This is a genomic window from Mycobacterium neglectum (assembly GCF_002591975.1).
Taxonomy (GTDB): Bacteria; Actinomycetota; Actinomycetes; order Mycobacteriales; family Mycobacteriaceae; genus Mycobacterium; species Mycobacterium neglectum.
On record NZ_NVQE01000005.1, the window covers coordinates 111,398 to 198,112 of the forward strand.

Consider the following 86,715-nt stretch of genomic DNA (forward strand, 5'->3'; position numbering starts at 1 on the left):
CCTGGTACTCACACTGACGATGCCGGCATAAGGCCGACTCTTGGACGGCCGCTTGTCGGTCACCGTGGATTCGGCGTACAAGGTGTCCCCGACGAACACGGGTGCAGGCAGGCGCACCTCGTCGAACCCGAGGTTGGCCACCGCGTTTTCGCTGATGTCGCCGACCGTCAGCCCGTTGATGATGGCGAGCGTCATACCGCTGTTGAACAGGTACTGACCGAACTCGGTCTTCTTCGAATATTCGGCGTTGATGTGGTTCGGGTTGACGTTGCAGGTGAGCAGCGTGAACCAGATGTTCTCCGTCTCGGTGACGGTGCGCCCGACCGGATGCCGGAACATGTCGCCGATCTCGAAATCCTCGAAGAAGTTGCCGATCCAACTCTGCTTGACAGCCATATGCCCTCTCTCGCCTGACCTCTTCGTGTACCGCGACGGTGGTCTGCGGTGCGGTGAAGTACTGACCATAATTCTCATTGTTCAGACATAAAGTTCACCACACGGAATAACAGATGTCTAGGACTTCACTCAAAAAGAAGAGACGGCGATCACACTGCCGAACTAGGCCTCCGAGGCCAACGGACCTGGGCCACCGGCCGATTGGGGGGTGATCTCCGCGTAGACGAAGCGGGCCATCGGCACGCGCGCCTCGACCGACCGGGTCAGCTCCGTCGGGTGCCGCTTTTTCTCCAGGTAGGGCTCGTCCTGAACGACCGCGGGTGTGTCGAGTTCATACATCGCGAGGTACTTGGGTTGGCCCTCGACCGCGACGTAGCGGCGCGCAGAGAGGATGCCGGGGATCGCTACCCGCTCGGCAAGGTGTTCGTCGTCGTACCACCTGTTGAGCAGCTCTTCGTCTGCGTCGTCGGGTTCGCACATGACGACCAGCAGACCGCGGCGGTCAGCGGGGTGCGCAGCGTCGAATTGGCTTGGATTCACTTGGCTTGGATTCACGATGTCCTTTCCGGCGCCGGCGAGCCCATCCCGCGCCACACTTTGCACTGGACAATTAGGCTCACTACATGGTGGACTTAATGTCCGTACAGCGAGACTATCTGAATGCGAGCAGATTGGGACCTTGTTGTCGCAACTCGGGGTCGCGCGTACGGCTACCGAAGGAGACACAGCCGCTATGAACCCGCCCATGAAGGGACCGCTGGACGGACATCGCGTCATCGACATCACCCAGAGCGCGGCCGGGCCGTACTGCTCGATGATCCTCGGCGACCTCGGTGCCGATGTGATCAAGGTCGAGAAGCCCGCCGGCGGCGATGACGCCCGCGACTGGGCACCCCCCTACTGGGGGGAGTACGGGTGCACGTTCCTGGCCCTCAACCGCAACAAGCGCAGCCTGGCCGTCGATCTGAAAAACCCTGCGGGCAAGGAGATCCTGTGGAGATTGATCGAATCGGCCGATGTTCTTGTGCACAACCTCCGCGCGGGCGCTCTTGACAAGCTCGGCTTCGGATACGAGGCGGTGCACGCCCTCGCGCCCCGTCTCATCTACTGCTCGATGACGGCGTTCGGAGACAGCGGACCGATGTCCGCGCGACCGGGATACGACCCGCTGATGCAGGCCTACGCCGGCCTCATGAGTATCACCGGCGAACGGACTGTCGAAGGCGAACCGCCGCGGCCGCCGATCCGGGTCGGCACGTCGATCAACGACATGGGTATGGGCATGTGGGGAGCGATCGGCATCCTCGGTGCGCTGATGAACCGTCGAGACACCGGGCGGGGTCAGTTGGTCGAGACGTCGTTGCTCGAGACCGCCATCAGCTGGATCCCTTACCAACTGCAGGCGTACATGGCGTCGGGCACGCTCCCGCACCGGCACGGGTCGGGAACATCGATGAATGCTCCATACGAGGCCTTACCGGCCAGCGACGGCTACATCATGATCGCCGCAGGTAATAATCCGTTGTGGGAGAAACTATGTCATGCGATCGGACGGTCTGAGCTCATCGCCGACCCACGCTATCGGGACAACCCGGACCGAGTTCGAAATCGCGCGCAACTCGCCGAAGATCTCACCGCCACACTGCAATCCCGCACGGTCGAGCACTGGGTGACCGTCCTACAGGACGCGGGGGTGCCCTCATCGCCGATCCGGACGCTCGACGAAGTGATCGCCGACCCCCAGGTCGAGCATCTGCGTATGGTGCGTCCAGCCGCGAACCCGGAGATCAAGGGGTACAAGGACATTGCTCTGCCATTACAGTGGGACGGCCAGCGAGTGCCCACGCGGCGCACACCTCCCCCACTCGGTTCCGACACGGTGGCCATCCTGCGTGAGCTCGGTCGCGGAGAGGACGAGATTGCCCACCTGATCGGCGAGCGGGTCGTGGGAGCCGCCGGACAAATTGAATCCGTCGCCAACGCACCGTCGTCGACCTGATGCGGCGGCAACCCGCTCCCTGCACCGCATGGTGACCGGGGCTTTGCCGACGACCTTCGCGGTCGCCGTCACCGCGCTGAGCAATCTGCCCATCTGGGTGTTCACCGGGTTGGCACCGTCGATCGGAGCTGATCTGGGATTCGGCGCGCTCCGCCTTGGTGCAACAGCCGCGATATTCTTCGCTGCTGCAGGTCTTTTCGCGGTGCCAGCGGGCCATGCCGTCGAACATATCGGCTGGCGGCGCACGAACATCGTGGTGGCGATCCTGTTGATCGTGTCGTTCGCCGGCATGAGCCTGGCGCCCAATCTCGAGACGCTGGCGGGTTTCCTTGTTGTCGGCGCCGTCGCTTTCGCGTTCACTCAGCCCAGCGCCGGCCTGACACTTGCCCAGACGGTGGCGCTGCACCGCCGCGGCACTGCGTTCGGACTCAAGCAGGCCGCCCTCCCGCTGACTACCCTGCTCGTCGGCATCACCACGCCGCTGTTTCTCGGTGTGAACGGCTGGCGCTGGGCATTCGCGTCATGCGCTGTGATCGGCCTGGTGTTCCTCGCGGCGGTAGTGGTCGAACGTCGTAGATCGCCATTCGTCGACGCGCCGCTGGCGCTGTTCCGGCGCGGCCCCGAGCCGACCTCACCGCGGCTCCGCGCACAACCACCATTGATGATGCTCGCAGTAGGTGCGGGACTCGGGTGCGTCGCGACCGCGAGCATCGGCGGCTTCCTCGTGGTCTACGCGGTCTCAGCCGGACTGACCCAGACGCAGGCGGGGCAACTCCTCGCGACCGGCAGCATCGTGTGCCTGGCGTCCCGGTTGATCACCGGGTGGATTGCCGACCGCCGCGGTCGCAGGCACCTGCGCGTCGTCGCGATCATGATGATGGCCGGCTCCCTGGGTTTCGTCCTCCTGGCCGTCGCCCACAGCAGACCCTGGCTTCTGGTCCTGGGGGCCTCGCTGGCGTTCGGGCTGGGCTGGGCGTGGAACGGATTGTTCGCCTTCGCCGTCGTACACAATCATCCGGAATTTCCCGCCGCCGCTACGGGTGTGGTGCAAAGCGTGATGGGTATGGGCTCGGCGACCGGGCCGGCCCTGTTCGGCGTGACGGTGTCGATTGCGTCCTATACCGGAGCCTGGGTCGGCGCGGCTGCCGCCCTGGCACTCGGCGCGGTGTTCATGCTGCAGGGCCGTCGGCTACTTGCCCGAAGTGTGGCCCGGTGATCTCTCAGTCGGAACGCTCGGCGGACGCGACAGCGTCCCGTGCTGGCGAGCGGATCGGCTCCTTCCATGGTGAGAGCGCGCCCTCCCATGCGGATCGACCGAGCCGGAAATGCTGTGCCTGCTCGAGCGTTTCGATGAACGGCATGTCCATCGCGTAGAGCTGGTCGGTACGCGGCCGGGCGCCGGCCTTCGACACGTGACCGTACAGCGGATGCCCGACGATCTCCTCCGCGAGCACCACCACCTCGATCAGTCGATCGAGATCGACACCGGTCGCATATCCCAAGCTGTCGAGCAGGTGGACCAGGTCCTCGGTCGGGGTCAGCGTCGCGGCGCGACCGTTGCCGCAGTACGGACACCCCGCCATGCCACCGATGCTCGCGTCGACGATGGCGGTGTGCCGTTGGTCGAGCGTTCGCAAGGCCGCGTAAATCGAGATGGGGGCGACGCCTCGAGTGTTGTGCAGGTGTAGGTGGAACTTCTGTACCGTCGGCCAGCGGCTCATGATTCCCCGCAGGTCCTGCTCGACCTCGTGCGGAACGTTCCACCCCATCGGGTCGGCGAGGGATACCTTCGTCACCGTGACACCTGCGGCTTCCCACATCGCCACCTGACGCGCCAGCAGGTCCATGCGCTCCTCGTGGGAAAACCGACCCAGCCAATTGGAGCCCCATGCGGCGCCGATCCCGACCTGCGCCTCGGTCGCACCAGCCACGACGGCAGCCGCTATGCGACCTGGCCAGGAAGCGATCTCCTGCTCCCGCGAGCGATTGGTGTTTCGCTGCGCGAACACATCGCAGACGTGAACGTTGGTCGACGGCAGACCGTCGTCCAGCGACAGCGGCGGAATGTATCTCGCACGCCGTTCGACCCCCTTCTCGTTGAGGGCCAACGCCGTGTAGATGACATCGGGGCGGGGGGTGAACCCCTCGATCACCTCGTCTATCTTCGCCATCTGCGGCGTCCATTTGGGGCTGACGAAGCTGCCGGCGACGATTCGCTTCAGACCGGTATCGGACAGCGCCTCGAGGAGCCTGATGCGGTCGGCCACTTTGATGTCGGGATTCTCGATCTGCAGTCCCTCGCGCATCCCTTCCTCCACGAGGGCTACAGCGGGCATCCCTTCCGGCCCAATGGCAAGGTGCGGCATTTGGCTCATTTACTCAGCGCCCCTTCCAAACTGGGGCGCGCTTCTCCAGGTATGCCCGGATTCCTTCCTGGCGGTCCTCGGTGAGGTAGGGGTTGGGCCCGACGTTGAGCCTCAGCGCAGACTGCACCGGCAACTCCCAGCCCTTGGTCATCATCTCCTTGTAGCGTCGCAGCGTGAGCGGCGCGTTCGCCACGATCTGGCGGACCAGCTTCTCCGCCTGCTCACTCAACGTGTCTGCCGGGACGACGCGGTTATACAGGCCCCAGTTCAAGGCGTCCTCGGCACTGATGTTGTCGCCCGTGTAGAGCATCTCGAGCGCGACCGCACGCGGAATCAGCCGGGGCAGAACAACAGTGGCGAAGTTCGCCCCCATGCCGCGCTTCGCCTCCGGCATTCCCAGCACCGCGTGGTCGGCGGCGATCCGCAGATCGCACGCCAACGCGAGTTCACAGCCGCCGGCGACCGCGGGACCGTTGAGTACCGCGATGGTCGGCTTGTAGGTTTCCAGCACAGTCTCGTAGAGATTGCGCCGCGGCCCCATCATGGGCACCGGGATCTGCTTGCCCGACTCCGCGATCTCGTCGAACTCCTTCAGGTCGGCACCGGCGCAGAACGCCTTGTCTCCCGCTCCGGTGAGCACGACCGCCCAGACGTCCGAGTTTTCCTCCGCCGCGGCAAACGCGTCGACCAGCGCTGCCGTTACATTGAGGCTCAACGCATTTCGTCGCTCCGGCCGGTTGATGGTGACGTACTGAACGTGCTCTCGTATCTCTACGAGAACTTCGTCTGACGCGCTCATGTTCTGCTCCTTTCCGTCATCTTGACTAGGTTTCTGTTGCTGAGGTTCGCCATGAGTGCCCGGATTCCGGTCGACCACGCCGGCGCCAGCTCAGACGTCGTTACCGTGTTGGTCAACGTCCCCAATCGAGGGCAGCTGATCGTCACCCGATCACCGACGTGGTGGGTGAAACCTTCCCCGACGCGGTCGCGGTCGGCCACCGGCGCGAACATCGTGCCCGTGAACAGAACGAACCCGTCGGGATACTGGTGATGGCGTCCGCACGTCCGCGCGAGCAGTTCCTCGGGATCGCGGCTGATCTCTGCCATCGAGCTCACTTCGGTCAATTCGAAACCGTCGCTGCCTTCAACGTGAAGCCTGACGTCGAGGCGGCGAACGTGGTCGAGTCCGAAGTCGCCGTCGAAGAGTCGGATGAATGGACCGATCGCGCAGGAGGCGTTGGCGTCCTTGGCCTGTGCCAGTAGAAGTGCACTGCGTCCCTCGAGATCGCGATGATTCACGTCGTTTCCGAGCGTCGCGCCGACCGCTGCGCCTCCCGAGTTCGCGACCAACACCACCTCGGGCTCGGGGTTGCTCCACGTCGAGCGCTCCAGCACGCCGACCTGAGCACCGTGGCCGACCGCCGACAACACCGGAGCCTTGGTGAAGATCTCCGGGTCGGGTCCGATCCCGACCTCCAGATACTGCGACCACAGTCCTTGCGCGACGAGCGCTTCTTTGAGTCGTTCGGCGGCCGGTGTACCCGGCGTGAGATCTCCGACGCGACCTGCGATGAGCACGGTCATCTCCTCGCGTACTGCCCGCCCCCGCTGGGGGTCGCCGCCGGCAGCTTCTTCGACCACGCGCTCCAGCAGGCTGCGCACGAACGTGACGCCCGCAGCCTTGATGACCTGGAGGTCGATCGGCGCCAGTAGGTGCACGAACGCCTCGGAGTCTCCGGACTGTTCGATGCACACGTCCTCCAGTGGCCACTCGCGCGACCCGCGAGCGCTCCGCACAACCTCGACGACGTCGCGGCGGTCCAGCAGATCGGCCATGGTGGGACCATGCTCGGTGATGTCGACGACGACGTCGCCCCGCACCGCTACCAGACAGGGACCACCGACCTCGGGATCGTGCAGCCGGCCAACAGAAGTGCTGCGCCCCTTGGCAACACAGGTCACGCCTTGGCCTCCTGGGGGTGATCGCCGCACGTGCGCGCCACCTCGCGCCAGAAGTCGTCACGCTCACCGGGACGCATGAACTCGAAGAGGGCCACCCGGTCGAGCAGTCCGTCGTACCGGGTCCGCAGCGCCGGCCCGACATCGCTCGGGTCGGCCTCGATCGCGAAGGCGGCCAGCATCTCCTCCGAGACACAGGCTGACATGTCGTCCCACCGGCCACCGCGCGACAAGGTGTGCAACTTCTCGCCGACCGCGCCCCAGCCGTGGATGTCGAGCACCAAGCGATATGCCGGGGTCGACGCGTAGAACGCGATACGTGAACGGACGGCGTCTCGTTGGCGCTCGCGCTCGGCTGGGGTATCGCCGGTGATGACGAAGACGCTGGTGGACAGTTCGACGTTCGAAGCATCTCGGCCGCCCGTCACTGCCCCATGCTGAATTTCGGGGACGACGACGGAACGCACGTAGGCGGGGCTGTGGAACGGGTGCACGTGCAGGCCGTCGCAGACTTCGCCCGCCAACCTGACGAGGCCCGGGCTCACGCCCGCGACCGAGACCGGGATAACCGGATGGTCGATGGGGCCGGGGTTGAACACGGGCGGTAACAGTGTGTGGCGGTAGTACCTGCCGTCGTACTTCAGCGCTTCGCCGTTCTGGAACGCACTCCAGATCGCACGCAGCGCCGCGATGTAGTCGCGCAGTCGAGCGACCGGCCGGTCCCACGGCATCGAAAATCGCCGCTCTACGTGCGGCTTGACCTGCGTGCCGAGTCCGAGCAGGAACCGCCCATCCGAGCGGCGCGCAAGATCCCACGCCAGTTGAGCGATCACCATGGGCGAGCGAGAGAACGCGATGGCCACCGCCGTACCGAGCTCGAGCCGGGAACTGTGGTCGGCGGCAACGGCCAACGGCAGGAAAGCATCGTGTTTGTTCTCACCGGTCCACAGACCCGCGACGCCGATCTCCTCGGCCCACCGGGTGGTGCTGGCGGTTGCGAGCGCGTCGGCCCCCTCCGAACTGAGCCGGGCATCGAACTTCACGCTTTCTCCTTTCTCGGATCGACTTCTATAGCGCCGGCGAGAGAACCGACTTGATGGAGACGCCCGCGCGCATGTCGGCGAGCGCCTGATTGACCTGTCCGAGCGGATATTCGGTCACCAAACGGGCCACGTCGAAGCGCTCGGTCAGTTGAGGCAGTGTCGCGATGTAGCGTGCGTAGTGTTCGGCCGAAAAAGCCCATGAGCCATGGACTTCCAGTTGCTTGCGCGTCACGATATGTGGATTGATCGGCGTGGTGCCGTGGTCGGTGTATTGACCGACGACGAGGTAGCGCCCACCGCGACGGGCCATGTCGATGCCCTCGGCAACTGCGCTCGGATGCCCTGTCGCCTCGACCACCAGATCGGCTCCCCGCCTCCCTGGGACGGCGTCCAACACAGCCTGCAACCTCGCGTCCGGGGTTCTGTACTCGTCGAGGTCGACGGCGACGTCGCAGACGCCGAGTTGCTCGGCGACCTTGATCCGGCTCGATGGTCCACCGACGAGCACGACGATTCCCGCACCGGCCAACCGCGCGTACATGGCCGCAGCCATACCGACCGGGCCGGCACCTTGGACCACCACTGACTCGCCGGTGCGTGGTTCGGCCTTCCCCAGCAGCCCGTGCACGATGGTCGGACCGGCACAACCCAGGGCGATCACATCCAAGCCGGAGACCGTTTCGGGCACACGGAAAATCGCCGTGCCGGGCTGAAGATAGATCCGTTCGGCCCATCCGCCGGACAGCTGGGGCCACACGTGCGCTGACTGGTTGATGCCGTAGATGCGACGGTGCTCGCAGAGTGAGTACTCGGTCAGTGCCACGCAGTAGTAGCAGTGGCCGCAGGGGATGCTCGACGCCCAGACGACCAAATCACCCTCGGACAGTGGCGCGCCTGTCGCGTCGACGTCGACGCCCGCGCCCAGTTCGCGTACGAACCCGACGGCCTCGTGTCCGAGGATCACCGGCAGCGGCACCGATAGTCGCCCGTCCTGGAGGTGGATGTCGGTACCACAGATTCCCGCATGCAAGACATCGACGACAACCGCACCCTCTCGCGCGCTGGGTGGGTCGTACGTGCGGACCTCCACGTCGCTACCAATCATCCCGAGCACCGCTGCCCGCACCGTCGTCACGACCGTCTCCATCCGTCCAAACCTCCCGAAGATTACCGCACAGCAGACAATTTGCCCACTGACAGATACTATGAGCAGGAGATGGGACGCACCCTAGGTGCGCACCACGTAGATCGGTGGCGACCTCATCCGCCTGATGGAACGTACGTCCACAGAGATTCGACACGCGGCGCGGCCGGCCGGCGGACCCGCACTGAACCATGACCACAGACCCCATGACGACAAACGGAGGTAGCGGCGATGTCGGCCCTGCACGGATTGCGAGTTCTCGACGTGACCCAGGTATTGGCCGGGCCGTTCTGCGGTCAACTGCTCGCCGACATGGGTGCCGACGTCATCAAGGTCGAGCCTCCGGGAGCCGGCGATCAGTCCAGACGCGCGCTCGGGTTCTCGATGAAGGGCGACGACACCGCGGCCTTTCTCGCGGTCAATCGCAACAAGCGCAGCCTGACGTTGAACCTCAAGACCGACGCCGGTCGCGACGCCTTCTACCGCCTCGTCCGAGGCAGCGACATCGTGATCGAGAATTTCCGTCCGGGAGTGGCCAAGCGGCTCGGCATCGACTACGAGGCATTGCGCGAGATACAGCCCCGCATCATCTGCGCGAGCATCTCCGGTTACGGCCAGAACGGCCCGTATTCGGCTCGGCCGGCGCACGATTTGATCGCCCAGGGGATGGCCGGGCTGATGAGCGTTACCGGTGAGCCGGGAGGCCCCCCGGCCAAGGTCGGGATTTCGATCGCCGACCTCTCGGCCGGACTGTTTTGTGCGTACGGTGTCGTCTGCGCGGTTGTGGCGCGCGAACGCACCGGCCGCGGCCAATACGTCGACACCTCGATCTTCGAGGCGCCCGTGGCGATGGCCGTGTTCGAATCCACCGAGCTATGGGGCCTGGGCCGAGTACCCAAACCGCTGGGTTCGACCAACAGGACCGCGGCCCCCAATCAAGCACTGCGGGCCAAGGACGGATACATCAACGTATGCGCGGCCAATGAACGCCTGTGGCGAAAGTTGTGTGAGGCCCTCGGACGTCAAGATCTGCCCGCGGACCCGCGCTTCGCCGAGAACATGGATCGCATGGCCCATCAGAGTGAACTCGCCGAGGAATTGGAGCTCACGCTGGTCGAACGCGATGTCGCGGACTGGGTGGACCATCTGCTGGCCGCCGGGATCCCGGTGGGCCCGATCCTCGACTATGGCCAGGTCTTCTCCGATCCGCACACCGCGGCGCGAGGGATGGTCGTCGAGATGGACCATCCGGTGGAAGGCACCCTCAAGGGTCTGGGGATACCGGTCAAACTCAGCGACACTCCCGGTTCGGTCCGTCGCGCTGCACCGATCCTCGGCGCCGATACCGATGAAATCCTTTGTGAAATCGGATATTCCGCGGATGAAATCCGCAGGATGCACCGGGAAGGCGCGGCCTGAGATCCGCCTACGCTTCCCGGTCGAGGAAATCGAGGATCGTGCGGGCCATCAGTGCCGGTTGCTCGAGATAGCCCATGTGGGGGACATTATCGAGGATCTTCATCTCAGAATTCGGCAGTGCGGCAGCCATTTCCGCGGCGAAGTGCGGGGGTGTAGCGACGTCCGCGTCGCCGGTGACGACGAGCGTGCGGGCGTAGACATCGTGCAGACTGTCGAGCACATTGTGTCCTGCGATGGCGTGAAAGGTCTTGGCCCAGGAATCGGGATCGTTGCTGAGCAACCGCTGGCGGGCGGTCCTGACGACCGCAAGGTTCATGCCGGTATCGGTGAACCACCGTGCAATCGCGGCCCGCGCCACCGGCTCCATGCCATGCGCCTCGGCGAGGTCTGCCCGCTCGAGGAACATCGAGCGTTCGGATTCTGATGTAGTGCAAGAGGTCCCAGACAACACCAATCGCATGACCATGTCCGGATACCGGATCGCCAGATGCTGGGCGACCAATCCGCCGAACGACTGCCCCACCACATGGGCGCGTTCCACACCCATGCTTCGCAGAACCTCCGCCACGTCGTCGGCTAGGTCTTCCAGGCTCCACGGACCCGGCGGCGACGGGGACTCCCCGTGTCCGCGAAGATCCACCCGCACCGCGGTGTAACGATGCTCGAGAGCCGTGGCCACCGGCGCCCAGAACGTCCGGTCGAGGCCGACGGAGTGCAGTAACACCACGACCGGGCCGCCGGCCGGGCCCGTGCGGTCGTAAGCGAGCGGGACCGTCACTCGGCCCGACTGACTCCTCATTGAATTCCCTTCGTTTGGCCGAAGCGCGGCGCTCGCCAGGTGGACACCAATTCCGTTGATAGGGCTTCACCATGTGGTTCGGCCCAATGTCACCGAATCAAACCAAAGTGTAGACACACAAACGTCCGTGTGGTGGACTGAATGTCCACACAACGATATTCCGAACGACCGCGGCGTCGCCCCCGCTGGATGACGCCGGAAAGGGAACAGTGGCAGAACTGACGTCGACGCAAGCGGCGATCCAGGCCGAGGTCCGCGAGATCTGCGCACAGTTCGACGAGGAGTACTGGCAAGACAAAGACACCCGCCGGGAATACCCCGAAGAATTCCTCAAAGCCCTGCTGGCGTCCGGCTGGCTCGGCGTCCTCATCCCCCGCGAATACGGCGGCAAGGGGCTCGGTATGTACGAGGCCGCAATCATCATTGAGGAGATCTCGAAATCTGGCGCCAACGCGATCTCGTGTCATGCCCAGATCTACAACGTCGCGATGCTGTTGCGTTACGGCTCAGAGGAACTCAAACAGCGGTATTTGCCGCGCATCGCCTCCGGCGAGTTGCGTTTTCTCGCCTTCGGCCTCACCGAGGAGGCCGCCGGCCAGGACACCACCAAGATCGCGACGACAGCGCACCGCGACGGTGACGTCTACGTGCTCAACGGCCACAAGAACTGGCTGTCTCGCGCCCAGCATGCCGACCTCATGCTCGCCATCGCGCGCACCACCCCGCTCGAGGACGCCCATAAGAAGACCCACGGCCTGTCTGCGTTCCTGGTGGACCTGCCGGCCGAGGGGCTTCACCTCAAGCCCAAGCCCCTGATGATGAACATCGAAACCAACGAAGCCGATTTCGACGATCTGCGGGTCCCCGCCGAAAACCTGATCGGCGAAGAAGGAGCGGCGTTCCGCCAAATCCTCAGCGGAGTGAACGGAGACCGGATCGCGGCGTCATCCGCTGCGATCGGCGATGCACGGTGGCTCATCGAACACGCAACGAAGTATGCCAACGAACGCGTGGTCTTCGAGCGCCCCATTGGACAGAACCAAAGCGTGCAGTTCCCGATCGCGCACGCCTACGCCGCCACCGAGGCCGCGAGTCTGATGCGCTTTCGTGCCGCCGAGAAGTACGACCGCGGCGAGGAGCCCGGCCCCGAATCCAACATGGCCAAGCTGCTGTCGTCGGAGGCTTCGTGGGAGGCGGCCAACGCCGCGATGTCCACCTACGGGGGAGCCGCGTTCGCGCGATCCAACGGCGTCGAGCGCAAGTTCCGGGAAACACGACTCTTCCTCAACGCGCCCGGGTCCAACAGCCTCATCCTCTCCTATCTCAGCCAGCACGTTCTCGGGATGCCACGGAGCTTCTAAGAGCCGCCGGCCGCACTGAACGTCAAAGAAGACACCGTCCGGTCAGGAGGACCCATGAAAGTACGAAAGCCACTACCCGCACTGGTCGCATCGCTTGTGCTGATGGCGGTCTACCTCTTGGCCGGATGCGGCAGCGAGTCCGGTTCCACGGCAGGAGGTTCCGGCGATAACTATCCCGGTGGGCCGATCCAGTTGATCGCCCCGGCCGCGGCCGGCGGCGGGTACGACACGACCGCAAGGGTGGTGCTCGACACGCTCCAGAAGGCCGGCCTGGTCAAGACCCCGATCGTCGTCGAGAACCGCGAGGGCGCCGACGGGTCGGTATGGATGGCGCAGATGGCGACCGACCTCACCGGAGACGCCAACGTGATCTCGGTCGGCGGGACTGCCTCGATGTACAACGACGCGCGCGGCGATACTCAGCACAACTTTCACGACGTGACCCCGATCGCGTCGCTGATCAGCGAGTACTACGTGTTCGTCGTGCCGGCCGATTCGCCGTTCCAAAAACTGTCCGACGTGGTCGACGCCGTCAAGGCCAACCCCCAGTCGGTGCCGATCGGCGGCGGCAGTCTGGACCGCGCGGCATTCGACCTCGTGATGCTCGCGGCGGGCGGCGATCCGGCGAAGAACAACTTCGTGGAATATCCGACAGGAGCTGAGCAGACCGTCGGCCTGCTCAACGGCGACTTGGCGGTGGGCGTCGCAGGGACACCAGAGTTCAAGGGACAGATTGAATCCGGCGAGCTGCGCGCGCTCGCAGTGACTCGGCCCGAGCGTTTCGAACAGGAGCCGTTCACCAACGTTCCGACTGCAACCGAGGAGGGCTACGACGTCACCCTGGCGAACTGGCGGTGCATCTACGGTCCCAAGGAGATGCCCGATTACGCGGTGACGTACTGGAAGGACACGCTCGGCGAAATGGTCGAGACCGAACAGTGGACCGAGGCCGCGAACAACAACCAATGGGAAACCAACTTCAAGACCGATGAGCAACTCCAGCAGCTCATCGACTCGACGTACAAGGAGATCGAGGACGCCTACCGGGCCACCGGAGTTATCCAGTGAGCCAACGCGTCGACGCCGATGGTCGCCACAAGTGGGCAGCCAAGCGCGAAGACGCCATCGGCGGCATGGTGGTCCTGGGACTCGCCGCGGTCATCCTCATCGGGGGACTGGCAATCCCCGACTCGAGTTACGCCAACGCGGTGCTGTCGCCGAGGGACTTCCCCTGGTTCGTCGGATTGCTGATGGCGGTCGCGGGCACGGTCCTGCTGGTGCGCAATGCCCCTGCGCTGGTGCCCAGCCACCGCTCTGCGAAAACCGGCCAAGAAGACGGGGGTTCGACCGCGGACGACAAGCGGCCGGAGGATGCGGAGGAAGCCCAGGCCCGGAGTCGCCCGGCGCAGAATCCTCGGACCCTCGGGATACTGCTCTCCTTCCTTCTGGGCTACATCCTCGTCTTCGTGTGGTTGGGCTATACGCTCTCCACATTTCTGTTCCTGGCCGGCTTGACAATGGTGCTCGCACCGAGGAAGCCGGCCCGCAACCTCATCTTCGCCGCGACATTCAGCATCGTGGTGTACCTCGGGTTCACCAAGGGGCTGAACGTCCTATTGCCACCAGGGCCGCTGGGCGGACTGCTCTGATGGACACGCTGGGTCTTCTCGGCGACGGTTTCGCGGCCGCGCTGACCGCAGAGAACATCATGTGGGTTCTGGTCGGCGTACTCGTGGGGACGATCGTGGGAATTCTGCCGGGACTGGGGTCGATAACCGCTGTCGCGCTGCTGCTTCCGCTGACGTTCGGAATGACGCCGCTGAGTGGACTGATCATGTTGTGCGGGGTCTACTTCGGCTCTCAGTACGGCAGTTCCACCACCGCGATCCTGGTGCGTACGCCCGGCGACACGGGTTCAGTCGTCACCACGATCGACGGCTACGAGATGGCGCTGCGCGGCCGCGCCGGACCGGCATTGATGACCGCAGCGATCGGTTCTTTCCTCGCCGGCACCGTCTCCATTGTGGCCCTGACCTTCCTGTCGCCGTTATTCGGCAGGCTCGCAATCTCTTTCGGCGCCGCCGAGTACTTCCTGCTAATGCTGCTGGCCCTGTTGCTGGTCGCGACCCTCACCACCGGATCGACCGTCAAGGCGGTCATCGCCGCACTGTTCGGGCTCTGGTTGTCGACGGTGGGTACGGATGCTGCCAGCGGAGTGACGCGCTACACCGGTGGCAACCTGCATCTCAGTGGGGGCATCGACTTCATCATCGTGGCCATTGCGCTGTTTGCGATCACTGAGGCGTTGAAGATCCTGTCACAACGACGCGGACAGAATGAGCGTCCTCGCCCCGTCGGCCGCATCACCATGAGCAAAGAGGACTGGCGGCGGTCGTCCTGGCCGTGGGCGCGTGGATCTGTGCTCGGCATCATCGTGGGCGTGCTCCCCGGCGTCGGGCCGTCGCTGGCGTCCTACGCGTCCTACATTCTCGAAAAGGGCGTCGCCCGCAGGGACCGCAAGGCCGAGTTCGGCCACGGAGCGATCGAGGGGGTGGCCGGGCCCGAGGCCGCAAACAACGCCGGAGTCGGCGGCGCGCTCGTGCCGATGTTCACGCTCGGCATCCCTGGATCGGCGACCACGGCATTGCTTCTCTTTGTCTTCACGATGCACGGTTTGCAGCCGGGCCCACAGCTTTTCCAGACGAACGCCGTGCTGATCTACGGGATCATCGCCAGCCTCTACATCGGCAACGTCGCACTTCTCGTGCTCAATCTGCCGATGGTTGGGGTGTTCGCCCGATTGCTGCGCACGCCGCCGGTCCTGCTGTACACCGGTGTGGCGGCCCTTGGCGTACTGGGCACGTACGCACTTGGGTTCGATCAGTTCGATCTCTACCTTCTGTTTACGTTCGGCGTCGTCGGCTACCTGATGGACCGCTACGGCTTCCCGGCCGCGACCGCCATTCTGGCGATGGTCCTAGGACCCCTCGTCGAGCAGAATCTCAGCCGCGCTCTCAACATCGGCGGGGGCGACCCGTTGGTGTTCGTGCAGCGCCCGATCTCACTTGCGCTGGTGGTGATCAGCCTGTTCGTGGTCGTTGGACCGCTCGCAGTGAAGGCGCTGCGCTGGTATCGGATCCGGGCCTGGCGCTCCCGCTGCCGGGCCAGGCGAACCCGCCCAGGAGCCGGCCAAGGTCGGACAGTGACCAAGCCAAGCGTCCCAACATAATTCACGGAAGGAACCCGTAGTGCTGCTCGACGTATCCCAACCGATCCATTCCGGCATGCCCAAGGCGGCACCTCTGGCCGAGGTGCGTGTCGAGCCGAACTTGCGGATCAGCGACGGCGCCCAATTGGACACCTCTGAGCTGACAATTCCATCGCACGCCGCGACCCACATCGACGCGCCTTCGCACGCGATAGCCGGCGGCGCGACGATCGACCACATCCCCGCCGACCGTTTCCTCGGCCCGGCCGTCGTATCCGCGATACGGCGCAAACCTGGTGAGCTGATCGGCGTCTCCGATGTGCTCGACGGCGGCCCCGCGCTAAAAGCAGGCGACATGCTCTTCCTCGATACCGGCTGGGGCGCAAAATTTTTCGATCGAAGCTACTACGACCATCCGAGCCTGGATCCGGAACTCGCCCAATGGCTGGTCGATACCGGCGTGAAACTGCTTGCCGTGGACTTCATCACGCCGGACCTGCCACACGCCCGGCGCGAAGACGGTTTCGACTATCCGGTGCACAAGATCCTGCTCGGAAATGAGGTGCTGATCGCGGAGAACCTCGCCGATTTGAGCACCTTCTCCGGGCAACGGGTGTTCGCCTATGCGTTCCCGCTGATCGTCCGCGGCGGCGACGCCGGGCACGCCAGGATCGTGCTCACCGACGACGTGCCTGCCGCCTAGACCTCACGGGGTCAGTGCACCTCCGTTGACCTCGAGCACTTGGCCCGTCACGTAACCGCCCATCACCGGTGACGCCAGGAACATGACCGGACCGACACAGTCCTGCGGTGTGCCGATGCGGCCAAGAGGATTGGTCGAGGCGATCTCTTCGAGACGCTTCGGCGTCGAGTGGCGGTCGTGAAACGGGGTGTCGATCACGCCGGGCGCCACGGCGTTGACCCGGATCCCGTGCCTGCCGACCTCGCGCGCCAGCCCGCGGGTAAACGTGCTCACCGCCGCCTTTGCCGAGGCGTAGAGCACCGACCGGCCCCCGCCGCCGTTGCGTGCGGCGATCGAGCTGATGTTGACTATCGCCCCGCCGCCCTCCTTGATCATCGACGGCACCACGCGCCGGCACGCGCGAAAGACAGTCCCCATATTGAGATCCATCACGTGCGCGTACGCGGAGTCAGACACGTCAGCGACGTTTTCCCGGCCGCCAAGGTCGCCGGCGTTGTTGACCAGGACATCGATCGGGCCGAACTCGGCCTCGGCCGCGGAGACGACGTCGTCCGCCCCGTTCGGCGTCATGAGGTCAGCACCTACCAGCATGCCTCGCCCCCCGGCCGACTCGATCGCGGCCAGAACCGCTTCAGCACCGGAGACATTGCGGTGGTAGTGCACTGCCACTGACGCACCCGCCGAGGCAAAGGCGGTCGCCACGGCCGCCCCGATTCCGGAGCTTGCGCCGGTGACCAGCACAGTCTTTTCGCCGAACTCCTCCACAAGCCCTCCTCATCAGATGGACATATTGTCCGTATGACGGACATAGCCTAGCCTGTCGCACCCCCGCGCGGGAGCCTTGCATAAACTGGTCCTTGATGTGTCGTGGATTACACCTCGTGCCGTGATGTGGCGATCATCGCAACTTTTCCTGGACATCCATCTGCACCATGTGGTGGACTAGTTGTCCGTGTAGTAAGAAATCGGTCGCGACGCGCAGTCGACCGATAACCGGGCCTCAAGGAGGACGCAGTTGATGATCAAATCCACCTGGCGTCGATCTCTGGCGGCGATCGCGCTGAGCGCCATGGCACTGGCTACCGGGTGTGCCGCTCCGGGTGGTGGCGAAGGCGCTTGGCCCGGCGGCGAACAGTTCACCTACGTCATTCCGTACGCCCCTGGCGGCTCGACCGATCCCGTCGGCCGAGAGTTCTCCCGCCTGCTCGGTGACGCGGTACACAGCACCGCCGTCGTCGAGAACCTGCCAGGCGGCGACGAGACGATCGGTCTCACCAGGGTGATCCAGGCCGAACCGAATGGGTTGACGCTCGGACTCAGCTCGGCGACCGGCGTCATCGTGCAACCACTCGTGAACCAGAACCTGCCCTTCAAGACGGTCGAGGACTACACGCCGATCGTGAAGATGGTGGAGGCCCCCAACGTGCTTGTCGTGGCTGCGAATTCCCCGTACAAGACACTTGATGATCTGATCGCCGACGCCAAGCAGCGGCCTGGCCAGATCCGGGTCGGAACCACCGGTGAACTCACCAACAACACGTTCGCGATGGTCAGCCTCGAGGACCAGGCGGGTATCGATCTCAATATCGTGCCGTTCAGCGGCGGTGCAGGCGAAGCCGTGCTGGCCACCCTCGGCGGCGACATCGAAGCTGCCATCCCGACCGCCGCGGGACAACGGTCCTTCATCGACAGCGGTGAGCTTCGCGCGCTCGCCCACACCGGTGGCACTGCGTACAACGAGGTCCTGCCCGGGTCAGTGTCGTTCAGCGAAGCCGGCTTTGACGTGCCGTTCTCGTCGGACTACATCACGGTGGCGGCACCCGGCTTGCCTGACGACGTGCGCACCGAGATTGTCGCGAAGGCCAGCGAAGTGGCGGCTAGCGATGAATGGGCCGCGTGGTGCAAGGAAGCAGGATTCGTCGCCGATCCATTGTCAGGTGCTGACCTCGACGAGTGGATCAAGACGACAACGGAGGCGAGCAAGCGCGCGATCGAGCTTGTCGAACAGGGCAGACAAGGCTGACCTGACCTGACCGGATTGTTCACCCCGAAATACACATACCGAGAGGCAGCCTCCATGGCACGCGTTCCCTACCGGTCCGCTGAGGAACTCCCCGAGGAACATCGCGAATTGCTGTCGCGGCCAATCAATCTGTTCCGCGGGCTCGCGAACTCGCCGGAAGCTTTTTCCAGATTCCATGCGCTTGGCGAGTGGATCAGATGGGACTGTGAGCTCGACCCGCGCCTGCGGGAGCTGGTCATCCTGCAGGTCGGTTACCTCACCCACAGTTCCTACGAGTTCAGCCACCACATCGAGATCGGGCGCAAGTTCGGGGTGACCGACGAGGACGTGCACGGCTTGATTGATCTGGCGGCGGGACGGCCGACGCATTTCACCGACGAGGAGCAAGACCTTCTCGAGGCCACCACCAGGCTCACCGAAGAGACCGCTGTTCCCGATGACCTCTGGAATCGGCTCGCCGAGCGGATGTCGCCGGCCCGATTGGTCGATTTCGTCGTGGTGGCGGCGTTCTACTCGATGGTTGTGCGGGTGCTCGCAACCCTGCAGATCGACGTGGAACCCGATTACGCGCAATACCTGGACAAGTTTCCGTTGCGGAGCCCAGTGTGACCGCGATGACGGCGGCCGTGCGCGATCCTCAGCGGCGGGGACGGATGATCTTCGGCGCAGCGAACCTTATGGTCGCGCTGGGTTACCTCATACAGGCGCTCGGCATGCCACGCGGAACCGCCGAACATCCCGGACCGGGCCTCTGGCCGATCGCGGTCGGTATGGCGTGGGTCGTCATCTCGCTCCTCGTCATCGCCGAGGCTGCTGTCTCCCGCGAGGTGGGCGGCCAGATCGACCTGCCGACCGGGGTAGAGCGGCGAAACGTGTTGATGTTCTTGGGTGCAACGATCACGTTCGTCGTGCTACTTCCCTTCCTCGGGCAATACATTGCGGCGTCGCTCTACGCCATCGCCATCATCAAGCTGTTGAGCAGTCTGTCGTGGGCGCGTGCGGTCGCCTACGGCGTCGTACTCGGTGCGGGCATCTCTTTCGCTTTCATCTCGTTGCTGCAGATCCGGCTTCCCGTTGGCCTTTTCGGGGGATTCTGAGGTTCGCCCGTGGGTGCCATCGACGGATTTCTCCAAGGCCTCTCCCTCGCGGTGACGCCAGAGCTGCTGCTGGCCGCCTTTCTCGGCGCGTTGGCGGGCACATTCATCGGCGTCCTGCCGGGTCTGGGTCCGGTGGCCGGCGCCGCCCTGGTACTGCCACTGACATTCTCCTACTCGCCCGCGGTAGGTCTGATCCTGATCGCCGGAATCTACCTCGGCGCGCAATACGGCGGGTCGACCTCCTCAGTGCTGCTGAACATTCCAGGCGACGCGTCGGCTATCGTCGCGACATTCGACGGTCACGAGATGGCCAAGAAGGGTAGGGCCGGCCCTGCGTTGACGATAATGGCCGTCGGCTCATTCATCGCCGGCACCGTAGGACTCACCATCCTGGTGTTCACCGCCACCAGCGTGTCGCGGCTCGCGCTCAACTTCGGCCCCCCGGAGTTCTTCGCGCTGACCGCCGGGGGGCTCCTCGCGCTGGCCCGCATCTCCGGCGGGAGCGTCGCGGGTGGCCTGCTGCCGATGATCCTGGGCATCGCGATGTCTACGGTCGGGCTCGAAGCCGCGACGAGCTATCCCCGATTCACCTTTGGCGTCAACGATCTATCGCTGGGCCTGAGCATCGCAACCGTTGCCGTTGGTCTGTACGGCATTTCCGAGATGATGTATCTGATCGAGAACAGGGATGCCGACCGCAAGCCGATGCGCATCGGCCTGCGCGAACTCATGCCGTCACGAGACGAGTGGAGACGGTCCGTACCGCCCTGGTGCAGGGGATCGCTGCTCGGTTTCTTCTTCGGGCTGCTCCCCGTCCCGTCGGCCACCTTGTCGACCTTCACGTCGTACAAGGTCGAGCAGACCGTCTCCAAGCATCGCAAGGAGCTCGGCAAGGGAGCGGTCGAGGGCATCGCCGGGCCGGAGGCCGCCAACAACTCGGCGGCGATCGGCAGTCTGGTTCCAGTGCTGGTGTTGGGTATACCGTTCTCGGCGACTCTGGCCCTGATGATCTCGGCCATGGTCGTGCAGGGTATCCAGCCCGGCCCGATGATCCTCACCCAACGGCCCGAGCTGTTCTGGTCCGTAGTCGCGGCGATGGTCGTGGCGAACTGCATGCTGTTGGTGTTGAACCTGCCGATGGTTGGGGTCTGGGTGCGGGTGCTGCGCATCCGTCGGCCCTACATGATCGCCTCGATCGTGCTCATTGCAGCGATCGGCAGTTTCAGTATCGCCAACAACATGATCGACGTCCGCATGATGGTGGCGGTCGGCATCCTCGGCTACATCCTGCGCAAGCTGAACTTCAGCCTCGCGTCGTTGCTTGTCGGTCTCGTCCTTGGACCTCTGATCGAAAAGTATTTCATGCAAAGCATGTTCATCTCGGGCGGCGATCCGATGTACCTGATCAGCTCTCCGATCGCGGTCGGAGTCTGGGTGGTTGTCGCGTTCGTGCTCATCGGCGGAATGTTCACGCCGCTGCTTCGTCGGCGGCGCAGGGGCGACCAAACGCCCGACAACGACAGGGAAGTTGCAGAAAAAGCCCATGGTTGACCGACTCAAAGACAAGGTGTGCATCGTCACGGGAGCAGGCTCGCGGGGCCCAGGCATCGGAAACGGCCGAGCCGCCGCAATCGCCTTCGCCCGCGAAGGAGCATCGGTGGTTCTCAACGACCGCGACGCCGATGCGGCGGAGCTGACCGCGATCGCGATACGTGACGCGGGCGGGTCCGCATCGGTGTGTATCGGTGACCTGACGAATATCATCGATGCCGAGGCCCTGACCCGTCACACGGTCGAGACGTTCGGTCGAGTCGACGTGTTACACAACAACATCGGCATCGAGGGCGCGGGTTCGGTGGTCGAGATGACGGAAGACCTGTGGGACCGGGTGATGACGGTGAACGTCAAGAGCATGGCGCTGGCTTCGAAGTTCGCGATTCCGGCGATGGCCAGCAGCGGCGGCGGCGCCATCGTGAACATCTCGTCGATCTCCGCGCTGCGGCCGCGCGGACTCACACCGTACTCGGCGTCCAAGGGTGCCGTGATCGCGTTGACTAGGGCGATGGCGGTCGACCACGCCGCCGACGGGATCCGGGTCAACTGCGTTGCTCCGGGCCCCGTCTACACCCCGCATGTCAGCGAGGGCATGACCGAGGAGCGCCGCGAACGACGGAGACAGGCTTCGCTCCTCGGTATCGAGGGAACGGCGTGGGATATCGCCTACGCCGCAGTGTATTTGGCATCCGAAGAAGCGCGGTACGTCACTGGCGTGACGATACCCGTCGACGGCGGCGTAACGCTGACGAGCGCCGGTCGATGACATCGCCGGATCGGTTCGTTGTCAGCGTGCTCGACGACTATCAGGGCGTAGCGGCAGACTGCGCGGATTGGGCCAGCCTAGGTCCTGACGTCGACGTCCGGTTTCACCGCCAGCACATCGACAGCGACAACCGACTTGTCGATGCGCTCAAGGGTAGCCATGTCATCGTCGCGATGAGGGAGCGGACACCCTTGCGCGCACACGTGCTGGATCGGCTCGACGACCTGCGCCTCGTCGTGACGACTGGCATGCGTAACGAATCAATCGACCATGTGCCCGGCTTGCCGATCTGCGGCACACGCGGGCTGGTGTCCCCCACGGTGGAACTGACCTGGGCGCTGCTGCTGGCGGCCCGCCGCCGGCTGATTGCCGAATCGGCAGCGCTGCGTGGGGGACATTGGCAGACCGCCGTCGGAGACGGTCTGGAAGGGACCACACTCGGGGTGCTGGGTCTCGGAGGGATCGGCGCCCGAGTCGCCAAGATTGCCAAGGCGTTCGGCATGACAGTACTCGCGTGGAGCCAGCACCTCACCGCCGAGAGAGCTGAGGAGATCGGAGTGGCCAAGGCAGAATCCCTGGGGCACCTGTTTGCCAATGCGGCCATCGTGTCGATCCACCTTCGACTCAGCGATCGAACCCGCGGCCTCGTGAGCATCGCGGAGCTGGATCAGCTCGGACCAGATGGCCTGCTGGTCAATACATCCCGCGCACAGATTGTCGATCAGGACGATCTGGTCGAGGCCCTCCGCGCAGGCCGTCTTGGCGGTGCCGCCCTCGACGTCTACGACCAGGAGCCACTGCCGAGGAACCACCCGATCCTTGCTGTCCCCCGGACGACACTCACCCCGCATCTCGGTTACGTCACGCGACAGAACTACGAACTGTTCTTCTCGGACGTGGTCGAGGACATCGTGGCGTTCCGCGCGGGCAACCCGATCCGGCTTATTGCAGACAACTCTTAACGCACGACATTTCAGGAGGACATCCGTGGCAGGGCAGCTTGAAGGAAGAACGGTCGTCGTCGTCGGCGGCGGGCAAACGCCTGGCCAGACCGTTGGTAATGGACGTGCGGCGGCGTTGACGTATGCCACCGCCGGCGCCAATGTCCTTGTAGGCGACCGCAACCAGGAGGCTGCCGACGAGACCGTGCAAGCGATCCTCGATGCAGGCGGAGTCGCCCGCGGCACGACGGTCGATGTCACCGATGAGAAATCGATCATCGCCTTCATCGAGTCTGCGCTGGGCGCATGGAGCCGAATTGACGTGCTGCACAACAATGTCGGGGTCAGCCTCGCCGGCGGCGATGCCGTCATCACCGACATCGACGCAGCGGCGTTCGCCAGGGTCATCGACATCAATCTGACCGGAATGGTGATGACGTGTAAACACGTGATACCGCACATGCGCGACCGGGGTGGCGGCGTGATCACCAGCATCGGCTCGCTGGCATCGTTGATCGACTATCCCTACATCGCCTACAAGACGTCGAAGGCCGGCGTTGTCGCGATGACGCAGAACATCGCCATCAGGCATGCCAGGGACGGTATCCGCGCCAACGCAATCCTGCCCGGGCTGATGGAGACACCGATGGCGATCGAGAACCGCGTCGGCCTCGGCGGTGCCACGCGCGAACAGGTGATCGCGGAGCGCAACAACCACGTTCCATTACGGGGGCGCATGGGCACCGGTTGGGACGTCGCCCGCGCCGCACTATTCCTAGCCTCCGATGACGCACAATTCATCACCGGTGTCGCCTTGCCGGTCGATGGCGGGCAGTCGCTGGTGGTCGGATGAGCGTCGAACTGTATTGGATGCCGGGCTGCAGCAGCTGCCTGCGGATGAAGGAGTTCGTCGAGCAGTCGGGCATCGGCTACGTCGCAATCAATGTCGACACCGAGCCAGAGCGTGCAGCCAAGCTCACCAGTCAGGGCCTGCGGGTGCCCGCCGCCTGCGTTGGCGACAAGTGCGTGAACGGAGTGAACCTGGCGAGCGTCGCATCCTTGATCGGCGTCGATTACTCGCCGCCGGAGATGTTGTCGCCCGCTGAACTCATGGTGCGCTACCGGCGGGTGATCCAAGCTCTGTGCGATCTCATCGACCAGATCCCGCCCGAACACGCCGGTTTCACGCTTCCTGGCCGCGACCGCGACATCGTCACGCTCGCCGGTCATGCCGGCTGCGTCATGCGCTACTTCCTCGGCAAGTACGACGATGACGACTTCGATGGGTTCTTCGATGACCTGGAGCCCGGGCATCGCGATGCGCCACGCCTGGTGGAATTCGCGCGTGAGACCTTTCACCGCACGGAGGTGTGGTGGCACGACGACGGACACGACGATCCGCTGGATCGGGTGGCCCCGCTGTACTGGGGCTCCCGCACATTGGCCGAGGGTTTCGAGCGCGAGGTCTGGCATACCGCACAACACACGCGACAGCTCGCTTACATGCTCGAGCAGATCGGCGTCAACCCCCGCGGAGCGCTGACGCCAGAAGATCTCGCGGGGCTGCCGCTGCCGAACCGGATATTCGACTGATGCCCGCCGGAAATGGCTCTCCGGTCGAGGATGTGGCCCGAGACGAACCGCACGACCTCCTCGACCTGGGCGGCCTCATCTTGATCCTATTTTGGGCTGAATGGTGCTCTCCGTGCCACGCGATGCGACCAGAGGTCGAACACTTCGCCGCGAACGCTGTATGCGATATCGCGGTGTGCGCAGTGGAGATCGGCCGATGCCCCCGCATCGCAGAGCATTTCGGCGTGCAGTCCGTGCCGAGCACCGTAATTCTGCGTGACGGCGTCGAGGTCCATCGCGCTTCGGGTGCAAAGCGTCGGAACCAACTTCTTCGAATAGTGAACTCCTTGTCCACTGCAGACCAATAACGATTCGAAAGGAGGGGCATGCAGGCAGTGGTTTACGCCGGTCCGGGCCGGCTCGAACTCCAAGACCGCCCAGACCCTTCGCCTGGCAAAAACCAGGCTCTACTCGCCGTCTCCCACGTCGGGGTGTGCGGTACCGACCTACTCATCTGGGAAGGCGGGCTGACACGGGTGAGACCGCCGGTGGTGCTGGGACACGAATTCAGCGCCCGGGTGGTCAGTGCACCCGCGGACAGCGGTTTCACCAAGGGCAGGCCGGTTGTGGTCGAACCGACCTTGTCGTGCGGATCCTGCTTCCCTTGTCAATCGGGTAACGCCCACGTCTGCGTGCGGCTGGGCCTCGTCGGCATTGATGTCGACGGCGCGGCCGCGACGCACGTTGCGGTGCCGACCCACAGATTGCACGCGGTCCCCGAGGGTTTGAGCCTGCGCGAAGCGGCGCTGGCCGAGCCGACTGCGGTCGCTTGCCACATGGCGAACCGGGCAGGCGTGACACCGGACGCAACGGTACTCGTCGTCGGCGGCGGCCCGATCGGCATTCTCGTCGGACTCGTTGCACGGGCGACGGGAGCCGCACTGGTGGTTGTCAGGGAACCCAACCCGCGCCGGCGCGCGCTGGCCGAAGCGGTCGGGCTGGCGACGTCCACGCCCGACGATGAGCCCGACCAGGAGCTGGCCGTGCGCGTCGGGGCCGACGGTTTCGACGTGGCCTTCGAGCTCACCGGCCTCGGTGTGGGACTTGAGACGGCGATCCAGGCGACCAGGGTGCGCGGCACGGTTTTGCTCGGCGGGTTGCCCCACGGTGCGGTCGGCGTCCACACCGCACCTGCGGTGATGAAGGAGCTCGAATTGCGGGGTTCGCGGGTGTATCGCGGCGGCGATTTCGCTGCGGCACTCGAACTGCTCGCGGATGGCCGGGTCTCGGCGTCACACCTGATCACCAAAGTCGTGGGACTCAGCGAAGCGATCGATGGAGCGTTCGCGGCGATCCGCGACGATAAGTGGGAGATGAAGGTGCTCATCGACGTTGAAGGAGATGTGCTGTGACGGAATCGAAGCGACCGCCGCTGGGGCGAATGGACGGCCGCATCGCCGTCGTGACCGGGGCGAGCACGGGTATCGGCGCGGCCATTGCCCGGGAATTCGTGCGCGCCGGCGCCAAGGTCCACGCCATCGCCCGCCGGCCAGAGGTCATCACCGAGAACCTCGGCGCGGAAATCGTCGCCGACGGCCGGTGCGTCCCACACAAGGTCGACGTCTCCGACGCCGCTGCCGTGCAGGCGCTCGCCAACGAGTTGAGCACAGAACCGGTGGACACCCTGGTGTGCGCCGCGGGTATCAACATCCCCCGCCGACGCGTCGCCGAATTGACCATCGACGCATGGCGCGAGTTGGTCGAGATCAATCTCAACGGCGTCTTCTATTGCCTGCACGCGTTTCTAGACCAACTGAGGGCAAACGAAGGCGACCTCGTCGTGATCTCGAGCGTGGCGGCGGCTTGGCCTGACCACAGCGGAGCGGGCTACGGCGCAACCAAGTCCGGCCTGCTCGGCTTCGCTCGCGGCGTCGGTATCGACGAGCATGCGCAGGGGGTTCGGGTATCCACGATCCTCCCAGGGATCGTGGATACTCCCATTCTGGACAAGCGCCCGATTCCGCCGCCACCCGAGTTGCGCGAATGGTGTCTGCAACCCGAGGATGTCGCGGCCACGTGCCTGCTGGCGGTGACGCTGCCGCCTCGGGCCAACCTCGCCGAGTCGACGATGGTGGCTACCCGACTGCAATCACTGGGGAAGACGCAGCAGGCGAACCCCCAACTGCCAGAGTCACTTCAACGCGGCGGATAGCTCACGCGACTATAGGTACGTCACGCCGAGAACCACCAGCGAGAACAGCACCGGCGCTACCGGCAACCCCCATAGGAACGCCGCCCACACGTCGGACTTCCGCCGGTACGCACGCCAACCGAGCGCGCCGACGACGCCACCCAGCACAAAGGAGGTGGCCGCCACCACCAGCACCCACGAACTGACCGTCGCGGTGGATGTCGCAGCCGTGATCCCGGCCAGCCACAGGATGTGGCCGACCACCAACCCGCCGATACCGGCGACCCAGATCGCCGCACTCAAAAGTTGATCATGTGGCCGGCCAGGCCGTGGAAGCACTCCTGTAGGGCTTCCGACAGCGTCGGGTGGGTGTGCACGTTGCGGGTCAACTCGTTGACGGTCAGATCCCACTTCTGCGCCAGCGTCAGCTCAGGCAGCAGTTCAGAGACGTCATGGCCGATCAGGTGCCCGCCGAGCAACTCACCGTACTTCGCGTCGGCGATCAACTTGACGAACCCACTCGGATCACCGAGCCCGTGCGCCTTCGCGTTCGCGGTCAACGGGAACTTGGCGACCTTGACGTCATACCCCTCGTCGCGCGCCTGCTCCTCGGTCAGCCCGAAGCTCGCAACCTGCGGCTGGCAGAACGTAGCGCGCGGCAACATCCGGTAATCGCCAAGCGCCAAAGTCTCTGCACCCGCGATGGTTTCGGCCGCAACCACGCCCATCGCCTCGGCGACGTGGGCCAACATCAGTTTCCCGGTGACGTCCCCGATCGCATAGACGTGCGGCACGTTGGTGCGCATGTAGTCATCGATCTCGATGGCCTTGCGGTCGGTGAGGTTCACCCCGGTGACGTCCAGGCCGTAGCCCTCGACGTTGGGCGCAAAGCCGATGGCCTGAAGAACCTTGTCGGCCTTGAGCTCTTCGGTCTTGCCGTCCTTGTTGACGGTGACCAGGACGGAACCGTCAGCCCCTTCGTCTTTGATGGACTCGACCTTGGTGCCGGTGAGGATCTTCACCCCGAGCTTCTTGAACTGCTTCTCGATCTCCTTGGACACCTCGGCGTCCTCGTTGGGCAGCGCCCGCGGCAGAAACTCCACGATGGTGACCTCAACCCCGAAGTTGCGCAGCACGTAACCGAACTCCATACCGATCGCCCCCGCGCCGGCGATGACGATCGAGGACGGCAACTCGCGTGTCATGATCAGCTTTTCGTAGGTGACGACGTTCTCCGACAGCGACGTGCCCGGCACCAACCGCGTACTACTGCCGGTCGCGATGATGCAGTTGTCGAAGGTGACCGACTCGGTGCCACCCTCGTTGAGATCGACCTCCAGCGTGTTGGCGTCTTTGAACTTCCCGTAACCGTGGATCTCGGTGATCTTGTTCTTCTTCATCAGAAAGTGCACACCGGCCACCCGACCGTCGGCGACCTTACGGCTGCGGTCGAAGGCCACCCCGTAATCCATGGACGGCTCACCGCTGATGCCGAATGTCTTGGCTTCCTTGGTGATGATGTGGGACAACTCGGCGTTGCGCAGCAACGACTTGGAGGGGATACAGCCGACATTGAGGCACACCCCGCCCCAATACTTGGGCTCGATGACTGCGGTGTTCAGTCCGAGCTGGGCGGCGCGGATAGCCGCGACGTATCCACCGGGGCCTGCTCCGAGAACGACGACGTCATAGTGGGTCACACCTACAACTCTAGTAAGGGATCAGCCCCACGAAGCAGCGAGTGGCCCATTCGCAGAAGTAGAGACCGTGCAATACGGCGGCTCCCGCCGTCGCGGCCAGCGGTGCCGACGTGAACGCGATGGCCACAACGGACGCGATGGGCCTGTTCGGCACCATCGCGACGAGCAGGCCGCCGACGGTGCACAGGATCAGAAAGACCAGCACCACGAACTCCGGGGCAGTCTTGTCGATCGAGTGATACCACCAGTGGTAGAGCCCCCACCCCGCCGCGGCCGCGAGCGCCCAGACGCACGCCACGACCACGACGAAGTGCCAGCGCTTGACGTACTGGTACTCGCCCGGCAGGACCACTGACCGGGCAGGCAGGGGCAACGGTCCCGACGGGTTCTCTTCGGGGCCGTCGACCGGATCGGGTTGCGCGTCGAGTTCACCGGTATCCCAGGTCGGTGTGAACTCCTGGGTGTCGACGAGCAGGTCGCGGTCCACGTCAGGCCCCGTTCACCGTCTGAATCGCGACCAGCGCGCCGAACCAGCCGGGGGCGATGGCGATGACGAATGCTCCGACCGCGGTCAGCCAGCGTCGCCGCGACAGCAGGATCGTCAACATCCCGATCGCTCCCGGCACACCCACGACGAGCGCAATCACCACATCGGGCCGAATCTTCGCGCTCACCAGCAGGGTTGCCCCGATTCCGAGGAGCAGCCCGACTGCCGTTCCGATCAGCAGCGCACTGGTCAGCAACCGCGTGCTAGGCAGCGGTATCATCCTTCCGACGATACTGCGGCACCCACCGTTAATCGGTTAGCCGCCCGGCGTGGCATCCCTTAATTGTGTTGCGGGGCAGGTAGCGGGCACGCGTCAACGGCTTCCGCGACGATGTGCGTCCGTGTCGCGGGCGGTCTGACGCGCCTCGCAAAGTCGGTGCCTGTTACCGGCGCTGATGCGCTCAGCAACTGGTTCTCCTCATTGCTGAAAGCGCGGCCGCGCGACAGGAAGCGCATCCCTTCGGGCGCTTCGACACTGAAGCCACCACCCCTGCCGGGAACCACATCGATGACCAACTGCGTGTGCTTCCACGCCTCGAACTGCGGTCCCGAGATCCACACGGGCACGCCTTCTGGTTGGACGTCCAAGCCGACATCGAGCACAGCAAGCAAAACGTCTCGGTCCCCGACGAGGAATTCGCCGTCGGGGTAACACATCGGCGACGACCCATCGCAGCATCCGCCCGACTGGTGGAACATCAGCGCGCCGTGGCGACCCTGCAGCCGCCGAAGCAGGTCGGCCGCCGCCTGGGTGATCAACGCACGATGCGGGGCGTCACTCAAGATTCCCTCTCTGCCGAACGTGGGTTACCGTCACGCAATACCGGGGTTTGCCGTGCGGGTAACCCACGTTCGCGCCCGTTTCAAGATCAGAAGAAGCCCTGCGCCTTGTTGGAGTACGACACCAGCAGGTTCTTGGTCTGCTGGTAATGGTCGAGCATCATCTTGTGGTTCTCCCGGCCGATGCCGGACTGCTTGTAGCCGCCGAACGCCGCGTGCGCGGGGTAGGCGTGATAGCAGTTCGTCCACACCCGGCCCGCCTTGATATCGCGCCCGGCCCGGTAGGCGACGTTGCCGTCACGGCTCCACACCCCAGCACCGAGACCGTAGAGCGTGTCGTTGGCGATGGCGATCGCGTCGTCATAGTCCTTGAACGACGTCACCGCGACGACGGGTCCGAAGATCTCCTCCTGGAAGATGCGCATCTTGTTGTTGCCCTCGAAGATCGTCGGCTGCACGTAATAGCCGCCGTTGAGGTCGCCGCCGAGTTGTGCGCGCTCGCCGCCGGTAACCACCCGTGCGCCCTCGTCTTTACCAACCTCGATGTAGGACAACACCTTTTCCAGCTGATCGTTGGATGCCTGCGAACCGATCATCGTCTCGGTGTCCAATGGGTCGCCCTGGCGCACAGCCTTGGTGCGAATCGCGGCGAGTTCGAGGAACTCGTCATAGATGTCGGCCTGGATCAGGCTGCGCGACGGGCAGGTGCACACCTCGCCCTGGTTGAGGGCGAACATCGTGAATCCTTCCAGCGCCTTGTCCTGGAAGTCGTCACCTGCAGCCATCACGTCGGAGAAGAAGATGTTGGGGCTCTTGCCGCCGAGTTCGAGCGTGACGGGGATCAGGTTCTGCGACGCGTATTGCATGATCAGCCGGCCGGTGGTGGTCTCCCCGGTGAAGGCGATCTTCGCGATGCGGTTCGACGACGCCAGCGGCTTGCCCGCTTCGAAGCCGAATCCGTTGACGACGTTGAGCACACCGGCGGGCAGCAGATCGCCGATCAAGCTCATCAGGTACAGGATCGACGCCGGGGTCTGCTCGGCGGGTTTGAGGACGACGGCGTTGCCCGCCGCCAGCGCAGGAGCGAGCTTCCACGTAGCCATCAGGATCGGGAAGTTCCACGGGATGATCTGGCCGACCACGCCGAGGGGTTCGTGGAAGTGATAGGCGACGGTGTCCTCGTCGATCTGGCTCAGCGAGCCCTCCTGTGCCCGAATGGCGCCCGCGAAATACCGGAAGTGGTCGATGGCCAGCGGGATGTCCGCGGCCAGCGTCTCGCGGATCGGCTTGCCGTTGTCCCACGCTTCGGCCAGCGCTATCGAGTCGAGATTGGCCTCGATGCGGTCGGCGATCTTGTTGAGGATGTTCGCGCGCTCGCCGGCGGCCGTCTTGCCCCACGCGGTGGCCGCGCCGTGCGCGGCGTCGAGCGCCTTCTCGATATCCGCCTCTGTCGACCGCGGGATCTCGCAGAACGGCTGGCCGGTCACCGGTGTCGGGTTCTCGAAGTACTCGCCGGAGGCCGGCGGCACCCATTCTCCGCCGATGAAGTTGCCATACCGCGACTCATACGACATCAGGGCGTCTGAGGAACCAGGACGGGCGTAGACAGTCATGAAGGACTCCCTCTCTGACAGCGGGGATGAATGGGTGTAACGGAGCTCACACTACGCCGAACGGCCACAATGGTGCTGTGGCCCAAGACCCTTATCTGTGGCTCGAAGACATCACCGGCGACGACGCGCTGGACTGGGTGCGCAAGCACAACGAGCCCACGCTCGCCGCGTTCGGCGGGACCCGCTTCGACCAGATGCGTACGGAGGCGCTGGAGGTCCTCGACACCGAAGCGCGGATCCCGTACGTGCGGCGGCGCGGTGAGTTCCTCTACAACTTCTGGCGCGATGCGGTCAATCCGCGCGGACTGTGGCGGCGCACGACGCTGGATAGTTACCGCACCGCCGACCCCGAATGGGATGTGCTCTTCGACGTCGATGCGCTCGCCGAGGCCGAGGGTGAGAAATGGGTGTGGGCCGGCGCCGAGGTTCTCGAGCCTGATCACCGATTGGCCCTGATCGAACTGTCACGGGGTGGCGCCGACGCCACCGTGGTGCGCGAATTCGACATGGAGAAGCGCGAATTCGTCACCGACGGGTTCGAGCTTCCAGAAGCGAAGTCGAGTGTGACGTGGCAGGACCGCGACACCGTATTGGTCGGCACCGAGTTCGGTCCCGATTCGATGACGGACTCCGGTTATCCGCGAATTGTGAAACGGTGGCTGCGGGGTCAACCACTCAGTGACGCCCTGACGCTGTTCGAAGGCGAGGCGACAGATGTCAGCGTCGGCGGCGGCTACGATCCGACGCCGGGCTTCGAGCGACTCTTCATCACAAGGTCTTTCGACTTCTTCAACCGCGACCGCTACGAGCTTCGCGGCGGCGAGTTGATCGACATCGAGATACCCACCGACGCCGGGATGTCCGTGCACCGCGAGTGGCTGTTGATCCGGCCACGGACCGAGTGGACCGTCGGTGCGACCACTTACCGTCCGGGTTCACTGTTGGCGGCCCGCTATGACGAATTCCTCTCCGGCACAAGCGAACTGACCGTCGTATTCGAACCCGACGAACACTCCAGTCTGGACAGCTACGCGTGGACGCGCGATCACCTGGTGCTTGTCATGCTGGTCGACGTGTCCAGTCACGTCGACCTCGTGACACCAGGCACATGGGAGCGCACGTCGATCCCCGGAATCCCGCCCAATACCAACACCGTGCTGGTGGACATCGATGAGTATGGCGACGAGATGTTTCTGGACTCGAGCGGTTTCGACACACCATCCCAGTTGCTGTGGGGGCGCGCGGGTACCGAGGTGACCACGATCAAGAGCGCGCCCGCGTTCTTCGATGCCTCCGACATCGAGGTGACCCAGCACTTCGTGGCCTCTGCCGACGGCACCAAGATCCCGTATTTCGTCGTCGGTCACCGTAATTCAGATGGGCCAGGACCGACGTTGCTCAGCGGGTACGGCGGTTTCGAGGTGGCCAACACACCGGGTTACGCCGGTGTGCTCGGCCGACTGTGGCTGGCTCGCGGGGGCACCTACGTACTGGCCAACATCCGCGGTGGCGGCGAGTACGGACCGACCTGGCACACCCAGGCGATGCGTGAGAACAGGCATCTGGTCTACGAGGACTTCGCCGCGGTGGCATCCGATCTCGTTGACCGTGGGATAACCACGGTCGACGCACTCGGCGCCCAGGGCGGCAGCAACGGCGGCCTGCTGATGGGCGTCATGCTGACGCAATATCCCCAACTGTTCGGCGCCCTGGTGTGCAGCGTGCCCCTGCTGGACATGCGTCGGTTCCATCTGCTGCTCGCCGGGGCCTCGTGGGTGGCCGAGTACGGCGATCCGGACAACCCCGACGATTGGGCGTTCATCTCCGAATACTCTCCCTACCAAAATATTTCGGCGGACCTGAGCTATCCTCCGGTGCTGATCACGACGTCAACGCGCGACGATCGGGTACACCCCGGGCATGCCCGCAAGATGACCGCGGCGCTCGAGGAATTGGGGTATTCGGTGCAGTACTACGAGAACATCGAGGGCGGCCACGCCGGTGCGGCCGACAACGCCCAGACGGCGTTCAAGTCGGCGCTGATCTACGAGTACCTGTGGTCGATGCTCACTTGACCAGTTGATCGCCGAGGAACCGGTCCGGACCCGTCACACCCGGCAGGATGAAGAAGAAGCCGCCGCCCACCGGCATGATGTACTCCTCCAGCGGCTCGCCTTTGAGGCGGCGCTGCACGGTGAGGAAGCCTTTTTCCAGGCTGCGCTGGTAGGCGACGAACGCCAACCCCTGATCGAGCCTGCCTGCGCCGTCGAAGCCCCGCGAGTAGTTGAATCCCCTTCGCAGGATGAGGTTTTCGTCCGTTTCGGGAGTCCGCGGATTCGCCAGCCGGATATGCGCGTCGAGCGGAATCCGCTTGCCGTCGGGGTCTGAGGGATAGTCGGGATCGGTGAACTCACCCGTCAGCCCCAGCGGCGCGCCGCTGACCTTGGCACGCCCGATGAGCTGCTCCTGTTCGACGAGCCGGGTTCGGTCCCAGAATTCCACGAAATTGCGGATGATGCGGACCGCCTGATACGAGCCGCCGACCGCCCACTCCGGTTCGCCGTCATCGGCGCTCACCCACACATGACGATCCATCAGGGCTGCATCGTCGACGTCCAAATTCGACGTCCCGTCCTTGAATCCCAGCAGGTTTCGGGGAGTCACGGCTTCCGACGCCTGGCCCGCACCGATGCCGCGGGCGTAGCCGTCGATCATCCAGCGCAACACGAGATCGCTGCGCGTCCGCCTCATGACCTGGCGCAGCGCGAACTGAACGGTGTCGTTGTGGCCGGCCTCGAAGAGGACCGAGATGTCGCCGTGCGAGATCTTGGGGTCGAGCCGATCATTGGCAAGGAAGGGCATCGTTTCCAGCTCTTTGGGCTTGCGATCGGCGAGCCCGAACCTATCGTCGAACAGCGACGCCCCGACACCGACGACGATCGAAAGGTTGTCCGCAGGCGGCTTTTCGCCGAGGATGCCCGAGTCCACCGGCGGGTAGGCGGCATCCCGGGTTTCGGGCGGCTGGCCCGCCATCAGACCCCGGATCTCCTCGGTGAGTTCTTTGAGCGCCGTGGTCAGCCCGGCACGATCCTTCGACTGGACATTGAAGGAGGCCACCAGCCCCTGCTCGGGTATCGGCAGCGCGGTGATACCCGTCTGGTGCACACCCTCGAAAGGGACGAAGACCTCCGGCGTGGCGGGTGCGAGGTACTCCCGCTGCACCGAGTCGGTCAACGCATACGTGGCGCCGGCACCGACAGCGGCCCCGGCGCCCGCGCTCAGGGCACCCGTGACGAATCCTCGCCGTGAGATGCCCTGGCGCGACGGCCGCTCGGTCACGACAGCTTCAAAGCCCCCGCGATCTGGGACACGTTCTCCGACAGGCCGGCCAGCTGGGCCTTCAGCTTGTCGATGGTCGGCGGGTCGACGGTCACTCCGGTGCACCGGGGCGACGGGTACGGATCGTTCTCCGTGCAGTAGAGCACCCAGCCATCACCCTGGCGAAGCGGCTGCAGGGTCGCGTTGATCTCCGTGAAGCCGGCCTCGATCTTGCCGAGCAGCTCCGGATCAGCCTCCTGCAGTGCCGGCTTCAGCTTGTCGACGGCGGCCTGCGAACCCTGCAGGTTGGCGTCGAAGTCCCACAGGTCGGTCTTGGAGTAGCGGTCTTCCTCGCCGGTGATCTTCCCTTCGGAGACCTCTTCGATCAGTTCCGCCGCACCGGTCGCGACATCGACGGGCGTCACCTCGACCGTGGGGAACTGCTCCTTAAGGGCCGCGATGTCCGCATCGAGCTGATCGGCGAACGGGGCGCCACCCTCGGTCGTGTTCTCCTGGAAAAGCAGGTACTCCAGGCGGTGCCAGCCGGTGAACGCGGCGTCGTCGACACCGGCGAAGTCGTCAACACGGGCGTCGACCTTGCCATCGATCTCCGCCACCAAGCCGGCCAATGGCTCGATGCGCTCCCATGGCAGACGAGACGGCGCGTAAGCGTCCTGCGCAGCCTTCAGATCGTTTGCCCGCACCGCGTCGGTGAAAACCTTGACGGCGACGACGAGTTCGTCGATCTGACCGACGGCGTAAGTCTTGTATTCCGCGGCTGCCTGCTCGGCCAGCGGATTGGGAGCAGCAGCGGCTGCGCTCGAAGAGGTGGTCGTCGCACTGGCTGACGACGTCTCTTCGGTACTGCCCGTGTCGCTGGAGCAGCCCGCGACGATAAGGCTGATGGCTACCACCGGCACTGACCATGCCAAGAAACGATTCATTTGCACCCTCTAAGTTAGGAAAGGCTGAACATAGCATCACCCCAGGCCGGAGGGTAGGCACACCTAAATATCCGCTGTTCTTGACTTACCAATCCGAAGTGACTCGACTGCAGCTATGCCGACGCCAACATTCGAGACTCTGCTCTACAAGACCGAGCCACCGGTCGCGACCATCACGTTGAACCGGCCCGAGCATCTCAACACCATCGTTCCGCCGATGCCGGATGAGATCGAGCAGGCCATCGGAGCAGCCGAACGCGACCCCGCCGTCAAGGTGATCGTGCTGCGCGGCGCCGGGCGCGCGTTCTCCGGCGGCTACGACTTCGGCGGCGGCTTCGCGCACTGGGGCGACGCCATGAACACCGATGGTCGCTGGGATCCCGGTAAGGACTTCGCCATGGTCAGCACTCGCGAGACCGGCCCCACCCAGAAGTTCATGGCGATCTGGCGGGCGTCCAAGCCCGTCATCGCGCAGGTACACGGCTGGTGTGTGGGCGGCGCCAGTGACTACGCACTGTGCGCGGACATCGTCATCGCCAGCGACGACGCGGTCATCGGGACTCCGTACGCCCGCATGTGGGGTGCCTACCTCACCGGCATGTGGCTCTACCGCCTGAGTCTGGCGAAGGTGAAATGGCACTCGCTGACCGGCGAGCCACTGACCGGAAAAGAGGCCGCCGCAGTCGAACTCATCAACGAGTCGGTGCCGTTCGAGCGCCTCGAGGCGCGCGTCAAGGAGATCGCGGACAAACTCGCCCGGATCCCGCTGTCTCAGCTGCAGGCCCAGAAGCTCATCGTCAACCAGGCCTACGAGAACATGGGGCTGGCCTCGACGCAGACGCTCGGCGGCATCCTCGACGGCTTGATGCGCAACACGCCCGATGCCCTGACGTTCATCGAAACCGCTGAGGCACAGGGTGTCCGGGCGGCCGTCGAGGAACGCGACGGACCGTGGGGTGACTACAGCCAGGCGCCGCCGGACCGTAGGCCCGATCCGTCGCACATCATCGAACCCTAGAGCCCGGCTAGTCCCGCCGGCGCAGGCCGCCGAGCAGCGACACGGCGACCCCGAACACCACGAGCACCCCGCCGGCGGCCAACGTGAGGTTAAGCCAGTGGTGCGCGCTCATTTCGGCCTGGCCCACCATCACGTCGGCAATCTGCCGGATATCGCCCGCAGTCTGATTCAGCGCGACGTCGACGTAACGACGCGACACCTCCAGCGCGGCCCAACCCGCAGCACCCACCATGAGTGCCGAAACACCGAGCGCGGCAAGCGCTTTGCCCCGCGATCGGGCCGCGGCCAGCACAAGCAACGCAGACAGACCCGCCAGTATCGTCGACCCGACACTCACCCACGGACCCCAGGTTGACAACATGCGCAGCTGGCCGGGCCGCAGCGCAGAGGACTCTGGCACGGTGATCGGCACCGTCAGCGTCTGCGGCACGTCCAGGTCGAGGTCGCCGAGCGTTTGCCTGATCGACGCATCGTTGAGCATCGGCGCGATGTCGACCAGCCAGCGGCCATCCGCGCCGTCCTCGGACCGGATCGAGTCGGTGAACATCCAGCGATGTGCGATTCGGTTGGCCTGCGCGAACTGACCGGGGAATCCCTCGTTGCCGGTGTAGGCCGTGACGACGTTTCCGACGAGCTCGGTGTTGAGGGTGCCGTACCCATTGTTGGCGGCGAAGTCGCTGATCTGCCGCGACAATTCCGAGGCCATCGCGCGCTGCAACGTCGGATCGTGCGCCGCGGTCGCCGCCAGCGCGGCGTAACCGTCCTCACTGACCACATTGCGCTGCGCCCACATCGTCGGGACGGCCACCGCAAGCAGGACGGTCGTGACGAGCCACAGGAACATGGTCGTGACGAACCGCACGCGTCCTCCTTACCCGACCGGACGCGGGCTGCGCTCAGTCGGTCAGCGCGCGTCCCACGATGAGGGGGTCGGCCTCGGCCACCACCTCACGGTCCTTGTTGTCGTAGTCGAACTTACCGAGCACGTGTCGCATCGCATTGATGCGGGCGCGCTTCTTGTCGTTGCTCTTGACCACCGTCCACGGGGCGATATCGGTGTCGGTGAGGGCGAACATGTCCTCCTTGGCGGCGGTGTACGCGTCCCACTTGTCCAGCGACGCAAGGTCGGTGGGCGAGAGCTTCCACTGCCGGACGGGATCGACCTGACGGATCGTGAAACGGGTGCGCTGCTCACCCTGTGTGACCGAGAACCACAGCTTTGTCAGGCTGATGCCGTCGTTGACCAGCATCTGCTCGAACAGCGGTGCCTGGCGGATGAACTCCTCATGTTGGTCGGGTGTGCAAAAGCCCATTACGCGCTCGACGCCGGCGCGGTTGTACCAGGACCGGTCGAACATCACGATCTCCCCCGCCGCTGGTAGGTGGGTGACGTATCGCTGGAAGTACCACTGCGTGCGCTCGCGCTCGGTGGGCTTCTCGAGCGCCACGACGCGGGCACCACGGGGGTTGAGGTGCTCCATGAAGCGCTTGATGGTGCCGCCCTTGCCCGCCGCGTCACGGCCCTCGAACACGATGACGTGCCGCAGCCCGTTCGATTGGCTCCACTTCTGCAGCTTCAGCAGCTCGATCTGTAGCAGCCGCTTGTGCTCCTCGTATTCGTGGCGCGACATGCGCTCGTCGTACGGGTAGCCCGCACGCCAGGTGTCGACGTCGGCTCCGCTGGGATGGTGCACCAGCACCGGGTCGTCATCGTCGTCGTCACGGACGCTGTAGTACTCGGTTCCCTTGAGCTCAGTCACCGGCAGAAAATAGCGACCCACCCGTAAGCGAGCGTGACGACGAGGTGAACGACAGGTGGCGCGGAGGCGCTACTTGGCGGTGCGCTTGGGCCGGATCAGCGCCAACTTCGTCATCATCGTGTTCATCCGCTTGAGCGCACGCAGCGAGTTGTTGTAGTAGTTGCCGCCCGCTCCGACGTTGGTGCGGGGAGCGACGACAACCTCCTGACGACAGAACTTGCGCACACCGTCCGCGCCGCCGAAGCGGGCTCCGATGCCCGATGTCTTCCATCCGCCCATCGGCGCGGTGGTGCACATCAGGTTCGATATCACGTCGTTGATGTTGACCGCACCGCAATCCAGTTCCACTGCAACGTCTTTCGCACGGTCGATGTCCTTCGAGAACACCGATGCGCTGAGGCCGTAGGGGCTGTCGTTCGCCAAGCGCACCGCTTCGGCAACCGTGGCGACCTTCATGATCGGAAGGGTCGGGCCGAACGTCTCCTCCATCATGCAGTCCATCGAATGGTCGACGTCGACGAGCACCGTCGGCTCGTAGAAGCTGCCGGGGCCGGCCGCCCGCTTGCCACCGGTGAGCACCTTCGCGCCCTTGGCGACGGCGTCGGCCACATGACGCTCCGTCACAGCGACTTGGCTGTCGTCGATCAGCGCGCCGAAGTCGTGCCCCTCGCCCGCACCCATCTTCAGGTTCTTGACGTCACGCACCACGGCGGCGACGAACGCGTCGTAGACCGATTCGAGCACGTACACCCGCTCGACGGAGACACACGTCTGACCTGCGTTGAAAAATGCACCCCAGACTGCAGCATGCGCGGCGAGGTCGACGTCGGCGTCCTCGAGCACGACCATCGGATCCTTACCGCCAAGCTCCAGGCTTACCGGCGTGAGCCGCCGCGCAGCACGTTCGGCCACCTTCGCGCCGGTGGCCGACGAGCCGGTGAACTGGACGTAGTCGGCGTTGTCGACGACGGCCTCCACGGCCGGTCTTGCCCCCTGAACGATCGCCATGACCTCGGGTGCGCCGGAGTCGGCCCAGCCACGCAACAGCAGCTCCGCGGTCAGCGGGGTGCGCTCAGAGGGCTTGAGCAGGACCGCGCATCCCGCCGCCAACGCCGCGATGCCGTCCATCAGGAGGTTCGCGACGGGGTAGTTCCATGGCGCGATGATGGCGACGATGGGCCGCGGCCGGTAATGCACCGTCACCTTCTTGATGTTGAGGAAGGGCAGCGACGCGGGCCTAGCCTCGGGCGCCAGCGACTTCTCCATCGTCTTGATGTAGTACGAGGCGATCATGATCAGCAGCGGCACCTCTTGGGCGGCGTCGGTCGCCGACTTGCCGGTCTCGGAGACCAGCAGCTGTTCGATCTCATCGCGGTGCTCGCCCATCCACACGGCGAAGCGGGCCAGCACCTTGGCGCGACCTTTGGGGCCGCGGGCCTCCCATTCGCGTTGCGCCCGACGCAGACCTGCCGCGATGCGGGGCACGTCGGCCGGGTCGGTCCACCGCACGGTCCCGGCTGCGGCGCCGGTCGCGGGGTTGAGAATGGTGCCGACTTGCGATTCCGGGGGCAGAGCTACTTCGGGTGTCGCGGTCATAGACCTATGTTAACCACCTCGTGTGACGTAAATCGCACCGGGGTTGACACGTGTCAAGTCACGCCAGGCCACCAGCGCGGCGCAGCACACGATGGACGTCCCGAGCAGCATCCCGCCGATGGTGTCGGTGAAGTAGTGGAAGGTGGAACCCACGCCGATCATGGCCAGCGTCGCGTACGACACCGCGATCAGAAGCGCCCACAACGCACCACCCGCCACCAAGACGAAGAGTCCCAATACGACCGTCGTCGTCGTGATGTGTCCGCTCGGATACGCGAGGCCGTCACCCTTCATGCGCCCGAACAGCGGCTTGATGAATTGCACGAGCAGATAGGCGGCCGGCGGCAACACGACCGCGACCGCCGCGAGTCGCCGCCACCGTCGGTACAGCGCCATGCCCACCACGGCGAATCCGAGGATGGCGAGCGACAGCGGATTCGCGAGGTAGGACAGCGCCCGCGCGACGCTGTTGTCGTGCTCCTGGAACCAGTCGTCGAGCGGGATGGGTCCCCTACGAACGGCGAGCCCCAGCAGGATCATCGCCGCCACCCCGACAATCGGCCACCACCACCGAATACGAATCATGCAATGCCGCGCACGTAGGCCGCCTGGCCCAGGTGCTGCGCACTGTCATCGATGATGCTCACCAGCCGTACACCGGCGGTCACCGGCGGATCCCACCGTTCGTCGACGACGCGGCTCAACTCCTCAGGCGTGACCGAGGAGATGTATTCGAGGGTCGCCTTGTGCACACCGTGGTAGTAGCCGGCCAGCAGATCCGCTGATGCGCGGACCCGGCCGACCTCGTCGGGCCCGTCGCCGTAACCCATCGCATCGCGTGGTAGATCGAGGCCGAAACGGTCGACCCAGCCGTCGCGGAACCAGACCTGTTCGGTGCCCGCAATATCGGCCAGCTGGAGGTCATGCTGGCGTGCACTGTGCCAGATCAACCACGAAATGCTGTTGGCATCCGCGGTCGGCCGGAAGAACGCGATCTCGTCGGTCAGCCGGTCGGTCAGGCCCTCGACGTGCTCGATCAGCCTCGTGAACGAATCCCGGAGCAATGCGCGAATCGCCTCATCAGAGCTAGCCATGCCCTGACGTTACCGGTGTCGGGCGTAACGAAAGCCCTTCGGCAACCCGGCCTCTGCAACCTGACCATAGAGGTCTTCACCGGGAAGTCCCTCGGTGATGATCGATCGCGCCTCGATGAGCGCCTCCAGATCGACGCCGGTGCGCAGACCCATGCTTTCCAATAGATAGACGAGGTCTTCGGTGACGATGTTGCCGCTCGCCCCTGGCGCGTAGGGACAGCCGCCGAGCCCGGCTTGCGACGAGTCGAAGGTGGTGACTCCGACATCGAGCGCGGCGACCACGTTGGCGAGCCCCTGCCCACGGGTGTTGTGCAGGTGTGCGCCACCGCTACGCTCGCCGAGTTCGGAGCGCAACCGCGTGAACAGGCGCCGCACCTGGGTCGGGTTGGCGTGGCCGGTGGTGTCCGACAGTCCGACACTGTCCGCGCCCTTTTCGGCGGCTGCCAGCGCCAGTTCGATGACCCAATCCTCGTCGATGGGGCCTTCCATCGTGCATCCGAACGCGGTGGAGATACCCACTTCCAGGCGGAGGTCGGGAGTTCCGGCACGCAGGTCGACGATGGCGGCTACTTGCTGCACGGCCTGTTCGGGAGTCATGCCGATATTGCTCTGACTGTGCGCCCGTGAGGCCGAGACGGGCATGGTCAGGCTTCGCGCCCCCGCAGCGACTGCGTTCTTGGCACCGATCACGTTGGGCACCAAAGCAAGCACCTTCAGATTCGGAATCGTCATCGCACCGGCGACGACGTCGGCGGCATCCGCCATCTGTGGCAGGAGCTTGGGAGAGACGAACGAGCCGACCTCGATCTCCCGAAGGCCGGCGTCGGCAAGTGCGGAGATCCACCGGCCTTTCACCGCCGTCGGCATCGTGCGGTCCACGCTCTGCAGCCCATCGCGTGGACCGACTTCGCTCACCAGGACGTCGATCTCGGATGTGCGCGCCGCGCGCGCAGTGTTCGTCATCCGCCGACCACCACGCCGTTGATCGCGCCGGCCGGGGTCTCCCCGCGGTAGGTGGCGAGAATGGCTGCCGCGGCCTCCAGTGCGACGCGACGCAGCGCCGCGTCAGTCTGCCCGGCGATGTGGGGGGACAGCACCGTGCGCGGGTGTGCGAGCAGCGGATTGCCGTCCGCTGGCGGCTCGCACGCGAGTACGTCGAGGCCGGCGCCGACTATTTGGCCGTCATCGAGGCACTTGCGCAGTGCGTGCTCGTCGACCAGACCGCCGCGGGCGGTGTTGATGAGGATCGCACCGGCCGGTAGGGCATACAGGGCGCTTCGATCGATGATCTTCTCCGTATCGCGGGTGAGCGGAAGATGCAGGGAGAGCACGTCACTCGCGGCCAGCAGCTCGTCGTGTCCGAGCACTTGAACGCCGAGTGCCTCGGCGTCTTCGGCTGACAGGGCGGGATCACTGACAACGACGGTCATCCCCAGCGCCGAGGCGATCGCCGCAACGCGCCGACCGATACGGCCACCGCCCAATAGGCCCATTGTGCGGCCACCTAGCTCCAGACCGGTGAGCGCGCCACGGGCGCTGACCCACCGTCCGTCTCGGACCGCGCGGTCCGCGGTGGTGACGTTTCGCGCCACCGCGAACAGCAGGGCAAAAACGTGTTCGGCCACGGCGCCGGCGTTGGCGGCGCCGGTGGTGGTGACCGGGATACCGCGTTCAGTCGCCGCGTCGACGTCGACGGTGTCGTATCCAGCGCCGTGGCGGGCAATTATGCACAGGTTCGGAGCGAGATCTATGTCCCTTCTGCGGAACTCGGCGGTGCGCAAGAGAACACCGGTAGTTCGCGCCGAGACCGAACGAAAGTCAACGGCGCCAGGCCCGTAGCCCAGTGCAACGTCGCCGTGTCGACGCAGCTGAGCGAGGGCTTCGTCGGCGACTGGTCGGGGAATCCACGTCAGCGGTGAGGAAATCATCGTATGGGTTTTGCGTTGGCGATCCGCTTTGTCGCCTCTTGGGTTTCGATCTGCGCCGCCTTCTCTACCGTGTCCGCCAAGGAGATACGGGGGACTACGGTGACGCCGTCGCGATCGGCGACCACCGCGTCGCCCGGCCAAACGCACACGCCGCCGACGGCGATCGGCTGCAGGAGCCGGAACGGACCGTGCTTGTAGGGGCCGGCTGGGGTGGACGCGCGCGCGAAGACCGGCACGTCCAGTTCCCGAAGGGCGTCGATGTCGCGGGCCGCACCGTCGATGACGAAACCGGCGACGCCGCGAGCCTTGGCTTTGATTCCGATCATCTCGCCGATGAGGGCACGACTCTTATCTCCAGACCCGTTGACCACCAATATGTCCCCCGGCGCCACGAGGTCAAGGGCAGCATGGACCGCGAGGTTGTCGCCGGACCGCGTCCAGACGGTGAACGCATTGCCCACCAACCCAGCGGTCGGCCACTGCGCCTGGATCTCAGAGTCGAGAGCGCCGAAACGCTCCATCGCATCGCTCACCATCGCCGGCCCGTAGTGGGCCAGCGAGGCGAGCAGGCCGGGATCGCACCGGTCGAAATCGGCGATTTCAGGCGTGGTAATGGTCATCGGGATCCTTCTGCGCGGGTGCGGTTTTCATACTCGGCAAGAACATCGGCTGTATCAGCACCGAGAATCGGAGGCGGCGCGACCGGGCCTATCGCCTCGCCGTCAACATGAATCGGACTGCCCAGCAGACGCAGGCTGCCACCACGCGATGACGGCGATGCCACGGAGTGGATCAGGCCGCGGGCGCGAATATGCTCGGATTCCAACGCTTCTCGAACGGTGACGACCGGCGCGGCGGGGACCCCGCTCCGTACCAGATGTGCATCCCACTCGCTTGCGGATCTCTCGCCGAGGGTTGTTTGCAGCTCGTCACTTAGTTCGCGACGGTGTTGTTGTCTAAGGTCGCGCGTGTCGAATCTGTTGTCGGAAAGTAGATCTCGACGCCCCAATACGTCACATAGCGTTTCGAACTGCTCCTGCTTGTTCGCGGCGATGTTGAGGTCGCCCTGCGCGGTGTCGAACGTGCCGGACGGCGCCGAGGTGGGATTCTCATTGCCCATCGGGCGCGCATCCCGCCCGGTGATGAGCTGGTCGGAAACCACCCAGCCCATCGAGACGATCGCGGCTTCGAGCATCGAAACATCAAGGAAGGCGCCTTCTCCGGTCTTCTCCTTTCTGACCAGGGCTGCGCAGATCGCAAACGCGGCGACCATTCCGCCAATGCTGTCGCAGATCGGCACGCCGACGCGCAGTGGCGACACCTGCTCGGTTCCCGTCACGCTCATCAGACCGGACAACCCCTGGATGATCTGGTCGTACGCCGGACGATCTCGCATCGGGCCTGTCTGCCCGAACCCCGAGACAGCGCAGTAGATCGCCGATGGGTTGATCGCGCGCACTGCGTCCCAGCCGAAACCCAGTCGATCCATGACGCCTGGCCGGAAGTTCTCGAGTATGACGTCATAGTCAGCAACCAGCGTCGTGAAGACGTCGCGGTCGTGCTCATCCTTGAGATCCAGTGCGACCGATCGCTTGCCGGCGTTCTGTGCCAAGAAGGACGCTCCGAGGTGTTCGCGGCTGAGGTCGGGATCGGCTCCGAGCTGACGAGCCAGGTCGCCGCCGTGTGGACTCTCGACCTTGAGCACGTCGGCGCCGAGCAACGCGAGTTGATAGCCGGCGAATGGGCCGGCGAGAACGTTGGTGAGGTCGAGAACTCGAACCCCCTGCAGCAGAGGACGACTCATAACAACTCCTCGACACCGCCGAGCCCGAATCCGGAGATCTCCTTGGCCGCGTCTACCGCCGCGCCGACGGCTGTCTCCAGCCGCTCTCCGGTCAGTCGCGAAGTGGGGCCGCTGATGCACAGCGCGGCCAGCACGCGCCCGTCGGCGGCGACAATAGGTGCGGCCACCGCACTGGCGCCGTCTTCCCGTTCGCCATGGCTGACGGCAAAGCCGACACGACGCGCCTCGTCGACCTCGGCACGCAGCCTGGCGACGTCGAGACTCGGATTCAGAATCGTGAGGTCGTCGAGCATCTGCGGGGCACCGGTGAGCAACACCTTCGCGGCGGAACCGGCCCACAGCGGCATCGGCGTGCCGACCTCGACGACGTTACGAACGGTATGGACGCCCTGCTGCTGCGCGATGGACATCCGCGTCGCGTCCTGGCGCACGTAGATGTTGACCGTCTCGCCGCAGGCGTCGACGAGCCTGCGCATGCTGGCGACGGTCTGCTCATTCACCTCCCAGAGGGCGCCGGCCATCCGCACCCACCGCAACATCCCCGCCCCCAGCGTGTAGGTGTTGTCGGCACGGACCGACAACAGCGCGCGAGATTGGAGATTGGCCAGCAGTCGCACCACCGTTGTCTTGGGCAGCCCGCTGCGTTCCACGATCTCGCGCAGCGTCAGAAACGGGCGGTGATGGTCGAAGAGGTTCAGCAGGTCCAGTGTGCGCGCGACGCTGCGGACCGAGGAATCGCCAGCCAAGCGCCCTCCTCATGGTCGGTGTCTTGTGAGGGTGAAAGTACCTGAAAGCGATCGATTAATCCACACCATGGTTTCTATAGACCATCAGATGGGAGGTGCTATAGGGTCGGCTGCACCAACCTGTGACAAGGAGCACAAGGTGAGCGTCTTGCGACCGCGGCGTTACCGCCGCCTTACCCCTGCGATCGCCTTGGGCGTGAGCGTCGCACTTGCCCTGGCAACTGCGTGCGCCCCCGGCCGGGAGGACAGTGGTGGTGGCGACGCCGCCGCGAACTATCCGACCAGGCCGGTCGAGCTGCTGGTTCCGGCGGCTCCCGGCGGCGGCTGGGACCAGACCGCCCGCGGATTGCAGCAGGTGGTGCAAGAAGCGAAGCTGACCGACCAGAGCGTCGAGGTCATCAACCGGGAAGGCGGCGGCGGCGCCACAGGTCTCGCCGAGCTGACAACCAATGACAAGGGCGATCCCTACTCACTGATGATCGGCGGCCTCGTGATGATCGGCGCCCTCAAACAGGCCAACTCACCGCTGTCGATCACCCAGGCCACGACGATCGCGACACTCACCTCCGAAGCCGAGGCGTTCGTGGTGCGCGCCGACTCGCCGTTCCAGACGATCCAGGACGTCGTCGACGCGTATCGGGCCGACCCCAAGTCCGTCATCTTCGGCGGCGGTTCGGCCGGCGGCTCGGACCACATCGTCATCGGCCAGATGCTGAAGGCCGCCGGCCTCTCGCCGGGCGAGATGAACTACATCGGCTATGCGGGCGGCGGCGAGGCGACGGCCGGAATCCTGTCCGGGGATGTCCAGGTCGGAGTGTCGGGCGTTTCGGAGTTCGCCGGGCAGGTCGAGAGCGGCGAGATGCGGCTCCTCGCGGTCAGCTCGAAGGATGAGATCGAGGTCGGCGGAAAGCCCGCGCCGACACTGAGCGGAGCTGGCATCGACGTCGACTTCGTCAACTGGCGGGCGATCTTCGCCCCACCCGGGATCAGTGCGGCCGATGCCGAGGGGATCACCGCGTTCGTCGACCGCATACACAGCTCCGAACAGTGGAAAGCGCTGCTCGAGCAGCGTGGCTGGACTGACGACTACCGCACCGGCCAGGACGCGACCGACTTCGTCTCCGAACAGGAGCTGCAGACGGCGTCGACTCTCGACGAGCTCGGGCTGTGAGCATCGAGAACAAAGTCCACGACACCAGCCCCGACGATGACAGCACACAGCATGTCGACGAGGAGGTCGAGGCCGCGTCGTCCGTGGCACCCATCGTGTTCGGCGTACTCGTCCTCGCCGTCGGGGTCGTCCTGCTGTGGCAGGCCTGGCGGGTCCCAGGTGAACTCGATCCGCAGGGTCCACGGTTCTTGCCCGTCGCCCTCGCAACCGGATGGATCCTGCTCGCGATCGCGTACCTGGCGAGCGCCATAGCCGCGCTGGCCGGTCGGCGCGTCGATATGGCCGCCCAGCGGCTCGACCATCTGCCGCGGGTGCTGGCTCTCGTGGTCACGTTGGTCGCCTATGCCTATCTGCTGGAGTACGCCGGCTACCTGATCTCTACGTCCGCGCTCTTCGCGGTGTGCGCGACGATCCTGGGCAATACCCACCACATTCGCGCCGCGATCGTAGCCGTCGCGCTGACGGTGGCCGTCTACTTCCTCTTCACGCAGGGACTGAATATCCACCTGCCCACGGGAGTGCTGCCGGTATGACCGTATTCACCGACCTGCTCGGTGGTTTCGCGACGGTCTTCTCACCGACCAATCTGCTTCTCGCCGCTCTCGGCGTCACACTCGGCACGCTAGTCGGGGTCCTGCCCGGGATCGGTCCGGCGGTGACCATCGCCCTGCTGTTGCCGATTACATTTCAGTTCGATGAGCCCGCAGGGGCGTTCATCCTGTTTGCAGGCATCTACTACGGGGCGATGTACGGCGGCTCGACCACATCGATTCTGCTCAACACTCCGGGGGAATCGGCATCGGTTGCCACTGCCCTGGAAGGCCATGCGATGGCACGCCGGGGCCGCGCCCGAGCAGCGCTGGCCACGGCCGCGATCGGCTCGTTCGTCGCGGGCACGATTGCCACCGTCCTGCTCACCTTCGTCGCGAAGCCGATCGGTGAACTCGCCAAGTCGTTCACCGCAGCCGACTACACGGCGTTGATGGTTTTTTCGCTGCTCGCGGTCACCGCACTGGTCGGTCACTCGATCGTGCGAGGACTGCTGGCGCTGCTGTTGGGTGTCACGCTCGGCTTGGTCGGATTGGATGCGCTGTCGGGTCAGGCCCGGCTGACCTTTGGGCAGCCACTGCTCTATGACGGGATCAGCGAGGTGATCCTCATCATCGGGCTGTTCGCGATCGGCGAGACCCTCTACGTGCTGGTCCGCGGCCGCACTAAAACGGGCGTGCTGGCACCGCTCGACCCACCGCGCAAGGGCGACATCTTCTGGATGAGCCGCCAGGACTGGCGGCGATCGTGGGGACCGTGGCTGCGCGGCACGGGCGTCGGCTTCCCGTTCGGCGTGCTACCGGCCGGCGGAGCCGAATTGCCCACGTTCCTGTCCTACAGCTACGAGCGGAGGCGGTCGAAGGGGAAAGCTGAGTTCGGCAAGGGTGCGATCGAGGGCGTCGCCGGCCCGGAAGCGGCCAACAATGCGTCGTTCTCCGGCGTGCTGGTGCCGCTTCTGACCCTTGGCCTGCCGACGTCGGCCACGGCGGCCGTGCTCATTGCGGCGTTCCAGATCTTCAACTTGCAGCCCGGGCCACAGCTTTTCGATAACTCACCCGAGCTCGTGTGGGCGCTGATCGCGTCGCTGTACATCGGCAACGTCATGCTTCTGCTGCTCAACCTTCCGCTCATCAGGCTGTGGGTGAAGGTGCTGCAGATCCCCCGGCCGATGCTCTATGCCGGCATCCTCGTGTTCGCCACGCTGGGCGTATACGCAGTGTCGGGGAACCCGATCGACCTGCTCATCGCGTACGCCATCGGCGTCGTCGGCATGTTCATGAGGCTCTACGACTTCCCGATCGCCCCAGTTATCCTGGGCGCAATCCTGGGTCCCAACCTCGAGAGCCAGCTCCGCCGTGCACTCACCGCGTCCAACGGCGACTGGAATGTCTTCGTCAGCCGTCCGTCCTCGGCGATCATTCTGGCGCTCGCGGTGGTTGCCGTCGTGGTGCCCTATGTCCCGTGGCTGATCCGACGCCTGCGAGGCGAGCCCGCCGAGAAGACGAAGGTAACCGTCGGAGAGGAAGACTGACACTTCCCGGCGTAGTGCCTAGTCCTGCGGCTGCGCCCCGTGGAACACCGCCTCGATGTTGTTGCCGTCGGGGTCACGCACGAATGCGCCGAAGTAGCCGGGGTGATACTCCGGCCAGATCCGCGGCGCATGCAGGGCTTCGGCGCCCGCCTCGACTGCGGCGTCATAGAACGCCTGCACAGCATCGGTGCCTGCGGCCTGGAAGGCGAAGTGCACTTCCCGGTTGGGCCCTGCCGCCTCGCCCGCGCTCATGTCGGCTATCCAGAAATCGGGCTTGCCCTCTGAGCCGTAACCAATGGCGACCTGATAGTCCATTTGGCGGGTGTATCCGAGCACGCCGAGGACCTTGTCGTAGAACGCCTTGGATTCTTCCCAGTTCGCACAGTTGATTCCGAAGTGGTCAATCATCCGGCCATCGTAGATTCGACCTATGACATACGAATTCGTCATCCGGAACGGCACCATCGTCGACGGACTCGGCGGCGAACCGTTCGTCGGCGACGTCGCGGTCTCCGATGGTGTGATCACCGCGGTGAGCCGCGCAGACGATCCCGCAGTGAGCCGCGCAGACGACCCCGCGATCGGCACCGGCGCGAAGGAGATCGATGCGACGGGGCTACTGGTAACTCCGGGGTTTGTCGATCTGCACACGCATTACGACGGGCAGGCCATCTGGAGCGACCGGATGACTCCGTCGTCGGCGCACGGTGTGACGACGGCCGTCATGGGCAACTGCGGCGTCGGCTTCGCACCGTGCCGAGCCGAGGATCACGACGTGCTCGTCGACGTGATGGCCGGCGTCGAGGACATCCCCGGCGTTGTGATGGTCGACGGGCTGCCGTGGACGTGGGAGACCTTTCCGCAATACCTCGACGCCCTGGATGCACGGCAACGGGACATCGATGTCGCGGCGTTCCTTCCGCACTCCCCACTGCGGGTCTACGTGATGGGTCAGCGCGGAGCAGATCGCGAACCCGCGACGGCGGAGGATCTCGCGTTGATGCGGAAACTCGCGAGCGAGGCCATCGAGGCCGGCGCACTCGGTTTCGCGTCGTCGCGGCTGGCCACTCACCGCACCGACGGCGGCGAGAAGATCCCGAGCTTCAACGCCGCCGAGGAGGAGATCCTCGAAATCGCCCGCGGCGTCGCCGACGCAGGCGGCGGTCTGCTTCAATTCGTGCCCGACATCCCCGCGGGCGGCTTTCAGCCGGTGCTGCAGCAGGTTTTCGACGCCGCGGGCGAGGCCGGTCTGCCGGTCACCTTCACGCTGCTCGTCCTCAATGGAGGCGACCCGCTATGGCCGGAGGCCATCACGATGGTCGAGAAGGCCAACGCCGCGGGCGGCGACATCACCGCGCAGGTGTTCCCGCGACCGATCGGGCTGATGATCGGGCTTCAATTGACCGCGAATCCGTTCGTGCTGTTTCCGAGCTATCAGGAGATCGCGCACCTTCCGCTGGCCGAGCGCGTCGCCCAGATGCGCAAACCCGAAGTGCGCGAACGTATCCTGGCCGATAAGCCCGGCCCGGGCCTAGTCAATCCGCTGGTACACCTGGCGCAGATGTGGGAGTGGGTGTTCCCGCTCGGCGATGACGCCAACTACGAGCCCGACCGCTCGATGAGCATTCTGAAGCGGGCCGAGGCTCGCGGCGTCTCTCCGATGGAGGAGGCCTACGACAGGCTCCTCGACGACGACGGCCATGCCATCCTGCTCGGGGCGATGGCCAACTTCCAGGACAACTCGCTCGATACCGTCGGCGAACTCATCCGTCGCGACGACGTGGTGCTCGGCCTCGGCGACGGCGGTGCCCACTACGGGATGATCTGCGATTCGAGCTTCCCGACCTACATGCTGGCGCACTGGACCCGCGATCGGGCGAAAGGCCGGCTGACGATTGCCGAAGCGATTCGGGAGCTGACGTCGGCTCCTGCCCGAGTGGCCGGGTTGGCCGACCGAGGCCGAATCGCGGTGGGCTACAAGGCCGACCTCAACGTGATCGACCACGCCGGAGTGAAATTGCACAAGCCGACGATCGTCCACGACCTGCCCGCCGGAGGCCGCCGCCTGGACCAGACCGCCGAAGGCTACGTGCTGACGATCGTGTCCGGAGAGATCATCAGCGAGAACGGCGAGCCCACTGCCGCCCGCCCCGGCAAGTTGATCCGTGGTCGCCAGCCCGCACCCGCGGGCGCATGAGCAGAGTCGCTCCGGTCGCTCCGCCATGGAGCGACGAGGATGCCGCGGGCATCAACAGTTGGGGCCATCCCGACCGCACCTACGAACCCCTGCTGTTGGTGCGGTGTCTGCAACGGCATCCCAATCTGGCCTCGCGGTTGCGCAAGCTCGGCGAATCCCTTTACATCGAAGCACTTTTGCCGCCGCGGGTGCGCACGATCGCGATACTGCGGATCTGCGCACTGGTGCACTGCGAGTACGAGTGGGGCGGGCAGGCCGCGTTCTGGGGTCCGATCGCCGGTGTCAGCGACGACGAATGCGACGCGATGGTCACCGGACTTGATCCGGGGTGGAGCGAGTCCGAACGCACGCTGATCGCGGCCGTCGACGAACTGGACAGCACCGGCGCATGGTCGGAGCACACGTGGAACCGATTGGGAGACAGCCTGAGTGATGAGCAGCGACTGGAGCTGCTCATCGCCGTCGGCTGGTACCGGACGATCTGCACACTGTGCAACGGGATGGCCCTACCGGCAGAGGGCTGGATGCGGCAGTGGCCGCAGTCAGCCGACTGACTTGCTGTCCCGGCGCAGCGCCGGGTGGTTGCCGGCGAGCAATTTGAGTAGCACCTTCCGCGGAAGTGCCTGCATCAGACGGGTACTCAGCTTGTTCTGCACGCCCGCGATCACTGTTCCGCGATCGTTCTCGAGTGCGTCGACGCCGACCTTAGCGACGTCGCGCGACGGCATCCACAGAAACTTCGGAAATGCGTCGAATTCCTTCTCGTCCATACCCGCCGATTGCAGGAACTCGGTGCGCACCGGGCCGGGGCACAGGGTCGCGACGGTGACGCCCGTCCCTTCCAACTCGCCACGCACACCTTCGCTGTAGCTGTGCACGAAGGCCTTTGTCCCGGCGTAACCGGACTGGCCGGGAAACGGGTGAAAGCCCGCGGTCGAGCCGACGTTGAGGATCGCGCCGCGGCCGCGGGGAACCATCTGCTGTACCGCGCGGGTGGTCAGGTCGATGACGGCCTCGACGTTGACGCGCACCTGGGCGATCTCGTCACCCGGCGTTGACTGCTCGACCGCGCCCATCGTGCCGATACCGGCGTTGTTCACCAGGATGTCGATTGACAGTCCGCGGTCGGCGATCTCGTCGAACAACGTCGCGCGCGCTTCGGGATCGGCGACGTCGCAGGCGATCACCTCGACTCGCACGGCGCCTGACAGTTCGTTGGCCAGGTCGCGCAAGCGTTCCTCGCGGCGAGCCACCAGTGTGACGCCGTGGCCACACGCCACCAGCTCACGAGCGATATCAGCGCCGATGCCCGACGATGCTCCGGTGACGACGGCGGTGGTGGCCGGTGACGGCGAGGGAAGAGCCATGGCTCGAACATACGCGGTCGTCGTATCCTAGGGTTATGAGCGTCAAGGTGGATCTGGACAAACTCGCCGACGCGCTGGCGGGCTTCTCGTTCGGCTACCTGATCACCGTCAGCGACGATTTCCGCGCGCACACCGTGGCTGTCGAACCGGTGCTCGTTGAGGGCATCTTCGACGTCGGACAGATGGGCTCCAGCACCCGCCGCAACGCCGCTGCTCGTCCCGACGTCACCGTCCTATGGCCTCCCGCTGAACCCGGCGGCTACACCTTGATCGTCGATGGCCGCGCCGAGGTGGCCGATCGCGGTCTCACGGTCGTCCCCACCCGCGCGGTCCTGCACCGCAGAGCCACCTCCGACTCTGGGGCGACGAGCCCCGACGGTCTCCACGACTGCCTGCCCTTGAAGTAACTGCCTTCGCCGCGCTAGCTCGACTGTGCGGTGTTATACGCAACTCGCCGGGCGTAGCGGATGAATCCGCACAATCACCACGTCTTGGGGCATCCACGAGCGATGAGCGCGGCACCCACGCGATCAAGAAACATCTGCGGCCTGTTGTGCAATATGCCGCTCGTCAACCTGATGTCGACCCAGCCCAGTTGTGGCAGCTGCCAGAACCGAACTGCATCTCGCGATCTTTGCCTTGAATCCGTCCAATGGTGAGCACCGTCAAAATCAACGCCGACGAGGTATTCGGACCAGCCCATGTCGATCCGCCAGACGAACCCGTCCTGACCCAACACCCGGATCTGGGTCTGAGGTCGCGGAAACCCGGCCTTTATCAACAGCAGCCGAGTGAGTGACTCATACGGCGACTCGGCTCCACCGTCAGCGAGATCAAGCGTCCGCCGCAACTGGACAAGCCCTTTCGCGCCCGGGTGTGTCGCGATGATCGCTTCGACGTCGGCGGCCTTTATGCCAGTCGCGTTCATGAGCGCATCGACACGCTGCAGCCCGTCCTCGAGTCCCAATCTCCGGCCGAGGTCGAAGGCGGTGCGTGCGGGAGTTGTCGCCGTCATACCCGCGAGCGTCTGTGTTTCACCCGGCGCGAGGATGTCACTGTGGACTGTAAGCATCGACGGCGCTCGCCGATTCGAGTGAATGAGTTCCGCAGGCAACTGGGCCTCAATCCAGTTCGCCCCTAGCAGCGACGACGCCGAAAGGCCGGCGACCACTCCGCGGCGACGCGACCACAGCCAAGCCGCCCGGGCTCGCTGCGCCGACGACAACTCGACGCCACGGGGTGCCCACACGCCTGGATAGACCCCCGCATGGAACCGTCGTAGTTCGCGGAAGGTCAAGGCCTTGGCTTCGAGGGCTTCGTCGGCTCGAAATGGCCAGTCGATCGTCTGCATATCGGCAAGGTCGCACTCCGCACCGACGAGATCGCGCCTCGGCGGCTGCTTTATCCACAGCCGATCCTGGGTCGAAAGTGCGGACTCGTACGCCCGTTCCGGCGCGTCGCGTATGAAACCGCACGCACGACACCGCGACAGCAGCTGCTGGACACGAAAAAGCCCCGACTCGCCAAGCGAGCCGGGGCCTTCTCGTGCTTACAGACTTAGAAGTCCATGCCGCCCATGCCACCGGTCGGGTCGCCCGCAGGTGCGGCCGCCTTCTCCGGCTTGTCGGCGACGACAGCCTCCGTGGTCAGGAACAGCGCCGCGATGGACGCCGCGTTCTGCAGCGCCGAACGCGTCACCTTGACCGGGTCAGCCACGCCGGCCTTGAGCAGGTCCTCGTACTCACCGGTGGCGGCGTTGAGCCCCACACCCGGCTTGGAGTTGGTGACCTTCTCGGCGACAACGCCGGGCTCGAGCCCACCGTTGAAGGCGATCTGCTTCAGCGGAGCCGACAGCGCCACGCGGACGATGTTGGCACCGGTGGCCTCGTCGCCCGTCAGCTTCAGCTCGTCCAGAGCCGGAGCCGACTGCAGCAGCGCCACGCCGCCACCGGCGACGATGCCCTCCTCGACGGCAGCCTTCGCGTTGCGAACGGCGTCCTCGATGCGGTGCTTGCGCTCCTTGAGCTCCACCTCGGTGGCGGCTCCGGCCTTGATCACCGCAACACCGCCGGCCAGCTTGGCCAGGCGCTCCTGCAGCTTCTCGCGGTCGTAGTCGGAGTCGCTGTTCTCGATCTCGGCGCGGATCTGGGCCACGCGGCCCTGGATCGCGTCGGCATCGCCTGCGCCCTCGATGACCGTGGTCTCGTCCTTGGTCACGACGATCTTGCGGGCCTGACCAAGCAGCGCGACATCAGCGGTCTCCAGCGAGAGGCCGACCTCTTCGCTGATGACCTGGCCACCGGTCAGGATCGCGATGTCCTGCAGCATGGCCTTGCGGCGGTCGCCGAAGCCCGGGGCCTTGACGGCCACGGACTTGAAGGTGCCGCGGATCTTGTTGACGACGAGCGTGCTCAGCGCCTCGCCCTCGACATCCTCGGCGATGATCAGCAGCGGCTTGCCGGACTGGATGACCTTCTCCAGCAGCGGCAGCAGATCCTTCACGGTCGACACCTTCGAGGACACGAGCAGGATGTACGGATCCTCGAGGACCGCTTCCTGACGCTCGGCGTCGGTGACGAAGTAACCCGAGATGTAGCCCTTGTCGAAGCGCATGCCCTCGGTGAGCTCCAGCTGCAGGCCGAAGGTGTTGGACTCCTCGACGGTGATGACACCCTCGTTGCCGACCTTGTCCATGGCCTCGGCGATGAGCTCGCCGATCTGGATGTCACCGGCGGAGATCGCGGCGGTGGCAGCGATCTGCTCCTTGGTCTCGACCTCCTTGGCCGACTTCAGCAGCGTCTCGGTGATCTTCTCGACGGCCTTCTCGATGCCGCGCTTCAGGCCGAGGGGGTTGGCGCCTGCCGCAACGTTGCGCAGACCCTCGCGAACGAGTGCCTGAGCCAGGACGGTGGCGGTGGTGGTGCCGTCGCCCGCGACATCGTCGGTCTTCTTGGCGACCTCTTTGACCAGCTCAGCGCCGATCTTCTCGTAGGGGTCCTCCAGCTCGATCTCCTTGGCGATGGACACACCATCGTTGGTGATCGTGGGGGCGCCCCACTTCTTCTCCAGCACGACGTTGCGACCCTTGGGTCCCAACGTCACCTTTACTGCGTCGGCGAGGGCGTTGAGCCCGCGCTCGAGGCCACGGCGGGCCTCTTCGTCATACGCAATTGTCTTAGCCATTGCGAAGTGTTCCTCCGGATTAGGGATGGCACGATTCTTGGTCGGGCTCAGTGCCCGCGACGGACGACTGGAGTGTGCGACCGCAATGCGGCCCCAGTCTCACCGTCCCGACCTAGCACTCACCGGTCGCGAGTGCCAACTGCATTTTTAGCACTCAACCATGGCGAGTGCAAGATCGGTTACCGCGCGCGAAGCCCGTCCAGAACCACCTCGGTGAGCCGTTCGGCAGCATCGGGCGACGCGTCTTGGATCGCCAGACAGCCAACCAGGATCGCCTTCACGTCGCGCGCATCGAGATCGCCTCGCACAGTGCCCGCTTGTTGCGCCGCTTCGAGAAGGTCGCGCAGCAGAGCGAGGAAGGCGTCCTCCGTCTTGGGCATCACGGCCTCGACGTCGATCTCCGAACCGGCCAGCGCGTCGGCCAGCCCACGATCGGTCGCGCCGAACTTCAACACCAGCGAGCGAAGGAACACGAACAGCGCCTGCCCCGGCTGCTCGCCCTTGGCCAGCGCATTTCCCTCGTCGACGACGCGCCGGATCCGCTCGTCGAGGACCGCCCGAAACAAGTCCTCCTTGGTGGCGAAGTGCCGATAGACCGTCCCGGCGCCGACGCCCGCCCGCCGGGCGATCTCGTCGATCGGCACCGCCAACCCCTCTGCCGCGAAGGTTTCGTAGGCCACCTCCAGCACCCGAGCACGGTTGCGCGCAGCGTCCGCGCGCAACGGCCGGTCGAGTTGAGCCACCTCACACCTCTCGGGGAATTGACAAAGCGGGGCGCGCGTTCCGTATAGTGAACCACTAACCGGGGCCATCGCCCCGTTTACCTTACAGGAGAATCTGATGTCCAAGTTCAAAATCGGCGCCGGCGCGCCTCCGGCCTGGAACACCGCCGATATCCCCGACCAGACCGGCCGCACCGCTGTCATCACGGGCGCCAACACCGGCATCGGCTTCGAGACCGCGGCGGCACTCGCGGCCAACGGCGCCGACGTCGTGCTCGCCGTGCGCAATCTCGCCAAAGGCCGCAACGCCGCCGACCGCATCACCGCGGTCGCACCCGGTGCCGGCGTGTCGGTCCAGCAACTCGACCTCAGCTCACTCGAGTCCGTACGCGACGCCGCGGACGAACTGAAGTCCCGCTACGCCACCATCGACCTGCTGATCAACAACGCAGGCGTGATGTACACCGACAAGGGCACCACCAAAGACGGATTCGAGACCCAGTTCGGCACCAACCACCTCGGCCACTTCGCCTTCACCGGCCTGCTGCTCGATCGGCTCCTGGCAGCACCCGGCTCGCGTGTGGTGACCGTGAGTAGCCAGGGACACCGCATGCGTGCCGCCATCCATTTCGACGATCTGCAACTCGACCACAACTACGACCGGGTCGCCGCCTACGGCCAGTCGAAGCTGGCGAACCTGATGTTCACCTATGAGTTGCAGCGACGTTTGCGGGGCAGCCACACCATCGCGGTGGCCGCACACCCCGGCGGCTCCAACACCGAACTGGCCCGCAACACGCCGCCGGTGCAGCGTGCCGTGATGGCCGCACTCGCGCCGCTGACGCAGAGCGCGGCGATGGGCGCCCTGCCATCGCTGCGTGCAGCCACCGATCCGGGCGTGCTCGGTGGGCAGTATTTCGGCCCGCAGGGCATCCTGGAGCAGAGGGGTTGCCCCAAAGTCGTCACCTCAAGCGAGCAGTCGTACGACATCAGCACCCAGCAGCGGCTCTGGACGGTGTCCGAAGAGCTGACCAAAGTCGTCTTCCCCATCGGCTGAGTGCCGCCAAGGACCAAGGAGAGTCACATGACCAAGTGGACAACCGCGCAGATCCCCGACCAGACCGGCCGCGTCGCGGTGATCACCGGCGCCAACACCGGCCTGGGATACGAGACCGCCGCTGCCCTCGCAGCCAAAGGTGCGCACGTCGTGCTCGCGGTACGCAACCTCGAGAAGGGCAAGGACGCGGCACGGCGCATCGAGCAGGCACACGCCGGGGCACAAGTCGAACTGCAGGAACTCGATCTGACGTCACTGGAATCCGTTCGCGCCGCCGCCGAACAACTGAAGTCCAATCACGAGACCATCGACCTGTTGATCAACAACGCAGGCGTGATGTTCACACCGAGGGCCAAGACCAAGGATGGCTTCGAATTACAGTTCGGGACAAACCATCTGGGCCACTTCGCCCTCACTGGTCTGTTGCTGGACCGGGTGCTCGCGGCGCCGGGCTCACGGGTGGTGACCGTCAGCAGCACGGGTCACCGCATGATCGACGCCATCCGCTTCGACGATCTGCAATGGGAGCGCGAGTACAACCGGTTCCGCGCATACGCGCAGTCCAAGCTCGCCAACCTGTTGTTCACCTACGAATTGCAGCGCCGGTTGCAGGGAACCGACACGATCGCCGCAGCGGCACATCCCGGCGGGTCGAACACCGAGTTGATGCGCAATCTGCCGCGCTTTGTGCAACCGTTGGCAACACTGGCCCGGCCCCTCTTCCAGGGTGCCGACATGGGTGCGCTGCCGACGCTGCGGGCGGCAACCGATCCGAATGTCCTCGGCGGGCAGTACTTCGGCCCCGACGGTTTCGCCGAACAGCGGGGCTACGCCACACTTGTGTCGTCCAATCGCGCCTCGCACGATGTCGACGCCCAGAAACGGCTCTGGACCGTGTCAGAGGAACTGACGAAGGTCGTGTACCCGATCGGCTAGCCGCCGTCCGGCTCACCCGCCTGCTCATCGCCCTTCGGCTGCTGCGCGTCCGGATCGCTTTCGTCGAGGCGGTCATCCTTTTCGGCCCGAGCCCGTTGTCGGTGGTTCACATCCAGCTCCTCAGCGTCCTCCCGCCCCCGGAGGTCGGGCACATCCTGGACGTTTCGGCGGAGCCTGCCCTCGGAGAGAAATGGGCGAGAATCACCAAATTTGTCGTGACGACGGTATCCGGCATCAACGATAGGACGAAGAACGTCGTCGGCCTTGTCCACGACCTTGCCGGGGACGCCCAGATAGCGAAACGTCTGTGTCAGTGGGAGATTCGCCGTCGGAACGAGATGAGTGGTGACAGTGCCGTTGCGCGAGTTCGTCTCGACCGTGGTGTTCTCGGGCGGCACGTCTAATGGATCGGCGGCCGAAATCGTCGGGCCGTGAACGTAAGCCGTGCCCAGCGCGGCGTTGGCGAGTGACACCAGGTTCCACGGCCGATCGGGTGGATCCGACCAGCCATCGTATTCACCGATCACGATCGTGGTGTCGTAGGGAGACTCTGGAATGCGGCTGACCCGGTAATTCAAGATCGGGATGAACGTGCCCTCGCTGAAGTATTCGGCAATGCCGGCCTCCGGCGAGGCGATCAAGACGAACCTGATGTCGTCTGTCGAGGGAGCGTCAGGGCTATTGGCGAGCTCCGCGGCGAGCCTGGCCGCGACCATGCTTCCCATGGACTCTCCGATGACGACCACTTCGCCGTCGGTGTCGCGAACGGCGACACCCGCTCGTTCGACCCCGTCCAGGATGGCGCGGTCCGCGGCAAGAGCATTCTGCGAGTAGTCGACCACTTGCGGGTCATCGTCGTCGTGGAATTCGATGCCGATAACCGGATACGTCGGAAGAAGGATCGGATACAGCGGATTGATGCGCTTGAAGACCGTTGCACCGGGGATCAACACCGCTTCGTCGGCGGCGCTCACCGCAGTTGCTGTCGTTGCGGTCCCCAGCACCAAAGACGTAGCTGCGATCGCGGGTACTAGCCGCTTGTGCCATGTGGGCATGAGCGATGCTAGCAGCTCCGCGAGTTGCCAAGCGTGCTGCGAAGAAGTAGCCACTAGGCAGACGTCATGGTGCACTCGAGGGTCTTCGCGTGCCCGATAGGCTGACAAGCGATGTCACTCTGGGATCCCCGAAACGTCCCCCCGTATCCGCCGGCGCGCTACACCGGGGACAAGCCGGAGGTCAGTGCGCGCCTGCGGCGGGGTACCAATCCGCCGGATTACGACTCGTTCGGTCTCGTGAAGTACCACTATCTGGCCAACCAGCAGTCCACCGACGGCGACTACGGGCTCTACCGCGTCGAGATCGCCCCCAACGGCGGCGGGCCAGGACCGCATTTTCACCGCGCCATGTCCGAAGCATTCTTCGTGATCTCCGGGACGGTTAAGCTCTACGACGGCAACGACTGGATCGACGGGCATCCGAACGACTTTCTCTACGTACCGCCCGGCGGCATCCACGGCTTCCGCAATGAGGCCGACGCCCCTGTCTCGCTTTTGATGCTGTTTGCTCCCGGTGCGCCCCGCGAGGCCTACTTCGAAGGCTTCGCCCAACTGGCCGAGCTGTCCGATGAGGAGCGCGCCGTGTGGTTCATCAAGAACGACAATTTCTTCCTGGAGTGACACGCGATCGCCGACACGCCGAAACGTGCGCAGTCGTAATCCGTTGCGCTAGGCTCGTTCCGATCGCGTTCCGATCACAAAAAGGAGCTTTGGGTGCGGGCTTATGCAGCGCCCGACACCCAGGCTTTGCGGGGCTGGCAGCGTCGGGCATTGGTACGGTATCTGACCGCTGCACCGCGCGATTTTCTTGCGGTCGCCACTCCCGGATCGGGCAAGACGGCGTTTGCCCTGCGGGTCGCCGGAGAGCTGTTGTCCGAGGGCGTCGTCGACCGGATCACCGTCGTCGTCCCGACCGAACATCTCAAGATCCAGTGGGCCGTTGCGGCCGCAGGCGTCGGTATCGCGCTCGATCCGAAGTTCTCCAACTCCTCAGCGCAGACCTCCTCGGAGTATCACGGCGTCGTCGTCACCTACGCCCAAGTGGCCAAGCACCCGTCACGCCATCGGGTGCGAACCGAGAACCACCGCACGCTCGTCGTCTTCGACGAGATCCACCACGGCGGCGACGCGAAGAGTTGGGGTGAGGCGATCCGCGAGGCGTTCGGCGATGCCACGCGCCGCCTGTCACTGACCGGCACGCCGTTCCGCAGCGACGACAGTCCGATCCCCTTCATCACCTACGAACGCGGCGCCGACGGCCTGATGCGCTCGCAGGCCGACCACACCTACGGCTACAGCGACGCGTTGGCTGACGGCGTGGTCCGGCCGGTGGTGTTCATGGCCTATTCGAGCGAGTCACGGTGGCGCGACAGCGCAGGCGAAGAACACTCAGCGCGCCTCGGCGAGCCACTGAGCGCCGAGCAGACGGCGCGGGCCTGGCGCACCGCACTGAACCCGGCCGGCGACTGGATGCCCGCTGTGATCGCGGCCGCCGACAAACGGCTACAGCAGAAGCGTCAGCATGTGCCCGACGCCGGCGGCATGATCATCGCCTCCGATCAAACCGCGGCGCGTGCGTATGCCGAACTCCTGACCCGGCTAACCGGCGAGATGCCGACCATCGTGCTGTCCGACGACAAGGGCTCGTCGGATCGGATCAGTCAGTTCTCGGCAGGCACCAGCCGCTGGCTGGTCGCGGTGCGGATGGTCTCCGAGGGCGTGGACGTACCGCGGCTGGCGGTCGGGGTCTATGCGACGAGCGCGTCGACTCCGTTGTTCTTCGCTCAGGTGATCGGTCGGTTCGTCCGGTCGCGGCGGCCCGGGGAGACGGCCAGCGTGTTCCTGCCCTCGGTCCCCAATCTGCTGCTGCTCGCCAGCGAGATGGAGGCCCAGCGCAACCACGTGCTCGGCAAGCCAGACCGCGAATCCGATGGCCTCGACGACGATCTGCTCGCGGACGCCGCCAAGCAGAAGGACGAGTCCACCGAATTGGACAATGGCTTCGAGATGCTGGGCGCCGACGCCGAGCTTGATCAGGTCATCTTCGACGGATCCTCATTCGGCACCGCAACGCCTGCGGGCAGCGACGAAGAGGCCGACTATCTCGGTATCCCCGGCCTGCTGGACGCGGGACAGATGCGCGACCTGTTGCGGCGCAGGCAGGAAGAGCAGCTCACTAAACGCACCGCGTCGGGTGAGGTACCACGCCCGTCGAAACACGGACAGTTGCGCGAACTCCGCCGCGAACTCAACGCGCTGGTGTCGATCGCCCATCACCGCACCGGAAAGCCGCACGGGTGGATCCACAACGAGCTGCGCAGGATCTGCGGTGGCCCACCGATCGCGGCGGCGACGACGGACCACCTGCTCGCACGCATCGAAGCGGTGCGCGGTCTGTGACCGCGTTCGACGACCTACTTGGGTGCAAGCTCGAAGCGAAACTCGGTGTCGCCGATGCGCACGTGGGATCCGTCGGCGATCGGGGCGCTTCCACGAATTCGATTGTGGTCCAGCTCGACTCCGTTGGCAGACCGCGCATCGATGAGCACAAAACTGGTGCCGGTGTCGATGATCACCGCGTGGTGGCGACTGACCCGCTGATCGGTCAAGACGATGTCGTTGTCAGATCGTCGCCCGATTCTCGTGGCCACGCCCTTCACCGGATAGCACTCACCGGAGGCCGCCCGCAGCTGCGCGCGCGCCTCGCCGGTGTTGATCGCGGTGCGGTTCGCCAGGCTGATGAAGGTGCGTGCCAGGGTGGTCTCGGCAGGCGAATCGGCCTCCATCGGCTCCTGGCGCAGGATCCGTTCGTGTAGGTCCCGCAGCGACGGGCTCGGGTCGATACCGAGCTCGTCGGCCAGAATCGTCTTCAGCCGCTGATACGCATCAAGGGCATCCGACTGTCGCGCCGAGACGTAGTAGGCGATCATCAGCTGCTCCCAGGCCGGTTCCCGGAACGGGTGTTCGGAGACGAGCCGTTCGAGCTCGCCGGTGATCCGCTTGGCGCGTCCGCACGCGATCTCGGATTCGGCGAGCGCGATGTGGGTTGCGATCTTTTCGTCGGCCATCGCCGTGGCGAAGACCGCGACGAAGTCGAAACCGCGAAGGTCGTCGAGCACCTCACCACGCCACTGGGCGAGGGCGGCCGAATAGTGTCTGCTCGCCTCGTCGAACCGGCCCGCCGTTGCGGCCTTGACCCCCTCATTCCGCGCGCGGGTGAACCGCCCGAGGTCCACATCCAACTCGCCGATGTTCAGCCGGTACCCCGGCGACACCTTCTCGAGCATGGCCCTGCCGTCGAAACCGACAGAGCCGAGTAGCCGGCGCAGATTGGACACATAGGCGTGCAGACTCGCGCGGGCTTCCGACGGCGCATCCTCACCCCATACGGCGTTGATGAGGGAGTCGGCCGCCACCGGCCTGTTGCGGTTCATCACCAGCGACGCCATCACGGCCCGCTGCTTGGGCGTGCCGATCGGCACGTCGATGCCGTCGACCGACAACAGCAACGGCCCGAGTAGACCAAAGACAGGGCCCCTCTGCGGCATCGGCTGCACTACCCCTTCGCGAGAAGTGACGTCAGCTCACGATACGGCGCTGGGCCAGTCCAGCCAGTCATATCGATTCAGACCGTCGCCGGCCGCCGAGCTCACCGCTCAGAACAATCCACATCCCGCGACACCGCACAAAAAGGATGTGGTCAGGAGAAACGGCCAGGCAAACACCATCACCACCAGCGCCGCAATGTCGGAGAAAATCGGAAAGGCACCGGTGAGGGATTGCTGAAGCCGGCTCATCAGCTCGATGTGAAAAATTGTGTAGCCGACGCCGATCACGGTGTATACCAACGCGATCCACAACCCAAGCTCCAGGAACGTGTTGATGCCACGTTGCAACAGGATCCGCTCGACCCGACCCCACATCCCCGGCGCGGACATCATTACAGCCCCAGCAACCGCGGCAGGTCGGCAACCGAGTCGATGACGTGGTTGGGCTGCATCGCGAACTCGTCGGCAGCCCACCGATCCAGCGTGTCCTGGCGAAACTTGCCGGTGCGCACCAGCACTCCGGACATGCCCACCACCTGTGCGGGCAGCACGTCGTTGTTGAGGTCGTCGCCGATCATGTACATCTCGTCCGGGTCGACGCCGAGGCGGCTTGCGGCGGCGAGGAATCCCTCGGGCGCGGGCTTGCCGACGGCGGTGGCCTTACGTCCCGAAGTCTGCTCCATACCGATCAGGTACATGCCGGAATCCACGCGCAAACCGTCGGTCGTGGTCCACGCCGTGCTGCGGTGCATCGCCACCACCGGGACCCCCTGCGCCATCCAGTCGTAGACCCACGACAGTGTCAGATGGCTGTACTCCGGTCCCGCCCCGCCGAGCAACACCACGTCGGGGGTTTCCGGCGCCGCGGGTCCACTGAACTCGCTGGAGTACACGATGTCGATGCCGGGCATGTCCTCGGCGATCTGGCCGCTGTTGACCAGGAAGCACCGCGCGTCGGGATAGTTGTGACGGACATAGTCCGCGGTCAGCACGGCCGCCGTGATCACCTCGTCGGCCCGCACAGCCATCCCGGCATCGGTGAGCAACTCGGCGATCTGCACGCGGGTCTTGGTGGTCGTGTTGGTCAGGTACGAACAGGCGATCTGATGATCTGCCAAGGTCCGCAACGTTTCGGCGGCACCGACAATCGGCGTCCATGAGGTCACCAGGACGCCATCGATGTCGAACAACACACCACCGATTGCCATGGCGACGACAGTAAACGGCAGATGAATCGGTGCAACTCGGGGCTAGGGTAAGTCAGCGGCCCATTTGCTGCCCGCGACCCAAGGTGACGCCTGTGCCGCGATGGTCCATGCGATGTCCGCGGGTACATCGATCACCTGGTAGTGCTTGACGCCCGCCGCGGTGGCGGCGATCAGCGTGGCCACCCCGGCGCGTCGTTGCATCAGGGTCTGACGCACCGTCCATCCGATGATGCCGGGCGCCGCGACGCAGTCACGTCTGCGCTGCAGGCTCCCTGTCCGCGCGACCAGCCACCCGCCGCCCACCCGGTGCCCGAGTGACCGCGACCGGTCGAACGCAAGCAGCGCACAGCAGACGGTGAGCAGCGTCCACGCCACCCACGCCCATGTCGGCACCGCCGCGATGAGCAGCACCACCGCTGCGACCGCGGGAAGTGCAAGCGCACGAGTCCAACGCCTGCGCGTCGCGGCCGGCCCGTGACGGCGCAGCTCTCCACTGACCGCATCGGGTCGTGCGATCAAATCAGTGAGCACCGTCTCCGCTGTCGCCTTCGGGCACGGCGGCAACAACATCGACGCTTCGCCTGCGCCTTCGACGCCCGTCATCACCGCGTCCAATCGCGCACCACCGAACAGCCTGACCAGCAACGGCTCTCGCAATGTTCCGCCGCGCAGCCTGCGCATATCGAACGTGTGCTCCCGCACCCGCAGCAGACCATGCTTCAGGTGTAGGACGTCGGCATCGCGCCGCAAATCGAGATTCGCATAGCTCAGCAGAGACTGCAGTACCGAAAGGACCACCGACGCGAGGAGCACCACAGCCGTCGCGGCGGCGACGGTGACCGCCACGCCCAGTCGGTCGGCGACGGCCGCGCCAGACTGCTCGATCCGCGAATCCTGCAGGGCCGCACCGGCTCCCACCTGATATGCCAGACCGATGGCTGCGGCGATCATCGCGAGACCGGTAAAGCTCAGCGGGCTGTATCGCAGCCAGGACGGCTGCCAATGGGCGAGCAGCCGCCCCGTCGTGTCAGCCTGCTCGACGTCGGTTGCCAATGACTCTGCCAGCAGAACAGCGCGCAGCCGCGGCGCTTCGTCGGCCTGGACCGCGTCGAGCGCGAACGCTGCGTCCCCTCTGGCTTCCTGACCGGTGCTCACCCGCACCACCGTCAATCCGAGTAGCCGATGCAGCAGTCGCGCATCAGTCGATACCGATCGAATTCTATTGCGCGGCAATGAAAGAACCGTTCGCTGCAGTATACCCTTCCGCAGCTGCACCTCGCCGGTGCCGATTCGGTAACTGGTGGTGAACCAGCGCGCGAGGCCGATACCCACCGTGATCACGAGGACCGCGACGGCGTACATCGGATTGCCGGTGGCCGACCCCAGCACGACCGTCCCGACGAGAACCGGGATCTGCCTGAGCACCTCGTGTACGGGGTGCACCAACAACATGCGAGCGCTCAGTCGGCTCCACTCGCGCTCGACTTCGGTGGGGGCGCTCACGTCGCGTCCTCGCCCCCGATCGCCGCGATGTCGGTGAGTCGGGCGACGACGCGATCGGCGACCTCGGAGTCCAGTGCGACGATGCGCACGGCACCCGCTGAGGACGCCGTGGTCACGGTGACGTTGGCGAGGCCGAACAGGCGATCAAGAGGTCCGCGTTCGGTGTCGACGGTCTGTACCCGGGATATCGGGGCGATACGGCGTTCCTGCACAAGCCATCCCGAGCGGGTGTACACCGCGTCGGGACTGACGTCCCACCGGTGGACGCGAAACCGCCACAACGGAACGATCACGACGAACACAAGGACCCCGACCGCGGTGGCTGCCGCCGCAACCGCATGCAGCCACCAGATACGGTGGTCGATGACGAACCACACGAGCTGGGCCAGCGCCAGTACGGCCCACGGAATCAACGCTGAAAGCGCCCAGACCAGGGGCGCCTTGCGGCTCGGCGGATTCGCGGGGTCGTGAAGATTCACGACTTCTCGAGACTCAGGCACTGACGCACCCCGAACAGTCGCAGTGTCCGCATCGTCCGCACCGGAATCAGGTCGGCCACATCGGCGGTCGCGACGACGACGGGACTTCGGACCTCGATTCGCTCTCCACCGGTGATCACAGCCGCGGAGTCGGACGCCAGCACATTGCGCAACCAGTCGGTGCGCGCGCCATAGGGCAGCGCGATCAGCAGTCTCGTCGTGGTTTCGACCACGTCGACGGGAGTTTGGTACGTGCGCCCGGATCGGCGTCCGACGTGCTCGATGACCGACGTCTGCGTGCCCGCGGTGCCCGCCGTGCGCATCACCCGCGGGTTGGTCACCGAACGGTTCATCCGCCGCACGGTGTTCACCAAGGGCTCGATCTGCCATCGCATGCCTGCCATCAGGAGCCCCAACAACACCACGCCGGCACCGACCAGCGTCCCGACGATCACCGCAAGCACTCGCATAGAACGAAAGTAACCGGCGGCGCAAGGCAGGAGGGCCTGAGTATGTTGATCGGATGAGCGCCAACTGGACCGCGGCAGATATACCGGACCAATCCGGCCGGGTAGCGATCGTCACCGGCTCCAACAGCGGACTTGGATTCGACACCGCCGCCGTCCTCGCCGGCAAGGGTGCACATGTCGTCGTGGCGGTGCGCAACCTCGACAAGGGCAACGAGGCCGTCGCCCGCATCAAGAAGGCGAGTCCCGACGCCCAGCTGAGCCTGCAGCAGCTCGACCTGACCTCGCTGGAGAACATCCGCAAGGCGGCGGACAACCTCCGGACCAATCACCCGCGCATCGACCTGCTGATCAACAACGCCGGCGTCATGTACGTGCCGACCCGAGAGGCCACCAAGGACGGCTTTGAAATGCAGTTCGGTACCAACCACCTCGGCCACTTCGCGTTGACCGGCCTGCTACTCGACAACCTGCTCGGTGTCGACGGATCCCGAGTGGTGACCATCAGCAGCGTCGGCCACCGGATCATCGCCGCGATCCACTTCGACGACCTCAACTGGGAACGCAGTTACAACCGCGTCAAGGCCTACGGCCAGTCGAAGCTCGCCAACCTGATGTTCACCTACGAACTACAGCGGCGTCTGAAAGCCAAGGGCGCTCCGACCGTCGCGCTCGCCGCGCACCCCGGCTTCTCCGATACCGAACTCATGCGTCACCTGCCCGGCTTCATCCCGGACGGTCTGTGGAAGATCGTGGCCCAGCCCGCCGAAAAGGGCGCACTGCCGACCCTCCGCGCGGCGACCGACCCGGCTGCACAAGGTGGTCAGTACTACGGACCCGACGGAATCGGCGAGGTCAAGGGCAATCCGAAAGTCGTTGCCTCGAGCGCACAGTCACACGACGAGGCGATCCAGCGCCGGTTGTGGACGGTGTCCGAGGAACTGACCGGCGTGAACTACCCACTCTGATGCGGTCAGTCGAAGAGCATCAGCGCGTCGTTGCCGACCTCATCCGTCGCCGAGCACCGATCACCGTGCCGCTCGATGACACGCTTGGGCTGGTGCTTGCTCAAGACGTAGTGGCCCCGCTGTCGCTGCCGGGCTTCGACAATTCCGCCATGGACGGATATGCCGTTGTCGCCGAAGATATTTCAGATGCGACGGCCGAGCAGCCCGTTCACCTGCCCGTCGCCGAGGACATCCCGGCCGGGCGGACCGACCCGCTGACACTGAAACCCGGTACCGCACACCGGATCATGACCGGCGCGCCGTTGCCGACGGGTGCAACCGCCGTGATCCCCGTCGAGGCCACGAATGCCGCCACCGACACCGTCGAGATACGCGCGAGCGCCAAACCGGGCCAGCACGTCCGCCGCGCGGGCGAGGACGTCACCGCGGGCACCACGGTGTTGCGCGCGGGACAGCTCATCACCCCCGCGGCGCTCGGTCTGGCCGCCGCCCTCGGATTGAGCGAGCTGACCGTGATTCCCCGGCAGCGAGTGTTGGTGATGTCCACCGGCTCGGAACTCGTAGCACCGGGCACACCCCTCGAACCCGGCCAGATTTACGAATCCAACGCAGTCATGCTCGCCGCGGCCCTCCGCGACGCCGGCGCCGAGGTGGTGGCCGCGCCGACCACCGGGGATGACGTCGCTGTGTTCCGTGATGCCCTCGCCCGCCACACCGGCGATGCCGACCTGATCATCACCACCGGTGGCGTGAGCGCAGGCGCGTACGAGGTGGTCAAGGACGCACTCGGAGCCGGACAGGTGGAGTTCGTCAAGGTCGCCATGCAGCCCGGAATGCCGCAGGGCTCGGGGGCCGTGGACGGCACGCCGATCATCACGCTGCCCGGCAATCCGGTCAGCGCGCTGGTGTCGTTCGAGGTGTTTCTGCGCTCGCCCCTGCGAAGCGCGATGGGGCTGCCTCATCCCGATCGCCCGCGGCGCACGGCCGTCCTGCTCGAGGATCTGACCTCACCGCGCGGGAAGCGCCAGTTCCGCCGCGGAGTGCTCGACACCGACCCGCAAACAGGTCAGGCCACGGTCACCAGCTACGGGCCGCCCGCATCCCATCACCTGCGGTGGTTGGCGTCGGCGAACTGCCTATTGGAGATCGATGAGGAAACCGCCGAACTCGCCGGTGGATCCCATGTTCACGTCTGGGACTTGACATAGCCCAATTAGCGGCACGCCTCGCCCGTAGAATCGGCCCACGATGGCCAGACGCCCCGACATTAAATCCGGCCCGGCACGCTTTGCCGCGCTGGTGCGTTCCTCCGTACCTCCAATGCACCCAGCCGGCTTGCCGTTCGTTGGCGCGAGCCTCGCCGTGGCGGCGCTCGGCTACCGCAGCCGCTGGCTGCGGCGCGCGGGACTCGTTTCCGCAGCGGCCAACGCCGCGTTCTTTCGGCACCCGCCACGGGTGCCACCGGAGCGACCCGGCCTTGTCGTGGCGCCCGCAGACGGACTGATCTGCCTCATCGAAGAAGCGGTGCCACCTGCCGAACTCGGCCTGCCCGCAACACCATTGCCGCGGGTCAGCATCTTCTTGTCGATATTGGACACCCACGTACAACGCGTCCCGATCAGCGGTGAAGTGGTCGCGGTGGCCCACCAGCCCGGAAAATTTCACTCGGCTGAACTCGAGGCCGCCAGCGAGGACAACGAACGCAACAGCCTCGTCATCAACACCCCAGAAGGTGTGCAGGTGATCGCGGTGCAGATCGCCGGACTGGTGGCCCGCCGCATCGTGTGTGACGCGGAGGTGGGCGACAAGCTGACGATCGGCGACACATATGGCCTGATCCGGTACGGTTCACGGCTCGACACCTACTTGCCTGCCGGCTCGAACCTCCTGGTTACCGTCGGTCAGCGCGCACTCGGCGGCGAGACGGTATTGGCCGAGCTGGGGCCGAATGTCGCCGGCCGGGCGGCTCCGGCGTCTGATGTCGCCGCCGGGGCGGCTCCGGCGTCTGATGTCGCCGCCGGGGCGGCTCCGGCATGATCAGACCCCGCGTCAAGGCGCCGGTCGTCAGCCTGCGCATCCTGCCAAGCGCCATGACTGTGGCCGCCATCTGCTTCGGGTTGAGTGCGGTCAAGTTCGCGCTCGACGATCGCCCGACCGAGGCGATGGCATTCCTTGCCATCGCCGCGATTCTCGACGCGCTCGACGGCCGGATGGCCAGGATCCTCAAGGCGACGTCGCGCATGGGTGAGGAGATCGACTCGCTCGCCGACGCCGTGAACTTCGGTGTTGCACCGGCGTTCATCGTCTACGGGACCCTGCTGTCGACGTCCCGCATCGGGTGGATCGTGGTGCTGCTGTACGCGGTGTGCATAGTGTTGCGGCTGGCGCGGTTCAACGCGATGCTCGACGTGGCCAAGCCCGACTACGAGAACAAGTACTTCGTCGGGATGCCCGCTCCCGCGGGTGCGATCGGCGCGATCGGTCCGCTGGCGGCCAAGATGCAGTTCGGTGAAGGTTGGTGGACATCCGAACCCGCGGTGGTGATTTGGATAATCGGCGTCTCGCTGCTGGCTGTCAGCTCGCTCCCGATGCGCAAGATCCATACCTTCTCGGTGTCGTCGAACATGGTCCCGCTGCTGCTCGCGCTCCTGGCCATCGGCGTCGCCGCATCGATCCTGTTCCCTTATCTGGTGATCCTGGCGATCATCCTCGGTTACGTCATCCATATCCCGTTCGCGATCCGGACCCGGCGCTTCCTGGCCGCCCATCCCGAAGTCTGGGGCGACAAACCTCGCCAACAGCGCCAGGCGCGACGGGCCATACGGCGCGCGCAGCCGCACCGGAGGTCCGTGACGCGACTCGGATTGCGCAGGCCGGGCTCCTGACGTGACCGGTTTCGACTCGGGGACGTCCGCAACCGACCGCCCCGCCCTCAAACAGCAACTCACGCTGACCGCCCGCCTGAACACGTCGGCATCGGACACTCGGCGTGGGGTGGTCAGGCTCCATCCCGAAGTAATTGCGGCGCTGGGCATTCGGGAATGGGATGCGGTGGCGCTGACTGGCTCTCGGACCACGGCCGCGGTGGCGGGGGTGGCGCCGCCGGGAACTCCGGCAGGCACCGCGTTGCTCGACGACGTCACACTGTCCAACGCCGGTGTCCGCGAGGACACCGCGGTACTGGTTGCACCGGCGACCGTGTACGGCGCACGTTCTGTGACGCTGTCCGGCTCGAACCTCGCCACCCAGTCGATCTCGCCGGCGACGCTGCGTCAGGCCCTGCTTGGCAAGGTGATGACGGTCGGCGACACCGTGTCGCTACTCCCGCGCGAGCTCGGCCCGGACATCCCCACCTCGGCGGCCACCTCCGCACTCGCGTCGTCGGTCGGCATCACGTGGACCTCAGAACTCCTCACCGTGACAGGCGTGGACCCCCCGGGACCCGTTAGCGTACAACCTAATTCACTTGTGACCTGGGGTGACGGAGTCACTCCGACGCGGACCACCACGTCCGGCCAGCCGACCATCACCTCCCCCGCGGAGTCGACGTCGCGCACCATCGGATTCGACGACCTCAAGGGCGCGCATGCCCAGGCCTCCCGTTTGACCGAATGGCTCAAGCTCGCACTCGACCAGCCGCAGCTTCTCGAGACACTGGGCGCCACAGCCAATCTCGGCGTTCTGGTGTCCGGGCCCGCCGGCGTCGGCAAGGCCACCATGGTGCGCACTGTCTGCGCCGATCGACGGCTCGTCGAGCTCGACGGCCCCGAGGTGGGTGCACTACGCGCCGAGGACCGGCTCACCAGCGTCGCGTCCGCGGTGTCCACCGTCCGTGACGGCGGCGGCGTGCTGCTCATCACGGATATCGACGCGCTGCTCCCCTCGCCCGCGGAACCCGTTGCGACACTGATCCTCACCGAGTTGCGCACCGCCGTCGCCACCCGCGGTGTGGCGTTCGTCGCCACCTCGGCGGTCCCCGACAACCTCGACCCGCGGTTGCGGGCACCTGACCTCTGCGACCGCGAGCTGGGCCTCAGCCTGCCCGACGGGGCCATCCGCAAGCAGCTGCTGGAGGTATTGCTGCGCGACGTCCCAGCCGGGGCTCTGGAGCTCGGTGAAATCGCCGAACGCACACCGGGTTTCGTCGTCGCCGACCTTGCCGCCCTGGTGCGTGAGGCCGCACTCCGCGCAGCGGCAAGGGCCAGCACGGACGGTGAGCCACCCGCACTGGCGCAAGATGACCTGACCGGCGCGCTCAGCGTCATCCGGCCCCTTTCGCGGTCGGCCACCGAAGAGGTCTCGGTCGGTTCGGTGACACTCGAGGATGTCGGCGACATGATCGAGACCAAGCAGGCCCTCACCGAGGCCGTGCTGTGGCCGCTGCAGCATCCGGAGACCTTCGAGCGCCTCGGCGTCGAGCCGCCGCGCGGCGTCCTGCTCTACGGTCCGCCCGGCTGCGGCAAGACGTTCGTGGTGCGGGCACTGGCCAGCTCGGGCCGCCTCAGTGTGCATGCCGTCAAGGGCGCCGAGCTGATGGACAAATGGGTCGGCGCATCGGAGAAGGCGGTCCGCGATCTGTTCCGCCGCGCCCGCGACTCGGCGCCGTCGCTGGTCTTCCTCGACGAACTCGACGCGTTGGCGCCGCGACGCGGACAGAGCTTCGACTCCGGCGTCACCGACCGGGTGGTGGCGTCCCTACTCACCGAACTCGACGGCATCGAGCCGCTACGCAACGTGGTGGTGCTCGGGGCGACGAACCGGCCCGACCTGATCGACCCGGCCCTGCTACGGCCCGGCAGGCTCGAGAAGCTGGTGTTCGTCGAGCCGCCTGACGCCGAGGCGCGCCGCGAGATCCTGCGGACCGCAGGCAAATCCGTCCCACTCGCCGACGACGTCGACCTCGACGCGCTGGCCGATCAGCTCGACGGCTACAGCGCCGCCGCCTGTGTGGCACTGCTGCGCGAGTCCGCGCTGACGGCCATGCGGCGCTCCATCGACGCCGCCGCCGTCACCGCTGCCGACGTCGCCAAGGCCCGCGAGACCGTGCGGCCGTCGCTCGATCCCGTTCAGGTCGAGGCGCTGCGGGCATTCTCCGCTCGCTGAATCGCAGATCGGATCTTGACAGTGACTAGTTGAAGGCGCATAGTCGAATCCAGAACTAGACACTGTCAAGATCGATCTTTCGGGAGGCGTGATGAGAGCCGGCGATCGCGAGCGGGAACAGACCGCCAACCAGCTGGGCCAGGCACTTGCGCAGGGCTATTTCGCGCTCGATGAGTACGAGAGCCGGCTGCAAGCCACGTTCGCCGCGCACACCACCGACGAGCTGCGCGAACTCGTCGCAGATCTGCCCCTGGACCGGATTCGGCGCAACGATCCGGCGCGCAGGCAGGCTCGCCAAAGGGCGGCCAGACGCGGAGTGCAGATCCACCTGGCGGCCTACCTGGCGATGGTCGTCATCGTGCTGACGGTGTGGCTGGTCGTCGGTCTCACCGCGGGCGCCTGGTACTTCTGGCCGGTCTGGCCGATCCTCGGTGCAGGCATCGGAGTACTCGGCCACGCGCTGCCGATCCGTCAGTGCAACCAGTTGTCCATCGCCGCAACCAGTTCGGCGGCACTGGGCATCCGGTCGTCAGCCCAGGCTACATAGCTGTCCGGCCGGACCAGCACGGCATCGGGAAGCTCCGGATGCCTGCCGACGACATGCACGATGTCGGACCGGCCGATCTCCACCGGCGCGGCCGTGACCAACACGAACTTGCCCTCGCGCAGAAGTTCGTACACGCGCGTGCCGTTGCAGTCGATGTCCGGCATCCGACGGCCTACCAACGGATTATCGCCACGCCGGTGGGCGTAGGCGATACCGATACCGCTGAGGAACTCCCGCATCAGCCGCCTGGTTCTCGGCACGCGGGTCAACGTGCCGATCACGATGTTGCGCACGATCCGCTGCACCCTCGAACGCCCGAGCACCACCTGGTTGAACGCGTCTGTCGTCCGCAGCACCGCGGCGCCGACCGGATGCCGCTCGGCCTCGTAGCTGTCCAACAACGCAGGCGGTGCGGATCCGTTGACAGCGGCGGCCAGTTTCCAACCCAGGTTCATCGCGTCCCCGATGCCGGTGTTCATGCCCTGCCCGCCGAGCGGGGAATGCACGTGGGCGGCGTCGCCTGCGATGAACGCCCGACCCGACCGGTAGTGGCGCGCCTGCCTTCGTTCGGACAGGAACCGCGAACTCCACCTCATATCGGTCATGCCGAAATCCTCGCCGGCGATACGGACGAACGAATCGCGGATCTCGTCCAGCGTCACGGGTTCGGTCATCGGCGCCTGCTCGCGTAACCGGTCCCACGCGATGGCGCGGAACCAGCCATCGCCGAACGGGATCATCAATACGACGCCCCGCTCGTTGGTAACGCCGGTCAAGGTGTCTCCCGGCGCGCGCAGCAGAGCGACATCGGCAAGCAGGATGTGTGTCTCGTACTGTTTGCCGACGAAGTCGATGCCGACGAGATCCCGGATCGTGCTGTGCGCGCCGTCGCATCCCACTACATACTTCGCGCGAATGGACTCGCCGTCGGCGCACTCGACCGTGACGCCGTCGCCGTCCTGACTCAACGCGACCACTTCGGCGCCGCGGACGATCGGCACCCCGAGTTCGCCGGCGCGGCCCTCGAGCACCTGCTCGGTGCCGCTCTGCGGGACGATCAACAACATCGCGTACCTGCCGGGCAGCTCGCGCAGGTCCATTGCCTTTCCGCCGGGCGGAGCGACCTCGTACACCGGCACGCCGCGCGGAATCAGATCCTCGGCCATCCCGCGCGCATCGAGTAGTTCCAGGGTGCGGGCGTGCACCGCGAAAGCCCTGGTGACGTTGGGTGTCGAGGCGCGTTCCTCGAGCACCCGCACCTCGACGCCGCCGAGTGCGAGTTCGCAGGCCAACATCAGCCCGGTGGGGCCTGCGCCGACCACCACCACATCAGCTGTGTCCATGAGGCCGGATGGTAGCTGCATCGGCCCACGTAGACTGGCGATAAGCCCAGAGCCCTAACCGGCTGACACCCCGCTATCTGCCCTTCGCCGACGGCTCACCGCCGACCTACGACAGAAACGGAGTGCCCTTGCTCGCCATCCTCATCGCCCACGCGGTCGCAACCGCTCTGGCTCCCCTGCTCGTGTACCGCTGGGGACGGATGGCGTTCTACCCGCTGGCGTTGGTGCCACTGGGATCACTGGTTTGGGTCGCGGCCAGCTGGCCGGCGCCCGGCGCGGCGGCGACAGTCGACGTGCCGTGGGTGCCTGAGCTGTCGATGAACTTCACGCTGAGGTTCGATTCGCTCGCGGCGATCATGAGCGTGCTCGTGCTGGCCATCGGCGCGCTGGTCCTGTTCTACTGCGCCGACTACTTCCAGCACCACGACGGGCACGCCGAGAAGCGGTTGCCCAGCTTCGCCGCCGAGATGGTCGCGTTCTCCGGCGCGATGTTCGGCCTCGTGACCAGCGACAACATGCTTCTGCTCTATGTGTTCTGGGAGCTGACGACGGTGTTGTCGTTCCTGCTGGTCGGACACTATGCCGAGCGCGCCACGAGCCGCCGCGCCGCAACGCAGGCGTTGCTGGTGACGACGTTCGGCGGGTTGGCGATGCTCGTCGGCATCATCGTGCTCGGAAACATGGCGGGTACCTACCTGCTCTCCGAGCTGATCGCGTCGCCACCGACGGGCATCGCGGCCTCCGTCGGTGTCGTGCTCGTCCTCGTGGGGGCGCTGTCCAAATCGGCGATCGTGCCGATGCACTTCTGGCTACCGGGCGCGATGGCGGCCCCGACACCGGTCAGTGCGTATCTCCACGCCGCGGCGATGGTCAAGGCCGGCGTCTACCTCCTGGCGCGCATGACACCCGGCTTCGCGGATTCCCCACCGTGGCGCCCCATCGTCATCACGCTCGGGATCCTGACGATGCTGATGGCCGGCTGGCGGGCGGTGCGCGAGTACGACCTCAAGTTGATCCTCGCGTTCGGCACGGTCAGCCAACTCGGGCTGATCACGGTCATGGTTGGTTCAGGTGGCAGCGACATGATGCTCGCCGGGCTGGCCATGCTGTGCGCGCACGCGATGTTCAAGGCGTCGCTGTTCATGGTCGTCGGGGTCATCGACCACGCCACCGGCACCCGTGACATCCGCAGACTGGCCTGGCTCGGTGCGCGCAGCAGGAGCCTGCTGATCATCGCCGTCGGCGCCACGGCCAGCATGGCGGCGCTGCCGCCGTTCTTCGGCTTCGTCGCCAAGGAGGCCGACCTCGAAACCGTGTTGCACAGCCCGGTGCTCGGCTCGGCCGCACCGTTCGTACTCGCGGGCATCGTGCTCGGTTCGGTGTTCACCACCATCTACAGCCTGCGCTTCCTGGTTGGCGCCTTCGGCCGCAAAGGACGCCAGGAGCCCAGCACCCGGGTGGCCGAAATGCACCGCCCCGAAATCGCTTTCATGTTGCCGCCCGCGTTGCTGGCCGCGGCCGGGCTCTTGTTCGGGCTGTGGCCAACCCAGCTCGACAACGTGTTGGACAGCTACGCGGACACGGTGCCCGGCGGAGAAGACTACGACCTGGCGCTGTGGCACGGACTCGGGCTGCCGCTGCTGTTGTCGGTTCTCGTCCTTGCGGTCGGCACCGCGGCGTTCTTCGGCCGGTCCCGCCTGCGCCGCATACGCACCGTTCGCGAACCCCTCGGCAACGCCGACAAGATCTACGACGCGGTAGTCCATGCACTGGACGTGCTCTCGATCCGGCTAACCGCGGCCACTCAGCGCGGTTCGATTCCAGCGACGCAGTCGGTGATCCTGACCACCCTCGTGCTGGTCCCGACCGTTGCGCTGGCGATGGGCGCCCGCGATCGACCGGACTTCTTGGTGTGGGGCTCACCGATTCAGGTCGTGGTGGGTCTCATCGTGCTCGCGGCCGCGCTCGGCGCCACCATGATGCGCAACCGACTGGCTGCCGTGCTGCTGGTCGGGGTGACCGGTTACGGCTGCGGCGCGATCTTCGCCTTCCACGGAGCACCAGACCTGGCGCTGACCCAGTTCCTCGTCGAAACACTGATGCTGGTCATCTTCGTTCTGGTTCTGCGTACGCTGCCCGCCGAGGCCGACCGCATCCACATCAACCGGTTCCGTTGGGCCAGAGCGGCACTGGCCATCGCGGTCGGCGGGAGTGTTACCACCCTGGCCGTCTACGCGATGGCCGCCCGCACCGGTACACCGATCGCCGAGCTGCTGCCCGACGCCGCATATTTCCGTGGCCACGGTGCCAACACCGTCAACGTGCTGCTCGTCGACATCCGCGCCTGGGACACCATGGGCGAGATCATGGTTCTGCTGGTCGCCGCGACCGGTGTGGCCTCAATGGTGTTCCGCCACCAGCGCTTCGGCATCGCGCCCAGGGTCTCTGACGCCGGTCAGCCCGACATCGGCCGGTTGCCGACGACGCACAGTCCGGCCGCCGGCGACGTCACATGGTTACGGGGTAGCGAGTTGCGTGACCCACGAAACCGGTCGCTGGTGCTCGAGGTCGCGACGCGCATCATCTTCCCGCTCATCATGGTGTTGTCGGCCTACTTCTTCTTCGCCGGCCACAACACCCCGGGCGGCGGTTTCGCCGGTGGGCTCACGGCGGGCCTGGCGCTGGTGCTGCGTTATCTCGCGGGTGGTCGCTACGAACTCGGCGAGACCCTTCCCCTGGACGCGGGCAAGATCCTGGGCACCGGCCTGCTGTTGTCCGCGGGCACCGGAGCGGCTTCGCTACTTGTGGGTGCTCCGGTGTTGTCCTCGGCGCTGATCGAGGTCGACGTGCCGGTGCTGGGAACCGTCAAGTTCGTCACGGCGCTGTTCTTTGACCTCGGGGTATACCTGATCGTCGTCGGACTCGTCCTCGATGTGCTGCGCAGCCTCGGTGCGCGCATCGACGAAGAGATGGGCCGGCAGCGCAGGGCGGTGGACGCGGCATGACCACCTACCTCGTCCCGCTCATCATGATCGGCGGACTCATCAGTACGGGTGTCTACCTGTTGCTTGAACGCAACCTGACTCGGATGCTGTTGGGGCTGCTGCTGATCGGCAACGGCATCAACCTGCTGATCCTCATGGTCGGTGGCCCCTCGGGGAACCCACCGATACGCGGACGCACCAGCGACGGTCAGACGAACACCGCAGATCCGTTGGCGCAGGGCATGATCCTGACGGCCATCGTCATCACCATGGGTATCGCCGCGTTCGTGCTGGCAATGACATACCGGACCTACCGGCTTACCACTGAAGAAGAAGTCGGTGACGATCCAGAGGACGCGAAGGTCTCCGAAATCGCCGCCAAGGACGCGGTGGCCATCGAGGAGGACCGTCCCCAAGTCGACGCGGCCCGCGACACCGACGAGCCCGACGAGTTGGACGCTCTACCCGGACACGAGGGCTCGCGATGACGCTCGCCGCGGTTTTGACGCCGCTGCCCGTGCTGATCCCCACCCTGAGCGCCGCCGTGACATTGTTGGCGGGCCGCAAGCCGCGGCTGCAGAGACTGATTGCGCTGGGCGCACTTTCGGTGGTCGTGGTCGTGTGCGCTGCGCTGCTGTACCTCGCCGACCGGGACGGCACCCTAGCCCTGCAGGTCGGTGGCTGGGGTCCGTCCGAGCAGGGGATGGGGCCGCTGGGCATCACCCTGGTGGTCGACCGCCTTTCGGCGCTGATGCTGCTGGTGTCGTCGATAGTTCTGCTGGCAGTGGTCTTCTACGCCATCGGGCAGGGCATTCGCGACGGCGACGAACGCCAGCCGGTGTCGATATTTTTGCCCACCTACCTGGTGCTTTCGGCCGGCGTCTGCACGGCGTTCCTGGCGGGCGACCTGTTCAATCTGTTCGTCGGATTCGAAGTGCTTCTTTCTGCGAGCTTCGTGCTGTTGACGATCGGTGGCAGCAAGGACCGGGTCCGGGCGGGCATCTCCTACGTCATGGTGTCGATGGTGTCGTCGCTGGTGTTCTTGTTCGGCATCGCGCTCGTCTACGCCGCGACCGGCACGCTGAACATGGCCGAGGTGGCGGTGCGACTTGGCGACGTCTCATCCGGCACCCGCACCGCGTTGTTCGCGGTGCTGCTCGTGGGGTTCGGCATCAAGGCCGCCGTCTTCCCGCTCTCCGCCTGGCTGCCCGACTCCTATCCCACCGCACCCGCACCCGTCACCGCGGTCTTCGCCGGCCTACTCACGAAAGTCGGTGTCTACGCGATCATCCGGGCGCATACACTGCTGTTCCCCAGCGGGGGTTTGGACCCGTTGCTGCTCGTGGCTGCGCTGCTGACCATGCTCGTCGGCATCTTGGGCGCGATCGCTCAGAGCGACATCAAAAGGTTGTTGTCGTTCACCCTGGTCAGCCATATCGGCTACATGGTGTTCGGCATCGCACTGTCCAGCGAGCTCGGCATGTCCGGAGCGATCTACTATGTGGCCCACCACATCGTGGTGCAGACGACGCTTTTCCTCGTCGTCGGGCTGATCGAACGCCAGGCCGGCGCGTCCACGCTGCAGCGCCTCGGCGGGCTCGCCGCCGCCAGCCCGATCCTGGCATTCGTGTTCGTAGTCCCGGCCCTCAACCTCGGTGGCATTCCACCGTTCTCCGGGTTCATCGGCAAGGTCGCACTGCTTGAGGCGGGCGCTCAAAGTGGCTCGGCCCTGGCGTGGACCCTGGTGGGCGGAAGCGTGGTCACCAGCCTGCTGACCCTTTACGTCATCGTCCGGGTGTGGACCAAGGCATTCTGGCGGTCCCGAGAGGATGCACCGGAAGGACATCTTTCGGCGGCCGCGCCGACGGCACTACTCGATGATTCCGAGGACGTCGAGTTCCTGGACCGCGACGACGTGGGCAGGATGCCCGTGGGCATGCTGGCGCCGACGGGTGCGCTTATCGCGGTCGGACTTTCGATGACTCTGCTCGCCGGCCCGTTCTTCGCCTACTGCGAGCGGGCCGCCGACCAGGTGCTCGACCCCGGGCAGTACATCTCGGCGGTGATGGGCAAATGATGAGACGCAACATTCTGCGCGTATGGGTCGTGTGCTGGCTGATGCTGGTGTGGATTCTGTTGTGGGGCACGTTCTCTGCGGCGAACATCCTTTCCGGATTGCTCGTCGCGCTTGTCATCATCTTGCTGCTACCGCTGCCGGCGGTACCCGTCGAAGGCCGAGTGCATCCGCTGTCACTACTGCGACTGATCGTCACCGTCGCCTACTACCTGGTGCTGTCGTCGGTCCAGGTTGCGTTCCTGGCCATCAAGCCCGGCCCGCCGCCGTTGTCGGCGGTCCTGCGCGCCCATCTCGCGGTCAAATCCGATCTCGTGCTGGCGTTGGCCGTCAACATCTTCAACCTGATCCCCGGCTCGATCGTGCTGGAGATCGATCAGAGTCGGCGGATGCTCTACATGCACGTGATCAACGTCGGCAACGAACGGGCGATGGCCCGGTTTTACAGCCAGGTCACGGAGGTGGAGCGCATGCTGATCGCGACATTCGAGCGCGAAAAGGATTGGCGGCCTTCGACAGACAAGGCGGATCGCGCATGAATTACGTGTGGGTGGCTGCAGCGGTGATGCTGACGGCGGCGGCCGGCGTCACGATGATCCGGTTGCTCACGGGTCCCAGCACATTGGATCGACTGGTGGCGTTGGACACCCTCGTCGCCGTGACCATGTGCGGTGTGGGCGCCTGGGCTGCCTACAGCCTCGACACCACGGTCACCTATGCCCTCACTGCATTGGCGTTGATCAGCTTCGTCGGCTCTGTCAGCGTCGCCAGGTTCCGTGTTCCGGACATCGGCCGCAAGTCGGCCAACACCAGGAGGCAGGGATGAACGTGCTCGACATCGTGACCGCCGTACTCATCCTCGGCGGCTCCGCGCTCGCGCTGACCGCAGCCATCGGTGTGGTTCGCTTCCCCGACACGCTGACACGGATGCACGCCGCGACCAAGCCGCAGGTGCTCGGACTGCTGCTGGTGCTGGGTGGTGCCGCAATCCGGTTGAGCGGACACGCCGATGTCGGCATGGTCATCCTCACCGGGTTGTTCACGGTGATCACCGCACCGGTGGTGGCCAACAGGGTCGGTCAATTGGCCTACCGGGAACAGAACCTCCGCGATGACCTGCTGACGAAGGACGAAATGTACGAGTTCGCCGAATCCGAGGGGGACAATGGCCAGAACTGAGGACGACAGCTGGGACATCACCGAGGGCGTCGGCGCCACGGCACTGGGGGTGGCCTGGGCCCGGTCGCGGGAGGCGTCATCGGAATGCCCACTGTTCACCGACACCTACGCCCAGCGATTCATCGATGCGGCCATCGCCCGCGGTTGGCAGTTACCCCCGGCCCACATGGAGCAGCGCATCCGGGCAATCTCGAACTACGCCGCATCACGAACCAAGTGGTTCGATGACTTCTTCGTCGCCGCAGGCGCGCACGGGATCGAGCAGGCGGTCATCCTCGCCGCCGGGCTCGATGCCCGGGCCTGGCGACTGCCGTGGCGCGATGACAGCGTGGTGTTCGAGATCGACCAGCCGAAGGTGCTCGCGTTCAAGGCCGAAACGTTGGCCTCCGATCAGCCGGCGGCCCGATATGTCGCAGTGCCCATCGATCTGCGCCAGGATTGGCCGAAGGCTTTGCGCGACTCGGGTTTCGATCCGCAGGAACCGACGGCATGGGCGGCCGAGGGCCTGTTGCCCTACCTTCCGGCCGAAGGCCAGGACCTGTTGTTCGAGCGCATCCACGAACTCAGTGCCGCCGGCAGTCGCGTCGCGGTCGAGTCCTTCGGCGCCGAGTTCTTCGATCCCGAGTACCTCGCGCGACGACGCGAACAGCTGCGCCAGATGCGGGAAGCGGCGGGCGCCGACGACACCGAAACCCCCGACATCGCCGACCTCTGGTTCATCGAGGACCGCACCGACGTCGCCGATTGGCTGATGGATCACGGGTGGCGGGTGTCGTCGGAGGAGGCCGGCACGCTGATGGAACGCTACGGCCGCCCGCCTTCGGCGGCGAAGGAGGACGCCACGCCGCGCACCGTCTTCGTCGAGGGCGCCCGCGGCTAGGCCGGACTACTCAGACAGCTGGAACTCGACCATCGCGGTGACCGTGTCGACCGCTTCGCGCAGTGCCCCCACTCGTGCGGCGACAGTGGGTGCGGCAAGCACGGCGTATCTGTCCGCCTGCCCCATCGGGAGACGGGAAGCCAAGGTGTACAACCACATCGCGGCGTCGCCCGACGCGTCGGCACCCGCGACAATGTCGCGCGCGACCACCTGTGCACCGCGCGCATTGGCGATCCGCTCGAACAGCGCGATCATGCGATCCTCGATATCTTTGATCGCCTCAACGTCGACGTTCTCACCCTGTTCATCGGGCCAGTGCTCGACCGCCGCTCGCGGATAGGGGTCGTCGGGCTGCCATTCCACCACCCTGATCCGCTCGGCCATCACACACCGCAGTCGATACCGGCCACCCCCCAAGTCGGCACTCTCCACGATGCGGGCCATCGCACCGACGTCGCTGCGGACATCTCCGCCGCCGACCTCGCGCCCCGCTGCGATCAGCACCACCCCGAACGCCGGATCATCTGCGGCTAAGCAGTCTGAAACCATTGCGGTGTAACGAGGTTCGAAGATCCGGAGGGGCAGCTCCTCCCCGGGCAGCATCGCGACCTGCAGCGGAAACATCGGTGTGGCGGGCATCCTCAGATATCCAGCTCGGCGACCAGAGCGTCGACCACCGCACGCAGGTCGCCGTCGTGCTCCTCGGCGACCCGCCGTTGACGCTGATAAGACCCACCCGAGTGCGCGATGTCGGAGACCAGTCGCAGTTCGTCGGCACAATTCAGCGAGGCGGCTACCGGCTCGAGCCGGTTCAGTAGGTCGTCGAGATCGTCGGTCACCAGACGTTCGTTGCTGTCCTCGTCCAGGATTATCACCGCGTCCAGGCCGTAACGGGCTGCGCGCCACTTGTTTTCCTGTACATGCCAGGGCGGCATGGTGGGGAGCCGCTCACCAGCGTCCAGGCGATGGTCGAGGTCGACGATCAGACAGTGCGTCAAGGCCACCAACGCGCTCAACTCGCGGATGTTGGAAACCCCGTCGAAGATCCGCACCTCCACCGTGCCGATGTGCGGCGAGGGCCTGATATCCCAACGGATTTCGTTCATATGGTCGATGATGCCGGTCTTCTTCTGATCGTAAACGAAGCCTTCCCATTCCCGCCACGTCTGGAAGTGGAACGGCAAGCCGGCCGTGGGCAGCTGCTGAAACATCATCGCGCGGTTGGACGCATAACCGGTGTCCTCACCGTCCCAGAACGGCGACGACGCGGAGAGCGCCAACAGGTGCGGATAGTGGTTGAGCAGCGACGTGTTGATGGCCATCACTTTGTGCGCTGACGAGATTCCCACGTGCACATGGACACCCCAGATCAGCATCTGGCGCCCCCACCACTGCGTGCGCTTGATCAGCTCGGCGTAGCGGGGCGCATCGGTCAGGCTCTCCGGTGACCATTTCGCGAACGGATGTGTACCCGCGCAGAACAGCTCCATGTTGCGGCCGCGGACGATCTTGCGCGCGGCCCCCAGCGTCGATCGCAGGTCGTCCATCGCTTCGGGGACGGAATCGCAGATGCCGGTGACGATCTCGACAGTGTTGCGCAGCAGTTCTTTGTGTACCCGCGGGTTGTTCGCGCCGAGCTCCTCGATCACCTCGGTGGCGACGTTGCTCACATCGCGGGTCTCGGCGTCGACGAGCGCGAACTCCCATTCCACCCCGAGCGTCGGCCGAGGTGAGCCGACGAAGTCTATGTGGTGGCTAGCTTCCGCCGATGACACCGCACGCCACGCGCTTTCCGGCATCGCCGGTCGCCAGGGTGGTCTCGTCTGGCGGCGGGTCGCCGTTGACTTGCTGGTAGCGCTCCGGCGGGATGTTGGCGAAATTGTCCGCCTTCTCGTGGATGATGATCGCGGTCTTGGCCTCGCCCGTCAGGTCCGCCTCGGTGAACGCGTCGGTCGTCGTCACCAACAACGCCGAGCCGTCCTCGCGAACCTGCAGCGATGACAAATCACCGCTGGCGGGGTGGCCGCTGTGCCCGGCCACCTGCAAATGTCCACCGGCCGAATTGAAGTCGCCGGGCGCACCGCCGGTGGGCGCGACCGAGTTGGCCTCGCACTTGCCGACCGAGTGGATGTGCAGGCCGTGGAAGCCTGGAGCCAGCTCTCCCGGGGCGGTGGTCTGCACGGTGACGGTGGCGTAATTCCCGGTGAACGCGATCTCGGCCGTGGCGACCGTGGTTCCGTCCGGGAGTTTCAGGTCGGTTGTCAGCTTCTGGCCACTGGCCTGACCCTCGTGCCCTTCGCCGTGGCCACCCCCGTGCTCACCGGGCGGCGCCGACGGTGAAGGCGAACCGGTCCAGACCGACGGCGTGGTGCCCGGCGTGGTGGCGGGTTGTTCGGGGGCGCTGCAAGCGCTCAACACGAGAGCGGGAACTGCGAAGCAAGCTGCGACAGCGACGTTCTTGAGCATGTGCAAGAGCCTAACCGGTGACCAGTACGAGCACGCCCGGCGGCTGCTCTGACAATTCGGGCAGTCGAGGTTCGACCGGCGCGTCCAACAACCGGCCGACTTCTTCTGCAGCTTCCCGCTCGCCCGGCGCTTCGGTGAAGTACACGGTGTTGACTGTCACCTCGGGCAGCTCGAGGTTTCCGGTCTCGGCGACGTTCCAGCCGCCCTCACGGAGCCGATTTGCCGTGCCCTCCGCGGCGCCCTGGACTGTCGAGATATTGAACACCCGCACCTCGGGCCGCGCCGGCTCCGGGGACTCCGACGGACTCGCGCTGGTGGTGGTCGCGGTGGTCGTCGCGATCGGCGATTGCTCGCCGTCGTCGTCGCCAGAACCCATCGCTTGGAAGCCCACCAGGAGAAACACGACGCCGAGGAACAGCAGCACCATCACCATGGCGCGCAGGGGTAGGCCTGAGGAGCTCTGCTGATTCATTGCGTTCACTGTATCCAGCCGGACGAGCGGGTCGGTGAATCCCCCGACGGCGCTCAGGTGAGGTCGAAGCCCAATCGGCGCGCCGCACGTGCCTTCTGCCTGCTCGATCGCATCCGTCGCAACCGCTTGACCAGCATCGGATCCGCTGCGAGCGCCTCGGGGCGGTCCACAAGCGCGTTCAGCACCTGGTAGTAGCGGGTGGCCGACATGGAGAACAGTTCCTTGATCGCGTCTTCCTTGGAACCCGCGTACTTCCACCACTGACGCTCGAACGCCAGGATGTCGTGCTCGCGCCGGGTCAGCCCATCGGCAAGGGCAGACTCGTCCCCGGATTGCTCAGTCCGCGCGATTGCGCCGTCCATCTCGCTGTTGGACCCTTCTAACACTCGAAATGACATCGCTGTGGTTCGGCGCTCATTCAACCACGGGTTTGCAAGCTGGGACGTCCGACATGCCCGCGAGTCGGACGATAAGGATTGCCGACTTAAGCTGTTGCGCGTGGCCGTAGTACCTATCCGCATCGTAGGAGATCCCGTCCTACACACCGCGACCGAGCCCGTGCCCGTCGGCGACGACGGTTCGCTGCCCGCAGACCTCGCCGATTTGATCGCCGACCTTTACGACACGATGGCAGCAGCCAACGGTGTCGGGCTCGCCGCGAATCAGATCGGTGTGTCCAAGCGGGTGTTCGTCTATGACTGCGCCGACGAGCGCGGCAGGACCACGCGGCGCAAGGGCGTCATCGTCAACCCGGTGCTGGAGACGTCCGAGATTCCGGAGACGATGCCGAACCCGGATGATGACGACGACGAAGGCTGCCTATCGGTGCCGGGGGAATCGTTTCCGACCGGCCGGGCCGACTGGGCTCGAGTGAAGGGCCTCGACGCCGACGGCACGCCGATCACGCTGGAGGGCACCGGCTTGTTCGCGCGGATGCTGCAGCACGAGACCGGACACCTGGACGGATTCCTGTATCTGGATCGGCTGGTCGGCCGGCATGCCCGAAGCGCGAAGCGCGCGGTGAAATCGCGCGGATGGGGCGTGCCGGGGCTGTCGTGGGAGCCTGGCAAGGATCCCGACCCCTTCGGTCACTGATGCAACTCCCGCCGGCGGGAACGCGGGTGATGATTCGTTATCGCCTGCCCGCCGGGTCGGTTCCACCGCTGACAGACGTGATCGGTCATCTGGTGCAGACCGCGCCGACGTTGCGGGTGCGCACGAAGCGTGGGGATGTGGTCGACGTTTCACTCGACGAGGTGGTCGTGATCAAGGCGCTCGGCGGCGCACCGGTGCGCGCGGCAGACATTCGCAACCTCGAGCATGCGGCGGCGCTGGCCTGGCCCGGAGTTGAGCAGCAATGGGTGGCCGGTTGGTTCTGCCGCTTCGGGCACGGCAGCACGAGACGTGCTAATTCAGCTGTGCCACTCGACTTTTCAGTTAGCACCGATATGAGTGCGGTTACCGAATGGTATGCGGCGCGGTCGCTGGCGCCGCTGGTGAGCGCGCCGGATCGGCTGCTTCGCATTCCGCCGCACATTCAGGCCGACGCCGAGAACCTCGTCATGGCATGCGATATCGCGCCGACCGCTCCGCGTGACGCGGTAGTTCTGGCCTTGCGACCGGATGACGAGTGGCTGCGCATCTATGACCGAGACGTGCCGGTCGAGGTCTTGTCCGCAGTAGTCGACGGCGACGTGGTTTTCGCGGCCGTCCCGGGTGTGGCCGTGGCGCGGGCGGCCGTCACCCATGCACCCGACGGCACGCGCTGGGTGGGCTTGTCGGCGTTGAAGGTCGCCGCGGATCAGCGCCGCCACGGCCACGCGCGATCACTCTGCGCCGCGCTGCTGTCCTGGGGCGCCGAGCAGGGCGCGTCGCGCGCCTACACGCAGGTGCTCGACGACAACACCTCCGCCATAGCGCTTTTCGAGTCGATCGGCTTTTCGCTTCACCATCGCTCGCGCTATGTTCGAGCCGACGCCATTCAGAAGGGTGGTGGTTGGTAGTTGGCGGCGAGCCAGGCTTGGCGTTGGCGTTCTTCTTCGGCGATGAGTTCGGTGCGTTCGCGTCGTTCGGCGTTGATGCGGTCCTGGCGGTCCTGAGCGCGGGTTTGTCTGCGCCGCGGCATCATCACGCTGCGATCGGCCTCGGGGTCCGCCATGTGTGCCGGGAGGTCGAGTTCACCGGTGGACTGCCCCAGCGCGGGAAACATCGCCGCGCCGTGAGCTTCGGTGGTGTAGGTGTGCCCGCTCGGGGACGTCAGCACAATCGTGCCGTCCGGCAGTTGGCGGTCACTCCAACCGCAGGCTCCGGTGTGAAACGTCTTGATCAGATGGTGAA

Annotated in this window: 90 protein-coding genes and 2 pseudogenes (1 of these 92 running past the window's edge); 46 read left to right on the plus strand and 46 right to left on the minus strand. The window is 65.4% G+C overall.

Features of this window, described 5'->3' with window-relative positions:
- Together CSQ99_RS06375 and CSQ99_RS30915 are read right to left on the minus strand one after the other, a co-directional pair.
- On the minus strand, positions 1 to 396 hold the 5' portion of the coding sequence (locus tag CSQ99_RS06375) for a MaoC family dehydratase (RefSeq protein ID WP_099038206.1). The gene continues 87 nt to the left of window position 1, outside the view; 396 of the gene's 483 nt are visible here — the first part of the coding sequence; it begins with the start codon at positions 394 to 396; its stop codon lies beyond the left edge, outside the window.
- A 162-nt stretch (positions 397 to 558) separates the two neighbouring features.
- Entirely contained in the window at positions 559 to 990 is a 432-nt protein-coding gene (locus CSQ99_RS30915; protein ID WP_176560899.1) for a DUF4286 family protein, read from the minus strand.
- Between the two features lie 139 nt (positions 991 to 1,129).
- Between CSQ99_RS30915 and CSQ99_RS06380 the strand changes: the two genes are divergently transcribed.
- Together CSQ99_RS06380 and CSQ99_RS06385 are read left to right on the plus strand one after the other, a co-directional pair.
- Entirely contained in the window at positions 1,130 to 2,395 is a 1,266-nt protein-coding gene (locus CSQ99_RS06380; RefSeq protein WP_176560900.1) for a CaiB/BaiF CoA transferase family protein, read from the plus strand.
- 28 nt (positions 2,396 to 2,423) lie between these two features.
- Positions 2,424 to 3,611, plus strand: coding sequence for an MFS transporter (locus CSQ99_RS06385; protein ID WP_099038208.1), 1,188 nt, complete (start codon positions 2,424 to 2,426; stop codon positions 3,609 to 3,611).
- Positions 3,612 to 3,615: 4 nt separating this feature from the next.
- Here the strand turns inward: CSQ99_RS06385 and CSQ99_RS06390 are convergent, their stop codons facing one another.
- From CSQ99_RS06390 to CSQ99_RS06410, 5 genes are read right to left on the minus strand one after another with little or no spacing between them, the layout of a single operon-like run.
- On the minus strand, positions 3,616 to 4,770 hold the full coding sequence (locus CSQ99_RS06390) for a beta/alpha barrel domain-containing protein (protein WP_245908754.1): 1,155 nt from the start codon (positions 4,768 to 4,770) through the stop codon (positions 3,616 to 3,618).
- A 4-nt stretch (positions 4,771 to 4,774) separates the two neighbouring features.
- Positions 4,775 to 5,560 (minus strand): enoyl-CoA hydratase/isomerase family protein, encoded by a 786-nt coding sequence (locus CSQ99_RS06395; protein WP_099038210.1) that lies wholly within the window; start codon positions 5,558 to 5,560, stop codon positions 4,775 to 4,777.
- Positions 5,557 to 6,723 carry a fumarylacetoacetate hydrolase family protein gene (locus CSQ99_RS06400; protein ID WP_218014578.1) on the minus strand — a complete coding sequence of 389 codons (1,167 nt, stop codon included), beginning with the start codon at positions 6,721 to 6,723 and terminating at the stop codon, positions 5,557 to 5,559. Before CSQ99_RS06400 ends, CSQ99_RS06395 begins: the two co-directional genes overlap by 4 nt.
- Complete coding sequence (locus CSQ99_RS06405) at positions 6,720 to 7,763, minus strand: TIGR03617 family F420-dependent LLM class oxidoreductase (protein ID WP_099038212.1); 1,044 nt, start codon at positions 7,761 to 7,763, stop codon at positions 6,720 to 6,722. Before CSQ99_RS06405 ends, CSQ99_RS06400 begins: the two co-directional genes overlap by 4 nt.
- Positions 7,764 to 7,788: 25 nt before the next feature.
- Entirely contained in the window at positions 7,789 to 8,910 is a 1,122-nt protein-coding gene (locus CSQ99_RS06410) for a zinc-binding dehydrogenase (RefSeq protein WP_099038213.1), read from the minus strand.
- Positions 8,911 to 9,138: 228 nt separating this feature from the next.
- Between CSQ99_RS06410 and CSQ99_RS06415 the strand changes: the two genes are divergently transcribed.
- The gene (locus tag CSQ99_RS06415) at positions 9,139 to 10,326 is read left to right on the plus strand and encodes a CaiB/BaiF CoA transferase family protein (RefSeq protein WP_099038214.1); all 1,188 of its coding nucleotides are present in this window, start codon (positions 9,139 to 9,141) and stop codon (positions 10,324 to 10,326) included.
- Between the two features lie 7 nt (positions 10,327 to 10,333).
- On the opposite strand, the gene CSQ99_RS06420 is transcribed toward CSQ99_RS06415, so the two are convergent.
- Positions 10,334 to 11,125 carry an alpha/beta fold hydrolase gene (locus CSQ99_RS06420; protein ID WP_099038215.1) on the minus strand — a complete coding sequence of 264 codons (792 nt, stop codon included), beginning with the start codon at positions 11,123 to 11,125 and terminating at the stop codon, positions 10,334 to 10,336.
- 209 nt (positions 11,126 to 11,334) lie between these two features.
- On the opposite strand from CSQ99_RS06420, the gene CSQ99_RS06425 reads away from it, so the two are divergent.
- From CSQ99_RS06425 to CSQ99_RS06445, 5 genes are read left to right on the plus strand one after another with little or no spacing between them, the layout of a single operon-like run.
- Positions 11,335 to 12,486 (plus strand): acyl-CoA dehydrogenase family protein, encoded by a 1,152-nt coding sequence (locus tag CSQ99_RS06425; RefSeq protein ID WP_099038216.1) that lies wholly within the window; start codon positions 11,335 to 11,337, stop codon positions 12,484 to 12,486.
- 54 nt (positions 12,487 to 12,540) lie between these two features.
- Positions 12,541 to 13,554: a tripartite tricarboxylate transporter substrate binding protein gene (locus CSQ99_RS06430; RefSeq protein ID WP_099038217.1), complete on the plus strand. Its 1,014-nt coding sequence runs from the start codon at positions 12,541 to 12,543 to the stop codon at positions 13,552 to 13,554.
- Positions 13,551 to 14,135, plus strand: a complete 585-nt coding sequence (locus CSQ99_RS06435) for a tripartite tricarboxylate transporter TctB family protein (RefSeq protein ID WP_099038218.1) — start codon at positions 13,551 to 13,553, stop codon at positions 14,133 to 14,135. Before CSQ99_RS06430 ends, CSQ99_RS06435 begins: the two co-directional genes overlap by 4 nt.
- Positions 14,135 to 15,715: a tripartite tricarboxylate transporter permease gene (locus tag CSQ99_RS06440; RefSeq protein WP_099038219.1), complete on the plus strand. Its 1,581-nt coding sequence runs from the start codon at positions 14,135 to 14,137 to the stop codon at positions 15,713 to 15,715. Before CSQ99_RS06435 ends, CSQ99_RS06440 begins: the two co-directional genes overlap by 1 nt.
- 19 nt (positions 15,716 to 15,734) lie before the next feature.
- Positions 15,735 to 16,397 carry a cyclase family protein gene (locus CSQ99_RS06445; protein WP_099038220.1) on the plus strand — a complete coding sequence of 221 codons (663 nt, stop codon included), beginning with the start codon at positions 15,735 to 15,737 and terminating at the stop codon, positions 16,395 to 16,397.
- 3 nt (positions 16,398 to 16,400) lie between these two features.
- On the opposite strand, the gene CSQ99_RS06450 is transcribed toward CSQ99_RS06445, so the two are convergent.
- Entirely contained in the window at positions 16,401 to 17,162 is a 762-nt protein-coding gene (locus tag CSQ99_RS06450) for an SDR family NAD(P)-dependent oxidoreductase (RefSeq protein WP_099038221.1), read from the minus strand.
- 253 nt (positions 17,163 to 17,415) lie between these two features.
- Here CSQ99_RS06450 and CSQ99_RS06455 point away from each other — a divergent pair, with 253 nt between their 5' ends.
- Genes CSQ99_RS06455 through CSQ99_RS06505 form a run of 11 tightly spaced genes read left to right on the plus strand, consistent with a single transcriptional unit; the run spans position 17,416 to position 26,562 of the window.
- Positions 17,416 to 18,420 (plus strand): Bug family tripartite tricarboxylate transporter substrate binding protein, encoded by a 1,005-nt coding sequence (locus tag CSQ99_RS06455; protein WP_099038222.1) that lies wholly within the window; start codon positions 17,416 to 17,418, stop codon positions 18,418 to 18,420.
- A gap of 54 nt (positions 18,421 to 18,474) precedes the next feature.
- Positions 18,475 to 19,029 (plus strand): carboxymuconolactone decarboxylase family protein, encoded by a 555-nt coding sequence (locus CSQ99_RS06460; protein WP_099038223.1) that lies wholly within the window; start codon positions 18,475 to 18,477, stop codon positions 19,027 to 19,029.
- Between the two features lie 5 nt (positions 19,030 to 19,034).
- Positions 19,035 to 19,517, plus strand: coding sequence for a tripartite tricarboxylate transporter TctB family protein (locus tag CSQ99_RS06465; RefSeq protein WP_245908767.1), 483 nt, complete (start codon positions 19,035 to 19,037; stop codon positions 19,515 to 19,517).
- 9 nt (positions 19,518 to 19,526) lie between these two features.
- Entirely contained in the window at positions 19,527 to 21,068 is a 1,542-nt protein-coding gene (locus CSQ99_RS06470) for a tripartite tricarboxylate transporter permease (RefSeq protein ID WP_099038225.1), read from the plus strand.
- Positions 21,061 to 21,837: an SDR family NAD(P)-dependent oxidoreductase gene (locus CSQ99_RS06475; protein ID WP_099038226.1), complete on the plus strand. Its 777-nt coding sequence runs from the start codon at positions 21,061 to 21,063 to the stop codon at positions 21,835 to 21,837. The genes CSQ99_RS06470 and CSQ99_RS06475 overlap by 8 nt, the downstream gene beginning before the upstream one ends.
- Entirely contained in the window at positions 21,834 to 22,799 is a 966-nt protein-coding gene (locus tag CSQ99_RS06480; protein WP_099038227.1) for a D-2-hydroxyacid dehydrogenase family protein, read from the plus strand. The genes CSQ99_RS06475 and CSQ99_RS06480 overlap by 4 nt, the downstream gene beginning before the upstream one ends.
- Positions 22,800 to 22,824: 25 nt before the next feature.
- The gene (locus tag CSQ99_RS06485) at positions 22,825 to 23,631 is read left to right on the plus strand and encodes an SDR family NAD(P)-dependent oxidoreductase (protein ID WP_099038228.1); all 807 of its coding nucleotides are present in this window, start codon (positions 22,825 to 22,827) and stop codon (positions 23,629 to 23,631) included.
- A complete protein-coding gene (locus tag CSQ99_RS06490) occupies positions 23,628 to 24,371 on the plus strand; it encodes a glutaredoxin domain-containing protein (RefSeq protein ID WP_099038229.1) in 744 nt (247 codons plus the stop codon). Before CSQ99_RS06485 ends, CSQ99_RS06490 begins: the two co-directional genes overlap by 4 nt.
- The gene (locus CSQ99_RS31825; protein WP_099038230.1) at positions 24,371 to 24,718 is read left to right on the plus strand and encodes a thioredoxin family protein; all 348 of its coding nucleotides are present in this window, start codon (positions 24,371 to 24,373) and stop codon (positions 24,716 to 24,718) included. The genes CSQ99_RS06490 and CSQ99_RS31825 overlap by 1 nt, the downstream gene beginning before the upstream one ends.
- Before the next feature lie 18 nt (positions 24,719 to 24,736).
- Complete coding sequence (locus CSQ99_RS06500) at positions 24,737 to 25,762, plus strand: zinc-dependent alcohol dehydrogenase (protein WP_099038231.1); 1,026 nt, start codon at positions 24,737 to 24,739, stop codon at positions 25,760 to 25,762.
- Positions 25,759 to 26,562: an SDR family oxidoreductase gene (locus tag CSQ99_RS06505; protein WP_245908756.1), complete on the plus strand. Its 804-nt coding sequence runs from the start codon at positions 25,759 to 25,761 to the stop codon at positions 26,560 to 26,562. The genes CSQ99_RS06500 and CSQ99_RS06505 overlap by 4 nt, the downstream gene beginning before the upstream one ends.
- Positions 26,563 to 26,571: 9 nt before the next feature.
- On the opposite strand, the gene CSQ99_RS06510 is transcribed toward CSQ99_RS06505, so the two are convergent.
- The 6 genes from CSQ99_RS06510 to adh all read right to left on the minus strand — a co-directional run bounded on the left by CSQ99_RS06510 (position 26,572) and on the right by adh (position 31,181).
- The gene (locus tag CSQ99_RS06510) at positions 26,572 to 26,844 is read right to left on the minus strand and encodes a hypothetical protein (protein WP_099038232.1); all 273 of its coding nucleotides are present in this window, start codon (positions 26,842 to 26,844) and stop codon (positions 26,572 to 26,574) included.
- Positions 26,841 to 28,241 (minus strand): dihydrolipoyl dehydrogenase, encoded by a 1,401-nt coding sequence (lpdA, locus tag CSQ99_RS06515; protein WP_099038233.1) that lies wholly within the window; start codon positions 28,239 to 28,241, stop codon positions 26,841 to 26,843. The genes CSQ99_RS06510 and lpdA overlap by 4 nt, the downstream gene beginning before the upstream one ends.
- A gap of 10 nt (positions 28,242 to 28,251) precedes the next feature.
- The gene (locus CSQ99_RS06520; protein ID WP_099038234.1) at positions 28,252 to 28,728 is read right to left on the minus strand and encodes a hypothetical protein; all 477 of its coding nucleotides are present in this window, start codon (positions 28,726 to 28,728) and stop codon (positions 28,252 to 28,254) included.
- 1 nt (position 28,729) lies between these two features.
- Positions 28,730 to 29,008: a putative holin gene (locus tag CSQ99_RS06525; protein ID WP_099038235.1), complete on the minus strand. Its 279-nt coding sequence runs from the start codon at positions 29,006 to 29,008 to the stop codon at positions 28,730 to 28,732.
- A 59-nt stretch (positions 29,009 to 29,067) separates the two neighbouring features.
- Positions 29,068 to 29,571 (minus strand): DUF779 domain-containing protein, encoded by a 504-nt coding sequence (locus tag CSQ99_RS06530; RefSeq protein WP_099038236.1) that lies wholly within the window; start codon positions 29,569 to 29,571, stop codon positions 29,068 to 29,070.
- 86 nt (positions 29,572 to 29,657) lie between these two features.
- Positions 29,658 to 31,181, minus strand: a complete 1,524-nt coding sequence (gene adh / locus CSQ99_RS06535; protein ID WP_099038237.1) for an aldehyde dehydrogenase — start codon at positions 31,179 to 31,181, stop codon at positions 29,658 to 29,660.
- Between the two features lie 26 nt (positions 31,182 to 31,207).
- On the opposite strand from adh, the gene CSQ99_RS06540 reads away from it, so the two are divergent.
- A complete protein-coding gene (locus CSQ99_RS06540; RefSeq protein ID WP_099038238.1) occupies positions 31,208 to 33,256 on the plus strand; it encodes a prolyl oligopeptidase family serine peptidase in 2,049 nt (682 codons plus the stop codon).
- On the opposite strand, the gene CSQ99_RS06545 is transcribed toward CSQ99_RS06540, so the two are convergent.
- Positions 33,249 to 34,520, minus strand: a complete 1,272-nt coding sequence (locus tag CSQ99_RS06545; RefSeq protein WP_099038239.1) for a Dyp-type peroxidase — start codon at positions 34,518 to 34,520, stop codon at positions 33,249 to 33,251. The genes CSQ99_RS06540 and CSQ99_RS06545 overlap by 8 nt on opposite strands.
- Positions 34,517 to 35,443, minus strand: a complete 927-nt coding sequence (locus CSQ99_RS06550) for an EfeM/EfeO family lipoprotein (RefSeq protein WP_099038240.1) — start codon at positions 35,441 to 35,443, stop codon at positions 34,517 to 34,519. Before CSQ99_RS06550 ends, CSQ99_RS06545 begins: the two co-directional genes overlap by 4 nt.
- Positions 35,444 to 35,558: 115 nt before the next feature.
- Here CSQ99_RS06550 and CSQ99_RS06555 point away from each other — a divergent pair, with 115 nt between their 5' ends.
- Positions 35,559 to 36,461: a crotonase/enoyl-CoA hydratase family protein gene (locus CSQ99_RS06555; protein ID WP_099038241.1), complete on the plus strand. Its 903-nt coding sequence runs from the start codon at positions 35,559 to 35,561 to the stop codon at positions 36,459 to 36,461.
- 7 nt (positions 36,462 to 36,468) lie between these two features.
- Here CSQ99_RS06555 and CSQ99_RS06560 read toward each other — a convergent pair whose 3' ends face one another.
- From CSQ99_RS06560 to CSQ99_RS06605, 10 genes are all read right to left on the minus strand, one after another.
- Positions 36,469 to 37,323 (minus strand): hypothetical protein, encoded by an 855-nt coding sequence (locus tag CSQ99_RS06560; protein WP_099038242.1) that lies wholly within the window; start codon positions 37,321 to 37,323, stop codon positions 36,469 to 36,471.
- 34 nt (positions 37,324 to 37,357) lie between these two features.
- Positions 37,358 to 38,221: a polyphosphate kinase 2 gene (gene ppk2, locus CSQ99_RS06565; RefSeq protein ID WP_099038307.1), complete on the minus strand. Its 864-nt coding sequence runs from the start codon at positions 38,219 to 38,221 to the stop codon at positions 37,358 to 37,360.
- Between the two features lie 69 nt (positions 38,222 to 38,290).
- Positions 38,291 to 39,817: an aldehyde dehydrogenase family protein gene (locus CSQ99_RS06570; RefSeq protein ID WP_099038243.1), complete on the minus strand. Its 1,527-nt coding sequence runs from the start codon at positions 39,815 to 39,817 to the stop codon at positions 38,291 to 38,293.
- A 9-nt stretch (positions 39,818 to 39,826) separates the two neighbouring features.
- The gene (locus CSQ99_RS06575; RefSeq protein WP_141562651.1) at positions 39,827 to 40,402 is read right to left on the minus strand and encodes a phosphatase PAP2 family protein; all 576 of its coding nucleotides are present in this window, start codon (positions 40,400 to 40,402) and stop codon (positions 39,827 to 39,829) included.
- Positions 40,399 to 40,911 (minus strand): mycothiol transferase, encoded by a 513-nt coding sequence (locus CSQ99_RS06580; RefSeq protein WP_099038244.1) that lies wholly within the window; start codon positions 40,909 to 40,911, stop codon positions 40,399 to 40,401. The genes CSQ99_RS06575 and CSQ99_RS06580 overlap by 4 nt, the downstream gene beginning before the upstream one ends.
- 9 nt (positions 40,912 to 40,920) lie before the next feature.
- On the minus strand, positions 40,921 to 41,874 hold the full coding sequence (locus tag CSQ99_RS06585) for a hydroxymethylglutaryl-CoA lyase (protein WP_099038245.1): 954 nt from the start codon (positions 41,872 to 41,874) through the stop codon (positions 40,921 to 40,923).
- Positions 41,871 to 42,839, minus strand: coding sequence for an NAD(P)-dependent oxidoreductase (locus CSQ99_RS06590; RefSeq protein ID WP_099038246.1), 969 nt, complete (start codon positions 42,837 to 42,839; stop codon positions 41,871 to 41,873). The genes CSQ99_RS06585 and CSQ99_RS06590 overlap by 4 nt, the downstream gene beginning before the upstream one ends.
- The gene (locus tag CSQ99_RS06595; RefSeq protein WP_099038247.1) at positions 42,836 to 43,459 is read right to left on the minus strand and encodes an RraA family protein; all 624 of its coding nucleotides are present in this window, start codon (positions 43,457 to 43,459) and stop codon (positions 42,836 to 42,838) included. Before CSQ99_RS06595 ends, CSQ99_RS06590 begins: the two co-directional genes overlap by 4 nt.
- A complete protein-coding gene (locus tag CSQ99_RS06600) occupies positions 43,456 to 44,643 on the minus strand; it encodes a CaiB/BaiF CoA transferase family protein (protein WP_099038248.1) in 1,188 nt (395 codons plus the stop codon). Before CSQ99_RS06600 ends, CSQ99_RS06595 begins: the two co-directional genes overlap by 4 nt.
- Positions 44,640 to 45,389, minus strand: a complete 750-nt coding sequence (locus CSQ99_RS06605) for an IclR family transcriptional regulator (RefSeq protein ID WP_099038249.1) — start codon at positions 45,387 to 45,389, stop codon at positions 44,640 to 44,642. The genes CSQ99_RS06600 and CSQ99_RS06605 overlap by 4 nt, the downstream gene beginning before the upstream one ends.
- A gap of 139 nt (positions 45,390 to 45,528) precedes the next feature.
- Between CSQ99_RS06605 and CSQ99_RS06610 the strand changes: the two genes are divergently transcribed.
- Genes CSQ99_RS06610 through CSQ99_RS06620 form a run of 3 tightly spaced genes read left to right on the plus strand, consistent with a single transcriptional unit; the run spans position 45,529 to position 48,640 of the window.
- Positions 45,529 to 46,560, plus strand: coding sequence for a Bug family tripartite tricarboxylate transporter substrate binding protein (locus CSQ99_RS06610; protein ID WP_176560902.1), 1,032 nt, complete (start codon positions 45,529 to 45,531; stop codon positions 46,558 to 46,560).
- Positions 46,557 to 47,093 (plus strand): tripartite tricarboxylate transporter TctB family protein, encoded by a 537-nt coding sequence (locus CSQ99_RS06615; protein WP_099038251.1) that lies wholly within the window; start codon positions 46,557 to 46,559, stop codon positions 47,091 to 47,093. The genes CSQ99_RS06610 and CSQ99_RS06615 overlap by 4 nt, the downstream gene beginning before the upstream one ends.
- Positions 47,090 to 48,640 (plus strand): tripartite tricarboxylate transporter permease, encoded by a 1,551-nt coding sequence (locus tag CSQ99_RS06620; protein WP_099038252.1) that lies wholly within the window; start codon positions 47,090 to 47,092, stop codon positions 48,638 to 48,640. The genes CSQ99_RS06615 and CSQ99_RS06620 overlap by 4 nt, the downstream gene beginning before the upstream one ends.
- 18 nt (positions 48,641 to 48,658) lie before the next feature.
- On the opposite strand, the gene CSQ99_RS06625 is transcribed toward CSQ99_RS06620, so the two are convergent.
- Positions 48,659 to 49,048 (minus strand): VOC family protein, encoded by a 390-nt coding sequence (locus tag CSQ99_RS06625; RefSeq protein WP_099038253.1) that lies wholly within the window; start codon positions 49,046 to 49,048, stop codon positions 48,659 to 48,661.
- A gap of 22 nt (positions 49,049 to 49,070) precedes the next feature.
- On the opposite strand from CSQ99_RS06625, the gene CSQ99_RS06630 reads away from it, so the two are divergent.
- Together CSQ99_RS06630 and CSQ99_RS06635 are read left to right on the plus strand one after the other, a co-directional pair.
- Positions 49,071 to 50,837: an N-acyl-D-amino-acid deacylase family protein gene (locus tag CSQ99_RS06630; protein WP_099038254.1), complete on the plus strand. Its 1,767-nt coding sequence runs from the start codon at positions 49,071 to 49,073 to the stop codon at positions 50,835 to 50,837.
- Positions 50,834 to 51,391 carry a carboxymuconolactone decarboxylase family protein gene (locus tag CSQ99_RS06635; protein ID WP_099038255.1) on the plus strand — a complete coding sequence of 186 codons (558 nt, stop codon included), beginning with the start codon at positions 50,834 to 50,836 and terminating at the stop codon, positions 51,389 to 51,391. The genes CSQ99_RS06630 and CSQ99_RS06635 overlap by 4 nt, the downstream gene beginning before the upstream one ends.
- Here the strand turns inward: CSQ99_RS06635 and CSQ99_RS06640 are convergent.
- A complete protein-coding gene (locus tag CSQ99_RS06640; protein ID WP_099038256.1) occupies positions 51,380 to 52,204 on the minus strand; it encodes an SDR family NAD(P)-dependent oxidoreductase in 825 nt (274 codons plus the stop codon). The genes CSQ99_RS06635 and CSQ99_RS06640 overlap by 12 nt on opposite strands.
- 35 nt (positions 52,205 to 52,239) lie before the next feature.
- Between CSQ99_RS06640 and CSQ99_RS06645 the strand changes: the two genes are divergently transcribed.
- A complete protein-coding gene (locus CSQ99_RS06645; RefSeq protein ID WP_099038257.1) occupies positions 52,240 to 52,611 on the plus strand; it encodes a hypothetical protein in 372 nt (123 codons plus the stop codon).
- 74 nt (positions 52,612 to 52,685) lie between these two features.
- Here CSQ99_RS06645 and CSQ99_RS06650 read toward each other — a convergent pair whose 3' ends face one another.
- The 3 genes from CSQ99_RS06650 to CSQ99_RS06660 all read right to left on the minus strand — a co-directional run bounded on the left by CSQ99_RS06650 (position 52,686) and on the right by CSQ99_RS06660 (position 56,130).
- A complete protein-coding gene (locus CSQ99_RS06650; RefSeq protein ID WP_099038258.1) occupies positions 52,686 to 53,555 on the minus strand; it encodes a hypothetical protein in 870 nt (289 codons plus the stop codon).
- A gap of 206 nt (positions 53,556 to 53,761) precedes the next feature.
- Positions 53,762 to 55,387, minus strand: coding sequence for a chaperonin GroEL (groL, locus tag CSQ99_RS06655; protein ID WP_099038259.1), 1,626 nt, complete (start codon positions 55,385 to 55,387; stop codon positions 53,762 to 53,764).
- Positions 55,388 to 55,566: 179 nt separating this feature from the next.
- On the minus strand, positions 55,567 to 56,130 hold the full coding sequence (locus tag CSQ99_RS06660) for a TetR/AcrR family transcriptional regulator (protein WP_099038260.1): 564 nt from the start codon (positions 56,128 to 56,130) through the stop codon (positions 55,567 to 55,569).
- Between the two features lie 97 nt (positions 56,131 to 56,227).
- On the opposite strand from CSQ99_RS06660, the gene CSQ99_RS06665 reads away from it, so the two are divergent.
- Complete coding sequence (locus tag CSQ99_RS06665; RefSeq protein WP_099038261.1) at positions 56,228 to 57,166, plus strand: SDR family NAD(P)-dependent oxidoreductase; 939 nt, start codon at positions 56,228 to 56,230, stop codon at positions 57,164 to 57,166.
- A 27-nt stretch (positions 57,167 to 57,193) separates the two neighbouring features.
- Complete coding sequence (locus CSQ99_RS06670; RefSeq protein ID WP_099038262.1) at positions 57,194 to 58,102, plus strand: SDR family NAD(P)-dependent oxidoreductase; 909 nt, start codon at positions 57,194 to 57,196, stop codon at positions 58,100 to 58,102.
- On the opposite strand, the gene CSQ99_RS06675 is transcribed toward CSQ99_RS06670, so the two are convergent.
- The gene (locus tag CSQ99_RS06675; RefSeq protein WP_245908758.1) at positions 58,099 to 59,076 is read right to left on the minus strand and encodes a PE-PPE domain-containing protein; all 978 of its coding nucleotides are present in this window, start codon (positions 59,074 to 59,076) and stop codon (positions 58,099 to 58,101) included. The two genes, CSQ99_RS06670 and CSQ99_RS06675, sit on opposite strands and share 4 nt — an antisense overlap.
- Before the next feature lie 192 nt (positions 59,077 to 59,268).
- Here CSQ99_RS06675 and CSQ99_RS06680 point away from each other — a divergent pair, with 192 nt between their 5' ends.
- Positions 59,269 to 59,778 carry a cupin domain-containing protein gene (locus CSQ99_RS06680; protein ID WP_099038264.1) on the plus strand — a complete coding sequence of 170 codons (510 nt, stop codon included), beginning with the start codon at positions 59,269 to 59,271 and terminating at the stop codon, positions 59,776 to 59,778.
- Positions 59,779 to 59,871: 93 nt separating this feature from the next.
- On the plus strand, positions 59,872 to 61,557 hold the full coding sequence (locus CSQ99_RS06685) for a DEAD/DEAH box helicase (protein ID WP_099038265.1): 1,686 nt from the start codon (positions 59,872 to 59,874) through the stop codon (positions 61,555 to 61,557).
- A gap of 14 nt (positions 61,558 to 61,571) precedes the next feature.
- Here the strand turns inward: CSQ99_RS06685 and CSQ99_RS06690 are convergent, their stop codons facing one another.
- The 6 genes from CSQ99_RS06690 to CSQ99_RS06715 form a co-directional block, all read right to left on the minus strand.
- On the minus strand, positions 61,572 to 62,705 hold the full coding sequence (locus CSQ99_RS06690; RefSeq protein ID WP_099038308.1) for a BTAD domain-containing putative transcriptional regulator: 1,134 nt from the start codon (positions 62,703 to 62,705) through the stop codon (positions 61,572 to 61,574).
- Between the two features lie 108 nt (positions 62,706 to 62,813).
- Entirely contained in the window at positions 62,814 to 63,095 is a 282-nt protein-coding gene (locus CSQ99_RS06695) for an addiction module protein (protein ID WP_245908760.1), read from the minus strand.
- 2 nt (positions 63,096 to 63,097) lie between these two features.
- Positions 63,098 to 63,913: an HAD-IIA family hydrolase gene (locus tag CSQ99_RS06700; protein WP_099038266.1), complete on the minus strand. Its 816-nt coding sequence runs from the start codon at positions 63,911 to 63,913 to the stop codon at positions 63,098 to 63,100.
- Positions 63,914 to 63,955: 42 nt separating this feature from the next.
- The gene (locus tag CSQ99_RS06705; RefSeq protein ID WP_425437787.1) at positions 63,956 to 65,416 is read right to left on the minus strand and encodes a PH domain-containing protein; all 1,461 of its coding nucleotides are present in this window, start codon (positions 65,414 to 65,416) and stop codon (positions 63,956 to 63,958) included.
- Positions 65,413 to 65,895 (minus strand): PH domain-containing protein, encoded by a 483-nt coding sequence (locus CSQ99_RS06710; RefSeq protein ID WP_099038267.1) that lies wholly within the window; start codon positions 65,893 to 65,895, stop codon positions 65,413 to 65,415. The genes CSQ99_RS06705 and CSQ99_RS06710 overlap by 4 nt, the downstream gene beginning before the upstream one ends.
- Complete coding sequence (locus CSQ99_RS06715; protein WP_099038268.1) at positions 65,892 to 66,365, minus strand: nitroreductase family deazaflavin-dependent oxidoreductase; 474 nt, start codon at positions 66,363 to 66,365, stop codon at positions 65,892 to 65,894. Before CSQ99_RS06715 ends, CSQ99_RS06710 begins: the two co-directional genes overlap by 4 nt.
- 53 nt (positions 66,366 to 66,418) lie before the next feature.
- Here CSQ99_RS06715 and CSQ99_RS06720 point away from each other — a divergent pair, with 53 nt between their 5' ends.
- From CSQ99_RS06720 to CSQ99_RS06745, 6 genes and pseudogenes are all read left to right on the plus strand, one after another.
- On the plus strand, positions 66,419 to 67,330 hold the full coding sequence (locus CSQ99_RS06720; RefSeq protein WP_099038269.1) for an SDR family NAD(P)-dependent oxidoreductase: 912 nt from the start codon (positions 66,419 to 66,421) through the stop codon (positions 67,328 to 67,330).
- Complete coding sequence (gene moeA, locus CSQ99_RS06725; RefSeq protein ID WP_099038270.1) at positions 67,330 to 68,538, plus strand: molybdopterin molybdotransferase MoeA; 1,209 nt, start codon at positions 67,330 to 67,332, stop codon at positions 68,536 to 68,538. The genes CSQ99_RS06720 and moeA overlap by 1 nt, the downstream gene beginning before the upstream one ends.
- Before the next feature lie 40 nt (positions 68,539 to 68,578).
- A pseudogene (locus CSQ99_RS06730) lies at positions 68,579 to 69,271 on the plus strand (phosphatidylserine decarboxylase); the annotation flags it as partial.
- 92 nt (positions 69,272 to 69,363) lie between these two features.
- The gene (locus tag CSQ99_RS06735) at positions 69,364 to 70,215 is read left to right on the plus strand and encodes a CDP-alcohol phosphatidyltransferase family protein (RefSeq protein ID WP_099038271.1); all 852 of its coding nucleotides are present in this window, start codon (positions 69,364 to 69,366) and stop codon (positions 70,213 to 70,215) included.
- Between the two features lies 1 nt (position 70,216).
- Complete coding sequence (locus tag CSQ99_RS06740) at positions 70,217 to 72,433, plus strand: AAA family ATPase (protein WP_176560903.1); 2,217 nt, start codon at positions 70,217 to 70,219, stop codon at positions 72,431 to 72,433.
- 91 nt (positions 72,434 to 72,524) lie between these two features.
- Entirely contained in the window at positions 72,525 to 72,980 is a 456-nt protein-coding gene (locus CSQ99_RS06745; RefSeq protein WP_099038272.1) for a DUF1707 domain-containing protein, read from the plus strand.
- Here the strand turns inward: CSQ99_RS06745 and CSQ99_RS06750 are convergent.
- Positions 72,905 to 74,323: an FAD-dependent monooxygenase gene (locus CSQ99_RS06750; RefSeq protein ID WP_099038312.1), complete on the minus strand. Its 1,419-nt coding sequence runs from the start codon at positions 74,321 to 74,323 to the stop codon at positions 72,905 to 72,907. The two genes, CSQ99_RS06745 and CSQ99_RS06750, sit on opposite strands and share 76 nt — an antisense overlap.
- Before the next feature lie 128 nt (positions 74,324 to 74,451).
- Between CSQ99_RS06750 and CSQ99_RS06755 the strand changes: the two genes are divergently transcribed.
- Genes CSQ99_RS06755 through CSQ99_RS06785 form a run of 7 tightly spaced genes read left to right on the plus strand, consistent with a single transcriptional unit; the run spans position 74,452 to position 81,440 of the window.
- The gene (locus tag CSQ99_RS06755; protein ID WP_099038313.1) at positions 74,452 to 77,328 is read left to right on the plus strand and encodes a Na+/H+ antiporter subunit A; all 2,877 of its coding nucleotides are present in this window, start codon (positions 74,452 to 74,454) and stop codon (positions 77,326 to 77,328) included.
- Complete coding sequence (locus CSQ99_RS06760) at positions 77,325 to 77,795, plus strand: Na(+)/H(+) antiporter subunit C (RefSeq protein ID WP_099038273.1); 471 nt, start codon at positions 77,325 to 77,327, stop codon at positions 77,793 to 77,795. Before CSQ99_RS06755 ends, CSQ99_RS06760 begins: the two co-directional genes overlap by 4 nt.
- Positions 77,792 to 79,384, plus strand: a complete 1,593-nt coding sequence (locus CSQ99_RS06765; RefSeq protein ID WP_099038274.1) for a Na+/H+ antiporter subunit D — start codon at positions 77,792 to 77,794, stop codon at positions 79,382 to 79,384. Before CSQ99_RS06760 ends, CSQ99_RS06765 begins: the two co-directional genes overlap by 4 nt.
- Positions 79,384 to 79,920 (plus strand): Na+/H+ antiporter subunit E, encoded by a 537-nt coding sequence (locus tag CSQ99_RS06770; protein ID WP_099038314.1) that lies wholly within the window; start codon positions 79,384 to 79,386, stop codon positions 79,918 to 79,920. The genes CSQ99_RS06765 and CSQ99_RS06770 overlap by 1 nt, the downstream gene beginning before the upstream one ends.
- The gene (locus CSQ99_RS06775) at positions 79,917 to 80,207 is read left to right on the plus strand and encodes a monovalent cation/H+ antiporter complex subunit F (protein ID WP_099038275.1); all 291 of its coding nucleotides are present in this window, start codon (positions 79,917 to 79,919) and stop codon (positions 80,205 to 80,207) included. The genes CSQ99_RS06770 and CSQ99_RS06775 overlap by 4 nt, the downstream gene beginning before the upstream one ends.
- The gene (gene mnhG, locus CSQ99_RS06780; protein ID WP_099038276.1) at positions 80,204 to 80,560 is read left to right on the plus strand and encodes a monovalent cation/H(+) antiporter subunit G; all 357 of its coding nucleotides are present in this window, start codon (positions 80,204 to 80,206) and stop codon (positions 80,558 to 80,560) included. Before CSQ99_RS06775 ends, mnhG begins: the two co-directional genes overlap by 4 nt.
- A complete protein-coding gene (locus CSQ99_RS06785; protein WP_099038277.1) occupies positions 80,547 to 81,440 on the plus strand; it encodes an SAM-dependent methyltransferase in 894 nt (297 codons plus the stop codon). Before mnhG ends, CSQ99_RS06785 begins: the two co-directional genes overlap by 14 nt.
- A 6-nt stretch (positions 81,441 to 81,446) precedes the next feature.
- Here the strand turns inward: CSQ99_RS06785 and CSQ99_RS06790 are convergent, their stop codons facing one another.
- Genes CSQ99_RS06790 through napA form a run of 5 tightly spaced genes read right to left on the minus strand, consistent with a single transcriptional unit; the run spans position 81,447 to position 84,740 of the window.
- Positions 81,447 to 82,079, minus strand: coding sequence for an LON peptidase substrate-binding domain-containing protein (locus tag CSQ99_RS06790; RefSeq protein WP_099038278.1), 633 nt, complete (start codon positions 82,077 to 82,079; stop codon positions 81,447 to 81,449).
- 2 nt (positions 82,080 to 82,081) lie between these two features.
- Positions 82,082 to 83,239, minus strand: coding sequence for a glutamate--cysteine ligase (locus tag CSQ99_RS06795; protein ID WP_425437788.1), 1,158 nt, complete (start codon positions 83,237 to 83,239; stop codon positions 82,082 to 82,084).
- Positions 83,196 to 83,906: a superoxide dismutase[Cu-Zn] gene (sodC, locus tag CSQ99_RS06800; protein WP_099038279.1), complete on the minus strand. Its 711-nt coding sequence runs from the start codon at positions 83,904 to 83,906 to the stop codon at positions 83,196 to 83,198. The genes CSQ99_RS06795 and sodC overlap by 44 nt, the downstream gene beginning before the upstream one ends.
- A 10-nt stretch (positions 83,907 to 83,916) precedes the next feature.
- Positions 83,917 to 84,378: a LytR C-terminal domain-containing protein gene (locus CSQ99_RS06805; RefSeq protein ID WP_099038280.1), complete on the minus strand. Its 462-nt coding sequence runs from the start codon at positions 84,376 to 84,378 to the stop codon at positions 83,917 to 83,919.
- A gap of 53 nt (positions 84,379 to 84,431) precedes the next feature.
- Complete coding sequence (gene napA, locus CSQ99_RS06810) at positions 84,432 to 84,740, minus strand: nucleoid-associated protein NapA (protein ID WP_099038281.1); 309 nt, start codon at positions 84,738 to 84,740, stop codon at positions 84,432 to 84,434.
- A 136-nt stretch (positions 84,741 to 84,876) separates the two neighbouring features.
- Between napA and CSQ99_RS06815 the strand changes: the two genes are divergently transcribed.
- The gene (locus tag CSQ99_RS06815; protein ID WP_099038282.1) at positions 84,877 to 85,473 is read left to right on the plus strand and encodes a peptide deformylase; all 597 of its coding nucleotides are present in this window, start codon (positions 84,877 to 84,879) and stop codon (positions 85,471 to 85,473) included.
- Positions 85,473 to 86,381 carry an N-acetylglutamate synthase, CG3035 family gene (locus tag CSQ99_RS06820; protein ID WP_099038283.1) on the plus strand — a complete coding sequence of 303 codons (909 nt, stop codon included), beginning with the start codon at positions 85,473 to 85,475 and terminating at the stop codon, positions 86,379 to 86,381. The genes CSQ99_RS06815 and CSQ99_RS06820 overlap by 1 nt, the downstream gene beginning before the upstream one ends.
- Here CSQ99_RS06820 and CSQ99_RS06825 read toward each other — a convergent pair.
- A pseudogene (locus tag CSQ99_RS06825) lies at positions 86,360 to 86,715 on the minus strand (HNH endonuclease); the annotation flags it as partial. The gene CSQ99_RS06820 and the pseudogene CSQ99_RS06825 overlap by 22 nt on opposite strands.

Bases quoted from the DNA above. Each gene is read 5' to 3' on its own strand.
- sodC (WP_099038279.1), bottom strand. From the start codon at position 83,906: ATGCTCAAGAACGTCGCTGTCGCAGCTTGCTTCGCAGTTCCCGCTCTC.
- CSQ99_RS06420 (WP_099038215.1), bottom strand. From the start codon at position 11,125: ATGAGGAGTCAGTCGGGCCGAGTGACGGTCCCGCTCGCTTACGACCGC.
- CSQ99_RS06735 (WP_099038271.1), top strand. From the start codon at position 69,364: ATGATCAGACCCCGCGTCAAGGCGCCGGTCGTCAGCCTGCGCATCCTG.
- CSQ99_RS06620 (WP_099038252.1), top strand. From the start codon at position 47,090: ATGACCGTATTCACCGACCTGCTCGGTGGTTTCGCGACGGTCTTCTCA.
- CSQ99_RS06695 (WP_245908760.1), bottom strand. From the start codon at position 63,095: ATGTCCGCGCCGGGGATGTGGGGTCGGGTCGAGCGGATCCTGTTGCAA.
- CSQ99_RS06785 (WP_099038277.1), top strand. From the start codon at position 80,547: ATGGCCAGAACTGAGGACGACAGCTGGGACATCACCGAGGGCGTCGGC.
- CSQ99_RS06670 (WP_099038262.1), top strand. From the start codon at position 57,194: ATGACCAAGTGGACAACCGCGCAGATCCCCGACCAGACCGGCCGCGTC.
- CSQ99_RS06570 (WP_099038243.1), bottom strand. From the start codon at position 39,817: ATGACCGCGACACCCGAAGTAGCTCTGCCCCCGGAATCGCAAGTCGGC.
- CSQ99_RS06720 (WP_099038269.1), top strand. From the start codon at position 66,419: ATGAGCGCCAACTGGACCGCGGCAGATATACCGGACCAATCCGGCCGG.
- CSQ99_RS06380 (WP_176560900.1), top strand. From the start codon at position 1,130: ATGAACCCGCCCATGAAGGGACCGCTGGACGGACATCGCGTCATCGAC.
- CSQ99_RS06640 (WP_099038256.1), bottom strand. From the start codon at position 52,204: ATGGCTCTTCCCTCGCCGTCACCGGCCACCACCGCCGTCGTCACCGGA.
- CSQ99_RS06525 (WP_099038235.1), bottom strand. From the start codon at position 29,008: ATGATACCGCTGCCTAGCACGCGGTTGCTGACCAGTGCGCTGCTGATC.
- CSQ99_RS06455 (WP_099038222.1), top strand. From the start codon at position 17,416: ATGATCAAATCCACCTGGCGTCGATCTCTGGCGGCGATCGCGCTGAGC.
- CSQ99_RS06590 (WP_099038246.1), bottom strand. From the start codon at position 42,839: ATGATTTCCTCACCGCTGACGTGGATTCCCCGACCAGTCGCCGACGAA.
- CSQ99_RS06430 (WP_099038217.1), top strand. From the start codon at position 12,541: ATGAAAGTACGAAAGCCACTACCCGCACTGGTCGCATCGCTTGTGCTG.
- CSQ99_RS06480 (WP_099038227.1), top strand. From the start codon at position 21,834: ATGACATCGCCGGATCGGTTCGTTGTCAGCGTGCTCGACGACTATCAG.
- CSQ99_RS06575 (WP_141562651.1), bottom strand. From the start codon at position 40,402: ATGATTCGTATTCGGTGGTGGTGGCCGATTGTCGGGGTGGCGGCGATG.
- moeA (WP_099038270.1), top strand. From the start codon at position 67,330: ATGCGGTCAGTCGAAGAGCATCAGCGCGTCGTTGCCGACCTCATCCGT.
- CSQ99_RS06550 (WP_099038240.1), bottom strand. From the start codon at position 35,443: ATGAATCGTTTCTTGGCATGGTCAGTGCCGGTGGTAGCCATCAGCCTT.
- CSQ99_RS06635 (WP_099038255.1), top strand. From the start codon at position 50,834: ATGAGCAGAGTCGCTCCGGTCGCTCCGCCATGGAGCGACGAGGATGCC.
- CSQ99_RS06760 (WP_099038273.1), top strand. From the start codon at position 77,325: ATGACCACCTACCTCGTCCCGCTCATCATGATCGGCGGACTCATCAGT.
- CSQ99_RS06415 (WP_099038214.1), top strand. From the start codon at position 9,139: ATGTCGGCCCTGCACGGATTGCGAGTTCTCGACGTGACCCAGGTATTG.
- CSQ99_RS06585 (WP_099038245.1), bottom strand. From the start codon at position 41,874: ATGACGAACACTGCGCGCGCGGCGCGCACATCCGAGATCGACGTCCTG.
- CSQ99_RS06595 (WP_099038247.1), bottom strand. From the start codon at position 43,459: ATGACCATTACCACGCCTGAAATCGCCGATTTCGACCGGTGCGATCCC.
- CSQ99_RS06765 (WP_099038274.1), top strand. From the start codon at position 77,792: ATGACGCTCGCCGCGGTTTTGACGCCGCTGCCCGTGCTGATCCCCACC.
- CSQ99_RS06390 (WP_245908754.1), bottom strand. From the start codon at position 4,770: ATGAGCCAAATGCCGCACCTTGCCATTGGGCCGGAAGGGATGCCCGCT.
- CSQ99_RS06475 (WP_099038226.1), top strand. From the start codon at position 21,061: ATGGTTGACCGACTCAAAGACAAGGTGTGCATCGTCACGGGAGCAGGC.
- CSQ99_RS06820 (WP_099038283.1), top strand. From the start codon at position 85,473: ATGCAACTCCCGCCGGCGGGAACGCGGGTGATGATTCGTTATCGCCTG.
- CSQ99_RS06410 (WP_099038213.1), bottom strand. From the start codon at position 8,910: ATGGAGACGGTCGTGACGACGGTGCGGGCAGCGGTGCTCGGGATGATT.
- CSQ99_RS06580 (WP_099038244.1), bottom strand. From the start codon at position 40,911: ATGGCTAGCTCTGATGAGGCGATTCGCGCATTGCTCCGGGATTCGTTC.
- CSQ99_RS06600 (WP_099038248.1), bottom strand. From the start codon at position 44,643: ATGAGTCGTCCTCTGCTGCAGGGGGTTCGAGTTCTCGACCTCACCAAC.
- CSQ99_RS06465 (WP_245908767.1), top strand. From the start codon at position 19,035: ATGACGGCGGCCGTGCGCGATCCTCAGCGGCGGGGACGGATGATCTTC.
- CSQ99_RS06665 (WP_099038261.1), top strand. From the start codon at position 56,228: ATGTCCAAGTTCAAAATCGGCGCCGGCGCGCCTCCGGCCTGGAACACC.
- CSQ99_RS06715 (WP_099038268.1), bottom strand. From the start codon at position 66,365: ATGCGAGTGCTTGCGGTGATCGTCGGGACGCTGGTCGGTGCCGGCGTG.
- CSQ99_RS06460 (WP_099038223.1), top strand. From the start codon at position 18,475: ATGGCACGCGTTCCCTACCGGTCCGCTGAGGAACTCCCCGAGGAACAT.
- CSQ99_RS31825 (WP_099038230.1), top strand. From the start codon at position 24,371: ATGCCCGCCGGAAATGGCTCTCCGGTCGAGGATGTGGCCCGAGACGAA.
- CSQ99_RS06745 (WP_099038272.1), top strand. From the start codon at position 72,525: ATGAGAGCCGGCGATCGCGAGCGGGAACAGACCGCCAACCAGCTGGGC.
- CSQ99_RS06490 (WP_099038229.1), top strand. From the start codon at position 23,628: ATGAGCGTCGAACTGTATTGGATGCCGGGCTGCAGCAGCTGCCTGCGG.
- CSQ99_RS06385 (WP_099038208.1), top strand. From the start codon at position 2,424: ATGGTGACCGGGGCTTTGCCGACGACCTTCGCGGTCGCCGTCACCGCG.
- groL (WP_099038259.1), bottom strand. From the start codon at position 55,387: ATGGCTAAGACAATTGCGTATGACGAAGAGGCCCGCCGTGGCCTCGAG.
- CSQ99_RS06395 (WP_099038210.1), bottom strand. From the start codon at position 5,560: ATGAGCGCGTCAGACGAAGTTCTCGTAGAGATACGAGAGCACGTTCAG.
- CSQ99_RS06540 (WP_099038238.1), top strand. From the start codon at position 31,208: ATGAATGGGTGTAACGGAGCTCACACTACGCCGAACGGCCACAATGGT.
- CSQ99_RS06650 (WP_099038258.1), bottom strand. From the start codon at position 53,555: ATGCAGACGATCGACTGGCCATTTCGAGCCGACGAAGCCCTCGAAGCC.
- CSQ99_RS06795 (WP_425437788.1), bottom strand. From the start codon at position 83,239: ATGCCGGAAAGCGCGTGGCGTGCGGTGTCATCGGCGGAAGCTAGCCAC.
- napA (WP_099038281.1), bottom strand. From the start codon at position 84,740: ATGGACGGCGCAATCGCGCGGACTGAGCAATCCGGGGACGAGTCTGCC.
- CSQ99_RS06555 (WP_099038241.1), top strand. From the start codon at position 35,559: ATGCCGACGCCAACATTCGAGACTCTGCTCTACAAGACCGAGCCACCG.
- CSQ99_RS06700 (WP_099038266.1), bottom strand. From the start codon at position 63,913: ATGGCAATCGGTGGTGTGTTGTTCGACATCGATGGCGTCCTGGTGACC.
- CSQ99_RS06645 (WP_099038257.1), top strand. From the start codon at position 52,240: ATGAGCGTCAAGGTGGATCTGGACAAACTCGCCGACGCGCTGGCGGGC.
- CSQ99_RS06690 (WP_099038308.1), bottom strand. From the start codon at position 62,705: ATGCCGCAGAGGGGCCCTGTCTTTGGTCTACTCGGGCCGTTGCTGTTG.
- CSQ99_RS06500 (WP_099038231.1), top strand. From the start codon at position 24,737: ATGCAGGCAGTGGTTTACGCCGGTCCGGGCCGGCTCGAACTCCAAGAC.
- CSQ99_RS06440 (WP_099038219.1), top strand. From the start codon at position 14,135: ATGGACACGCTGGGTCTTCTCGGCGACGGTTTCGCGGCCGCGCTGACC.
- CSQ99_RS06770 (WP_099038314.1), top strand. From the start codon at position 79,384: ATGAGACGCAACATTCTGCGCGTATGGGTCGTGTGCTGGCTGATGCTG.
- CSQ99_RS06680 (WP_099038264.1), top strand. From the start codon at position 59,269: ATGTCACTCTGGGATCCCCGAAACGTCCCCCCGTATCCGCCGGCGCGC.
- CSQ99_RS06805 (WP_099038280.1), bottom strand. From the start codon at position 84,378: ATGAATCAGCAGAGCTCCTCAGGCCTACCCCTGCGCGCCATGGTGATG.
- CSQ99_RS06625 (WP_099038253.1), bottom strand. From the start codon at position 49,048: ATGATTGACCACTTCGGAATCAACTGTGCGAACTGGGAAGAATCCAAG.
- CSQ99_RS06750 (WP_099038312.1), bottom strand. From the start codon at position 74,323: ATGGACACAGCTGATGTGGTGGTGGTCGGCGCAGGCCCCACCGGGCTG.
- CSQ99_RS06790 (WP_099038278.1), bottom strand. From the start codon at position 82,079: ATGCCCGCCACACCGATGTTTCCGCTGCAGGTCGCGATGCTGCCCGGG.
- adh (WP_099038237.1), bottom strand. From the start codon at position 31,181: ATGACTGTCTACGCCCGTCCTGGTTCCTCAGACGCCCTGATGTCGTAT.
- CSQ99_RS06630 (WP_099038254.1), top strand. From the start codon at position 49,071: ATGACATACGAATTCGTCATCCGGAACGGCACCATCGTCGACGGACTC.
- CSQ99_RS06775 (WP_099038275.1), top strand. From the start codon at position 79,917: ATGAATTACGTGTGGGTGGCTGCAGCGGTGATGCTGACGGCGGCGGCC.
- mnhG (WP_099038276.1), top strand. From the start codon at position 80,204: ATGAACGTGCTCGACATCGTGACCGCCGTACTCATCCTCGGCGGCTCC.